Genomic DNA, 106,626 nt, shown 5'->3' on the forward strand with positions numbered 1-106,626 from the left:
CGGCCGACGCGTTCCGCGCCGGCGAGCCGGGCGCCGCCGGCACCGACCCGATGTCCCGCCGGCCGTACGTGTGGGACGGACCCGACCTCGAACCGGCCCGCGCCGTCCGCAAACCCGGCGTCGGCCGGGGGCGGGGCCTACACGGCCAACTCGTCCAGCAACTCGGCCAGATGATCGTCGCGGGCGAGGTCGGCGCCGAACGCCCGCTGGTGCCCGAGGAGATCGGCCAGCGTTTCGAGGTCTCCCGGACCGTGGTCCGCGAATCGCTCCGGGTCCTGGAAGCCAAGGGCCTGGTCAGCGCCCGGCCCAACGTCGGCACCCGGGTGCGTCCGGTGAGCGACTGGAACCTGCTCGACCCCGACGTCATCGAGTGGCGCGCGTGCGGCCCGCAGCGTGATTCGCAGCGTCGCGAACTGTTCGAACTGCGCTGGGGGATCGAGCCGCTGGCCGCGCACATGGCCGCGTGTCGCAACCACCCGGAGATCGTCCGTCGGCTCGCCGACGTCGTGGAGATCATGCAGCGGGCGGTGGCCCAGCCCGATCCGCTGACCTTCAGCCGCGCCGACGCCGAGTTCCACGGCCTGCTGCTCCAGGTCGCCGGCAACCGGATGCTCGACCACCTCGCGAGCATCCTGGCCGCCGCCCTCCAGGTGTCCGGCGGCCATGTCGCCGGGTGCGAACACCTGTCGGAGGCCTCGGTCGCGCTGCACGCGCGTCTGGTCGACGCGGTCGCCGCCGGCGACGGGGAAAGCGCCGAGACCGCCATGCGGTCGCTGCTCGCGGTACACCCCGAGGTGGACCGCCAGTTCCCCGCCCCCCGCGAGGGATGACCCGCGCCGCCGCGTCCCGGATACCGCGCATCGCCCCTTCGCCGACCCACCGCCCGGGTCGCCGGAGGGGCGCGCGTATGCCTCGGGCCCCGCTCCGATGCTTGGCCCGGTCGGCCGCCGACGGAGCGACGACCGACCTCGATCCGTCCACATGCGCACGGCAGTTCGCGACGCGGTGCGCGAGACGGGGAGAGTTCGGGGCAATCCTCCCGGTGAGGCGGTTCGCGTGCGTACTCTCGATATCTGACTCGATCCGACTCGCCGGCCCGTAATTGCCAACAGGTGGGGTTGTGAGGCAATGAACGACGACAAGGGCGGAAGCGAGCGGCCCGCGGCCGTCGACGCGGCGTTGCTCGACACCTTGAGCGCCCATGGATCCACCGCATTCGCGTTCTACGACCGGCAGTTGCGCTGTCGCCGGGTCAGCGGCGCGCTCGCCCGGATGCATCGGCGCGCCGCCGCCGATCTGCTCGGCAAACGTCCCGGCGAGATTTCCCCGGACGCGCGGGGCCGGCGGATCGAGGCGGTGTTGTCCCGGGTGCTGGCCGACGGCGAACCCCACATCGAGCCGCACGCGACCGGCCCCGACGGCGTCGCGGACGCCCCGGATCCCGCGGACTCCGCCGACCCGGCCCGGCCGGAGCCCGTGGACGGGTGCGAACGGGCCTACGAGGCACAGTGGTTGCCCGTCCCCGACTCCGTCGACCGGGACGGCCCGGCGATCGGCGTGCTGCTGGTGGTGCGCGATGTCACCGAGCAGCGTCGCTGCGAGGACCTGCTGCGCGCAGGGCAGTGGCGCACCGCCGGCCTCCAGGCGATGACCGCGCGGATCGCCGGCACCCTGAGCGTGCCCGAGGTCGAGGAAGCGATCGGCGAACTCGGTGTCGGCATCGCCGCCGTGTGCTCGGAGGCGTATCTCCTCGACGAGACCACACCGGTGTACCCCCGGCCGAACGTGCCCGCGCAGCGCACCGTCGGCCGCCGCCGGGGCATGCCCGCACACTGGCCGGCGGACCTGGTGGCGGCGGTCACCGACGGAGTGGCGCGGTACACCTGCGCCGACGGCCCCGGCGCATCCCGGGCGATCCTGCCGCTGGTCGGCTCCGGCGCGCCGCTGGGCGTGCTGCGCTACACCTTCGACGACGGACGGGCGTTCGGGTCGGACGACCGCATCTTCCTGGAGGCGTTCGCGGGGCAGTGCGCGCTGGCGGTCGAGCGGTCCCGGCTGTACGAGCGCGAACACCGCACCGCGGTCGCCCTGCAGCGCAGCCTCCTGCCGGATCGGTTACCCGCGGTGCCGGGGGTCGAGTTCGGCTTCCGCTACCTGCCGGGCGCGCCCGACTTCGAGGTCGGCGGCGACTGGTACGACGTGTTCCAACTGCCCGACGGGCGGGTGGCGATCGTGGTCGGCGACGTGATCGGCAAGGGGCTGACCGCAGCGGCCGGCATGGGCCGGGTGCGCTCGGCGCTGCGGGCGCTCGCCTTCACCGATCCCGAACCCGCCGCCGTACTCACCGGTCTGGACCGGCTGTTCACCGCCACCGAGGACGACGAGTCGCTGACCACGCTCGTCTACGCGGTGATCGACCCCGCCACCGGCCTGCTCGACCTCGCCGACGCGGGGCATCTGCCGGTGGTGGTCGTCTCGGCCGACGGCAAGTCCCGACTGGTCGAGATCGGCGAGGAGTCCACGCCCCTGGGGGTGGCCGAACACCGCACCCAGCACACCGTGCGCCTCGATCCCGGCGACATCCTGATCGGCTTCTCCGACGGGCTCGTGGAGACGCGCGGACGCGGCATCGACGAAGGGCTGGACGACCTCGTCGACATGGCCCGAGGAGCCAACGAGGGCCTGGAGCCACTGTTGACCGCCATCCTCGACGGACTCATCGGCGACCGGGGCCGCGACGACGACGTGACCATCCTGGGGGTGCGGATCACCGGCGACGATTGAGGCGGATCCCGCATACATCCCTCACACAGGGTGTGACGCGCGCCGCAAGGGGGAATCGTGTGAGCTGCGCCACTGAAGGGGCGCGTAACACTTCTTCGCCTGGCCCGATGAGTACGAAGGTGGCAGCCGTTCGGGAATAGCAAAACAAGCCGAAGCGCTGACTCGAGTGCAACCGGTTTGCCGGAACCACGCGCTGTCCGCCCGAGTGTCGTTCGCTTGGCGGCGCCTGCCTGTTCACCAGGCCGTGACGCCGTCCAGATCGTCGAGAGGTTGTTTGTGTCGGCCAGCACATCCCGTTCGCTCCCGCCCGAGATCGCCGAATTCGTCAATGTGAAGTCGTTGATCGAGCGGGGTGAGGCCCAGGGGTACATCGCCAGCGACGAGGTGCGCCAGGCGTTCGAGGCCGACCAGATTCCGGCCACCCAGTGGAAGAACGTCCTGCGCAGCCTCAACCAGGTCCTCGACCAGGAGGGGGTGACCATCATGGTCAGTGCCGCGGACTCGGCGGCGCCCAAGCGCAGTCGCAAAAGCGTGGCGGCGAAGAGCGCGGCCAAGCGCACGGCGACCAAGACCGTCGTCACCAACCGCGCCGCGGCCGCCCCCGTGCCGGCCGCCCCCGCGCCCTCCGGCACGGCGCCCGGCTTCACGCCTCCCGGTATCACGGCGGAGCCGACCGCCGGCGCCACGACACCCGACGAGAACACCGCCCCGGACCCGATCGCCGAGGCCGCCCCGGCACCCGCCGTCGCGCCGCGCAAGGCCGCCGCGAAGAAGACCGCCGCCGCCGGCGCCAAGAAGGCCGCGCCGAAGAAGGTCGCCGCCAAGAAGACGGCGGGCAAGGCCGGCGAAGCCGAGCCGGACGCCGAGGAGTTGCCCGACGAGCCCGACGTGGTCGTCGAGGACGCGGTACCCGACGAGCCGGAGAGCAAGGGCTTCATCCTCTCCGACGACGAGGACGACGCGCCGGCCCAGCAGGTCGCCGCCGCGGGCGCCACCGCCGACCCGGTCAAGGACTACCTCAAGCAGATCGGCAAGGTCCCGCTGCTCAACGCCGAGCAGGAGGTCAACCTCGCCAAGCGGATCGAGGCCGGCCTGTTCGCCGAGGACAAGCTGGGCTCCGGCGAGAAGGTGCAACCCAAGCTCCGGATGGAACTGGAGATCATCGCCGAGGACGGCCGCCGGGCGAAGAACCACCTGCTTGAGGCCAACCTCCGCCTGGTGGTCTCGCTGGCCAAGCGCTACACCGGCCGCGGCATGCTCTTCCTGGACCTGATCCAGGAGGGCAACCTGGGTCTGATCCGCGCCGTGGAGAAGTTCGACTACACCAAGGGCTACAAGTTCTCCACCTACGCCACCTGGTGGATCCGGCAGGCGATCACCCGGGCCATGGCCGACCAGGCCCGGACGATCCGCATCCCGGTCCACATGGTCGAGGTGATCAACAAACTCGCCCGCGTGCAGCGCCAGATGCTCCAGGACCTGGGCCGCGAGCCCACCCCGGAGGAGCTGGCCAAGGAACTCGACATGACCCCCGAGAAGGTCATCGAGGTGCAGAAGTACGGCCGCGAGCCGATCTCGCTGCACACCCCCCTCGGCGAGGACGGGGACAGCGAGTTCGGCGACCTGATCGAGGACTCCGAGGCGGTCGTGCCCGCCGACGCGGTCAGCTTCACCCTGCTCCAGGAGCAGCTGCACTCGGTGCTCGACACGCTCTCCGAGCGCGAGGCGGGTGTGGTGTCGATGCGCTTCGGGCTCACCGACGGTCAGCCGAAGACGCTGGACGAGATCGGCAAGGTCTACGGCGTCACCCGCGAGCGCATCCGACAGATCGAGTCGAAGACGATGTCCAAGCTGCGCCACCCGTCCCGCTCCCAGGTGCTGCGCGACTACCTCGACTGATCCGACCGACCCGATCGACCCCTCCGCACGGCCCCGGATACACCATCCGGGGCCTTCGTGTGTGCGGACGCGGGTCAATCACCCGTTCGCCGGGGCGAAGGATTCCGGATCGTCACGCCTGGGCACCGGATACTACCTGACGGTAGCCGGCGAGAGGTTCCCCATGATGGTGCGAGCGCCCGAGCGGAACGAACGCAGCAGTTTCCGGCGGTACACACGAGGATCGGCGGCCGCGTTGGCCGCGATCGTGGTCGCGGCGGTCCTGACGGGGGCCGCGCCCTCCGCGCCCGCCGGGCCCCCGCGCGGCGTGGTCGGCGGGTCGCCCGCCGACACCGCGACCTATCCGTGGGCGGTGGCCCTCTCCAGTCGTGCCGAGTACGGCTCCGCGCGATCGGGGCAGTTCTGCGGCGGCACGCTGATCGCACCCACGAAGGTGCTGACCGCCGCGCACTGCATGTTCGACCAGAACGGAAAACGCGACGATCGCCCGGATCTCAAGGTGATCCAGGGCCGGACGGATCTGCGCACCACCGCGGGCCGCGAGGTCGCGGTCGGCTCGGTGTACGTGAACCCGGATTTCGACGCCGCCTGGATCTCGGGCGATTGGGCCGTGCTGACCCTGGAGGAGCCGCTGAGCACCGGCAGTGCGTCGCTGGTCGGCGCGGACGAGGACGTGTACGCCGTCGACACCCCGTCGACAGTGGTCGGCTGGGGTGACACCACGGGACGGGGCGACTACTCCCCGACGCTGCGGCAGGTCACCGTGCCGCTGGTGTCCGATTCCGCGTGCGGTACCGCGTATCCGGGTGGGCGGTACGGCACCTATGACGCCGCGTCGATGGTGTGCGCGGGGGAGAAGCGGGGCGGCAAGGACGCGTGCAGCGCGGACAGCGGCGGACCGCTGCTGATCGGCGGCCGGGTCGCCGGGATCGTGTCCTGGGGCGACGGATGTGCACTGGCGGGCAAGCCGGGCGTGTACACCCGGGTCGCCGCGTTCGTCCGGGACATCCGGGATGCCGCCGGATTGTGAGGGATATCACGCACGTTTCGGACCCCGATCACCTGCCCTGAAGCGGGCGGGTGCGCAGGACAGACGCCGATGGCGGCCACCTCGGTGGCCGCCATCGGCGCGATGTCTGCTCGTCGGGATCTCAGAGGGTCGGCTGTTTGGTCAGTTGTCGTCGTCCGGTGCGGTAACGGGGACCGCCGTGAGGCGGTCGGTCTCGTCCTGTATCTCCACGGCCACCTTCCGAAGTTCCGGCTCGAACTTGCGGGCGTGGTGCGCACAGAACAGCAGTTCGCCGCCGCTGGAAAGGACAACCCGAAGGTATGCCTGGGCGCCGCACCGATCACAACGGTCGGCGGCCGTCAACGGACTGGCGGGTGTCAGAACCGAATTCACGTCGCCTCTTCTCTACTCGACGAAGCCTTCATCGATGTCCAACATCAAATCAGCCTCGAACGTTCCCGGGGTGATCGTGTCATGTTCAACAGCTTCTCGGCACACCCCTTTTGCAACTCGTTCCTTGTGCATAGGACGTGCCCTGTGCGCGTACGGTTCATGCCGGCCACCCGATCGGGTGGTCGAAGATGTGTTCGGATGCCGGCTAGTATGCGGCGGCGAGCCGTCGCCGGGGTGTCTTCCGGCCCCGGTAGCCTTGCTCTCCGGCGCGACGAGGGTGATCACCGGGCCCACTTCCGTGGGTTCGACACACCGCGAACGCGCCGTACGGATCGACGCGTACGCGGCGATCCGACTACTCGACTACATGCGAGGAGTTGCACCGCGTGACCGCCCAGACGACCGCGCAGTCCACCGCGCTCCTGGCGGGCGAGCCCGACCACTCGAACTACACCGCACGGCACCTCCTCGTCCTCGAGGGTCTGGACGCGGTCCGCAAGCGCCCCGGCATGTACATCGGCTCCACCGACAGTCGGGGCCTGATGCACTGCCTGTGGGAGATCATCGACAACTCGGTCGACGAGGCCCTCGGGGGCTTCGGCGACCGGATCGAGGTACTCCTGCACGCGGACGGCTCGGTGGAGGTTCGGGACAATGGTCGCGGTATTCCCGTCGACGTGGAGCCCAAGACCGGCCTGTCCGGTGTCGAGGTCGTCATGACCAAGCTGCACGCCGGTGGCAAGTTCGGCGGCGGTTCCTACGCCGCGTCCGGCGGCCTGCACGGCGTCGGCGCGTCGGTGGTCAACGCCCTGTCCGCCCGACTCGACATCGAGGTGGACCGCGGCGGACACACCCACGCCATCTCGTTCCGCCGCGGCGTGCCCGGCGAGTTCGCCGACCTCGGCGCCGACGCTCCGTTCAGCAGTGGTAACGGACTGCGCCGCATCAAGAAGATCGCCAAGGCCAAGAGCGGGACCCGGACCCGCTACTGGGCGGACCGGCAGATCTTCCTCAAGGACGCCGCCCTCGACCTCGAACTGCTCCACGCGCGGGCCCGCCAGACCGCGTTCCTGGTGCCCGGACTGACCCTCGTTGTTCGCGACGAGCGTAATGGGGCGAATCAGGGCGAAGTAGACGAACAGGTCTTTCACTACTCCGGCGGGATCAGCGAGTTCTGCGAATACCTCGCTCCCGACCGCGCGCTCTGCGACGTGTTGCGCTTCACCGGCTCCGGCACGTTCAAGGAAACCGTGCCCGTGCTCGACGAGCAGGGACACATGGTGCCCACCGAGGTCCAGCGCGAGCTGGGCGTCGACGTGGCGCTGCGCTGGGGTACCGGCTACGACTCGACGCTGCGCTCGTTCGTGAACATCATCGCCACCCCCAAGGGCGGCACCCACGTCGCCGGGTTCGACCAGGCGCTGCGGCGCACGGTCAACGACGCGCTGCGCTCGACCAAGCTGCTGCGCGTGGCCGAGGACGACATCACCAAGGACGACGCCACCGAGGGGCTGACCGCCGTGGTCACCGTCCGGTTGGCCGAGCCGCAGTTCGAGGGGCAGACCAAGGAGGTGCTGGGCACCTCGGCCGCCGCGCGGATCGTGCAGAACGTGGTGTCCAAGGAACTCAAGGCGTTCCTGACCTCCACCGGGCGCGACCACAAGGCGCAGGCGCGCGCCGTCCTGGAGAAGGTCGTCTCGGCGGCCCGCACCCGGATCGCCGCGCGGCAGCACAAGGAGGCCCAGCGTCGCAAGACGGCCCTGGAGACCTCGGCGCTGCCCGCCAAGCTGGCCGACTGCCGCAGCGACGACGTCGACCGCAGCGAGTTGTTCATCGTCGAGGGCGACTCCGCGCTCGGCACCGCCAAGCTCGCCCGCAACTCGGAGTTCCAGGCCCTGCTGCCGATTCGGGGCAAGATCCTGAACGTGCAGAAGGCGTCCGTTTCGGACATGCTCAAGAACGCCGAGTGCGCCGCGATCATCCAGGTGATAGGGGCCGGCTCGGGGCGCACCTTCGACATCGACCAGGCGCGCTACGGCAAGATCATCTTCATGGCCGACGCCGACGTCGACGGCTCGCACATCCGCTGCCTGCTGCTGACCCTCTTCCAGCGCTACATGCGCCCGATGGTCGAGGCCGGCCGAGTGTTCGCCGCGGTCCCGCCGCTGCACCGGATCGAGTTGTCCCGGCCCAAGAAGGGCCAGGACAAGTACGTCTACACCTACTCCGACGGCGAACTGCGGCGCACGCTGCTCGAATTCGAGCGCAAGGGCGTGGCCTGGAAGGACCCGGTCCAGCGCTACAAGGGCCTGGGCGAGATGGACGCCGATCAGCTCGCGGAGACCACGGTCGACCCCCGACACCGCACCCTGCGCCGGATCAACCTCGGCGATCTGGAGGCGGCGGAGCGGGTGTTCGACCTGCTGATGGGCAACGAGGTCGCGCCGCGCAAGGAGTTCATCACCAACTCCGCGTCGCTGCTCGACCGGTCGCGCATCGACGCCTGATCGAGGGCCCTCGGACCGGGGATTGCGGTTCGAGGACTCCCGACGCACACACGCCGGGCCCGGTGGGATTCGTCCCATCGGGCCCGGCTTTTTCATGATCGGGACATCCGGGCCAAACGCTCCGTATATCTGCGATAGAAGCACCAATGTCACTCATTGGCGTGTGACCGACCGGTCTCCCGTATCGGCGGAGCTCGACCCCTCGTTGGCCAGACGATTCCACGACGCATGGCGGCGCCAGGAGCGCGGCCGTGCCGGTGGTTCATCCGTACAGGTGAATCGCGCAGAACCTGGCCGTGCGGCCCGCGCCCGCTGACCATGCTGAACACCAGTCCCATCGAACGCCTGTGTCGGCGCTCGGACCGGGAGGCATCGCGCGGTTCGGCGATCGACGAGGAGAGCTACGGTGACGACCAGTTCGTACCGACCCACACCCACCCTGGGTGTGCCGTTCGGCGACCCGGAGCCGGATCCGGCGGCGGAGATCTACCTGCGCGCGCAGGCGAGCCCCGAGTTCCAGGAGATTCGGCGCCGCTACCGCGACTTCGTCTTCCCGATGTCGCTGGCCTTCCTCGCGTGGTACCTGCTCTACGTGTTCGCGTCCACGTTCGCGCGGCACTTCATGGCGCACCGGCTCCTGGGCACGTTCAACGTCGCGCTGGCGTTCGGGCTGCTCCAGTTCGCGAGCACCTTCGCGATCACGTGGGCGTACGCGCGCAACGCCCGGGCCAAGCGCGACCGCGCGGCGCTGAACCTGCGCTGGGAGACCCAGGAGATGTTCCGATGACCGGCCCGCACCTGGCGGCCGCCGCCGGCCATCGCGGCCTGACCGGCCTGCTGTTCGTGGTCTTCGTGCTGATCACCCTCGGCATCACCGTGTGGGCCAGTCGCAACAACCGCACGGCCAACGACTTCTACGCCGGCGGGCGGGAGTTCTCCGCCGCGCAGAACGGGCTCGCGATCGCGGGCGACTACATGTCGGCGGCGTCCTTCCTGGGCATCGCCGGGCTGATCGCGCTGTTCGGCTACGACGGCTTCCTGTACTCGATCGGCTTCCTGGTCGCGTGGCTGGTCGTGCTCATGCTCGTGGCCGAACTCGTGCGCAACTGCGGCCGGTTCACCATGGCCGACGTGGTGGCGTTCCGGATGAGCCGCAAGCCGGTGCGCACCGCCGCCGGCGCCGCGACGATCGTGGTCTCGATCTTCTACCTGATCGCCCAGATGGTCGGCGCGGGCACGCTGGTGGCGCTGCTGCTCGGCGACAGCGGCGGCTCGGCGCAGACCTGGACGATCGTCGGGGTCGGCGCGCTGATGGTGGTCTACGTGACCTTCGGCGGAATGAAGGGCACCACCTGGATCCAGATCGTCAAGGCGGTGTTGCTGCTCGGCGGCGCGATCCTGATGACCCTGCTGGTCCTGTGGCGATTCCACTTCGATCTCGACGCGTTGCTGCACACCGCCGCGCACACCAGCGGCCACGGGCAGCAGTTCCTCGAACCGGGCCTGAAGTACGGGAAGAACCTGACCAGTCGGTTGGACTTCATCAGCCTGGCCATCGCCCTGGTGCTCGGCACCGCGGGGCTGCCGCACATCCTGGTGCGGTTCTACACCGTGCCCACCGCGCGGGCAGCGCGGCACTCGGTGATGTGGGCGATCGGGCTGATCGGCACGTTCTACCTGCTCACCATCGTGCTCGGGTTCGGCGCGGCGGCGGTGCTCGGGTCGGACAAGATCCGCAAGTCGAACGCGGCGGGCAACACCGCGCTGCCGCTGCTCGCGGAGGAACTGGGCGGCGGGCCGGACACGTTCGGCGGTGTGGTGCTGCTCGCGGTGATCGCGGCGGTGGCGTTCGCGACCATCCTGGCGGTGGTGGCCGGACTGACCCTGGCCTCCTCGGCGTCGTTCGCGCACGACCTGTACACGAACGTGATCCGCAAGGAGGCGACCGACGAGAAGAGCGAGCTGCGGGCGGCGCGGCTGTCCGCGATCGTGATCGGCGGGATCGCGATCGGGCTGAGCCTGTCCGCGCAGAAGCTCAACGTCGCCTTCCTGGTCGCGCTCGCCTTCGCGGTGGCCGCCTCGGCGAATCTGCCCACGTTGCTCTACACGCTGTTCTGGCGGCGGTTCAACACCAACGGCACGGTGTGGGCGATCTACGGCGGGCTCGGCTCGGCGCTTGTGCTCGTGCTGTTCTCGCCGGTGGTCTCCGGGGGCAAGACGCCGCTGGTGACCGGCGTCGACTTCCACTGGTTCCCGCTGGAGAACCCGGGGATCGTGTCCATCCCGATCGGCTTCCTGTGCGGCTGGATCGGCACGTTGCGCTCGGACGAGGAGGCGGACGCGGCGAAGTACGCCGAGATGGAGGTGCGTTCGCTGACCGGGGCGGGCGCCTACTGACGCGAGGTCGCCGCCACCCTGGCCCGCATGCTGATCGGGAGGCCGCCGCCCTTGCCGCAGCTCTCCGGCCGGGCCGGGGCCTCCTCGCGCGGGTTCACGACCACGGTCCAGCGGCGCCCGTCGACGTGGTGGACGAGTACGGTCCACCCGCCGTCGTCCTCGGCCCGCTCGTCGTGCACCGACAGGGCGTCGGCCCGGCGCTCGCCGCACTCCTCCCGGACCGCGAGTTCGGCGGCCTGGCCGGCGCGGGACCAGGTGGCCCGGCCCCGGCAGTGCTCCGGTGCGATCTCGCCGCGGCGTGCGGCGGTGAGCACGGCGCCGGCCGCGACGGGGTCCAGGCGGCCGTACAGGTAGCCCTGGGGCAGCGCCACGGCGGTCGGGGCGAATCGGTGCCCGCCCAGGTGGGTGGCCTCCCACGTGGCCTCTGGGAAGCTCGTGGCGAGGGCGGCGGCCAGCGGGCGGCCCTCGACCGCGCAGCAGCGGTCACGCTTGCCGTTCGTGCAGATCAGCATCAACGGCTCGGCGACCGGTTCGCCCACCGAGGGCTCGACCGGTCCGGCGAGCGCGGCGAAATCGTGGGCGAGCAGCTCGGTGACGTCGCTCACGCGCAGGCGGCGCAGCCAGGTCGCGCCCGGCTCGGTCCAGGCCAAAAAGACCGTGCGCGGCGCGTCGGGCTCGGCCGGCTCCGCCTCGGCCCGCGCGCCCGTCTCGTCGGGCCTGCGGATCAGCGTCGCGCGAAAGCCCGCCCGTGCCGCGCGCGCCTCCAGTTCGCGACCCACGCCGTCGGCCAGACCCCGGCTGTCCACCAGCGCCTTCGCCGCCCACGGCCCGGGATGCTCGATCAGCAGCCATCCGCGCGTGGTGGGGGCGGTGCCGGCCATCGGCTCGGCCAGTTCGTGCGAGAGAAAGACGCAGGTTTCCACGACCGTGCACGGTACAGCCGCGGCGGGGGCGGGCACCGGATCGGCCCCGCCCCGAGCGCCACGATCGGGTGATCCCGGTACGGTTGTTGCACACGGTAACGATGGGAGGCGGCCATGCCCCAGGGACGGACCGACGGGAGCCCGGCGATAGCCGGCTTCACGTTGGACGACGCGGTGGCGCTCGCCAGAGCCGCGCACGACGGTCAGTTGGACAAGGGCGGTCACCCGTACATCACGCACCCGCTGCGGGTGATGCAGCACGTCGAGGGGACCTACACGCGGATGGCGGCGGTCCTGCACGATGTGATCGAGGACACGCCGGTGGGTGCGGACGACCTGCGCGCCGCCGGTGTGCCGGAGCAGGTGGTGGCCGCGGTGATCGCGCTGTCCAAGCTGCCCGGCGAGCCGCTGGATCGCAGCATGGCCCGCGCGGCGGCGGACCCGATCGCGTTGGTGGTCAAGCGGGCGGATATCGCGGACAACCGGTCCGAGGCCCGCCTGGGTCAGCTCGACCCGGCGACGCAGGTGCGGCTGCGGGAGAAGTACGCGCGCTCGATCGAACTGCTGGAGAAGTTCGCGGCGCGCTGAGCGGGCGTCCCGGCCGTGGTCGGGACGCCCCGGGACGGGAGAGGCCCCCGCGGCGAGGGACGCCGCGGGGGCCCGTTTCGTGGGAGCCGGCGCGTGGGGCGGGCTCCTCGGTCAGACCGCGCCGGGTGGACCGCCGACCACTTCGACGTGCTTGGCCAGCGGGGTGCCCGAGCCGTCCCGACGCGGGTCCGGGGTGGGCAGCTCGACCGGCTGTCCCTTGGCGTCGGAGCCGCGTGCCGGCGCCGGGCCCGCCCAGGCCAGGCGCAGCGTGGTCTCGCCCTTGAGGAAGCGCTGACAGCGCACCCCGCCGGTGGCCCGGCCCTTGCGCGGATACTCGGCGAACGGGGTGACCTTGCAGGTGCCGTGTTCCGCGCCGAACAGCGCGTCGCCGCTGTACGCGGCCACGGTGACCACCACCGCGTCGGCGCCGGGGTCGACCGCGGTGAACGAGAGCACGGACTGCCGGTCACCGAGCTTGATGCCGGCCATGCCGCCGGCCGGACGGCCCTGGGGCCGGACCATGGACGCCTGGAAGCGCAACAGTTGCGCGTCGTCGGTGATGAAGACCAGGTCCTCCTCGCCGGTGCGCAACTCGACCGCGCCGACGATCGAGTCGCCGTCGCGCAGCGCGATCACCTCGAGGTCGTCCTTGTTGGCCGGATAGTCCGGCACGACCCGCTTGACCACCCCCTGCGCGGTGCCGAGCGCGAGCCCGGGGGAGTCGGCGGAGAGCGTGGTCAGGCACACCACACGCTCGTCGGACTCCAGGGAGACGAACTCGGACAGCGGCGCGCCGCCGGCCAGGTTCGGCGCGGTCGCGGTCTCCGGGAGCGCGGGCAGATCGACCACGTTGATCCGCAGCAGCCTGCCGGTACTGGTGACCGCGCCGACCTCGCCGCGCACCGTCGCCGCGACCGAGGAGACCACCAGGTCGTGTTTGGCCCGGCCCCCCTCGGGCGGCAGCGGGCCGCCGGTGGAGGTGCGGGCCAGCAGGCCGGTCGAGGACAGCAGGACCGAGCACGGCGCGTCGGTGACCTGCAGCGGGACCGCCGCGGCGGGGACGTCGGCCGATTCGAGCAGGACCGTGCGGCGCGGCGTGCCGTACTTCTTGGACACCGCGGCCAACTCGTCGGAGACGACCTTCCGCAGCAGCTTGTCGTCGTCCAGGATCTTGGTCAGCTCGGCGATCTCGGCGCGCAGCCGCTCCTGCTCGGCCTCCAGTTCGATCCGGTCGAACCGGGTGAGCCGGCGCAGCGGGGTGTCCAGGATGTAGGACGCCTGGATGTCGGACAGCGAGAAGGTCTCCATCAGGCGTTCCTTCGCCTGGGCGGAGTTGTCGCTGGAGCGGATCAGCTCGATCACGCGGTCGATGTCGATCAGCGCGACCAGCAGGCCGTCGACCAGGTGCAGGCGCTCCTGGCGCTTGCGGCGGCGGAACTCGCTGCGCCGGCGGACCACCTCGAAGCGGTGGTCCACGTAGACCTGGAGCAGCTCCTTCAGGCCCAGGGTGAGCGGCTGGCCGTCGACCAGGGCGACGTTGTTGATGCCGAACGTCTCCTCCATCGGCGTCAGCTTGTAGAGCTGCTGGAGGATCGCCTCGGGGTTGAAGCCGTTCTTGATCTCGATGACCAGGCGCAAGCCGTGCGAGCGGTCGGTGAGGTCCTTCAGGTCGGCGATGCCCTGGACCTTCTTGGACTGCACCAGCTCCTTGATCTTGGCGATCACCCGCTCCGGGCCGACGTTGTACGGCAGTTCGGTGACCACGATGCCCTTGCGGCGCGCGGTGACCGACTCGACCGTGGCGGTCGCCCGGATCTTGAACGTGCCGCGGCCCTTCTCGTAGGCGTCGCGGACACCGCCGAGGCCGACGATCCGACCGCCGGTGGGCAGGTCGGGGCCGGGCACGTGGCGCATCAGGTCGTCGAGGTCGGCGGTGGGGTGGCGGATCAGGTGCCGGGCGGCGGCGACCACCTCGACCAGGTTGTGCGGCGGCATGTTGGTCGCCATGCCGACCGCGATCCCGGACGCGCCGTTGACGAGCAGGTTCGGGAACGCGGCGGGCAGCACGCCCGGTTCCTGCTCCTGGCCGTCGTAGTTGGGGCCGAAGTCGACGACGTCCTCGTCGATCGAGTCGACCATCAACATCGCGGCCGTGGACAGCCGGGACTCGGTGTAGCGCATCGCGGCGGGCGGGTCGTCGCCGCCGAGGGAGCCGAAGTTCCCGTGCCCGTCGATCAGCGGCAGGCGCATCGAGAACGGCTGCGCCATGCGCACCAGGGTGTCGTAGATGGGGCCGTCACCGTGCGGGTGCAGCTTGCCCATCACCTCGCCCACGACGCGGGCGCACTTGACGTAGCCCTTGTCGGGTCGAAGGCCCATCTCGGCGGCCTGGTACAGGATGCGGCGATGTACGGGCTTGAGCCCGTCGCGGGCGTCCGGCAGTGCCCGCGAGTAGATCACCGAGTAGGCGTACTCCAGGAAGGAGCCCTGCATCTCGTCGACGACGTCGATGTCGAGGATGCGTTCCTCGAAGTCGTCGGGTGGCTGCGGACCGGAGGTTTTCGTACTACGGCGGGCCATGCGCGGCGTTGCTCCTTTGCTTCTTCGGGCCGGCGCCGGGCCGTGTCTCCCGTGTCCGCCCGAGGGCGGCGCGGCCGGGGACGGCCCGCACGGCGTGCCCATTGTGGCGCGCCGGTGCGACAAGTGAGTGCATCGACCCGGGTGACAGCGTGCTTGGGGGCCGTGCGAGGGGGGAAGGACAGCCCTTTGGCCCACGGTTGTGCCGCAGTTCCCGGCCGCCGTTCGAGCAGGAGGAAGAAAGGTTCCGCGCGATGGACGACAAGCAGATCCGCGACCGCATCACCGACATGGTCGAGCAGGAGCGTGCCTTGCGCGACCGACTTGCGCAAGGCGCGCTCACCACCGACGAGGAACACGGGCGGCTCGCCGAGGTGGAGGCCGAACTGGACCGGTGCTGGGATCTGCTGAGGCAGCGTCAGGCGCTGCGCGACGCCGGCGCGGATCCGGAGACGGCCGCGGCGCGTCCCGCGCGCCAGGTCGAGGGCTACCAGCAGTAGCTCCGCGCGCCCCGCTTCGCCCGTCGCGAACAGCCCCGCGAGCGGGAGTCGAACCGGTCCCGCGCGTCGTTAGGGTGAGGGTGGCCGCCGTCGCGGCGGTCACCCTCCAGGAGAGGACGGATGGGCTTATGGCAGGACCGGCGACTGCATCGTTGGGGTTCACCGCGACCACGCACACCCTCGGCAACGGGCTCCGCGTGGTGCTCTCGGAGGACCACGTCGACCCCGTGGCCGCCGTCTGCCTCTGGTACGACGTGGGTTCACGGCACGAAAGGCCCGGGCGGACCGGGCTCGCGCACCTCTTCGAGCACCTGATGTTCCAGGGTTCGGCCAACGTGCACGGCAACGAGCACTTCGAGTTCGTGCAGTCGGCGGGTGGTTCGCTCAACGGCACGACCAGCTTCGAGCGCACGAACTACTTCGAGACGATGCCCGCGCACCAGGTGGAACTCGCGCTGTGGCTGGAGGCGGACCGCATGGGTGGGCTGCTGCAGGCGCTGACCGAGGAGAGCCTGGACAACCAGCGCGACGTGGTCAAGAACGAGCGCCGGCAGCGCTACGACAACGTGCCCTACGGCACCGCGTGGGAGCGGCTCGTGGCGATGGCCTTCCCCGAGGGCCACCCGTACCACCACATGCCGATCGGTTCGATGGCCGACCTGGACGCCACCTCCCTGGAGGACTGCCGGGCCTTCTTCCGGACCTACTACGCGCCGAACAACGCGGTCCTGGCGATCGTCGGCGACGTGGACCCCGAGCAGACGCTGGCCTGGGTGGAGAAGTACTTCGGCACGATCCCCGCGCACGACGGCAAGCCGGTGCCGGCCGACGGCGCGCTGGCGCCGGTGATCGGCGCCGAGCTGCGCGAGACGGTGCACGAGGAGGTGCCCTCGCCCGCGCTGATGGCCGCCTACCGGATGCCGGCCGACGGCACCCGGGGCGCCGACGCGGCCGACATCGCGCTGACCGTGCTGGGCGAGGGGGAGAGTTCGCGGCTGAACACCCGCCTGGTGCGGCACGACGAACTCGCGGTGTACGCCGGGGTCGGTCTGATGCGGCTGTCCGGGACCGCTTCGGTGGCCATGCTCGACGTGAAGGCGTCCGGCTCGGGCGCGGTGGCGGCGATCGACGCGGCGCTGGCCGAGGAGTTCGCCCGGTTCGCCGAGGAGGGCCCCACCCCGGCCGAACTCGAGCGCGCACAGGCCCAGTTGGAGCGCGCCTACCTGGACACGATGGCCACCGTCGGCGGTCGGGCCGACGAACTGTGCCGCTACGCGACGCTGTTCGGCGACGCGAACCTGGCGTTCACCGCGCTGGATCGGCTGTTGGACATCACGGCCGAGGAGGTGCGGGCGGTGGCCGCCGAGCGCCTGGTGCCGGACAACCGTGCGGTGCTCGTGTACGAACCGACCGACGACGCGGACGAGAACGAGGAGCAGGTCGCGTGACCCAGACCGGCGAGATGGTGTTCCACCCGCGCCCCGGCGCGGGAGCGGCCCGCGAGTGGACCTTCCCCGCGCCCGAGCGCTCGGTGCTCGGCAACGGCCTCGCGGTGTTGCGGGTGGACCGGCCCGGACAGAAGGTGGTGGCGGTCGAGCTGGTGCTCGACTCGCCGCTGGCCGCAGAGCCGACCGAGTGCGAGGGCGTCGCCACGATCATGGCGCGCGCGTTCACCGAGGGCACGGATCGGATGGGCGCGGAGGAGTTCGCCGCCGAACTGGAGAGCTGCGGCGCGACGATCGACACCGACGCCGACCACCCGGGTGTGCGGGTCGCGCTCGACGTGCCGGCCTCGCGCCTGGAGCGGGCCTTGGGGCTGCTCGCGGACGCGGTCCGGGCGCCGGCGTTCCCGGCCGGCGAGGTGGACCGTCTGGTGCGCCAGCGGCTGGACGAGATCGTGCACGAGATGGCCAGCCCGCCCCGGCGCGCGGCGTTCGCGCTGAACGCGACGCTGTTCGACGACGCGGTGCGGCTGTCCCGGCCGCGCGCGGGCACCGCGGAGAGCGTCGCGCGGGTGGACCGGGCGGCGGTGTGGGACTTCTTCATCGCGCACGTGCGCCCGCAGACCGCCACCCTCGTGGTGGTCGGCGACTTCGCGGGCGTCGATGTCACGGGTGTGCTGGAGCGCACCATCGGCACCTGGAGCGCGTCGCCCGCCGAGCCCTCGAGGCCGGGCCCGGTGGTCGCCGACGACCATGCGCGCGTGGTGATCGTGCACCGCCCCGGCAGTGTGCAGACGCAGCTGCTGGTGGGCCGGATCGGCCCGGGCCGCGAGGATGCCTCGTGGCCGGCCCTGACCATCGGCACCTACTGCCTCGGCGGCACCCTCACCTCGCGCCTGGACCGGGTGCTGCGCGAGGAGAAGGGCTACACCTACGGCGTGCGGGCGGCGAACCAGTCGTTGCCGAACGGCTCGCTGCTCGCCATCCACGGCTCGGTGGAGACCGATGTCACCGGACCGGCCGTCGCGGACCTGGTCACCGTGCTGCGCACACTCGCCGCCGAGGGCCTGACCGACGGCGAGCGGGACGCGGCCGTGCAGAGCATCGTGGGGGTCGCGCCGCTGAAGTACGTGACGCCGCGCGCGGTGTGCGACTCGCTCGCCGACATGGCCGCCGAGCGGCTGCCCGACGGCTATCTGCCCGAGCTCTACCTGAAGCTGGCCGACGTGGCCACCAAGGACGCCGCCGAGGCGGCCACGCGCGGCTTCGATCCCGCGCGCCTGGTGGCGGTGCTCGTCGGTGACGCGGACAAGATCCGCGAGCCCCTGGAAGCCCTCGATCTGGGACCGGTCACGGTCGTCGAATAGGGCGCCGCGGCGGTGGGCGGATCACAACGGTCGGCCCACCGCCAACCGGGATCACCCCGGGCACTTACGGTAGACCCATGACTCAGCCGTTGCCGGGCGCCGGGCCCGGAGAGACGACAGCCATCCCGCCGGTCGACAGACCCGACGGGAAAGAGAGCGAACCGAACGTGCGCCTCGGCGTCGGACTGACCACCGCGGACGTCGCGGAACGGGTCGCGCGAGGCGACGTCAACGACGTCCCCGTGCGGTCGAGCCGATCCACCGCCGAGATCGTCAAGGCGAACGTCTTCACCCGGTTCAACGCCGTCATCGGTGTGCTCTGGCTGATCATCCTGTCCGTCGGGTCGGTCAAGGACGGTCTGTTCGGCTTCGTGATCATCGCCAACACCGGGATCGGCATCATCCAGGAGATGCGCGCCAAGCGCACTCTGGACCGCCTCGCGGTGATCGGCGAGTCCAAGCCGGTGGTGCGCCGCGACGGACGGGCCATCGCGCTGTCCCCGTCCGAACTGGTGCTCGACGACGTGATCGAGCTGGGCGCGGGCGACAAGGCCGCCGTGGACGGTGTCGTGGTCGAGGCCGACAACCTCGAGATCGACGAGTCGCTGCTCACCGGCGAGGCCGACCCGGTGATCAAGCGCCCGGGCGACCCGGTGATGTCCGGCAGCTTCGTGGTGGCCGGCAACGGCGCGTTCACCGCGACCCGGGTCGGTCGCGAGGCGTACGCCGCGCAGCTGATGGAGGAGGCCAGCAAGTTCACGCTGGTGGCGTCCGAGCTGCGCAACGGGATCAGCACGATCCTCAAGTACGTCACCTGGATCCTCTTCCCCGCCTCGATCGCGCTGATCATCAGCCAGTACCGGCTGGAGGACACCACCTGGCGCGAGGCGGTGACCCGGATGATCGCGGGCATCGTGCCGATGGTGCCCGAGGGCCTGGTGCTGCTCACCTCGCTGGCCTTCGCGGTCGGCGTGGTGCGCCTGGGCCGCAAGCAGTGCCTGGTCCAGGAGTTGCCCGCGATCGAGGGGCTGGCCCGGGTGGACGTGGTGTGCCTGGACAAGACCGGCACGCTGACCGAGGGCGGGATGAACGTCGCCGAGGTCCGCGAGCTGGCCGAGGGCCTGCCGGTGCGCTCCGCGCTCGGCGCGCTCGGCACCACCGAGCCCCGGCCGAACGCGAGCCTGGCCGCGATCATCGACGAGTGCCCGGTCGAGCAGGGCTGGACCTCGGTGGAGAGCGTGCCGTTCTCCTCGGCGCGCAAGTACAGCGGGGCGACCTTCGAGGTGGCCGGCGCCCGTGCCACCTGGCTGATCGGCGCCCCCGAGGTGCTGGTGACCACGCAGGCGCACGGCGACCTGCTGGGCGAGGCCGAGCGGCTCGGCGCCCAGGGACTGCGGGTGCTGCTGCTCGTGCGTACCGACGCCGCGCTCGCGGACACGGTCGACGCGCTGGTCGGCGGCCCCGACGGGGCCGATGTCACGCCCGCGGCGCTGGTCGTGCTGGAGCAGCGGTTGCGGCACGACGCGGGCGCGACGCTGGACTACTTCGCCGACCAGGGGGTGGCCGCCAAGGTCATCTCCGGGGACAACGCGATCTCGGTCGGCGCGGTGGCCGCCAAGCTCGGCATCAAGGGCGCCGACCACCCGGTGGACGCCCGGACGCTGCCCAGCGACCAGAACGAACTGGCCGACGTGCTGGAGGCCAACACGGTCTTCGGCCGGGTCACCCCGCAGCAGAAGCGGGACATGGTCGCCGCGCTCCAGTCGCGCGGCCACAACGTGGCGATGACCGGCGACGGCGTCAACGACGTGCTCGCGCTCAAGGACGCCGACATCGGCGTGTCGATGGGCTCGGGCAGCGAGGCCACCAAGGGCGTCGCGCAGATCGTGCTCCTCGACAACAGCTTCGCCACGCTGCCGTCGGTGGTCGGCGAGGGCCGGCGGGTGATCGGGAACATCGAGCGGGTCTCGAACCTGTTCCTGACCAAGACCGCCTACTCGGTGCTGCTGGCCATCCTGGTGGTCATCGCCAACGTGCCGTATCCGTTCCTGCCGCGGCACCTGACGCTGCTCGCGTGGTTCACCATCGGTACGCCGGCGTTCTTCCTGGCGCTGGCGCCGAACAAGGAGCGGGCCCGGGCGGGCTTCGTCAAGCGGGTGCTGCGCTACTCCGGACCCTCCGGCGTGATCGCGGGCACCGCGACGTTCACCGCGTATCTGCTGGCTCGTTCGCACTACGGGGCGACGGACGCCACGCGTACGGCGGAGACCTCGATCGCGACGCTGACGCTGTTCTTGGTCGGCTTGTGGGTGCTGGCGATCATCGCGCGGCCGTACACGTGGTGGCGGATAGCGCTGGTGCTGGTGATGGGCGCGGGATTCGCCTTGGTGTTGACGGTGCCGTGGTTGCAGCGGTTCTTCGAACTGAAGCTGGTCGGTACGCAGATGCCGTGGACGGCGGTTGGCTTGGCGGTTGTCGCGGGGCTGCTGCTGGAGGTGGTGGCGTTGTGGAACAAGCGGCGATTGGCTTTGGAGGTCGCGGGGGCGGCGTCGGCCTCGACGTGATGGTGTGACGGGTATGAATGAGCGCCGCCCCGGTTGCCCGGCGACCTGGGGCGGCGCTGTGTTTGTTGGGCGCTTCGCGCCGGCTCGCGAGGGGCCGCTTTTTTCTCTCCCTGCTTCGCTCCTCCGAGAAAAAAGCGGCCCCTCGCTCGGGGCTGGGTGCCCCTCCGCTTCGCTCCGGGTCACCCAGCCCAAGTTTTGCGGCTCCGCCGCTCTCCGCGCTGCGCGCGTCGATCTCCAGGGTCGGCCCTTGTCGGGGGCGCTGACGCGCCATGGGGGTGCTGCGCGCGGAGGGAGGGGCGGGGCGCGGTAGGGGGTTCGGGGGGCTGTTTCAGGGGGTGTGGCGTTCTGTCAGGGCCAGGGTTGTGCCGAGGAGGGCTGAGGCGGCGGCCAGGGTTGCGACGGTGGTGCGGTGGCCTCTGGGGAGGGCCTTGGCGTGTGCTGCGGTGATCAGGACATCGCCTACGTCGGCAGCGGCGGCCATCAGGGCCCATAGGCGGATCGGTTCGCCGCGTGCTGCGGTGATCATGGTTCCGAGGCCAAGGGCCAGGTCGCGGCCGCCCAGGGCGCGGGCGAATACCAGCGCTCCGGTGCGATTCGCGTCGTCGCCGATCCAGGGGCGGGCCACGCGGGGTGGGTCGAGCAGCGCGACCACCCCCAGTGCCGTACGGGCGCCGCCCCAAGCCAGCGCCGCCGCCCGTCCGAGCCGGTCGAAGTCACCTGCGGTAATCGTCACACCCGGCACGGTATCGCTCCCACGGCACTTCAGCGGCGCGCCATTTCGTGCATTAGCCTCACCCTGCCGAACACACGCACCGGCAACATCGAGCGAGCGGCGCCGGCGTGACGTCCCGTCACGCGTCCACGGGGGTGGAAGACGGCGCCCGGTCGCCACACGGGGATGGAGAACCAGTTGTACCTGCGTAAGCCTGCCCTTTCGGGACTGCTCGTCGCCGCGTCCGTCATCGCTCTGTCGAGCGGCTGCGGCCTGGCCGACAAGGTCAAGGGTGACGACGACAAGAAGAAGGATCCGGCCACGGCCGCGCCCCAGACGAGTGCCGGCGGCGGTTCGACCGGCGGCGCGACCGGCGCACCCGCGACCCAGCCCGGCGGGGGCAAGGGCACCGCGCCGGCGACGGCGCCCGGCACCACCAAGCCCGGCGGTACCGGCAACCTCGACCCCAAGGCGTTCTGCGAACTGCTCACGCCCGCCGAGCTCAAGGGTGTGCTGAACACCGAGGTCACCCGCACCAAGAACGACGAGGCGCTGCGCACCTGCCGCTACTACGGGCCCGGCGACTCCGGACTGGTGACCCTGCAGTACTTCCTGCGCAGCAGCAAGGGCACCGACACGCCGGAGAGCGTGGTGGCCAAGAACGAGGTGTCGAAGTACGGCAAGCCGATCACCGACCTCGGCGCGTTCCCCACGCTGTACGTGCCGGGCACCGGCAGCTACCCGGCGCCCAGTGTCCCCGAGGTCTACTTCGCCAAGACGCACGGCGACGTGATCGTCGACATGCACGTGAGCCTGTCACCCGCCGCGAAGGATCTGCCGCGCGCGCAGCACATCGCGATCGCGAAGATCGTCGCCGACAAGATCTGAGCCGCCGCGCGGGGGCCGGGCCCGGCTCGGCCCCCGCGCGAACCGGGTGTTCGTCCGCCCGGGTCAGCTGCCCTTGAGCTCGGGGAAGTCCTCCTCGAACCATTCCAGGGTGCCGCGCGAGGCCAGGTCCTCGTCGTGCAACTCGCGCTCTCGACCCCGTAGCTCGACCCGGCGGATCTTGCCGGAGATGGTCTTGGGCAACTCCGCGAACTCGATCCGGCGCACCCGCTTGTACGGCGAGAGCACCGCGCGCGCGTGCCGCAGGACCGACAGCGCCGTCTCCCGGGTGGGCTCGTGCCCCGGAGCGAGCACCACGTACGCCTTGGGCACCGCGAGCCGGACCGGATCGGGCGAGGGCACCACGGCGGCCTCGGCCACCGCGTCGTGCTCGATCAGTACGCTCTCCAACTCGAAGGGCGAGATGCGGTAGTCGGACGCCTTGAACACGTCGTCGGAGCGGCCCACGTAGGTGATGTAGCCGTCCGCGTCCCGGGTGCCGACGTCGCCCGTGTGGTAGAAACCGTCGCGCATCGACTCGGCGGTGCGCTCCGGGTCGTCGAGGTAGCCGGCCATCAGACCCAGTGGGCGCGCGGCCAGTTCGAGGCAGATCTCGCCCTCGGCGCCGGGGTCGGTGACCACCTCGCCGGAGATCGGGTCGACCAGCGCCACCGTGTATCCGGGCAGCGGGCGGCCCATCGAGCCCGGACGGACCTCCTGCCCGGGCGCGTTGCCGATCTGCGCGGTGGTCTCGGTCTGTCCGAAGCCGTCGCGGATGGTCAACCCCCAGGCGGCCCGCACCTGTTCGATCACCTCGGGGTTCAGCGGCTCGCCCGCGCCGATCACCTCGCGCAGCGAGGTGCGCCACGCGCCGAGGTCCTCTTGGACCAGCATCCGCCACACGGTCGGCGGCGCACAGAACGAGGTCGCCCCGCAGCGCACCATGGTGTCCAGCAACGGGCGGGCGGCGAACCGCTCCTGACGCACGATCAGGATCGTGGCACCGGCGTTCCAGGGGGCGAAGAAGTTGCTCCACGCGTGCTTGGCCCAGCCGGGCGAGGAGATGTTCAGGTGCACGTCGCCGGGACGCAGGCCGATCCAGTACATGGTGGACAGGTGCCCGATCGGATAGCTCGCCTGGGTGTGCCCGACCAGCTTGGGCTGCGCGGTGGTGCCGGAGGTGAAGTAGAGCAGCAGCGGGTCGCTTGCGGCGGTCGGCCCGTCGGGCGCGAACGGGGCGTCGGATACCCGCGCGTCGTCGAACGACAGCCAGCCCTCGGTTGGCTCGCCCACCACGATCCGGGTCCACTCGCCCGGCACCTCGGCGAAGCCCGCCGTCACCGCCGACTCGGCGATCACGTGCGCGACGCCGCCCCGGGTGACCCGGTCGGTCAGGTCGACCGGCGCCAGCATCGTGGTGGCCGGGATGATCACCGCGCCGAGCTTCATCGCGGCCAGCATCGCCTCCCACAACTCGACCCGGTTGCCGAGCACGAGCAGGATCCGGTCGCCGCGCCGCACGCCCCGCGCCCGCAACCACCCGGCGACCCGGTCGGAACGCCGGGACAACTCGGCGAAGGAGACCTTGGTGTCGGTGCCGTCCTCGGCCACGATCCACAGCGCGGTGGTGTCGTTGTCGCGCGCGATCGCGTCGAACCAGTCGAGCGCCCAGTTGAATTCGGTGGGTTCGGGGCGCGGGAAGTCCCGGCACGCGGTGGGCTGATCCTCGCGGTGTTCGAGCAGGAAGTCGCGCGCAGCGCGAAACGCCTCGGTCGCACCCGTCGTCATCGCCGAATTCCTCCGTCTGTCGTGTGGTCTCGCTGTACCGCAACACGGGGTCGCCCGTGCAGAAACGCACCCTCGCATCACCCGTTCGAGCGGTCAACGACCGAGACCGGGCCATACACGTTGACCGTCGCGGCGCGGGGCAGCCAGACTCCCCGGGGACACGGAGCGAAGCGCACAAAGATGATCTTGATCTGACATTCGGGACCGTAATTGACAGACAGTACGGCGCGATCCGGCCCACGCGTGCTCGTCCTGGCCGATGACCTCACCGGCGCCAACGCCACCGCGGTGCGCTTCGCCCGGCGCGGGATGCGCACGCTCGTCACCGGCGGGCCGCCGCGCACGTGTGTCAGCGCCCCCGACGTGCTCGTGCTCGATTTGGCCACCCGGCACCTGCCCGGCGTCCAGGCCGCGCGCCGGGTCGTCGCGGGCGCCTCGGTGTTCCCGGACACCCCACTGGTGGCCAAGCGGGTGGACAGCACGCTGCGCGGCAACCCGGGCGCGGAGACCGCCGCTCTGCTGCACGTGCTGGACGCCCGCCCGGGGCCGCCGGTGCGGGCGCTGGTGGTGCCGGCCCATCCCGAGGCCGGTCGGACCACCGAGGGCGGCGTGCACCGCGTACACGGCGTGCCGATCGCGGACAGTGAGGCGGCCCGCGACCCGTTCCACCCGGTCAGGTCCTCCTGCGTGCTCGGTACGTTCGCCACAAGCGAGCACACCGTCGCGCACATCCCGCTCGACGTGGTGCGCGGCGATCGGCCGGCGCTGGCCCGCGCCCTGGGCGATCCGGGCGCGCGGATGCTGGTCTGCGACGCGATCACCGACGCCGACGTGGAGACCCTCGCGCTGGCCGCCGCGGCCCACGCCCTGGAGGGGGATCTGCGCTGGTTGCCGGTCGACCCCGGACCGTTCGGCGCGGCCCTGGCCGGCGCGCTGGGCACGGTGCCCAGCGGCCGCCCGGTGCTCGGCGTGGCCGGCAGCCTGAGCCGGCTCAGCCGGGAGCAGATCGCGCAGACCCAGCGCTGCCTGGACGCGCGCTGGCTGGACGTGGGCGACGCGCCGGACCCGATCCGGCTCGCCGCCGACCTGGTCGCGCTGGCCCGCACCGGCGTCGCGCTGGCCGGGATCCGCACCCGCATACCCGATCGGGTCGACCCGGTGATCGCCGCCCGCCTGCCGGTGCTGCTCGGCGAGGCGGTCAAACGCGCGCTGGCCGCCGCGCCGTTCGCGGGCGTGTACGCCACCGGCGGGGACATCGCGGGGGCGGTGTGCACGGCGCTCGGCGCCGACGGGCTGGCGGTGGAGACCGAGGTCCAGCCCCTGGTGGTGGCCGGCCGCCTGGTCGGCGGGGCGCACGACGGGTTGCCGTTCGCGGCCAAGGGCGGCCTGGTCGGCGACGCGCACGCGGCGGTGGCGTGCGCGTTGCACCTGCGGATGAGTTCCACCGTCACGGCGACGACGTCGCCGATGCCGATCACGACCGGGGAGAGCGACGATGGACCACGCCGGTAACCCGATGGACCACGCCGGCGACCCGCCGCCCGTGGTGGCGCTCACCCTCGGCGATCCGGCCGGGATCGGCCCGGAGATCGTCGCCCGCACCCTGGCCGACCCGGGCCTGCCGCACATCGCCCGGTGCGTCGCGGTCGGCGACGCTGCGGCGCTGCGGCGCGGTGCCCGGGCCTGCGGCCTGGAGATGAAGGTGCGCTCGATCGACACGGCCGGGATCGGGACGCGGCCGGAGCCCGGGGTGGTCGACATCCTGGACACCGCGGCCGTGACCGACGCGGAGATCGCCGACACGATGCCGTGGGGCCGGGTCGGCGCACCCGCCGGCGCCGCCGCGCTCGCCGCGATCCGGCTCGCGGTCCGGGCCGCCGAGGCCGGCGCGGTCGACGCGATCGCGACCGCCCCGATCAACAAGGAATCGATCTGGGCGGCGGGCGCCGGGCAGTTGGGCCACACCGAGCTGCTCGGCGAACTCACCGGCGCCGCCCACCCCGACACCATGTTCGTGGTCGGCGGCCTGAAGATCTTCTTCACCACCCGACACGCCTCGCTGCGCACCGCGCTCGACCTGCTCACCCCCGAGCGGGTGGACGCGGCGATCACGGCCGCGCACCAGGCGTTGCGGGTGTTCGGCGACGAGCCGGACCCGGTGCTCGCGGTGGCGGCGGTCAATCCGCACGGCGGCGAGGGCGGCGCGTTCGGCGACGAGGAGATCGAGGTCCTGGCGCCCGCCGTGGCCCGCGCCCGGGACCGCGGCCTGGCCGTGGTCGGTCCCATCCCCGCCGACTCGGTGTTCCACCAGGGGCTGCGCGGGCGCTGGGCGGGGGTGTTGTCGCACTTCCACGACCAAGGCCACATCGCGGCCAAGACCTTCGACTTCGACGGCACCGTCTCGGTCACCGTCGGGTTGCCGATCCTGCGCACCTCGGTGGACCACGGCACCGCGTTCGACATCGCGGGCACCGGCGTCGCCGAATACGCGTCGATGCGCGAGGCGGTGCGCACGGCGGCGCGGTTCGCGCCCGCGGTGCCGCGCCTGCGGGCGACCTGGCCCCGGACGGTCGACCCGGCCGGGTGACGAACGTATCCGGCACGCCGTCCGGTGACGATCGACCCCGGGCGCGGTCAGGTGATGGTCAACGCCCTCGCGATCCGCGCGGCCAGGTCGGCGTTGCCCAGGATCAGCGCGATGTTGGCGGCCAGACTCGCGCCGCGGGTCTCCCGGTGGAAGAACTCCAGCAGGAACGGGGTGACCGCCTTGCCGCGCACCCCGCTGTCCGCCAGCGCGGCCAGCGCCCGCTCCAGCACCCGATCGTGCAGGTCCGGATCCATCTGATCGCCCCGGGGCACCGGATTGGCCACCACCACGGCGGTACGACCCAACCCCAGCGCCTCGTGCGCGCGCACCACGTCGGCCACCTCGTCGGCGGTGTCCACCCGCCACTCCAGGCGATGGCCGGAGTCGGCCAGATAGAACCCGGGGAAGGCGTGCGTACCGAAGCCGAGCACGGTGACGTTGAGCGATTCCAACCGCTCCAGCGTCGCGCCCACGTCCAGGATCGACTTGACCCCCGAACACACCACGGTCAGCCCGCACCCGGTCAGCGCGATCAGGTCGGCCGACTCGTCCCAACTGTCCCGGGCCTGGCGATGCACCCCGCCCAGGCCGCCGGTGGCGAAGACCCGAATCCCGGCCTGATGCGCCAGATGCGCGGTCGCCCCCACGGTGGTCGCGGCGTGCCCGCCCCGCGCGGTGACCGGCGCCAGATCGCGGATCCCGGCTTTGAGCACCTCCCGGGAGCCGGCCACGAATTCGAGCGTCTCGGCGTCCAGACCGATCGACGGGCGCCCGTGCACGACCGCGATCGTCGCCGGCACCGCGCCCGCGGCCCGGACCCGCCCCTCGATCTCCCGCGCGATCCGCAGATTGTCCGGCCGCGGCAGCCCGTGCGCGATGATCGTGCTCTCCAGCGCGACCACCGGCCGGCCCGCGGCCAGCGCGTCGGCGACCTCCGGCAGAATCCGCAAGCCGTTCACCGGAAGGACGCTACCGGGCGCGAGCGGCAGCGGGGTGGCATACGCGCCGGGACGTGCCGGCTCGGCCTCACCCCGGCGCTCGGATACTCCGATGATCATGGCAATTCACCGTTCCACCCCGACGCGGGGTCAGCGCCGGGGCTGGTACAGCACGGCCGCCCAGCCGTCCGGGCCGCTCACCCGGACCCGCACCTCGTGCGGCCCCTCGACCGGCTCGCCCACCGTGAACCCGCCCTCGCGCAGCGGCGCGAGCGCCGCCTCCAGGTCGGCGACCTTGACCATCACCGAGGCCGCGTCGCCCTCGCGGTCGGTACCCGCCAGCGCCAGCCGGCCGCCGGCCACGTCGAACTGCGCCCAGCGCTCCCCGTCGACGAAGGTCGGTTCGGCCCCGAGCACGGCGGTCATGAACCGCACCGCGGCGGCCATGTCGGCGACGGGGAAAGCGGCGGACAGGCCCTGAGCGGACATGGGTTGCCTCCTGGAGTGAGACCGGGAACGGTATCTGATGGTCTATCAGGCGTGTCGGACACCAACCGAGTCGGGGCGCCTCGAATCCGCCGGCGGCACGACACAGGGGTTAGCCTCGCAAACGTGGAGCCCACCGACACCGCAGGTCCGCCGCCGAAGCCCCCCGAGCACTGGGAGGCCGACGTCGTGCTGCGCGACGGCGCGACCGCCCACCTGCGCCCCGTCGGCCCGGACGACGCCGGTCGCCTCGTCGACTTCTACGCGCGCGTGTCCGCCGAGTCGAAATACCTGCGCTTCTTCACCCCCTACCCCCGCCTGTCCGACCGCGACGTGCGGCGCTTCACCACGCACGACTGGGTCGACCGGGTGGGCCTGGGGCTGTTCGTCGGCGACGAGATGGTGGCGATCGTGCGCTACGACCGGATCGGCCCCGACGGCCGCTCGGTGCGCACCGGTCCGCAGGGCCGCTCGTCCACCGCCGAGGTCGCCTTCCTGGTCCAGGACGACCAGCAGGGCCGCGGCGTCGGATCGGTCCTGCTCGAACACATCGCCGCGGTCGCCCGCGAACGCGGCATCCGACGCTTCGTGGCCGACGTACTGCCCTCGAACCGGCGCATGGTCACCGTGTTCACCGAGGCCGGCTACACCCAGCAGTCCGCGTTCGAGGACGGCGTGGTCCGGCTCAACCTCGAACTCGCCCCCACCGAGACCTCGCTCGGCGTGATGCTCGGGCGCGAGCACCGGGCCGAGGCACGCTCGATCGCCCGCCTGCTCACCCCCCGATCGGTCGCCGTGATCGGCGCCGGCCGGCGCGAGGGCACGGTCGGCCACACGCTGTTGACCAACCTGCGCGCGGGCGAGTTCACCGGCGAGGTCTACGCGGTCAACCCGAAGGCGGGCGGCGAGCCGATCGACGGCGTGCCGACCTACGCGTCGGTGTCCGACATCCCCGGCGACGTGGACCTCGCGCTGGTCGCCGTCCCGGCCGACGCGGTACGCCGGGTGGTCGACGAATGCGGCCGCAAGGGCGTGCACGGCCTGGTCGTGGTGTCCTCCGGCTTCGCCGAGACCGGACCCGAGGGGCGCGAGAGCCAGCGCCGCCTGGTCCGCGCAGCCCGCCGGCGCGGCATGCGGGTGATCGGGCCCAACTGCCTCGGGATCCTGAACACCGACCCCGACCTGCGCGTCAACGCGAGCCTGTCGCCCCGGATGCCGCGCCGCGGCCGGGTGGGCATGTTCGCCCAATCCGGCGCGCTCGGGATCGCCATCCTCGAATCCACCGTCGGCCGCGGGATCGGGCTTTCCACCTTCGTGTCCGCCGGCAACCGCGCCGACGTCTCCGGCAACGACCTGCTCCAGTACTGGGAGGACGACCCGGCCACCGACGTGGTGCTGCTGCACCTCGAATCGATCGGCAACCCGCGCAAGTTCACCCGCCTCGCCCGCCGGATCTCGCGCACCAAACCCGTGGTCGCGGTCAAGTCCGGACGGCACAGCCAGGGCGTCCCACTCGGCCACGTCACCCGCGCGCTGACCCTGCCCGACTCGGCCGTCGACGCGCTCTTTCGCCAGGCCGGCGTGATCCGCGTGCCCACCGTCGCCGAACTTTTCGACGTCGGCCAACTGCTCGCCTACCAACCCCTGCCCGCCGGCGACCGGATCGCGATCATCGGCAACTCCGACTCGCTCGGCCTGCTCACCCAGGACGCCTGCGCGAGCGCGGGCCTGCGCCCGCTGCGCCCGGTCGACCTGACCACCGGCGCCACCGCCGACGACTTCCGCGCGGCGCTCGCCGACGCGCTGGCCAGTGCCGAGACCGATGCGGTGATCACCGTTTTCATCCCGCCGCTGACCACCTCCGGCGACGAGGTCGCGAGCGCCATCGCGGAGATGGCCGGGCAGGCGGCGGAGATCGGCAAACCGCTGCTGACCACCTACCTCGCACACGAGGGGCTGCCCACACAGCTGCGCCGGCTGGACGCCGACGGCGTGCCCGCGTTCGGCTCGGTGCCCTCCTACCCGGCCCCGGAGAACGCGGTGCGCGCGCTGGCCGAGGTGGTGCGCTACGCCGCCTGGCGCCGGCGGCCCACGGGCCGGGTGCCCGAACACTCCGAGGTACGCACCGACCAGGCCCGCGCGCTGGTCCGGGCCCGGCTCGGCGGCGCGGACGCGGTCGGCCTGTCGCCGGCCGACGCCGCCGAACTCCTGGACTGCTACGGCATTCGGCTGCGCCCGGCGGTGCGGGTGGACAGCGAGGACGCGGCGGTGCGCGCGGCGGCCGAACTGGGCTATCCGGTCGCGCTCAAGACCATCGCCGAACACCTGCGCCACCGGGTCGACGTGGAGGGCGTGCGCCTGGACATCGGCGCCGAGGCCGGACTGCGCCGGGTGTTCCGCGAGTTGACCACCCGCCTCGGCGGCCCGGACCAGGCCCGGCTCGTGGTGCAGTCGATGGCGCCGCACGGGATCGCCACGGTGCTCGGGCTCACCTACGACGAGTCGTTCGGCGCGGTGTTGTCCTTCGGCCTGGCCGGACCGGCGAGCGAACTTCTGGGCGACGTGGCCCACCGCCTGGTGCCGGCCACCGATCAGGATGTGGCGGATCTGGTCCGCGAGGTACGGGCGGCGCCGATGTTGTTCGGATATCGCGGCGCCCGACCGGTGGACGTACCCGCGCTGGAGGACGTTCTCCTGCGCTTGTCCCGGCTCGCCGACGACCTGCCGCAGGTGACATCGGTCGAGCTGAACCCGGTGGTGGTGGCGCCCGAGGGCGCACACGTGCTGGGCGCGCGCATCCGGCTGTCCCGCCCACCGGCGCGCACCGACCTGGGCCCGAGGGCACTGTCGCGGCCGTAGCGCCCGGGGGTCCGCGAACCCCTCGACGTCGCCCGGACATGTGGAACCGCCGCCGTACTCACATGCCACCCCGAGCTGTGGCACCTACGTACGGCGGCGGCTCCGGGCCGGATCCGCTCCGCGGCATGCCCCTCCGCGCCTACCCTCCACATGGCTGCGCATTTCATGCCGTTCACGCTGTCCGGACCGAGCCGCCCCACGCCGGTCGTTTCCCCGAGTGTCCCCGGCGATGAGGCGGTGTCACTCGTCCCCCCGCCCGGGGGCACGAGTGTCGCGAGAGATCCGCCGGTGCCACCGTCTGCACGGCGCGTCCCTGTTGCCCCGGCCGGGTCTCTCGAGAGATCAGTCAACCCCGCCGAGCCGTCGAACGGGAGGGCGCACTAAAGGCGCACGGTGGCGATCCGTAGAGGGCGCCCCAACGGTGCGCATCCACCTCACCCGTTCGGTCCTGTCATTACGTCGACAAACCGTCACCATTCGGCAACGGCCGGTATCCGACCCGATCTTCGGACGAGGCGGATGGCGCACGGGTGCCCTCGGAGGTGCCAGGATGGGGGGTATGGCTAAGACCACCACCTCGACCCAGGGGCTGCGCACGGCCATCGAGCGCAGCGGTTACTACCCGAGCCTCGTTGCCGACGCGGTCGAGTCCACGATCGGCACCGAGCCGGTCGACGCTTTCCTGGTGCACCAGGAGACCACGTTCGATTCCAATGAGGTCCGCCGCCACATCACCGTTCTGGTGCTCACGCCAGGCCGATTCCTGGTCAGCCACACCGACGAACACGCACCCGACGACACCTCGCCCACGCCCTACGCGACCACGTCCACCGAGACCGTGCGGATCGACCGACTCGAGTCGGTCGTGGTCAGTCGGGTCGTAGGCAACCCCGCCGAATACGTTCCGGGGGCCCCGCCGCGCGAAGCCGTGCTGACCATCGGCTGGGGCGCGGTCGGCCGCATCGACCTGGAACCGGCCGGATGCGCCGACCCGAACTGTGAGGTCGACCACGGCTACACCGGCTCGTTGACCGCCGACGACCTGTCGCTGCGGGTGAGCGAGGCCGCCGACGGCCCCGAGGCGGTGGAGCGCACGCTCACCTTCGCCCGCGCGCTGTCCGAGGCCGTGGCCGGCATCAACCAGTGAGCACCTCCGTCTGGCTCGACGAGCAACCCCCGGTCCCGTTGCCCCGCTACGAGGCCGGGGCGCTGTGCGACCTGCTGCCCTCCATAGCCGCCTCCCTCGGCATGCCGGGGGAGCGGAACATCCTCGGCCTCGCGCCTGCGCGCGCCGCGTGTGTGTTCCTGATCGACGGCCTGGGGTGGGAGTTGTTGCGGGCGCATCCCGTCGAGGCGCCGTATCTGTACTCGCTCCTGGCCGGCTCGTTCGCCGGCAGCGGCACACCGCTCACCGCGGGCTTCCCGGCGACCACCGCGACCAGCCTCGCGTCGTTCGGCACCGGGCTCACCCCCGGTGTGCACGGCCTGGTCGGCTACGCGGTGGCGGTGCCCGGCGAGAACCGGCTGATGAACCAGCTGCGCTGGGTCGGCGACATCGAACCCCGGGCGTGGCAGCCGTATCCGAGCGTCCTCGAACGCGCCGCCGCGGCCGGGATCACCGTCGCGCAGGTCAACGACACCATGTTCGAGCACACGCCGCTGACCAGGGCGGCGCTCGCCGGCGGTCGCTACTTCGGCGCCGAGTTCGGCGACCCCAGGATCGAGGCGGTACACGGGCAGTTGGCGCAGCCGGGCCCGGTGCTGATCTACACCTACGCGAGTGAGCTGGACCGCGTCGGGCACGGCATGGGCGTCGACTCGCCCGAGTGGCGCGCGGAGTTGCGTCGGATCGACGGGGTGGTCCGGGCGATGGCCGAGGGGATGCCCGCCGACTCGGTGTTGTACGTCACGGCCGACCACGGCATGGTCGACGTAGCCCCCGAGCATCGGGTCGACGTGGACGCCGACCCCGGCCTGTCCGCCGGAGTGGCCCTGCTCGGCGGCGAGGCGCGCGCCCGGCACGTCTACACGCGACCCGGCGCGACCCGGGACGTGTACGCGATCTGGGACGACATGCTGGGCGACCGGATGTGGGTGGTCACCCGCGACGAGGCGATCGAGTCGGGCTGGTTCGGGCCCAAGGTCGAGGACCGGGTCCGCGAGCGCATCGGCGACATCGTCGCGGCGGCCTTCGGCGACGTCGCGGTGGTCGCTTCCCGACGCGAGCCCGGCGAGTCCCGACTCACCGGCGTGCACGGCTCGATGACCGCGGCCGAACAACTGATCCCGCTGCTCGAAGTGCGGAGTTAGCGCCTGCGCGCGCCGGATTCGGCGGGCGCGGCGCGTCTCGGTGGGCCCGGCATCTCGGCAGGCGCAGCTTTTCCGCAAGCACAGCTTTTCCGCAAGCACAGCCTTTTCTGCAAACACAGCCTTTTCTGCAAACAAAAGGGGCGGCCCCCGATGGGGGTCGCCCCTTTATGCGAATCACCGCCGGTTCAGGCCTGGTTGCGCTTCTTCTGCACAGCGAGCGCGACACCCGCGGCGGCGGCGAGCAGCAGGACGATCTTGAACAGCTTGCCCATGGAAATGGACCCCCTCGATGGTCGAAACGATGGTGCGTCTCCCGGCGGGGAAGGTCGCGGGTGACGCGGCCCGTGTGTACGTAGGCGCACGGGTCCCGCCGATCCCGGACCCCGCTCCGGTCGGAAGCCCGTCAAGCTCGACTCTACGTCACCCGTTTGGTTCAAGGGGGGAGCGGTTTCCGGTCGGAGTGGCGGCCCGGTCCGGCCCGATCCGGCGGCGGATCGGGAGCAGTCGACTATTCCGGACCATTCGGATTCGAGGCCACCGCGATCACGTTGAACAGCGCGCCCTGCGGATCCCGTATGGCGGCCACCCGGCCGTACGGGGACTCCTCCGGCCCGCGCAGCACGATGCCGCCCAGGTCGTCGACCCGTGCGACGCTCTCGTCCGCGTCGCGCACCGCGAAGTAGACGGCCCAGTGCGGCGGCGGCCCGTTGCGCACCCCGGCGAGCCCGCCGCGCGGCACACCGTCGACGTGGAAGGTGGCGTAGTCGAAGTCGGCGTCGGACATGTCCTGGAAGGTGACGCCGAACACGTCCGCGTAGAACCGCTTCGCCCGGTCGCTGTCCGGTGTGTACAACTCGTTCCACACCACGGCGCCGGGCTCGTTCACCACCCCCGCGCCGATGTGTTCGCGCGCCTGCCAGACGGCGAACACCCCGCCCGTCGGGTCGGCGGCCACCGCCGTGCGGCCCAGCGTGCGCACGTCCATCGGCGGCACCGTCACCTCGCCGCCGGCGGCGACGACCGCGCGGGCCACCGCGTCGATGTCGTCCGCCGCGAGGTGGGTGGTCCAGGCGATCGGCCCCGGCTGCCCGGGCGCTCGGTCGAGCAGGCCGGCGACGGGCCGCCCGCCGAGGGTGCAGGTCGTGTAACTGCCCGGCGGGGCCGGCTCGATCTCGTCGTCCCAGCCGAACAGTCCGCGATAGAAAGCCAGTCCGGCCGCGACATCGGGCACGGCCAGGTCCACCCAACACGGCACGCCGGTGGGATATCGCGAGGTCCACACACTCATCGCTGCCTCCTCGGCAGAAGGTGACAATCGGGGACGATACGACATCGATGCTGCCGGCCGCGTGCCCCATGTGCTCGTCGCCGAGCCGTCACACGAGGCAGGATGCCGTCATGAGTTCCCTGATCAGCGCGGCCGACCTGGCCGCCGCCCTGGACGGTTCGTCGCCCCCGATCGTGCTCGACGTCTCCTGGCAACTGGGCGGCCCGCCCGGCATCGACGCCTACCGGGTCGCACACGTGCCCGGCGCGCACTTCGTCGACCTCGCGAAGGAGTTGTCGGGACCGCACACCCCGACCGGCGCCGGCGGCCGGCATCCGGTGCCCGAACCGGCCGCGTTCGGCGCGGCCATGCGGCGGTACGGGATCGGCCCGGAGACCGACGTGGTCGTCTACGACGCGGGGCAGAGCATCGCCGCGGCGCGCGCGTGGTGGTTGTTGCGCCACTTCGGTCACGACCGGGTGCGCGTGCTCGACGGCGGCCTCGGCGCCTGGACGGCGGCGAACCTGCCGGTCACCGACGTGGTGCCGGCACCCGCCGAGCCGGGCACCTTCGTACCGCGCCCCGGCGGCACGACCCGGCTCGACGCGGACCAGACCGCGGCGTTCGTTGCGGGCGGCGGTGTGCTGCTCGACGCCCGCGCCGGGGAACGTTTCCGCGGCGAGACCGAGCCGATCGATGCCAAGGCCGGCCACATCCCCGGCGCGGTCAGCGCGCCCGCGACCGACTACACCCACGCCGACGGCCGGTTCCGCGAACCCGCCGAGCTGGCGGAATACTTCGCGACCAAGGGCGTGGTTCCCGGCGCGCGGGTGGCCGCCTACTGCGGCTCCGGCGCGACCGCCGCGCACGAGGTGCTGGCGCTGCACCTGATCGGCGTACCCGCCGCGCTGTACGCCGGTTCGTGGAGCGACTGGATCTCCGACCCGGAACGCCCGGTGGCCACGGGCGAGTAGCCGTGAGCGGTCGGCGCCGCCGGAGACGGGACACGACAAAGGAGCCGAGGAAGACCTCGGCTCCTTTGTCGTGTCGTCTGTGGTTATTCGGTTATTCGCGCCGTTTGCGCCTGCTGCCGAAGACGATCTCGTCCCAACTGGGCACCGTCGCCCGGCGGCCGGGGCGCACCCCGTCGGCCTCGGCCTGCCGGTCGGTGCTGCCGACCAGCCGCTCGCGGTGCGGGCCGACCACACCGCGCGGCACCAGCACGTTCTCGTAGGCGCTGCCCGCGCCCGCCGCCGCGGCGGGGGCCTGGGTCTCCTCCTCCTCGATCGGCTCGGCGCGCTCGGGGCGTTCGGCCCGCTCCGCGCGTTCGATCCGCTCGGGCCGCTCGACACGTTCGATCCGCTCCGGGCGCTCGGGCCGCTCCGTACGCTCGATGCTGCCCACGCGCGGGCGCTCGGCCAGCGCGGTGACGTCGATCCGCATCGGCCCGGGGGAGGCCTGCCGCTCCTGTGCGGCCGGCTCGCCGCGCAGTCCGGGTACGGCGTCGAGCAGGCTGGTGATCGCGTCGTCGTCGCTCTCGCGCGGGATGGTGGCCAGGCGCGGGCGAAACGGGAACGGCGTCTCGGACGCCGCCGGGTGTTCGCCGATCAGCGAACGCGCCTCGTCGTCGTTGGTGGTCACCAGGCGGCGGGGCGGGTCGAAGCTCCAACTCGCCGAGCGCATCTCGCCGTCGGCGCGGTACAGCAGCAGGATTTCCCAGCTGCCGTCGTCGCGGCGCCACGAATCCCACTGCACCGACTCGGAGTCGGCGCCGCGCAGGTGCAGTCGCTCGGTGACGATCTCGCCGAGCAGTGGACCGGTGGTCTCGCCCTGGCGGCGGATCGGGGTCTTGCGGGCACGCTCGGCCATGAAGGCACGCTCGGCGAGCACCGGACCCTCGAACCGCCGTACGCGGTCCACGGGGATGCCGGCGAGCTGTGCGACCTCCTCCGCGGTGGCACCGGCCCTTATCCGGGCCTGGATGTCACGCGGACGCAGCTGGCTCTCGACCTCGATCTCGATCTGACCGAGTCTGGCGCGGTCGCCCCGGACGGCGGCACGGAGCCGCTCGTCGATGGGCAACATGTACTCAGTGCCGTCGGCAGCCTTCAGCACCAACCGTGTGCCGTCGTTGCTGACGGCCACGACACGCAGTTCGGGCATGGGGACCTCCCGGGTGGTGCCTGCCGACGTCACCTGCGTCGTTGCTCCCGCTACGAGTGTGACCTGCCCAGCCTCGGCATGACCACAACCTGACCGAGTTGTCCGGCGTGTCGGATTTATTACCTGACTGGCCGAATTGCCTTGGTTACACCATTTCGGGTAGATACCGGGGCGGTGCCCCACCCTGACCCCTGCGGTCGGTCGCCTCCCCCTTCGCGCACAGGCCTTTCCGGAACCTGGCGTGAACAGTACTCCATTCGGGGGCTCTACCGGGACACACCGCGCCGCATCGGCGCGTCCCGTTCGGACGAGTCGTTTTCGGCCGTCCGGGGTGATGTCGATCACAAGATTGGGCCGATTGGAACGATGTCGCTGGGCCGTTCAGTCGTAACCAGGGTGAAGTCGTGTTTTTCATGATTAGCCGCCGGTTGTGAACGAACGTGCAAGGAAAGTGATGCCGGAAAGGACCGAGCGTGAACGTCGCCGGATCGATGTCAACGGGGTGCAGGTCGTGGGCAGTGCCCTGGCGGCCATCTCCTCGGCGTTCCTGCTCTCCACCCTCGGCGTCGCCGGGACGGTGATCGGCGCGGCGCTCGCGAGCGTGGTCGCCACCGTCGGAAGCGCGGTCTACGTCCACCTGTTCCGGCGCACCGGCGAACAACTGCGCGACGTGCGCGCGACGCTGACCCCGCCGCCCGAGAGCGGGCCGGCCACCGAGCCGACCGCGATCCCAGACCGGCCGACGGGCGTGGCCGATCCGGGGCGGGCGACCGACGAGACGATGCTGCTGCCGGTCGGCGAGTACACCCGGACGCCGGGCGACGCCGGGGCCGAGACCGGGGCGGAGCCCGCCCCGACCGGCGAGCGGCGGGTCTGGCTGGCCCGTTCGCTGGTCGGCGCGGTGGTGGTGTTCGTGGTGGCGATGGGCGTGGTCACCCTCGCCGAGACCGCGATCGGCCGTTCCTTCGCGAGTCTGTTCGGGCACGGCGACGACGGCTCGACCATCTCGCGCATCGTCGACGACAAGCGCACCCGCGACGACACCCCGAAGTCGCCCGGCGGGGCCACCCACGGCCCGACCGGCTCGACCGGATCGACGTCGAGCCACGCCCCGGACACCGGCGACAAGGCCACGTCGACCCCGAACGGCGGCGGGGGCGCGACCTCGGTGCCCTCGACCACCCCGACCACCCGGCCCAGCGGCAGCGCCTCGACGAACCCGACCGGCTCCACGCCGCCGACCACGCCCGCGTCCCCGACCAAACCCCCGGCGGGCGGCTCGGCCGGCGGCGACACGGACGCCGGCGGCGGCGCGGCGGCCGGGAACGAGGCGGGCGGCCGGGGCGGCACGAACGCGAACGCGGGCACCCGCTGACCGACCGGCGCCCCCGCTGCCTCAGTCGCCCAGCACCCGACGCAGATAGTCGTTGCCGAAGCGGCGCTCCGGGTCCACCCGGTTCCGCAGCGCCGTGAAGTCGGCGAACCTCGGATAGAGGTCGGCCAGGTAATCCGCGTCGCGGGTGTGCATCTTGCCCCAGTGCGGGCGCCCGCCGTGGGCGACCATGATCTTCTCCACCTCGGTGAAGTACCGCTCGTGCGGCGTCCCCTTGTACAGGTGCACCGCGATGTAGGCGGTCTCGCGCCCGTACGCGGTGGACATCCACAGATCGTCCGCCGGGGCCACGCGCACCTCGACCGGGAAGCCGATCGGCAGGCCGGCGGCGTCCACGAACGCGCGCACCTCGGTCAACGCCTCGGTCGCCGCCGCACGCGGCAGCGCGTACTCCATCTCGATGAAGCGCACCCGGCGCGGACTGGTGAACACCTTGTGCGAGGTGTCCGAGTAGGTGCGCGCCGACAACGCGCGGCTGGAGAGCCGGGCGATGGTGGGCACCGTGCGCGGCGCGGCGCGGCCGACCCGACACGCGAGCGAGAACACCCCGTTGGACAACAACTCGTCGTCGAGCAGGAAACGCGCCTTCGACAGCGGCTTCGCCGGCCCCTCGATCCGGTTGTTGCGCTTCACGTTGCAGTTGTCGGTGTGCGGGAACCAGTAGAACTCGAAGTGCTCGTTGTCCGCGCACAGCGCGTCGAAGTCGGCGAGCACCGCGTCGAACCGCATCGGCTCCTCGCGCGCCTCCAACAGGAAGCTCGGCTCGACGCCGAAGGTCAGCGCGGTCACGATGCCCAGCGCACCCAGACCGACCCGGGCCCCCGCGAACAACTCGGCGTTCTCGGTCGGCGAGCACGTGGTGATCTCGCCGTCGGCCAGCACGATCTCCATGCCGCGGATCTGCGCCGCCAGCGAGCCGGACGCCCGCCCCGTGCCGTGGGTGCCGGTGGAGGTGGCGCCGGCCAGGCTCTGCACCGCGATGTCGCCCATGTTGGTCAGCGCGAGGCCGTACCCGGTGAGCAGCGTGTTGAAGTCGCTCAGCCGCATCCCGGAGCCGACCGTGATGGTGCCGGCCGCGCGGTCGAGCGCGTGCACCTCGGTCAGCCCCTCCGGGCGGATCTGTACGCCGTCGGTCACCGCGATCGAGGTGAACGAGTGGCCGGCGCCGACGGCCTTGACCGAGAGCCCCTGCGCGGCGGCGCGGCGGACCGCGGCCGAGATCTCCTCGGCCGATCCCGGGGTGAGCACCGAATGCGGTCGCGCGGACTGGTTCCCGGTCCAGTTCCGCCAGGCGGGGGGCGTCTTGGAGACGGCGGTGCCGGCGCTGCTCAACGGGATTCCTCCTGGGGTCGAACGCGGGATCTGCCGGACATTACCCGCCGGTCAACGGACCGGGAAGGGGTCGCCGCAGGATGGGCGGCAACTCACCCGCGACACACCCCCCGCGGCCCGGGGTGTGATGTGGGCCGGCGCGGCGCACGATGCGAGGATCACAGGCATGCACGCGACACAGGTCCTCGACCCCGAGCCGTTCGACGCGCTCCTGGTGCTCTCCTTCGGCGGCCCGGACGCCCCCGACGAGGTGCTGCCGTTCCTGGAGAACGTGACCGCCGGACGCGGGGTCCCCCGCGAACGCCTCGAAGAGGCGGCCGGCCACTACGCGCACTTCGGCGGCGCCAGTCCGATCAACGCGCAGAACCGGGCGCTGATCGCGGCCGTCGAGGCCGACCTCGCCGCCCACGGGGTGCGGCTGCCCGTCTACTGGGGCAACCGCAACTGGCGCCCCTACCTGGCGGACACCGTGCGCCGGATGGCCGACGACGGGATCGAACGCGCCGCGGTCCTGGTGACCAGCGCCTACGGCTCCTACTCGGGCTGCGCGCAGTACCACGAGAACCTTCTCGCCGCCCGCGCCGAAGTCGGCGAGCGGGCCCCGGTGTTCGACAAACTGCGGCACTTCTTCAACCACCCGGGCTTCGTCGAGCCGCTGGTGGACCACACCGCGCAGGCGTTGGCGCGGCTGCCGGAGCGGGTCCGGGCCGGCGCCCGCCTGGTGATGGTCACCCACTCGATCCCCACCGTCACCGCACGCACCGCGGGCCCGGCCGGCAACGCCTACGTCACCCAGCACCGGGAGACCGCGCGCCTGGTCGCCGAGGGCGTCGCGCGCGCGGTCGGCCGCGAACACGACTGGGACCTGGTGTACTCCAGCCGCAGCGGCCCCCCGCAGGTCCCGTGGCTGGAGCCGGACGTCAACGACCACCTCGTCGAACTGGGCGCGGCCGGGGTGCCCGCCGTCGTGCTGGTGCCGATCGGATTCCTGTCCGACCACATGGAGGTGGTCTACGACCTCGACGTCGAGGCCGCCGCCACGGCCGCCCGGATCGGCCTGCCGCTGGCCCGGGCCGCGACCACCGGCGCCGACCCCAGGTTCGCCGCCGCGGTGCGCGAACTCGTGCTCGAACGGGCCGCGACGGTGCGCGGCGAGGCGCCCGCGCGGTGCGCGCTGGGCGTGCTGGGCGCCGCGCACGACGTGTGCCCGGTCGGCTGCTGTCCCGACCCCCGGGCCCTGCGTCCGCGCCCCGGGGCGTCGGCCCCCGACCCGGAGGCGACCGCGCGGGCGCCGCGCGGGGCGGCGCTGCTCGGTGAGCGCTCCGGCAGGATGGACCCATGACGATCGACACCGCGGAACTCCTGGCCATCGCCCGCGACGCGGCGCGCCACACCGGGGGCTTCCTGCTGCACGAGCGCCCCGCCGACCTCGGCGTCGCGGCGACCAAGAGCAGCCCCACCGACGTGGTCACCGAGATGGACACGGCCGCGGAGAAGCTGATCATCGAACGCATCCGGGCGCATCGACCGCACGACGGCTTCCTCGGCGAGGAGGGCGACGCGAGCGAGGGCAGCAGCGGGGTGCGGTGGGTGATCGACCCGATCGACGGCACCGTCAACTACCTGTACGACCTGCCCGGCTGGTGCGTGTCGATCGCCGCCGAGACCGCCGAGGGCACGCTCTTGGGCGTGGTCGAGGTCCCCGTGGTCGGCGAGACCTTCCACGCCGTGCGCGACGGCGGCGCCTTCCGCAACGGCAAGCCGATCCACTGCCGGCCCGCGGTGCCCTCGGCCCGGGCGCTGGTGGCGACCGGATTCGGCTACACCGTCGAGCGGCGCACCCGACAGGCCGAGGCGATCGCCGCGCTGCTCCCGCGCGTGCGCGACCTGCGCCGGGCCGGCTCGGCCGCGATCGACCTGTGCTCGGTGGCGGCGGGCCGGGTCGACGCCTACTACGAACGCGGCCTGAATCCCTGGGACGTCGCGGCCGGCGCGCTGATCGCCCGCGAGGCCGGCGCCGACGTGGTCGTCGACCTGTGGCCCGAGGCGGACGGCTCGACGATGTGCCTGGCCGCCCCCGCCGCACTGCGCGCGGAACTCCAGAGCGCCCTGGCCGCTCTGCACGCGTAGACGCGCCCACGGGTGAGGCCCGGATCGAGGTGATCCGGGCCTCACGGGTCTCGGCCGGACAGCCGAACCCCCGGCGTCCGCTGGGGACCTCGCCGGGGGAAACAAGAACGGGTGTGTCTGCTGCTGTACCGCGGTGGTGTGTGGCCGGTGTGGCTCAGGCGCTCTCGGGCAGCACCCGCACGCCGTGCTCCGACGCCATCCGCAGAAGATCGTCCAACTCGGACTGCTCGACCTCGACGAGGAAATCGTCACCGGTGTCGCATGCCTGCTTCAACGCCTGTTCGGTCTCACGTATGCGCCGCAGTACGCCGGCCGTGAATTCGTCCATAAGGCCGCCCCAATGTCACTCGTCGTCGCCGGTTTCGGTTGTCCTACCCCCCGTGCAACGCCGGGGAAACCACCGAAGCGGGGCCTTTGCGGCCCCTCGATCCAGGGGTCTGACCAGGGGACTTGCGCGAGCCAACGATCCGGTGTCGGACTTTCCGGGGCGTACCGGAATCCTTCCCTCCTTCGGGGGGTCCCGTAACGTCGGCAACCGGACATCTGCGCCGGGCCCGCCCGCGCCCGCCCGGGTCGGGTCGGGCCCGGCGCCGGCTTACCGGGGCTTTACCGGGCCGCGAGGGAAGATGGACAACGGATCCACCTCATCTCCATCCCCGTCTTCATCCTCGATTCCTTCGCGTCCCGCGAAGTTTTCGAGTCTTTCGAGCAGGAGGCACAGCCGGTGCGGGTTCTCGTAGTCGAGGACGAGCAGCTTCTGGCGGACGCGGTCGCTACCGGGTTGCGCCGCGAGGCCATGGCCGTCGATGTCGTATACGACGGGGAGGCCGCCCTGGAGCGGATCGCCGTCAACGACTACGACGTGGTGGTGCTCGACCGGGACCTGCCGATCGTGCACGGCGACGACGTGTGCCGGGCGGTCGTGGACACCGGCATCCCGATGCGGGTGCTGATGCTGACCGCCGCCGGCGACGTCAGCGACCGGGTCGAGGGCCTGGAGTTGGGCGCCGACGACTACCTGCCCAAACCGTTCGCGTTCAGCGAGCTGATCGCCCGGGTGCGCGCGCTCGGCCGGCGGGCCGTCTCCCCGCTGCCGCCGGTCCTGGAGCGGGCGGGTATCCGGCTCGACCCGAACCGGCGCGAGGTGTTGCGCGAGGGGGTGCCGGTGCACCTGTCACCCAAGGAGTTCGCCGTCCTCGACGTGCTGATGCGCGCCGACGGCGCGGTGGTCTCGGCCGAGCAGCTGCTCGAGAAGGCCTGGGACGAGAACACCGACCCCTTCACCAACGTCGTCCGCGTCACGGTGATGACGCTGCGCCGCAAGCTCGGCGAGCCGCCCGTCATCCTGACGGTGCCCGGCGCCGGATACCGCATTTGAGGACCGCCATGAACGACAGCTCTCGGGCCGTCCCGGCGGAAGCCGGCCCCGCCGCGACCCCGGCCGCGGCGACACCCCCCGCCCCGACGTCGGGGTCGACCGCGGCACCGGCCCCGGGCGCCTCGACCGCGCCCGCGCCCGCCTCGGCCGGGTCCGCCGCCGCGCCGCGCTCCGGACCGCCGCCGCGCCCGGGCCGGCCGCCCCAGCCGCCGCGCCCCAGCGCGCCGCCGAGCGCGCCGCCCACCAAACCGAACCGCGAGCCCGCACGCGAGGCGGGCCGCGACCCGCAGCGCCCGACCGCCGGCGGTCGGCGGCTGATCCTGGGCCGCGACGCCGACGACGCGGCGGAGATGTCGCGGCTGTCGCGGATGGCCCCCTCACAGCTTCCGGACCTGCTGCGGTCCACCATCAAGATGCGCCTGACCGCGCTCTACGGCGGCATGTTCGTGATCGCCGGGGTGCTCCTGCTCGCCACCGTCTACCTGCTGGTGCGGCAGAGCCTGAACGAGGGCCGGCTGAATCTGACCCTGGCCCCGAACACCTTGATGACCATCAACGGTGTGCCGATGACGCCCGACCAGTTCGACCAGTGGCAGAGCCTCCAGCAGATCCACCAGCGCGACGCGGCGCTGAACTCGCTGCTGCAGCAGTCGCTGCTCGCGCTGCTGCTGCTCTCGGTGATCGCCTTCGGCTTCGGCTACGTGATGGCGGGCCGGGTCCTGCGCCCGCTGGGACGGATCACCTCCATCGCCCGCGAGGTGGCCGGATCCAACCTGCACCGGCGCATCGACCTGGAGGGGCCGGACGACGAGTTCAAGGAGCTGGCCGACACCTTCGACGACATGCTCGACCGGCTGGACCGCTCGCTGGAGTCGCAGCGCAAGTTCGTCGCCAACGCCTCGCACGAGCTGCGCACACCGCTGGCGATCAACCGCACCCTCCTGGAGGTCGCGCTCGGCGACCCGGAGGCGTCGGTCGAGCTGAAACAGCTCGGCAAGACCTTGCTGGCCACCAACGAGCGCAGCGAGGGACTGATCGAGGGCCTGCTGCTGCTGGCCCGCAGCGACAACGAGCTGACCGAGCGCAAGCCGGTGGACCTGGCCGAGGTGGCCCGCCGCGCGGTGGACCAGACCGGCGCCGAGGCGGCCGAGCGCGAGGTGACCCTGCACGACGAGCTGGGTCCGGCCGTGCTCCAGGGCAATGGGGTGTTGCTGGAGCGGGTCGCGATGAACCTGATCCAAAACGCGGTGCGCTACAACCGGGCCGGCGGCACCGTCGACATCTCCACCGAGTCGGGCGCGGGGGTCGCGGTGCTGACCGTGACCAACACCGGGCCGGTGGTGCCCGCCTACGAGGTGGACAACATGTTCGAGCCGTTCCGGCGGCTGCGGACCGAGCGGATCGCCAGCGACAAGGGCGTGGGCCTGGGGTTGTCCATCGTGCGTTCGATCGTGCGTGCGCACGGCGGCTGGATCGAGGTCGAGCCCCGGGAAGAGGGCGGGCTGATGATGCGGATCGGTTTCCCGGTCGGCTGATCGCCCACTCGTCGTCACCGACTGTTTCCGGCCGGCGGCGGCCCGCTGTCGAGAGCCGCCGCGAACGCCCGTATTCGTACATGTGTACGAGAGTCGGGGATCACATTTCCGTCTGAGGGTGGAACCAACCTACGCTGTCGTAAGTTACGGGAACGTAGGGACGCGTCGTGCGGGCGATGCACAGCGTCGTCCTCCCTGTCTGCCGCTGTACGACGCCGTCTGCCTATGCACTGGAGTGCCGATGAATCTTCTCGCCGCCGCACCGACCGGCCCGCACCTGCTTCGTGAGTTGGAGCAGGTCGTCGCCGTCGAGCTCGACCGCCATCTCGCCGCGGCCAAGGAGTGGTTCCCGCACGAGTACGTGCCGTGGAGCGCGGGTCGCGACTTCGACGGCGTACTCGGCGGCGAGGCGTGGACCCCGGAGGAGTCGGGGCTCACCGACGTCGGCCGGATAGCGCTGACGCTGAACCTGCTGACCGAGGACAACCTGCCCAGCTACCACTACGAGATCGCGGCGATGTTCGGCCGCGACGGCGCGTGGGGCACGTGGGTGCACCGGTGGACGGCCGAGGAGGGCCGGCACGGCATCGCGATCCGCGACTACCTGATGGCCGCCCGTGCGGTGGACCCGGTCGCGCTGGAGCGTTCGCGGATGGAGCACATGGAGGCCGGCTACCAGGGCGACCACATGGACAATCCGCTGCACGTGATCGCCTACGTGACCTTCCAGGAGCTGGCCACCCGGGTCTCGCACCGCAACTCGGGCCGCACCTGCGGCGACCCCATCGCCGAGCAGCTGCTCGCGAAGGTGGCGACCGACGAGAACCTGCACATGGTCTTCTACCGGAACCTGCTCAGGGCCGCCTTCGAGCTCGCCCCGGACCAGGCGATGCGCGCGGTGACCGACATGGTCACCGACTTCCGGATGCCCGGATACGGCATCGGCGGCTTCGAGCGCGCGGCGGCCAAGCTCGCCGTGGGCGGCGTGTACAACCTGCCGATCCACCAGAACGACGTGCTCCTGCCGGTGCTGCGCAACCTCAAGGTGATGGAGCGCACCGACCTGGGCCCCGAGGGCGAGAAGGCCCGCGAGGAGCTCGCGGTGTTCCTGGACGGCCTGAACACCCAGGCGACCCGCTTCGAGGAGCGCCGACTGGCCGTGGAGGCCCGCAAGGCGGCCAACCGCGCCTGACCGCCACCACGACGCGCGACGGGCCCGCCGCCTCCCGATCGGAGGCGGCGGGCCCGTCGTACGCGGTTCCCGGGCCGACCCCGGCCCGACGTCGCGCGCGGTGCCCGGGTCAGCCCTTGCGGGCCGTGCCGAGGGATTCCCTGAAGCCGACCTTGCCACCCATCCGCAACACCGCGCCCTCGTACATCCGTGCCGCGAGCCGCACCAGCCCCACCAGCGCCAGCAGCGCGATCGCGAAGGCGACCAGGTTCTCCACCACCGACACCTTGTCGGCGGCGGTCAGCACCGGCTGAAGCATCGCCGAGAACGGCGGGACGTAGGCAAGCACGTGGGCGATCGTGCCGCCCTTTTGCCCGAGGAAGACGGCGGCCAGGAACGAGGCGATCAGCAGCGAGGTCATCGGCGTGATCACGTTCTGCAGATCCTCCTGGCGGGACACCCGCGCCGCCGCCGCGGCGAACATGCACGCGTAGAGCGCGTAGCCCACCACGAACCACAGCAGCACCAGTGCCACCGGGTAGATCATCGCCCCGGTCAACTCGACGCTGCCGAGCGCGGACGCCGCGGCCAACCCGACCACCGCGGTCACCAGCATCTGCAGCAGCCCGAGCAGGCCGATCCCGAGGACCTTGCCGGTCAGCAGCGCCCGGGCGGGCACGGTGGCCAACAAGATCTCCACGATCCGGCTCGACTTCTCCTCCACCACGCCACTGGCCACCCACATGCAGAAGAGCATCAACATGCCGTAGAGCACCAGGGTGCCGACGAAGGCGATGCCCTTGCGCGCGTCACGCTGGTCGGCGTCGGGATCCAGCGTGGTCTTGGGCATCGGTTGGATCGCCGACGCCTGGTTCACCGCGCCCGGGTCGATGCCGCTCGCGCTCAGCCGCAGATCGCGCTCCACCGTGGCCCAGGCGCTCTGCAGCACGGCCGCCAGCGGGTCGGACAGCTTGGAGTCCACCAGGATCCGGCCGTCGTCCACGACCGCGTCCAGTCTGCCGTCGGCCAGCGCCTTCTCCGCCGCCGCGCGGTCGGCCACCGTGCCCACGCGCACGTCCACGTCGAGCAGCGCCGCCTGGCGCTCGGCGGTCTGCGCCAGCTGCGTGCGCTGCGGGCCGAGGAAGGCCACGTCGTACTTGTCCGAGCCGCCGCCGATCGCGGCCGGAATGGCCACCGAGGCGAGCAGGATCACCAGCATGACGCCCACCGAGATCTGGAAACCCCGATCCCGGATGCGTTCGGTGAACTCGCGGCGCGCGACCAGACGCACGGCGGACCAAAACGTGCTGCCACCGGTGCTCACGCGCCGACCTCCGATTCCTCGCCGACCGCCGGGTTCGCGCCCTCGGAGCCGCCTGCCTCCGGGTTCGAGGCCGGCGGGTCGCCTGCCTCGGGGTCACCTGCCTCGGGGCCGGCGCCCTCGCCGTTGACCACCTCGCGGAAGAGTTCGGCCAGGGAGGGCGCGGCGGGCGCGAAGGCGAGCACCCGGCCCGCCGCCCGGGCCGCGTCCAGCAGCGCCTGCTCGCTCGTCCCCGGGAGCAGTTCGACCAGCACCGCGTCCTCTGCGGCCGGGCCGAGCACCCGCACGCCGGGCAGCGCGTCCGCCCAACCCGCGGGCGCCCCCGCCACGCGCACCCGATAGCGCACCGCGCGATCGTCGCCGCGCAATTCGGCCACCGTGCCCGAGGCGTGCATGCGCCCGCCGTTGATGATCCCGACCGCGTCGCAGAGCGACTCGACGAGTTCGAGCTGATGACTGGAGAAGACCACCGAGGCGCCCGCCGCCGTGCGCTCGCGCAACACGCCGGCCATCACGTCCACACCGACCGGGTCCAGGCCGGAGAACGGCTCGTCCAGGACCAGCAGCTCCGGCTCGTGCACCAGAGCGGCGGCCAGTTGCACACGCTGCTGATTGCCCAGCGACAGGGTCTCCAGGCGGTCCCCGGGAGCGCCGGTCACCCGCAGCCGGGTCAACCAGCGCGCGGCCGACGTCTGCGCCTCGGTCCGCGACATCCCGTGCAGCTCGGCCAGGTAGACCAGCTGGTCCCGGATGCGCATCTTCGGATACAGGCCGCGTTCCTCCGGCATGTATCCCCAGCGTCGTCGCACCTTCCGGTCCGCCGGCGCACCCCGCCAGCGGATCTCGCCCCGATCGGCCGCCAACACGCCCAGCGCGATGCGCATGGTCGTGGTCTTGCCCGCCCCGTTGGTGCCGACGAATCCGAACATCTGGCCTGGCTGCACGGTCAGCGAGAGGTCGTCCAGGACGACCTTCGCGCCGAACCGTTTGTCCAGGCCGGCCAACTCGAGCACGTATCTCCCCGTATGGATCCAACCCCCCGTGTCGCACTTATATACGGGTCGATCCGGGCATTCAAACCCGCGCCCGCGTGTGCGATCGGACACATCCGGTCAGCGCGGCCGGCGGCTGCGGATCAGTCCAGGCGGCGCAGGTCGCGGCGGAAACGGCGGCCGTTGTCGACGTAGCTGCGCACCGCCTCGGCGAACGCCCCGGGCTTGACCGCGTTCTCCCGGATCTTCGCCGGCACCCCGAGCGCCATCGCGTAGGACGGCACCTCGATCCGATTTCCGACCACCGCACCCGCTCCCACCAGGGCACCCGTGCGCACCACGGCCTGATGCATGACCACCGCGCCGTTGCCGACCAGGCAACGATCCTCGATCACGCAGCCCTCCAAATGCACAATGTGACCGATCACGCACTCGTCGCCCACTACCGTCGGCCACGGCGCCGTGGTGTGCAGGACGCACCCGTCCTGTACCGACGTGCGCTCGCCGATCACGATGCGGCCGTGGTCCGCGCGCAATACGGCGCCCGGCCACACCGTAGAATCCGCGCCGATCTCCACGCTGCCGATCACGACCGCGTCCGGGTGCACATACGCATCGGGGTGCACCTTGGGTACTTGATCACCCAGCGCGTAGACCGTCACGATTCCTCCTGGTTGTGCAGGGCGGTACGGGGTTACAGTGGCCCCCCATCCAACCAAGTCACCTCTTTGGGGGTTCGGTTGGGTGTCGATTGCGTAACGAGCCTTGATGTAAGGCAAAATCTGCGCTTCGGGTCGGGCACAACTCCGGCCCCTCGCGCGTTACGTGCGCTGAAGGCATCGTCCAATGAAGGTTCAGGGGCGGTGCCTGCACGACTGAGCACCGCAGATCCACCCGGAGGGGGAGAGGTACATGGCAACCGACTACGACACCCCGCGTAAGACCGACGACGACATCAACGAAGACAGCATCGAGGAGCTGAAGGCTCGGCGCGTGGACAAGTCGGCCGGTTCGGTCGACGTCGACGAGTTCGAGCAGGCCGAGTCTCTCGAGCTTCCCGGCGCGGACCTCTCCAATGAGGAGCTGTCCGTCCGGGTCGTCCCGAAGCAGGCCGACGAGTTCACCTGCTCCAGCTGCTTCCTGGTGCACCACCGCAGCCAGCTGGCCAAGGAAAAGGACGGCCAGCCGATCTGCAGCGACTGCGCCTGACCGTGTTCGGTCGAGGACGACCGGCGATGAACGGCAACCCTGCACACGCCACACGGGTACCGGCAGGAGTTGGACCGTCGACGTTCGCCGAGCGTCCTTGAACACAAGGACACGACAAGGGGCACGGGAGACACCGAAGACGCACGCATGACGTACGAAGTCGAACGTCCGCCGGCACAGGGCGGGCGTTCTTGACTGTCGGCGCCGGTCCGGATCGAGCCCCTTCGGCTCGATCGAGTCGGGCCGGGCCCGCTCGCGACCGGTTCAGGCGCGGGCGCGCAGCGCGGCCACCACGTCGACCAGACGCTGGGGGTTGCGCGAGGACAGGTAGAGGTAGGGCGTCGGATCGGCCGGGTCGACCACCTCGATCCGCGCCGCCCCGGGGATGTAGGCGCGCAGCAGCATGAACGCGCGCGGATCGGCGTTCTCCATCCGCAACGAGCGCGCCTGCTCGGGGTCGAGCGCGACGCCCGCGCCCAGCGCGCTCAGCGGCACCCGCGCGCGCCCCGCGCACACCTCGGTCTCGGTCACGGTGATCCGCGCCGAGCCGTAGGCGCTCGTGGCCCACGCGGTCAGCGCGCCCAGGACCAGAGTGAGCACGATGGTCGGCACGATCCCGAAGGCCAGGCCCACCAGCCCGCCCGAGACGGCCATGAGCACGGTCAGGGCCCACCACGAGGCCGGCACGCCGAGTCGTTCGCTGTACGCCTGCATGGCCCCAAGCCTGTCATGGGCGACCCGCGGGTCTCAGCGGGGGCCGTGCCGCCGGGTCAACCGGGCGAGGGCGCGCGTGACCCCCTCCGGGGGCGTACGCAGGCCCGTCGCCACTCCTTTGGCGTAATCCGAAAGCACGGTCGGGGCCAGCAGGTCCAGCGCCGCCCCGGCCCGGGCGTCGTTGCCCACCAGGTAGCGCGGGCGCGGCCGGGGCACGCTCAGCGCGGTGCGCACCGCGTGCGCCACCGGAGCCGGATCGGGCAGCGTCTTGGCCCGCCGCAACACCTCGTCGGCGACCTCGTAGGAGTCGTGGTACGCCGACGTCTTGCGCGGCGGCATCCGGGCCATGCTCCGCTCCCAGATGTCGGTGCCGAAGCTGCCCGGCTCGATCAGCACCACCTTGACGCCGAAACCGGCCGTCTCGATCCGCAGCGCGTTCGAGATCGCCGCCAAGCCCTGCTTGCTCGCGCAGTACCAACCCACGAAGGGTGAGGAGACCCGGCCGGAGATCGAGGAGATGTTGACGATCCGCCCGTCGCGGCGACGGCGCATCTGCGGCAGGACCAGGCGCGCGATGCGCGCGGGCGCGACCAGGTTGGTCTCCAGCTGCGCGCGGACCCCCTCGTCGTCCACGTCCTCGATCGCGCCCGGCTGGGCGATGCCGGCGTTGTTGACCACCGCCCACGGGCCGCCGTCGGTCATCTGGGCGATCTCGGTGAAGGCCCGCACCGTCGAGGTGGCGTCGGCGACGTCGAGCAGGACCGTGCGCACGCCCACCTCGGCCCGCTCGGCGCTCTCGCGCAGCCGCTCGGCCTTCTCCTCGGTCCGGGCGGTGCCGATCACGTCGAACCCGGATCCGGCCAGCTCCAAGGCCACGGCCAGGCCGATCCCACCGGTCGCCCCGGTGACGACCACACTCTTGGTCATGCGCTTCCTTCCGTCCCGCGACCCTCTCGGGCCGCGGCGCTCGAGGCCCCCGAGCCTCTGCGCAGGTGTCGGTCGGAACGACGGTAGTGTCCTTCGGCGTGAGTCGACCAACATCCCTGACCCCGCCTCCGGACGCGGTGGTGCCCCAGCCCCACCCGGACGCCCCGTCGCCCGGCACCGAGCTGGGCGAGCACTACAGCGACTGCTTCGGCTGCGGCGAGGCCGCCCCGGGCGGGCTGCGCCTTCGTACGCGCGCCGGCGAGGGCGTATCCGTGGACGCCGAGTTCACCGTCACCGCCCAACACCAAGGCGCCCCGGGCCTGGCCCACGGCGGGCTGCTGACCTGCGCGTTCGACGAGGCGCTCGGGGCGATCGGATACATGCTGCACACCACGGCGGTGACCGGGCACCTGGAGACGGACTTCCGCCGCCCGGTGCCGGTGGGCAGCACCCTGTACATCCACGCCTGGTGCGAGGCGGTGGCCGGCCGCAAGATCTACTCGCGTGCGGCGGGCCGGCTCGACGCCCCGGACGGGCCGATCGCGGTCGAGGCGGCCGCGTTGTTCGTCAGCGTCGGACTCGAGCACTTCGTCGACAATGGACGTGCGGAGGAAGTCCGGCGCGTGCTGGACAACCCCGATCTGATCAAGGCCGGCCGAGCGTTCGAGGTGAACCCGTGAGCACGAGTGTGGACGTCCTGGTGCGCCGGCTCGACCCCGAATTGCCGCTGCCCGCATACGAGCACCCCGGCGACGCCGGGGCCGACCTGGTGACCGCGCAGGACGCGGAGATCGCCCCCGGGGAGCGCGTGGTGCTGCCCACGGGCATCGCGATCGCGCTGCCCGACGGCTACGCCGCGTTCGTACACCCGCGCTCGGGACTCGCCGCGCGGTGCGGAGTATCCCTGGTGAACGCCCCGGGCACAGTCGATGCGGGATACCGTGGCGAAATCAAGGTTGTCGTGGTCAATCACGACCTGCGTACGCCGGTCGTCTTCCGACGCGGCGACCGTATCGCCCAACTCGTGATCCAACGGGTCGAGCGAGCGGGGTTCCACGAGGTCGCCGAACTGCCCGGGTCCGGGCGGGGCGAAGGCGGCTTCGGTTCCACCGGCGGGCACGCGGCGGTCGGCGTTTCGAGCGTCGGCGCGGCGGGCAGCGCGGGCATCGTGCAACACTCGGCTTCCGACAGGGAAGGACTGTGACGTGTTCGGTCGTCGCCGACGCAGCGAAAAGGATGATCTGCCCGTCGAGGAGCGCGAAGACCTCAACGAGATCATCGAGGACGAGGACGATGCCGACGAGGCGCCCGGCGCCGGAGCCGCATCGGACTCCGACGACGCGGACCTCGACGAACTGAGTCGACCGGTCCCGCCCGCGCCCCGGCCGGACGGACCGTGGGACTTCGACGAGCTCGAGGATCCGCACGAGGATCGCATCGACCTCGGCGGGATGCTCATCCCGGCCGATCCGCGAATGGAGCTGCGGGTCGAGGTCTCCAACGACATGATCATCGCGGCCACCGTGGTGCTGGAGGACAGCGGCCTGCAGCTGCAGGCGTTCGCCGCCCCGCGCAACGAGAGCATCTGGCACGAGGTGCGCGCCGAGATCGCCTCCGGCATCACCCAGCAGGGTGGCGTCGTGGACGAGCAGGACGCGGGCCTGGGCTGGGAGCTGCGCGCCCAGGTGCCGGTCCAGCTCCCCGACGGCACGCAGGGCCACCAGCTGGTCCGGTTCGTCGGCTGCGACGGCCCGCGCTGGTTCCTGCGCGGGGTGATCTCCGGCCGGGCCGCGGTGGATCCCGCCGTGGGCGCCGACCTGGAGGCCATGTTCCGCGACACCGTCGTGGTCCGCGGCAACGACCCGATGGCGCCGCGCGACCCGATCCTGCTGCGCCTGCCGGAGAACGCCCAGGTGGACCCGAACAGCGGGCTCGCGGTGCCGCAGCAGGGCGCCGAGGACAACCGCTTCGCGGGCGACCTGGACCCCTTCCAGCGCGGCCCGGAGATCACCGAGGTGCGCTAGCCCCACCGCTCGACCGCTATGCCCCGAGGACACCGAAGCCCGGTTCCGCCGAAAGGCGGGGCCGGGCTTTGTGCGTTGCGGTTCCGGGCACTCGCGAATCTTGATGTCAAGGGCGCGTCAAGAAGGCATATAAGCACGTTAGGGCGCCGCCAACGCTTTCGGTTTTACCCCTTTTATGGCGACTTTTGACGGCTTGGAACTGCTATCAATGAGCTCGCCACGGGCGATCAAGCGCCCGTCCGTTCCAAGGAGTACCCGCGATGGCTGATCTGGCCTTCGTTTGCCTGACGATCGCGTTCTTCGCGCTGGTCGTCGTGATCGCCAAGGGGGTGGCGAAGCTGTGAACGCAGACGGCATCGTCGGCCTGAGCGTCGCCATCGCCCTGCTCGGCTACCTGGTCCTGGCCCTGATCTTCCCCGAGAGGTTCTAGGTGAGCGTCACGCTCGCGGGGATACTCCAGCTGTCCCTGCTGATAGGCGTCCTGGCCGCGGTACATCGCCCCTTCGGCGACTACATGGCCCGCGTGTACTCCAGTGACAAACACCTGCGCGGCGAGCGCGTCCTGTACAAGCTGATCGGCGCCGATCCGAACGCCGAACAGCGCTGGACCGTCTACCTGCGCAGCGTGCTCGGCTTCTCCATGTTCTCGCTGCTCGGGCTCTACGCCCTGCAGCGGTTCCAGGACCACCTGCCGTTCGACCTCGGGATGAAGCCGATCACGCCGGACCAGGCGTTCAACACCGCGGCGTCGTTCACGGCGAACACGAACTGGCAGTCGTACTCCGGTGAGACCGCCATGGGCCACACGGTCCAGATGGTCGGCCTGACCGTGCAGAACTTCGTGTCGGCCGCCGTGGGCATGGCCGTGGCGATCGCGCTGGTGCGCGGGTTCGTGCGGGTCCGCTCGGGTGAGATCGGCAACTTCTGGGTCGACCTGATCCGCGGTTCGATCCGGATCCTGCTGCCCATCGCGATCATCGGCACGATCGTGCTCGTCGCGTCCGGCACGATCCAAAACCTCTCCGACCCGCACACCGTGCAGACGTTGTCGGGCGGGTCGCAGACCATCCCCGGTGGTCCGGTGGCCTCGCAGGAGGTGATCAAGGAGCTGGGCACCAACGGTGGCGGCTTCTTCAACGCCAACTCGGCGCACCCGTTCGAGAACCCGAACGCCTTCACCAACCTGTTCGAGATCTTCCTGATCCTGGTCATCCCGTTCTCCATGCCGCGCACCTTCGGCCGGCTCGTGGGCAACCTCAAGCAGGGCTACGCGATCCTCGCCGCGATGTTCGTGATCTGGTTCGTCGCGGTCTGCCTGATGTGGTGGACCGAGGCGCACGGCAACGGCGCCGCGCCGGAACTGGCCGGCGGCGCGATGGAGGGCAAGGAACAGCGGTTCGGCATCCCCGGCTCGTCGGTCTTCGCGGTCTCCACCACGATGACCTCCACCGGCGCGGTCAACTCGTTCCACTCCTCGTTCACCGGCCTCGGCGGCGGCATCACCATGCTGGGCATGATGCTCGGCGAGATCACGCCGGGCGGCGTCGGCTCGGGTCTGTACGGGATCCTGATCATGGCGATCCTGGCGGTCTTCGTGGCCGGTCTGATGGTCGGCCGCACGCCCGAATACCTGGGCAAGAAGATCGGCGCCGGCGAGATGAAGCTGGTCGCGATGTACATCCTCGTGGTGCCGGCGACCATCCTGACCTTCACCGGCATCGCCATCGCGCTGCCCGGCGAACAGGCGGCGATCCTCAACTCCGACTCGCCACACGGCATCTCGGAGGTGCTGTACGCGTTCACCTCGGGGGCGAACAACAACGGCAGCGCGTTCGCCGGGCTCGGCGCGAACACCGAGTTCTACAACACGATGATCGGGTTGGCCATGCTGATCGGCCGGTTCGTGCCGATCGCGCTGGTCCTGGCCCTGGCCGGTCGACTCGCCGAACAAAAGAGCGTCCCCGACACCGCGGGCACCCTGCAGACGCACAAGCCCCTGTTCGTGGGCCAGCTCGTCGGCGTGATCCTGATCATCACCGGCCTCACCTTCTTCCCCGCCCTGGCTCTCGGGCCGCTTGCCGAGGGATTGGCATGACAGACACCGCAATACGCCCCACCGAGGAACACGTCGATGCCCCCGCCGGCCCCGGCCGGGTCTCGGCAGGCCTGTTCGAACCCCGTCAACTGCTGAAGTCGCTGCCCGGCGCGCTGCGCAAGCTCGACCCCCGGATCATGGTCCGCACCCCGGTCATGTTCGTGGTCGAGATCGGCTCGGTGATCACCACCGTCATGGCGATCAAGGACCCGAGCACCTTCGCCTGGCTGGTCGCCGTCTGGCTGTGGCTGACCGTGGTGTTCGCCAACCTGGCCGAGGCGGTCGCCGAAGGACGCGGCAAGGCGCAGGCGGACACGCTGCGCAAGGCCAAGACCGACACGGTCGCCCGCCGCCTGGTCGACGGCCGCGAGGAGAAGGTCGCGGCCACCGCGTTGGCCATCGGCGACCTGGTGGTCTGCGAGGCCGGCGACATCATCCCCGGTGACGGCGACGTCGTCGACGGGGTCGCGAGTGTGGACGAGTCGGCGATCACCGGCGAGTCCGCGCCGGTGATCCGCGAATCGGGCGGGGACCGCTCGGCGGTCACCGGCGGCACGAAGGTGCTGTCGGACCGGATCGTCGTCAAGATCACCACCGAGCCCGGCAAGACCTTCATCGACCGGATGATCGCCCTCGTCGAGGGTGCCGCCCGGCAGAAGACGCCGAACGAGATCGCGCTCAACATCCTGCTCGCCTCGCTGACGATCATCTTCCTGTTCGCGGTCGTCACGCTGCAGCCGATGGCGATGTACGCGCACGCCGAGCAGTCGATGATCATCCTCGTCGCGCTGCTGATCTGCCTGATCCCGACCACCATCGGGGCGCTGCTGTCGGCGATCGGCATCGCCGGCATGGACCGGCTGGTGCAGCGCAACGTGCTGGCCATGTCGGGGCGCGCCGTGGAGGCGGCGGGCGACGTGTCGACGCTGCTGCTCGACAAGACCGGCACGATCACGCTGGGCAACCGGCAGGCGTCGGAGTTCGTCCCCGTGGACGGGGTCGAGGAGGCGGAACTGGCCGACGCGGCGCAACTGTCCTCGCTCGCCGACGAGACGCCCGAGGGCCGCTCGATCGTGGTGCTGGCCAAGGAACGGTACGGGCTGCGCGAGCGGCACCAGGGCGAACTCGCCCACGCCGAGTGGGTCGCCTTCACCGCGCAGACCCGGATGTCGGGTGTCGACCTGAGCGACGAGCGCGGCGTGCGCATGGTCCGCAAGGGCGCCGCCTCCGCGATCAACGCCTGGGTGTCCGAGCGCGGCGGCACCGTCCCCGCCCGGTCCGGCGAACTGGTCGACGCCATCTCCGCCGCCGGCGGCACCCCGCTCCTGGTCGCGGTCGAGGACACCGAGGGCGCCCGGATCCTGGGCGTCATCCACCTCAAGGACGTGGTCAAGGAGGGCATGCGGGAGCGGTTCGACGAGCTGCGCCGCATGGGCATCCGCACGGTGATGATCACTGGCGACAACCCGCTGACCGCCAAGGCGATCGCGGACGAGGCGGGCGTGGACGACTTCCTCGCCGAGGCCACCCCCGAGGACAAGCTCGCGCTGATCAAGCGCGAGCAGGCGGGCGGCAAGCTGGTCGCGATGACCGGCGACGGCACCAACGACGCCCCGGCGCTGGCCCAGGCCGACGTCGGCGTGGCGATGAACACCGGCACGTCGGCGGCCAAAGAGGCCGGGAACATGGTCGACCTCGACTCGAACCCGACCAAGCTGATCGAGATCGTGGAGATCGGCAAGCAGTTGCTGATCACGCGCGGCGCGCTGACCACCTTCTCCATCGCCAACGACGTCGCGAAGTACTTCGCGATCATCCCGGCCATGTTCGCGAGCATCAAGGGCGCCGAGGCCCTGGGCCCGCTGGACAAGCTCAACATCATGCAGCTCGCCACCCCCGAGTCGGCGATCATCTCGGCGGTGATCTTCAACGCCTTGATCATCGTCGCCCTGATCCCGCTCGCGCTGCGCGGTGTGCGCTATCGGCCGATGTCGGCCGACAAGCTGCTCGCCCGCAACCTGCGGATCTACGGCCTCGGCGGCCTGATCGCCCCGTTCGTCGGGATCAAGATCATCGACCTGCTCGTCTCGCTCATCCCCGGAATCGGTTGATTCAGATGGCCACCAACTTCAGTACCCGCATCCGCGTCCTGGGCGCGGCCCTGCGCGCCTTCCTCGTCCTCACCGTGCTCCTGGGCATCCTGTATCCGCTGTCGATGACCGGGATCGCCCAGGCGCTGTTCAAGGACAACGCCGACGGCTCGATGGTCAGCGTCAACGGCAAGGACGTCGGCTCCAGCCTGATCGGCCAGTCCTTCGACCTCGTCGACGCCCAGGGCAACCCGCGCAAGTTCGACGCGGACGGCCGCGAGGTGCTGGCGACGGCGGACGGCGCCGGATACACCTACCTCCAAGGCGGCGGCGCGCTGACCGCCGAGCAGGCGGCGGGCGTCGGTACGCTGCCCGACCCGAAGTGGTTCCAGCCGCGTCCGTCGGCCGCGAACTACGACGGCCTCGGCTCGGGCGCGTCCAACTACGGCCCCGAGAACCCGACCTTCGTCAAGCTCGTCGCCGACCGCAAGGCACAGGTGGCCAAGTTCAACGGCGTCGGCGAGGACCGGGTCCCCGTGGACGCGGTCACCGCGAGCGGATCCGGCCTGGACCCGCACATCTCCAGGGCGTACGCGCTGATCCAGGTCGAGCGGGTGGCCAAGGAGCGCGGCAACCTGGACGTTGCCAAGGTGCGCGCGCTGGTCGACAAGCACGAGGACGGACGTAACATCGGCTTCCTCGGCCAGGAGCGGGTGAACGTGCTGGAGCTCAACATCGCCCTCGCCAAGCTCGCCCGCTGACGGGGCGGTCACGATGTTCGCGGGTCGGAGCGTGCCGGTGTCGGCACCCTCCGACCCGAGACAGAGAATGGATGTCATGGCACGCGGCAAGCTCCGGATCTATCTCGGTGCGGCGCCCGGCGTCGGCAAGACCTACGCGATGTTGGGCGAGGGGCAGCGTCGGCGCAGGCGCGGCAGCGACGTCGTGGTTGGTTTCGTGGAATGCCACGGCCGACCCAGCACCGAGGAGGCACTTCAGGGTCTGGAGGTGGTCCCCCGGCGGGACATGGTCCACCGAGGCGGCTCGTTCACCGAGATGGACGTGGACGCGGTGATCACCCGGCGGCCGAAAATCGCCCTCGTCGACGAACTCGCGCACACCAACGTGCCCGGTTCGCGCAACGAGAAGCGCTGGCAGGACATCGAGGAAATCCTCGACGCGGGGATCGACGTGATCTCCACGGTCAACGTGCAGCACCTCGAATCGCTCAACGACGTGGTCGAGTCGATCACGGGCGTGCCCCAGCGCGAGACCGTGCCCGACGAGGTGGTCCGCCGGGCCGACCAGATCGAACTGGTCGACATGGCGCCGGAGGCACTGCGCCGGCGAATGGCACACGGCAACGTGTACGCGCCGGAGAAGGTCGACGCGGCGCTGTCCAACTACTTCCGGGTCGGCAACCTGACCGCGCTGCGCGAGTTGGCGCTGCTGTGGACCGCGGACCGGGTGGACGAATACCTCCAGCAGTACCGCAGCGAACACCAGATCGACGCGACCTGGCCGGCGCGCGAGCGCATCGTGGTCGGCCTGACCGGCGGCCCCGAGGGCGAGACGCTGCTGCGTCGCGCCGCACGGATCGCCACCCGCGGCTCCGGCGGCGAACTGCTCGCCGTCTACGTCTCGCGCAGCGACGGCCTCACCGGCGCCTCCCCGGAGGCGCTGGCCCGACAGCGTGCGCTGGTCGAGTCGCTCGGCGGCACCTTCCACTCGGTGGTCGGCGAGAACGTGCCCACCGCGCTGCTGTCCTTCGCGCGCGGCGTCAACGCGACGCAGATCGTGCTCGGCAGCAGCCGGCGCAAACCCTGGCAGTACCTGTTCGGCCCCGGCGTGGGCGCCACCGTCGCCGCGCAGTCCGGCGACATCGACACGCACATCGTCACCCACGAACACGCGGGCGTGGGGCGGGTGCTGCGCCCGCTGCGCTCACCCCTGGGGCGCGGCAGGCGGATCGCGTCGTGGGCGGTGACGGTGATCGGGCCGGTCGCGCTCACCTTCGTCCTGGACGCGACGCGCGGCAGCCACGGGTTGTCCACCGAGATGTTGCTGTTCCTGACGGTCACCGTCGCGGTCGCCCTCATCGGCGGCCTGTGGGCCTCGATCCTGACCGCCGTGGTGTCCTCGGTCCTGCTCAACTACTACTTCACGCCGCCGCTGCACAACCTGACCATCGCCGACCCGGAGAACATGCTCGCGCTCGGCATCTTCGTGCTGGTCGCGCTGTCGGTGGCCTCGGTGGTGGACCTCGCGGCCAGGCGTACCCACCAGGCCGCGCGCAGCCAGGCCGAGGCACAGACCCTGAGCTTTCTGGCGGGCAGCGTGCTGCGCGGCGAGCAGGCGCTGCCGGCGCTGCTCGACCGGGTGCGCGAGACGTTCGGGATGGAGTCGGTCGCGCTGCTCCAACGCGAGGAACACCGCAGCCCGTGGTCGTGCGTCGGCAGCGTGGGACCGCATCCCGCGATCAGGCCCGACGACGCCGACGTGGACGTGCCGGTGTCCGACTCGCTCGCGCTCGCCCTGTCCGGGCGGGTGTTGCCGGCCGAGGACCGGCGGGTGCTCGGGGCGTTCGCGGCGCAGGCCGCGGTGGTCCTGGAGCGCCGGAAGCTGGTCGCGGAGGCGGCGCAGGCGCGGCAGCTCAAGGAGGGCAACCGGATCCGCACCGCGCTGCTCGCCGCCGTCTCCCACGACCTGCGCACCCCGCTGGCCACGATCAAGGCGAGCGTGTCCAGCCTGCGGGCCGAGGACGTGAGCTGGTCGGAGGAGGACGAGGCGGAGCTGCTCGCGGCGATCGAGTTCGGCGCCGATCGGCTGGACACGCTGATCGGCAACCTGCTCGACATGAGCCGGTTGCAGACGGGTACGGTCACCCCGCTGATGGGCGATGTCGGTCTGGACGAGGTGGTACCGGGCGCGCTGGCCGGGGTGGCCGAGGAGCGGGTGGCGCTGGACATCCCCGAGACGCTGCCGGCGGTGTGCGCGGACGCGGGGCTGTTGGAGCGGGTACTGGCCAACGTGATCGAGAACGCGGTCAAGCACAACCCGCCGGGCCGCCGGGTACACGTGTCGGCCGGCGCGCTCAGGGACCGGGTCGAACTGCGGGTGGCCGACCGCGGCCCAGGGGTGCCGGACGAGTCGAAGGGGCGGATCTTCGAACCGTTCCAACGCCTGGGCGACGCGCCGAAGGGCAACGGGGTCGGGCTCGGGCTCGCGGTCGCCCGCGGCTTCGCGGAGGCCATGGACGGCACACTGACCGCGGAGGACACCCCCGGTGGCGGCTTGACGATGGTGCTGGCGCTGCGCACGGCCGGATCGCCGGCCGGCGGCGCGGTCGCGGGATCCACCCCCGCGGCCGAGGAACGAACCACTTGGGAGGAACAACGATGACACGGGTCCTGGTCGTCGACGACGAGCCGCAGATCGTGCGGGCCCTGGCCATCAACCTCAAGGCCCGCGGCTACGACGTGGACACCGCGGGCGACGGTACGGCGGCGCTGACCGCCGCCGCGGACCGGCATCCGGACGTGGTGCTGCTGGACCTGGGGCTGCCGGACATCGACGGGGTCGAGGTGATCAAGGGTCTGCGCGGGTGGACCAGGATCCCGATCATCGTGCTGTCCGCGCGGCACGCCTCGGCCGAGAAGGTCGCGGCCCTGGACGCGGGCGCGGACGACTATGTGACGAAGCCCTTCGGGATGGACGAGCTGCTGGCCCGGCTGCGGGCGGCGGTGCGGCGCGCGGTGCCGGAGGAGGAGGCGCCGGTCGTGGTCACCGACTCCTTCACGGTGGACCTCGCGGCCAAGCGGGTCTCGCGCGACGGCGCGGACGTGCGACTGACGCCGACCGAGTGGCATCTGCTGGAGGTGCTGGTCCGGCACGCGGGCCGGCTGGTCAGCCAGCGGGCGCTGTTGCAGGAGGTGTGGGGGCCGCAGTACGGGACGGAGACGAACTATCTGCGGGTCTACATGGCGCAGCTGCGGCGCAAGCTGGAGCACGACCCGTCGCACCCCAGGCATCTGCTGACCGAGCCCGGGATGGGCTATCGGTTCGAGGGTTAGGGTCGCGCGTCGCCCGGCGCGGTGCGGTTCGTGGACCTCGGGCGCGACGCGGCGGCGCGGTCCGGGGCCGGTGGTGTCGGTCGGGCCGTGGGGGCCGATGGTGGGTGGGAGGTTTCGGACCTCGGAGGGCCGTGGGATAGGCGGTACCCTTGCCGGCATGAGTGGTAGCGCAGCCGGCGTGGAGCGTAGATCCGGGCGATTGCGGCGGATGTTGGATCGATGGACGTCGACCCACGAGGAGTTGCACGCCGAGGAGCTGCTGCACGACACCCAGCGGCTCGGCTGCACGAAGATCGTGGACGTGGTCGAGCGGGATCTGATCACGGTCGGCGGCACGCTGCGCACGGTGACCTTCCGGCCGAGGGCGGGCGTACCCGCGCTCGAGGCGGAGATCTACGACGGATCGGGCGCGTTGTCGGTGGTCTGGTTGGGTCGGCGGCGAATAGCCGGGATCGAGCCGGGGCGGCAGCTGGTCGCCCACGGTCGGGTCAGCACCACTCAGGGGCGGCCCGTTCTGTTCAACCCCAGGTATGAACTGCGCCCCGTCGGCCGAGAGTGAACGAGTGACCGCCTCCATGGATAAACCCGCTTCCGACGTGCCCGGCGACCGCCCGGCCCCCACCGACAGCGCGGCCTCGATGATCGCCGCCTTCGGCGGTGTGCGGGGCATGATCGACATGACCGTGCCGGGGCTGGTCTTCGTGATCGCCTACACGATCAGTCGGTCCACCTGGACGGCGGCGATGACCGCCGGTGGTGTCGCACTGGTGTTCGCGGTGGTGCGGATCATCCGCCGGGAGACCCTGCAGCACGCGCTCGGCGGCTTCCTGGGCGTCGCGCTGGCCGGCTGGATCGCGGTGAAGTCCGGCAAGGCGGAGAACTTCTACGCGTTCGGGATGTTGTTGTCGGGCGGCTACGCGCTCGCCTACCTGATCTCGATCCTGGTCCGCTGGCCGATCATCGGCGTCGTGCTCGGCCCGATGCTGGGCGAGAACTTCACCTGGCGGCGGATCCCGGCCCGCTACGCGGCGTACCGCAAGGCCACCTGGGTCTGGTTCGTCATGTTCGTGCTGCGCATCGTGATCCAGATCCCGATCTACTGGACGGGCAACGTCACGGCTCTGGGCATCGCGAAGGTCGCGCTGGGTGTGCCGCCGTTCCTGGTGGCCTGCTACATCACCTGGCTGATCATGTCCAAGGCTCCGGCGCCGGTGAAGGTCGCCGACGAGGAGGACGAGGACGAGGGTGCGGAGGGGGAGCGCGCCGCCGGCGTGGAGTCGGGCGCGGCTGCGGTGGTGGAGCAGCGCGACGAGCGGCGGGAAGACCGCGTCGCGGACTGAGCGGGGGCCGGGCGGGACGAGCCCGGAGGGGGCGGGTCCGGCATTCGTTCGGGCTCGCCGTTTCGGCTTGGCGCGCCCGTATGGCTCGCTTTTCGGCCTGGCGCGCTCGTATTTTCGGCTTGTGGTTCCGGCTCGTTTTTCCGGACCGCGTTTTCGGCTTGTGGCTCGACGGGCGTCGCGGCGTGCGTGCTGATTTCCGCTTCGACCCCGGTTCCCGCTTCGATTCCGGTTACCGTTGTCCGGCTGTCGGAGTTTATTATCGGAAGATTTGCCGAATTGGTCGCTTGAGTGATCATTCCTGTCGAGAACTCCGGTCGATTCCAGAGAATTTGGACCAACTGCGGTCGAATCAGTCATTACCGCATGATCCCGTAACTGTGCGATTAGCGTCCCGTTAGACCTCCAGTGGACGAAGGAGGCGGGGACGGTGGCCGGAAACGGTGACCTCATCGCATTGGTGACACAAGCCGGTCTCTCCCGGCGCGAACTGGCCCGCTGGGTCAACGTGGTGGCCGAGCGCCGCGGGCTGCACCTCGGGTGCAGCCACACCTCGGTGGCCCGATGGCTCGAAGGCGCGCAGCCGCGGTGGCCGATTCCCGAGCTGTTGGCGGAGGCCCTGGGCCGACGTCTGGGCTGCGAACTGACCGTCGCGGACCTCGGCTTGCGTGATCGGCGACCACCGACCCCCGACTCCTTCGACGGGCTGATCGTCGCCCGGACCGCGGCCGAAGTCAGACACGCCGTGGCCGAATTGTCGGAGAGAGACATGAACCGCCGTACTTTCCTGGCCAACACGACCTTCGGCGCCGGGGCGTTCGCCGCTCCCGCGTTGTTCTGGTCGACCGCATCCAGGGCCGAGGGCGAGCCCGAGCAGCTTGCCTCGCACGGCCCCACCACGGTGCGTGACGCAGACGTACAACGCATCCACCAGACCGTCCTGGCGTTTCGCCGACTCGACCGCGCCCAGGGCGGCGGGGATTTGCGGGACACCGTGGTCCACCACCTCAACGGCGTCGCGCGGACCAAGCTGGCCGGCTCCTACGGCGACGAGGTGGGCCGCAGACTGTTCCGGGCGGTGGCCGAACTCACCGAGTTGGCGGGGTGGTTGTCGTTCGATTCCGGCCGGCACGCGCTCGCCCAGCGCTATCACATCCAGGCGCTGCGGCTGGCCCAGGCGGCCGACGACCCGGCGTACGGGGCGTACGTGATGGCCAACATGGCCTGCCAGGCGGTGTATCTGGGCCACGGGTGGGAGGCGGTCCAGCTGGCCCGGGCCGCCGAGCAGGGCGGCGGGAGCCGGCTGGGCCCGCGGGCGCGCGCGATCGTGGCCTCGATGGAGGCGCGGGGCTACGCGGCGCTGGGCGACCGGCGCGCGTGCGAGCGGGCGATGGGGACGGCCGAACGGCATCTGGACGCGGCGAACGCGGTCGAGGACGACCCGTCGTGGTGCAACTACTTCGACGAGTCCGAGTTGCAGCACGAGTTCGCGCACAGCCACCGCGACCTCGGCCTGCCGGACAAGATCCACGGCTTCGCGGGCGCGTCGATGAAGCTGCGCCGGGCCGGCGCGTCCCGTCGGTGTGCGCAGGACACCACGTTCATGGCCGCGGCGCACCTGGCCCAGGGCGATCTCGACGCGGCGTGCGCCAAGGCCGGCGAGGCGCTGCGGATCACGGGCAACCTGTCGTCCGCCCAGTGCAACGACTTCCTGGCGGACTTCCGCAGGCGGCTGCGCCCGTACGCGAAGGAACCGATCGCGCGTGCGTTCAACGAGGAGGCGGACCACATCCTCGGCGACCTGGTCGCTGCCTGAACCCTGTCGGGCCGATCCCGGGGGATGAGGTCGCGGCGTCCGGTGCCGTGCCGCGTGGGGTGCCGGAGAAGCAGGCGCGGGGTGGTTGCGTGCGGCTGCTTCTCCGGTGCGGTGAGGTGCGGCGCTTGGCGGTGCGGCCCCGCCGGGATCCGCCGGACCGGGGCCGGTCGCCGGCACTGCCGTCGGTCAGGCCGACAGCAGCTCCTCCAGCTCCTCTTCGCGGTGCGGCGCGGCGACGAACAGCAGCTCGTCGCCGGCCTCCAGCGAGTCGTCCTTGCCCGGGACCAGTACCCGGCCCTCGCGGATGATCGTCACCAGCGCCGTGTCCTCGGGCCACGCCACGTCGCCGACGCGCGTGCCGACGAGGGCGGCGTCGCCCGGAAGGGTCAGCTCGACCAGGTTGGCGTCGCCCTGGCTGAACCGCATCAGGCGGACCAGGTCGCCGACGCTGACCGCCTCCTCGACCAGGGCCGACATCAGGCGCGGCGTGGACACGGCGACATCCACGCCCCACGCCTCGTTGAACAACCACTCGTTCTTCGGGTTGTTCACCCGGGCGACCACGCGCGGCACGCCGTACTCGGTCTTGGCCAGCAGCGACACGACCAGGTTCACCTTGTCGTCGCCGGTCGCCGCGATCACCACGTTGCAGCGCTGCAACGCGGCCTCGTCCAGCGAGGAGATCTCGCACGCGTCGGCGAGCAGCCACTCGGCCTGCGGCACACTGTCCACCTTGATGGCGTCCGGTGCCTTGTCGACGAGCAGGACCTCGTGGCCGTTCTCCAACAGCTCCGCGGCGATGGAGCGACCCACCGCGCCGGCGCCCGCGATTGCGACCCGCATCAGCCCTCCTCCGGTGCTTTCTCGAAGGCCGCCTCGACGGCGGCCACATCCGCCTGGTGCATGACCACGTGCACGAGGTCGCCCTCTTGGATCACGGTCTCGGAGGTCGGCAGGATGCCCTCGCCCAAACGGGTGACGAAGGCGATCCGGGCGCCCGACGCCTGTTCGAGCCGGCTGACGCGGTGTCCCACCCACGCCGCGTTCACGTGCACCTCGGCCAGTTGCACGCTGCCGGAGGGGTCGCGCCACAGCGGTTCGGCGCCACTGGGCAACAACCGGCGCAACATCTGGTCGGCGGTCCAGCGCACGGTGGCCACCGTGGGGATGCCCAGGCGTTCGTACACCTCTGCCCGGCGCGGGTCGTAGATGCGCGCGGCCACGTTCTCCACACCGAACGTCTCGCGCGCGACGCGCGCCGCGATGATGTTCGAGTTGTCGCCGCTGCTGACCGCCGCGAACGCGCCTGCCTCTTCTATACCGGCCTCGCGCAGGGTGTCCTGGTCGAAACCGATGCCCTTGATCCGGCGGCCGGAGAAGTGCGACCCCAGCCGGCGGAACGCGGAGGGATCGCGGTCGATGACCGCCACCGAGTGCCCCAGTTCCTCGAGCGTCTGGGCCAGCGTGGATCCCACGCGCCCGCAGCCCATGATGACGATGTGCACGGCCGTCCTTCCGGATTTGGTCCGTTGTGCCCGGTCTGATGCTCGTTTGTGGTGTTACCAGGGTGGCAGACCTCGCCGAGACGTTACACGTGGACGCCATACGGCATGCCCCCGGCCCGGCAAAAGTCGATGGGCTTACGATCACCTGCGTGTCAAGACTGACCGATCTGTCCAAGCGCATCCTTGTCGGCCGAGCCTTGCGCAGCGACAAGCTGTCCGAGACGCTCCTGCCGAAGCGCATCGCGCTGCCCATTTTCGCCTCCGACGCACTGTCCTCCGTCGCGTACGCGCCGGACGAGATCCTGCTCACCCTTTCCATGGCGGGAATGGCGACCTACCACTTCTCGTGGAAGGTCGGTCTGGCCGTCGTCGTGGTCATGCTGACCGTGGTGGCCTCCTACCGCCAGAACGTCCACGCCTATCCCAGTGGCGGCGGTGACTACGAGGTCGCGAACGTCAACCTCGGTCCCAACGCCGGTTTGACGGTCGGCAGCGCGCTCCTGGTCGACTACGTGCTGACCGTGGCGGTATCGGTCTCCTCGGGCGTCGCCAACATGGCCTCCGCGGTGCCCGCGCTCGAGGGGCACAAGGTGTTGGTGGCGGTCGGCCTGGTGCTGCTGCTGATGGCGATGAACCTGCGCGGTGTCCGCGAGTCGGGCAAGCTCTTCGCCGTCCCCACCTACGCGTTCATGGCCGCCATCCTCGGCATGACGCTGTTCGGCCTGATCCGGGCCGCCACCGGCGCCACCATGGAGGCCGAGAGCGCCGGGTTCCACATCGAGGCCGAGGACAGCTTCAGCGGCTTCGCGCTGGTGTTCCTGCTGCTGCGCACCTTCTCCTCCGGGTGCGCGGCGCTGACCGGTGTCGAGGCGATCAGCAACGGCGTACCGGCCTTCCGCAAGCCCAAGAGCAAGAACGCGGCCTCCACGCTGCTGCTGATGGGCACCATCTCGGTGACCATGCTGATGGGCATGCTGGCGCTGGCCAACATGACCAAGGTGCGGTTCGCGGAGAACCCGGAGAGCCAGATCCAGGGGGCGCCGGCGGGGTATGAACAAAAGACCGTGGTCGCGCAGGTCGCCGACGCGGTCTTCGGTGGCACCTTCGCGTCGCCGCTGTTCTATCTCGTACTCGCGGTCACCGGCCTGATCCTGATCCTGGCCGCGAACACCGCGTTCAACGGCTTCCCGGTGCTCGGCTCGATCCTGGCCCAGGACCGCTACCTGCCGCGGCAGCTGCACACGCGCGGCGACCGCCTCGCGTTCAGCAACGGCATCATCATGCTGGCCGCGTTCGCGATCGTGTTGATCGTCGCGTTCGAGGCCGAGCCCACCAAGCTGATCCAGCTGTACGTGGTCGGCGTCTTCGTGTCCTTCACGATGAGCCAGGCGGGCATGATCCGGCACTGGACCCGGCACCTGAAGACCGAGACCGAACCGGCCGAGCGCCGGCGGATGATGCGCAGCCGGGTGATCAACGCCTTCGGCCTGTGCATGACCGGCGCGGTCCTGGTGATCGTCCTGGTGACCAAGTTCGTGCAGGGCGCCTGGATCGCGATCGCCGCGATGGGCGTGCTGTTCCTGCTGATGAAGCAGATCCGGCGGCACTACGACCGGGTGGCCACGGAGCTGGCGGCCGTGGAGATGGACGACACCAAGCTGCCCTCGCGGGTGCATGCCATCGTGCTGGTGTCCAAGCTGCACAAGCCCTCGCTGCGGGCGCTGGCGTACGCGCGCTACTCGCGGCCGAACGTGGTCGAGGCGGTCACGGTCAACGTGGACCCGGCCGAGACCGAGGCGCTGCGGCGGGAGTGGGACGAGCGTGGGATAGAGGTGCCGCTCAAGGTGCTCGACTCGCCGTATCGGGAGATCACCCGGCCGGTGATCGAGTACGTGAAGTCGGTGCGTCGGTCCAGTCCGCGCGATGTGGTGAACGTGTACATCCCGGAGTACGTGGTCGGCCGCTGGTACGAGCAGATCCTGCACAACCAGAGTGCGCTGCGGCTCAAGGGGCGGTTGTTGTTCACGCCGGGGGTCATGGTCACCTCGGTGCCGTGGCAGCTGGAGTCGTCCGAGCGGCTGAAGGAGCCGAAGGCCTGGGTGGCGCCGGGGTCGGTGCGGCGGGGGCCTGCGCGGACGCCTCGGGGTGGGGATGGGAAGCGGGGTGGGCCCGGGAACGGGTCTGGTTCGGGGTCGGGCTCGGGGTCCGGGTCCGGGGCGGGGGCGTCCTGAGTTCGGGCGGGTCGTGACGGTGTGTGGTGACGGTGGGCGCGGGTTCTTCGGGTAGGGACTACCCTGGAAGCCGCGCCCACCTCCGTGAGGCGCTTTCTTTGTGTCGTCGTCGTGTCGGTGCGTGCGCCTGGGCGTGGTCGGCCGCGGGCATCCGAGGCCCCTTGTCGTGCGTCGGTTGCGTTCGGCCCCTGGTTTTCGTCTGTTGCCCGTTGTTTTCATCGACTGTTTGCGTCGACGTTGTACGAGCTGTGCTACGAGCTGTGCGAGGAGTGTCGTGTCTGTCGGATCCACCACCCCCGAGTCGGACCAGTCCCTGCGGGGTGAGCGGTACGAGGTCGAGATCGGCCCGGTTGCTCACGGTGGGCACTGCGTCGCTCGCCACGAGGGCCGTGTGATCTTCGTTCGGCACGGCCTTCCGGGCGAGCGGGCCGTCGTGGAGATCACCGACGGCGGGCCGACGTCGCGTTTCCTGCGCGCAGACGTGGTCGAGGTGTTGCAGGCGTCGCCGGATCGCATCACGCCCGCGTGCCCGGTGGCCGGGCCCGGCATGTGCGGCGGTTGCGACTGGCAGCACGCCACGCCCGCCGCGCAGCGTCGACTCAAGGGCGATGTGGTCGCCGAGCAGCTGCTGCGGCTCGGCAAGGTCGACGTACAGGTCGAGGTGGAGGCCGTGGACAGCCCGCCGGGGCAGCCCGAGGGCCTGGGATGGCGCACGCGGGTGCAGTTCGCGGTGGACCCGGCGACGGGCCGGGCGGGACTGCGCAAGCACCGCTCGCACGACGTCCAGCCGATCGACGCGTGCCCGATCGCGGCGCCCGGTGTCGAGGAGTTGGGCATCGAGGCGCACGAGTGGCCCGGCGTGGCGTCGATCGAGGCGGTCTCCGCGACCGGCTCGCTGGACCGCGCGGTCACCGTGGTGCCGGCCGAGGGCGCGGACGGGCGCATGCCGATCGTCGAGCTGAACCGGGCCGTGTCGGTGTTCCGGGCCGACGACAAGGGCCGGGTACGCAAGGTGCACGGTCGGCCCGCGGTGCGCGAGGTGGCCGCGGGACGGACCTGGAAGGTGTCGGGCGGCGGCTTCTGGCAGGTGCACCCGGCCGCGGCCGACGTGCTCGTGGCGGCCGTCCTCGAGGGCCTGGAGCCGCGGCCGGGCGATCTGGCGCTCGACCTGTACTGCGGCGTCGGGCTGTTCGCGGGCGCCCTCTCCGAGCGGCTCGCGGACAGCGACACGATCATCGGCATCGAGAGCTCCAGGCAGGCGGTCGAGGACGCGATCCACAACCTGCGGGACGTGCCGGGCGCGCGCTTCGAGGTCGGCACGGTGGAGAAGGTGCTGAGCCGACCCGGCTTCCTGCGCCGCGCCGACATCGTGGTCCTGGACCCGCCGCGCGCGGGCGCGGGCAAGGCGGTCGTCGAGCGCATCGCGCGCCTGACCCCGCGCCGGGTCGCCTACGTCGCCTGCGACCCCGCCGCCCTGGCCCGCGACGTGGCCTACTTCGCGGCCGCGGGCTTCAAGCTCCGGTCGTTGCGCTCGTTCGACCTCTTCCCGAACACACACCACATCGAGTCGGTCGCGATCTTGGAGCCGGCCCCTCGGGCAGCCAAGCGAGAGGGTGCCCGCGGCCGCCGCTGACCGGAGAAGGACGACGCCTCGGCGCCTTTGCCGACCGGGCCGCCCCCGCCTTGCCGGGGCGGCCCGTGCTCGTGGCGGCGCGTCACGCGGCCCATCGTGGCGTTGTTGCCCACGTCGCCGCCCGGTTCGCGCCCGCACCCGCGCCCACGCAGGTGTCGGCGGCGTCGCCGACACCTGTGCCTCGCACCTATGCCCTACGCCCGGACCCGCGTCCGCACCCGCGTCCGGGTCCGACATCCATGGCCACCTCCACCCACCCGAGTTCCTTGCCGCCCTGAACCGCCGGGTCCATGCCCACGCCTGCGCGCGCGGACGCGGGTATGCCCACGTCCGGGCGCATGCCCGCGTCCGCATCGGCGCTTGCGCTCGGGTCCACATCCGCGCTCTCACCCGGCGCCTCCACTCGCGTCCGCGCCCCACGCGCGCGTCCACGCTCTCGCCCGTGTTCCCGTCCCCATTTGCTTCCTGGACGGCGGTCGTGCCTTGGGTGTGTGTCTGCGCTCTGCCTTTGTTCGTGTTACTTCAGGGGTGCTGCTGGGGGGGTTCTTCCGGGGTCGACCAGGCTTGGGCCGAGTGCGTGCCGTAGCGGTTGGTTCGGCGGGGGCGGATCGGGGTGGTGGGGGTGCCGCCGGTGGTGGGGGCGGTCACCCACGTGGGTGATGCGGGCGTGGGGGGCGTGCCGGTGTGGGTGGTGCCGCCGAGGACGGTCGGGGCGGGGTCGGCGGTGTGTGCGGCGTCGTGTGTGGCCGCCGGGTGGTCGCCGGTGCCGCCGCGGAGGCCGGGGGCGATCCGGATGCCGGTCACCGGGGCGATCGGAGGCGACGGCGGTGGGGCGGCCTGACGCGAACGCGGGCCGATGCCGGCCGGCTGTACCGGGCGGGGATCGCGGGGGAGCGGGGTTCCGACCACGGCCGGTGTGAGCGGGGTGGGCATCGCGGCTTGTGGCGGGCAGGTGATCGGCGGCGGCCCCGGCGGGGTGGTCGGTGGTGGTGGCGGTGGTGGCGTGGTGGCGGCGATGCACGTGGCCAGTGGGGCGGTGGGCGGCGGTGGTTGCGCCGGGGGCGCGGGCGCAGGTGCCGCGGGGGTGTCGGGCGTCGCCGGCGCGCATGGGGTGGTCGGATCGACGGATGTCGGCGGGGGAGACGGGTCCGCGACGGCCGCCTCCGTCGCGGTTGGTGCCGGGGCGGTGATGTCCGGGTCGCCGCTCGGGGGCGCGGTCGTGGCGCATGGTCGGCTCGGAGGCGGTGCGTCGGCCTGGGCGGTGGTGGGGAGCGCGGTGGCAGGTCGGCTCGGCGCGGTGTCGGCGGGAGCGCACGGCAGGAGGGGCAGGCGCTCGCCCAAGTCGCGGTAGGTGCCCTCCAGTTGCGCGATGGCGACCTCGGCGGCCTGCGGGTCGGTGGCGCTCTTCTGGGCCCGGGCAAGGGCATGTGCCGCCTCGGTGAGGTGTTCGTGCAGCGCGGTGCCCTGCCCGGCGAGTCGATCCGCGCTGTCGGCCAGTGCGTGGCAGCGGGCGGTGAAGCGCTCGGCGCCGCCGCCGGACCACACCCGTGTGCCCAGGCGGGCGGTCTCGGCCAACTCGTCCCGCAGTTCGGTCAACCGCGCGGCGGCCAGGCGCCACCCGTCGGCCGCCGCGCCGACCAGAGCGGGGCGGGCGGCGTGGATCGCCGCGAACGGATCCGTGTTGTCGCCGGCGCTCATCGTGCCGCCATCGCGCGCAGCAGGGTGCCGACCTCGGTCTCGGTGTCGGCGAACCGGTCCGCGGTACGGCCGAGTTCGACCCGCGTCGTGGCCAACTCGGCGCGGATCTCGGTCAACAGGTCGACCATCCGCGCGGCGGCGCGGCGATGCCGGTCGGCCAACTCGGCGGCGCCCGGGAACCGGCCCAGCGCTTCCGTGTCGAGCGCGGTGTGGTCGGTGACCCGGGCGGGCTCGGCGGCGCAGCCCGGTGTCAGGTAGTCGGCTCCGATGTTGTGCAGGCGTCGTACCAACCCGTGCAGTTCGGCCGTGTCGACCGCGTAGCCGCTCGCGCCGCCGCCGTCGGTGCGGGACATGCCACCACCCCCTTGATCTGTGCTGGATCGCCGATCGCCCTCGGGGATCGCGGCCGGCGCGAACTCGACGTTCGCCCGAGGCCGATCGCGGCACCCCTTCGGGAAACGACGAGGTTGGCACAGTGGTCACCCTGCGTGCAGAAGCCCTGTGGACAACTCCGCAAGACATCACTCCGAAGAGTGAAACCCCGCCGAAATACGCCTGGTTGTCCACAGATTGTTCGATGGCGAGCGATCCGTACGCTCCCCGGGCGCAACCTGGAGTCGTCGGAACACACCGGCCGAACTCCGGACGAGCCGGACGGGCACCGCACGAGGGAGCGATCACCATGCACACCATCGAGACCTTCGCCGAGTTGGACGACGAGCTGGCCACGGTCGATTCCACGCCACGCGCGCTGGCCGCGGTCACGCTCGCCCTGCACACCGTGCAGGAGGTGGTGCACGCCTGGAGCGGCAAGCCGGACCGTGGCGGCTGCCTGTGTCGGGTCGCCGACGAACTGGGTGACGCGCGGGAGATCGTCGCCCGGGTCGTGGGCTCGGCCGCCGACACGGTCGTCCCGCTGCCCGGCGGCGACCCGGCCGGCGTGCCGATCGCGGGCGCCGCCCGGGTGCTGGGTCGGGCGGCCAAGGTGCTCACCCTGCTGGCCCGACAGGGCGTGGCGGGCAATCCCTGCGCGGACTGGGCGCGGTTGGCGCCCGCCGAGCGCCGGGCCTGCGCGGCGGCCTGGGCGATCGTCTTCCGCAACCTGATCAGGCTGCGGGCGGCAGAGGAGAGCGCCGCCTGGTCGGGCCAACCGCACCGGCACACCCCGGCGATTCCCCAGCGGCGGCGGCGCGGCTCGGCGCGCGTGGTGCCCTTTCCCGCGCGGCTCGCATGATCGGGTCCGGGGTGCTTCGCGCGCTCGCCTCGCCCGCGTCCCGCGCCTTCGGGAGAGGATGGGCGCATGGATCTTCGTATCTTCACCGAGCCCCAGCAGGGCGCGACCTACGACACACTCCTGACCGTCGCCAAGGCCACGGAAGACCTCGGCTTCGGAGCCTTCTTCCGCTCGGACCACTACCTGCACATGAGCGGCGACGGCCTACCGGGTCCCACCGACGCGTGGATCACCCTGGCCGGACTGGCCCGCGAGACCAAGCGCATCCGTCTGGGCACACTGATGACGGCGGCGACCTTCCGACTTCCGGGCGTGCTGGCCATCCAGGTCGCGCAGGTCGACGCGATGTCCGGCGGCCGGGTCGAGCTGGGCATCGGCGCGGGCTGGTTCGAGGAGGAGCACACCGCCTACGGAATTCCGTTCCCGCGCGAGAAGTTCGGCCGCCTCGAAGAGCAGCTGGAAATCGTCACCGGGCTCTGGGACACCCCGGTCGGCGCCGACTTCCGCTACGAGGGGCGCTACTACTCGTTGGCCGACTCGCCCGCGCTGCCCAAGCCCGCGCAGCGTCCGCATCCGCCGATCCTGGTCGGCGGCCTCGGCGCCAAGCGCACGCCCGCGCTCGCGGCCCGCTTCGCCGACGAGTTCAACATCCCCTTCGCGTCGGTGGAAACCAGCGCGCAGCAGTTCGGCCGGGTCCGCGAGGCCCTGGTCGAGCACGGCCGCAAGGCCGAGGACCTGGTCTTGTCCAACGCCCTCGTGGCCTGCGTGGGCCGGGACGACGCCGAGGTGTCCCGGCGCGCCGCGGCGATCGGCCGCGAACCCGCCGAACTCAAGGAGAACGGTCTCGCGGGCTCGCCCGCCGAAGTGGTGGACCGGATCGGCCGCTTCGCCGAGGTCGGCTCGACCCGGATCTACTTCCAGATCCTGGACCTGCACGACCTCGACCACCTGGAGCTGATCGCCTCGCAGGTGATGTCCCAACTCGGCTGAGCCGAGGGCCCGACGGCCCGGGGGACGGGAAAGGGCCCTGTCGCAGCCCGTGCGCTGCGACAGAGCCCCCTTCTCACCCCACCGCCCGGGTGTCGCAGGCGGCCGTGCGGTGTGTTTCCTCGTCAGGCGGTCGCGGGAGTGTCCTCGTCGCCCTCGCCGAAGGTGCCGCTGCCGGCGAGCAGCGCGCTGCGGCTGCCGCGGGCGCGGTACCACATGACGCCGCCGATCAGCAGCAACGTGCCGCCGGCGGTGCCGAGCAGCCGCGGGTCGAGCAGCGCCCCGGTGTGCGCGAGCCCACCGCCCCCGCCACCGTTGCCGGTCCCGGCCGAACTGCCGGAGCTGGTCCCGGTGCTCGTCCCGGCCGTGGTGCCCGTGGTCGTTCCGGTGGTCGTCCCGGTCGTGGTACCGGCGGTGTCACCGGCCGTGGTCCCGGAGGTCGTCCCGGTGGTGGTGCCCGCGGTCGTCCCGGTGGTGGAGCCGGTGGTGGTCCCGGTGGTGGTCCCGGTGGTGGTGCCGGTCGTCGTACCCGTCGTGGTGCCGGCGGTCGAGCCGTTGGTGGCGCCGGCGTGAACCAGAAGCAGTTTGAAGGGAATCTCGACCTTCGTGCCGGACGGGGTGGCCGTGGCCGTCACCGTGTAGTTGCCGTCGACCCAGGTGGCGCCGTCACGGGGGAAGATGAGCTGATTGTTGACATAGGCACCGATGGTGTCCGTTTTGGCGTTGGTCAGCTCCACGGACGGGAAGGCGGCGTCACCCGACTTGGTGATGACGGCCTTGAAGTCTTCACCCGCGGGGAAGCCGGACAGGCTCAGGCGCGCCGCGACGGGGCCCGCGTCCGGGATTCGTATTTCATTGTCGAAGGTTCCGGCCGGCGTGGCGTGTTCGACGACCTTCCACGTGCCATCCGTCGCCAGCAGGTCGACGCGAGCGAGGTCGTCCACCACGATGGCTCCGCCGGCATCGAGGCATTGGGCACGAATGTGGTAGTTGCCGGAGGTGGCGGCGCCGCCCGGAAACATCTTCTTGTTCGGGTAGACAGGCTTGAGGTCGGCGGCCAGCGGCAGGGGAGTGAAGCCACCCATACGCTGCTCCGACTCCTGGCCGGGAAGCTTCAGCTGGAACAGGGCCGAGGTCGCCGTCGCCGGGCACGCCTTCGAGGAGGTGATGGTCGTCTTCTGGTCCATCGGCCCCGTGGTGGGATTGAGCACCAGCACCTCGTCCGACCCGCCGGGTGGTGTGGTGGTCGGCGGCGTGGTCGTCGGGGGCGTGCTGGTCGGCGGCGCGGTGGTGGGCGGGGCCGCCACGGTCCACGCCTTGCCGTTGGGGCCGTCGGCGGTGGTGAGATCGACCGCCGCGAGCTCCTTGAGCACATTCCCGGCGTTGTCCATGCACTCCGAGGACAACTTGAACGTACCGTCCAAGACGGTGCCGGTCAGGAAGAGCTGGATCGGGCTCTCCCGAACCGGGATCCGGTCCGCGGGCAACGGGTTGCCCGTGGTGCCACCGATCAACCTCGGCGCGGTCAGGGTGCCGCCGGTGACGACCCACCGGTAGTTCGTCGCCGGTTCCGGGCACGGCGCAGTGGCCTTCAACGTCACCTTGGTGGTGGCCCCACCGGTCCCCGGGTCGACGACGATCGTCGGCGCGGGTGTACCGCCGTCGGCGGCCGCTGCGATCGCCGGCAGCGCCGACAGCACGAGCAGCCCGGCTCCGCACGATGCCAGCACGCGCGCGAGTCTTAGGCTCATCTGGTCAACTCCGTTGAGAAATAAAGGAAACGGGGACGGACGGCAAGTGGGCCACCGGGACGAATCCCGATGGCCCAAGGCGTGTCACCGACGCCGCGTCACCACCACAGGCGGGACGAGTCGAGGGTGATCGCGACCGAGGAGGTCGCGTGCGAGTTCGTGCCGGAGAGCACGAGGGTGTAGGAACCGTCGGCCAGAGTGGCCGGCAGCGTCAGCAGTGCGCCGCCCCAGGTGCCGTCGGGGGTGATCTGCGGCTGCAGCGAGACCGGGGTGGAGGTGCCGTCGGCGGTGCGCACGACGCCGTCCACGCGGTCACCGGGCGCGAAACCGCGGAACAGGACCAGACCGAAGCGCAGCGCGCCGATCTTGGTCGGCAGCGCGCGCACCTCGGGCGAAAGCGAGGTCCACACACCGTTGTTGACGCGCAGGTCGACCGACGCCGGCTCGGTGATGGTCAGCGCGCCGTCGGCGTCGAAGGTGTAGCACTGCGCGACCAGCTTGTGCGCGACGCCCTCCTGGGCGGCGGAGCCCGCCGGGAACAGCGCGCGCAGACCGACGACCGCGGTGTCCGCGACCTTGTCGGCCGGCAGGTCGGTGCCGAGGAATGAGCCGCCGAACACACGCTCGTTGGCGCCGGGCGAACGCAGGACGAAGCGGAACTTGGTCGCGTCCGGGCCGCACGGCACGCTCGCGCGGGCGGTCGCCTTGCCGGTGCTGTCGGCCGGACCGTACAGCGGGCTCACCGTGACGGTGCCCTGCGCGGCGGTCGCGGGCGCGGCGGGCGCGGAGTCCTCGGCGACGGCCGGCACGGTGGCGATCGCGAACGCGGCCGGAACCGCGACGGCGAGCGCGAGCAGACGACGGAGCTTCATGAAGAATGCCCTTCCGGGGTCGGTGGGTTCGAGCAAAACAGCACGCGGCGGCCCGTTGGGCATCCGCGGGGGAAACGTCGGACGCTCGCGATGGCGGATGGATGAGCGATCCGCCACCGGAGGGTGAACAGTTCTTCTGCGGCGTGTGCGGAGCGTCGGATCGGCGGACTCGAGGGCGCGGGCCCACCAGACGGATCCGAGAGCCATTCGTGCGGTTGTGGACACCTGACGCGGGAGCGGGAACGGGCCGTCTCGAATCGCCGATCCGAGACGACCCGCTGCTGATCACGTCATGTCATGCGGTGCCGGTCGGGGGTGGCTCAGACGGCGAAGCCGAAGGTGTTCCAGATCGGGCGCTGCGCCGGGGCCTTGGCCCAGTTGATGAAGGCGACGACGTTGGCGTTGGCCGCCGTGCCGTTCTGCGGGTCGTAGACGAAGTAGACCGAGCGGTTGCCGACGAAGCCGGTCGCGTTCGGCGCCTTGGAGTCGATGTTGCCGAGCTTGAAGCCGTTGGTGTGGTTCGGCACACCGGAGGCGGGGGTGGTCTGCTCGCCGTAGGCCGCGGCCGAGTAGGCGATGATCGCGTCGGTGGAGGTGATCTGCGGCGCGTCGCCGCGGTTCTCCTGCGCGGTCTGGATGACCGTGGCGGCGCACGCGCCGTTGGAGGCAGCGGTCGGGTCGAAGCCGAGCACCTTGTCCTGGAACTCCGAGCGGGTGCCGGAGCCGGCCTGCGGGACGTGCTTTTGGATCACGCCGGACACGGTGCTGCCCGGGATCTGGTTCCAGTTGGTGATGTTGCAGTGGTAGATGTCCTGCAGCTGGGCGCGGGTCAGGTTGGTCGGCGCGCCGGCCTTCTTGGTCGCCCAGGTCACGGCGTCGCCGGCGACCCGCTCGAAGGTCAGGGTGGTCTCGGCGGTGCCGGTCTTCGGGCCACGCGAGGAACGGGCGAAGTCGAGGCACTTGGCGTTCGTGCCCGCACGCTGGTCCAGCAGCGCCTTGATGCCGTCACCCGAGCCGTTCGGCCACGCGTGACCGGTGCCGGCGCCGTACTGGGTGTTGCACTCGGCCTTGCCGGTGTTGATGCCACCGGCGGCTATGCCGGCATTCACCGTCACCCAGTCGTTGCCATTGGGATCGACGTTCGCCGCGTACTCCGTCGTCAGCGCCTGGGTGACGTTCTGGAGGGTGTCGGAACCGGCGTTGACGTAGGTGTTGGCGTTGGCCGACGCGTTCGCGCCGACGACGAGCGCCATGGCGGCACCGACGGTGCCCAAAACGGTGGCGGTCTTGCGCATGCTGAAGACGCTGGACATTCGAAGTCTCAACTCTCTCTTGGCATTTGCTGGCCGTCGACCCGCAGTGGCCGACGCCGACAACGCTGCCGGCGGCCCGATCGTGGTGGGATGTCCGGCAGGGAAACGGCACCGGGCCGCACAAGGCGCCGACACGAACGGGCCGCGCCTGTAACGGAAACCGGATACTCCGGCACCCGTACGGCACGGACACGACGTCTGCCGTACACCCTCGGCACCGGTTGTTTCCGTAGCGGACAGTTGCCCGGGGGCTGCGCTCTGGTTGTCTCCAGGCAGGGGTTTCCGGCTTGATCGCCGGCCGTCTGACGAACGGTCAGATCGGTTCGCCACCCGCTTCCAGGAGCCGCAACCCATGGCACACCCGACCGTGTTCGCCCCCGAATCGCCGGAGCTGCTCGATCGGCCCCGCCGGATCGTGGTCCGTCGCACCAGGGCCGACCACGTGTTCCGCTGGACCACGCGTGGTGTCGCGATGCTGGTCCTGGCCCTGCTCGCCGCGATCGGTGGCTACCTGCTCTACCAGGGCAGCAGCGCGCTCGACCGGGCCGGCTGGGGATTCCTCACCGAGGACGCGTGGGAGCCCAAGGGCGGCACCTTCGGTGTACGCGGACTGCTCACCGGCACCGTGCTCGTGGCCATCGTCGCGCTGATCGTCGCGGTACCCATCGCGCTCACCGCGGCCCTGTACATCACCGAGTTCGCCCCACGACGTCTACGCGGGGTGCTCACCTCGGTCGTCGACCTGATGGCCGCGGTGCCCAGCATCATCTACGGCATCTTCGGCTTCTTCGTACTGCAACCCCAACTGATCCCGGTCAGCCGGTGGTTGGCCACGAACTTCGACTTCCTGCCGATCTTCGAGATCCGCACGATCGACGTGAAGGCCCGCTTCGTGGACAGCCAGTTCAGCTCCTCGCTGTTCATCTCCGGCGTGGTGGTGTCCACGATGGTCATCCCCATCTGCTGCGCGGTCAGCCGCGAGGTGTTCGGCCAGGCGCCGGTCGGTGAGAAGGAGGGCGCGCTCGCGCTCGGCGCCACCCGCTGGGGGGTGATCCGCGCGGTGGTCCTGCCGTTCGGCCGCGGCGGCATGATCGGCGGCGTGATGCTCGGCTTGGGCCGAGCCCTCGGCGAGACCATCGCCGTCGCGATGATCATCTCGTTCAACACCGACTTCTCGTTCCGCATCCTCGACGGCCAGGGCTCGACGATCTCGTCGCTGATCGTGCTCAAGTACGGCGAGGCCGACACCGAGTCGATCTCCGCGCTGATGGCCGCCGGCCTCGCGCTGTTCGTCCTCACGCTCGCCGTCAACACCGTCGCCGGCGTCCTGGTCGCCCGCTCGCGCAGCGGCAAGTCCACCGAGATCTGACCGAGGTCCGACCGGACCCGGCACCGAGACCCGAGACATCGAGCCCGGGACATCGCGTCCCGGCCCACCGAACTCCCGACAGCGACCCACGGCTCCACCAGACCCACCATCGAGGGGATCCACGACGATGACCGTCACCGAGCCGATCGTTCGGCCCGGACCCGACGCGCCGCCGCCCGCGTCCGCGCCGCGACCACCGGAGCAGGCCCGCGTGGCGCTGCGCCGTGTCGCCCCCGACGACATCGGCGTCGCGCTCGGCGCCATGGTCGCCGGCGCGAGCTTCGCGTGGGTGCTGTACGGGCGGATCCTGCCGGTCGCCGGCTGGCAGGGCTACCTGATCACCGCCTACCTCAGCTTCCTGCTGCTGTACGCGATCGCCACCCACATGCGCCTGGACCGGGTGGCCGCCGGCGACCGCGTCGCCGGCGCCGTGATCTCCACCGGCGCTGCCCTGATGGTCGGCACGGTGGCGACCGTGATCGGCTACGTCTTCGTCAAGGGCTTCGGCCGCATCCTGAACACGGACTTCTTCACCGCCACCCAGCGCCACTTCAGCGCGCTGAGCCCGCACGGGGTCTCGGTGGGCGCCGCACACGCGATCGTCGGCACCTTCGAACAAATGGGCATCGCGATCCTGCTGAGCGTCCCGCTCGGGGTGATCGCCGCGATCTACATGAACGAGGTCGGCGGCCGGTTCGCCGTCGTGGTGCGCGTGGTCGTCGAAGCGATGACCGCGATCCCCTCGGTGGTCGCCGGCCTGTTCGTCTACGCCTTCTTCGTCATCTCGCTCGGCCAGGGCTTTTGCGGCCTGGCCGCGGGCCTGGCGCTGTCGGTGGAGATGATGCCGGTGGTCACCCGCGCCACCGAGGTCGTGTTGCGCCTGGTGCCCAATGGCCTGCGCGAGGCGTCGTTGGCCCTGGGCGCGGGGGAGTTCCGCACCCTGTGGAACGTGGTACTGCCCACCGCCCGCAGCGGCCTGGTCACCGCCGTCATCCTCGGCTGCGCCCGCGTGGTCGGCGAGACCGCGCCCGTGCTGCTGGTCGCGGGCGGCGGCGCGGGCATGAACTGGGACCCGTTCAGCGGGGTGCAGACCTCCCTGCCGTACTTCATCTGGGTGAACTACAAGTCGCCCAGCGACGAGCTCAACTCCCTCGCGTGGGGCGCCGCCGTGACCTTGCTGCTCATCGTCCTCGTGCTGTTCTCCCTCGCGCGCCTGATCGGCGGTCGCGCCCCCGGCGAGCCCGGACGCCGCAAACGGCGCCGCGCCGGCGCCGACACCAAGTCCCTCACCCCGGAGCCCACTTCATGACCAGGACCACGCGCCTGCCCGCGCATCTACTCCGCGTGGCGATCGCGTCCGTGCTCGCCGTCCCCCTGCTCGTCCTGCCGTCCGGCACCGCCTCGGCCGCCGCCGGCATCCACGGCAGCGGCTCCACGTGGAGCTCGCCCGCGACCATGCAGTGGTCGGCCGACGTCGCCGCCCGCGGCCTCGCGGTCGACTACACCCCCAACGGATCCACCGCCGGACGCAACGACTTCATGAGCCACCTGGTCGACTTCGCGGTCTCGGAGATCCCCTTCCAGGGCAACTACGTCGACCGGGCCGGGCAGGCGACCAACGAACTCGCGCGCCTGCAGGCCGACAACACCAAGTTCAAATACCTGCCGATCGTCGCGGGCGGCACCTCGTTCATGTACAACCTGAAGATCCGCGGCCAGCAGGTCCGCAACCTCCAGCTGTCGCCGCGCACCATCGCCGGGATCTTCACCAACCAGATCAAGGTGTGGAACGACAAGGCGATCAAGGACGACAACCCCGCCCTGTCCCTGCCCGCCACTCCGATCACCCCGGTCGTGCGCTCGGACGGCTCGGGCACGAGCGCGCAGTTCACCGCCTTCCTGACCAACCAGGTCAACGACATCTGGCGGCCGTTCTTCCCCGGCGGCATGACCTCCGAGTTCCCGGTCAAGGGGGCCACCAAGGCGCAGGCCGGCTCCGAAGGCGTGGCCAACTACGTCGCGGCCGGATACGGCGAGGGCGCGATCACCTACGTCGAGACCGCCTACGCGATCCAGCGGCAATTCCCGGTCGCCTCGGTCAAGAACGTCGCCGGCGTCTACACCCAGCCCAGCTCCGACGCGGTGTCGATCGCACTCACCAAGGCCCGGCTGAACCCGGACAGCACGCAGATCCTCGACGACGTCTACACCAACCCGGACAAGCGCGCCTATCCGATCTCCAGCTACAGCTACATGATCGTGCCCGCCGCCAAGCAGTTCTCCTTCGACGAGTCCAAGGGCGAAACACTCGGCAAGTTCATCAAATACTTCCTGTGCGCCGGGCAGGGACAGGCGCCGCGGCTGGGATACTCGCCGCTGCCCCCCAAGCTGGTCAGCTTCGGCTACGACGCGATCAAGTCGATCCCCGGCGCGCCGGACCCTGGGGCACTGCCGGCGAACCTCGACAAGCCGACCAAGGCGGACCACGACGCCTGCCCGAACCCGACCTTCGACCCGGCTTGGGTGCCGCCGGAGCAGAAGCAGCAGCAACAGCAACCCCAGCAGGGCGGTCCGGGCGGCGCCAACAACCAGAACAACAACGGCACCACCAACAACGGCACCGGCGGCAACACCCCCAAGCCCGGTGACACGCCGGGAGCCGCCGGCGGCGGAACCGGCGCAACCCAGGGGCCGGACACCGGCGGCGGAGCCGGCCTCGACCCGGGCACCGGCGAAGTCGTCGCCGGCGGCGACAAGTCCGGTCCCGGCGGCCCGGTCAGCGCCGGATCGGTGGAAGCCGGCGACTCGCCGCCGCTGCCACCGGTCTGGTTCTACGCACTCACCCTGGTGTGCCTGATGGCGGCGGTGTTCGGCGCGCCATTCCTGTACGGCCGACTCGGTCGAGGACGTGGTCCCGATGTCCGCTGACCCGCGCGAGCAGGCCGCGTCGGGTGACCGGGAGATGTCCGGTCCGTACGCCGCAGGCGAACTTTCGAACACCGTGTCGGTTTCCACTCCCCTCGCGCCGCCGCGCCGCGCGAGGATCGGCGCGGGTCGTTCTCGCCGGGGGGAATCGGCGGGGAAACCGTCCTCGAACGGGGGCGAGGGAAGTGGGGTTGCCGTGAGCGGCATCGAGCGTTCCACCGCTTCGCCGGGCCGCGCGTCGTCCGTCGCCGGTGTCATCGCGCTGTGCGTCGCGCTGCTCGCGGGGTGGCTGGGTGCGGTCGCCGGGACGGCCGGCGCGGCCGAGCCCGCCGCCCGCCCGGCGGTGACGGTGTCGCAAAGCACCAACCTCGTCAACCAGCGCATCCTGGTCAAGTGGACAGGCTTCACCCTGGCCGCCGGTACCAACAGCGTCGTCGTGATGCAGTGCAAGGGCACCACGCCCCGGCCTCGGGACTGCTGGTCGCCGACCTACACGGACAACGGCGTCTTCCAGCAACCCGACGGCAATCCGCCGATCCTCGCCACCAAGCAGACCGGAGTGCCCACCCGCGCGGACGGATCCGGAGAGGCATGGCTCCAGGTCAGGCCCGCGCTGCGACTGCCACAACTGGGTTGCTCGGACCGACAGGCGTGTTCGGTCGTGGCCTTCGTGATGCCCGCGGCGGGCAGTACCGCCACCTCCTTCCAGCCGAAGCCGCACATCGATCTGGGCGTCCAGTACCAGATCACCGACACCGAGATGGCGCTGGCCTTCGCCGCCGGGCAGGCGGCGGTGACGCCGCTGTCGTTCATCCCCGCGCCCGACGCGTGTCCGGGCATGGAACACCCGGACCTGTCGGTCAGCGGCACCGGCGAGTTCTCCCAGGCCGGTGCCTCGTGGGTGTTCGGGCTGTGCGGGGCGCGGACCAACCCCGTGAACATGACGGTCAGTTCCGGCTCCGGCCCCAACGCCCGCGAGGTCTTCCTCCGGGACGGAGCCGACATCGGTGTCACCCAGCAGCCCATCGGCGGCGCGCTCGACCAGGCTCGCCCGGTGGGATTGACCGGCACCCGCGACAAGGACAAGACGGTGTACGCGCCGCTGACCAACGGCGCGCTGGCGATCGCGTTCAACATCGACGACTCCAGTACCCACGAGCCGATCACGTCGATGAGCCTGACCCCGCGCCTGGTCGCGAAAATGATCACCGGGGCCTACACCACGGGGCCGCGTGGGCCGGGCGCGATCATCAAGGTCTACGACGACCCCGAGTTCAAGGCCATCAACCAGCCGCACGAATGGCCCGTCGCCGACCGCAGTCCGATCCTGCGCGGCGTCCAGGACGACATGATCTGGGCACTCACCGCCTGGCTCGCCGCCGACCCGGAAACGGCCGCATGGCTCTCGGGGACACCGGATGCCGGCGGCATCGTGTGTCCGCCGGAGTGGCGCGTCGGCGCGGCGACCTACCCGCTGGCGGTGTACACCAACCGCTTGGAGAACCAGTCCAACGTGAACGTGCCGCAGACGGTGTACGAGGACATCGTCAACCGCCTGGGCAACGCGGTGCCGATGAACCGCACCGTGGGCGACTTCGGGCCCAAGGACGACGGTCAGGACGCCTTCGGTTCGCACACCGTGATGGCCGTGACCTCGGTCGAGGCGGCCCTGCGCATGGGTACTCCGGTCGCCAAGCTCCGCAACGCCGCGGGCAACTTCGTGGACCCGACCGACCCCGCGACCGTGCGCGCCGGAATCGCCGCCGCCAAGCCGGGCCCGGACGGGGCGACGCTGACCAACGACTACCGCAGCACCGCCGCGAACGCCTATCCGCTCACCGCCACCGACGTGGCGATGGTCTCCACCGACAAGCTCACCGCCGCCAAGGCCGCCAAGATCGACACCTTCCTCGCCTACGCGGCGACCACCGGGCAGACGCAGACGGGCACCTTCCAGCCCGGTGCGCTGCCGCCCGGCTACACCCCGCTCACCGACGCGCAGAAGCAGCAGATCGCGGATGCCCGCAAGAAGATCGCCGACGCGCCCAAGTGGACCGGGGAAACCCCGCCGCCCACCAACCCGCCCGTGAACGGGAACACCGACAAGAACACCGGCACCTCCGCGGGCACCAGTGCCGGCAACACCGGTATCCCGAACACCCCGGTCACCGGCGACCCCGGCGCCTCGCCCTCGGCCGCGCCGTCGACCGCCGCGCCCTCCACCGCACCGGTGGGTGCCGCCGCGCCGCCGACCGACAAGGGGCCGTTCCCGAAGGTCGCCAGCGTGATCAAGGACGCGCTCGAGGGCGACGGGTCCGCGATCGTGCTGCTCGTACTGATGTGCGTGAGCGCGGGCGCGCTCGTCGCCTGCCCCGTACTGCTCTCCCTCGGACACAAACGCCGCACCGGCAACTGGCCACCACCGGTGGCCGCCGTCCTGCGCCTGATCGGTCGCCAGGGAGTGCCCGCATGACCGCCGACACCTTCTCCAAGGCCCCCGCGACCGCGCCGGCGACCGCCTTCGCGACCGCACCCGCACCCGCACCCGCGAGCGCGACCGCACCCGCAGGCGCCGGCGCCGGCGGGCACCCGCCGGCGACCGCGGGCGGGGCCCGCGCAAGCAGGGCCGACCCGTACACCGTCGCGGGCGCCGCGGTCGCGCTGCTCGCGCTGCTCATCGCGGGCTTCGTCGGCTACGTGTACGTCGTCTCCGACATCCAACAGGCCCGCGACCAGAGCATCCTGGCCGACCGACTCTCCGACGAGCTCTACCGCGACGTCGCCCCTCTCGGCGGCACCATCGCCAAGGGCAGGCCGGTGGCGATGCTGCGGATCCCCGCGATCGGCCTGCGCCAGGTCGTGGTCGAGGGCACCACCGCCGACTCGCTCGCCAAGGGCCCCGGACACCTGCGGACCAGCGGCCTGCCCGGGCAGGGCGGGCACAGCGTGATCATGGGCCGCGCGTACAGCTTCGGCGGCCCGTTCCACGACCTCGACGACCTGCGCGTCGGCCAGCGCGTCGAGGCGACCACCCAGCAGGGCGATTTCACCTACAAGGTGATCGAGCGCAGGCACATCGCCAACGGCAAGGACGACGTGCTCGCACCCGGCCGGGAGAACCGACTGGTGCTGATCACCGCCGACTCGTGGATCCGCCCCGGCGGGCGCACGGTGGTCGTCGCCGAACTGCAGGGCGCCCCCAAGGCCCAGGAGGGTCGGCGTCCGCAAGGTCTACGCGCGGACGAGAAGGGCACCGGCGGCTACGCGAACGCCGGCGTGCGACTGCTCCTGTGGGCGCAGGCGTTCACCATCGTGGTCGCCGTCCTGGTCTGGGCCCTGCGCCGTCACCCCGATCGCCGAGTCACGCTCCTGCTCGGCACCCCGGTCGTGCTCGCCGTCGTGTGGGCACTGTACGAATCCGCCGCACGCATACTCCCGGCGACGCTCTGACGCCGGTTCCCGTCCCACTCCACACCCCGGAGGCTCCGCACGTGACCAGCCCGGACAGCGGTGCGACGACTCTCGCTCCCGCAGCCGAGACCCAGCCTTTACCGGCTCAATCCGCCGGCGGGCGTGGCTCGACGCTCACCGCGGAGACCGTCAGCGCCTGGTTCGGCACCCACAAGGTGCTCGAACGTGTCGACCTCGTGATGGCGGCCAACTCCGTCACGGCCCTGATCGGGCCGTCCGGCTGCGGCAAATCCACGTTCCTGCGCATCCTCAACCGGATGCACGAACTGGTACCCAGCGCCCAACTCGCGGGCCGGGTCCTGCTCGACGGCGAGGACATCTACGACTTTGCCCGCCGGCCGATCGAGACCCGGCGCCGGGTCGGAATGGTCTTTCAAAAGCCCAACCCGTTCCCGGCGATGTCCATCTACGACAACGTGGTCGCCGGCCTCAAGCTGACCGGCGTGCGCAACGCGGACAAGGACGCCGTCGTGGAGTCCTCGCTGACCCGGGCCGGCCTGTGGATGGAGGTGCGCAACCGACTCAGGCAACCCGGCGGCGCGCTGTCGGGAGGCCAGCAGCAACGTCTCTGCATCGCCCGTTCGCTCGCGGTCGACCCCGACGTGCTGCTCATGGACGAGCCGTGCTCGGCCCTGGACCCGACCTCCACCAGGCGGATCGAGGACACCATCGGCGAGTTGCGCGACCAGGTCACCATCGTCATCGTCACGCACAACATGCAACAGGCCCAACGTGTATCCGACCACTGTGCGTTCTTCCTCGCGGCGGAGAACACCCCCGGCCACATCGTCGAGGCCGGACCCACCACCGCGATCTTCGGTGCCCCCCGCGACCCCCGGACGGCCGACTATGTCGCCGGTCGCTTCGGATGAGTCGCAGGCCCCGGACGGTACGCCGGAACGGCACGCGCGCTACGACGTCCACCTGGACGCCGAGCAGCACGTGCGGTGGCGGCTCATCGCCCCGAACGGCCGCGTGCTCGCGCGGTCCGCTCGGGGCCATGTCACGGCGGGGGCCTGCCGCATCGAGCTGGACCGGCTGCGTCGCCGGGTCGTGGACCTGGTGCCCGTCATCGGACGGGCGACGGGGGCACCGGGCTGGTTCTGGAGCGTTGCTCTCGAACCCAGCGCCCCCGTCGCGTTGTCGGCCCGTACCTACGAGCGCCTGGAGAGTTGCCAGGTGTCCTACGAGAGATTCGTCCGCCTGCTGACCGTCACCGAGCCCGACGACTGGTGACCCGGGCCGCGCGCCCGCCGCGATGGCACCGCCGCGATCGCACCGATCGTGGCGGTGCGCACCCGCGGCGCACGCGCCCGACCCGGGGCGGTGGACCCTCCCGTCACGGGAGGGGGCACCGTGGTCGGCCGGGAGGTGATGAGGATGTTCCTCGGCATCGGAGACTTCGCGCGCGCCACGGGCCTGACCGTCAAGGCCCTGCGCTGGTACGACGAACAGGGCGTATTGGTGCCCGCCGACGTGCACCCGGGTACGCGGTATCGCCGCTACTCGGTCGGCCAACTCGAACAGGCGGGCGTGGTCCGCGCTCTGCGGGCGGCGGGGGTGCCGCTCGCGGAGGTACGGATCGCGGTGGCCGCCGGCGGCTCCCCGCAGCAGGCCCTGCACGCCCGTCGCGAGGCGGTGCGCCTCGAACGGGCGCGCGAGGACCGGGCACTCGCGGCGGCCGAGCGGGTGCTCGCCGGCACGGAGGCGCGCTACGACGTGCGGTTGCGGCCCACCCGGGCGCAGGCGTGGGTCGGCGTCGTCGAGCGCATCGCGACGCCTGGGGACGGCGTGGAGTCGGCGGGTGCGGGCGCGGGTTCAGGCGCGGTGGTCGCGGGGGCGGAGCCGGCAGGTGCAGGTGCGGGCTCACGCGCGGTGGCCGCGGGCGAAGGCGGTGCGGGCTCGGGTGCGGTGGTCGCGGCGGACGGGACGGTCGTGGACGCCGATGTCGCGGTCGAGGAGGCCCTGTTCGATCTGTACGCCAGTCTCGCGGCGGACGGAATCACCCCGAGCGGCCCCTTCTGGCTGGACCTGGGCCGACCCGCCGCGGACGCCGGCGCCGAGGTTGCGCTGTGCCTGCCGCTGTCCGCGCCGGCGCCCGAGGGCTGGTCCGTTCCGGGCCGGCGGACGGTCGCCGGCGTGCGCCCGGCCGGTCGCGAGCTCGCCACCGACCATCCGGTCACCGACGACGACCCCGACGACGACACCGCCGTGCATCCGGCGTTCGCCGCCCTCGTTCGCGCCGCCGCCGAACGGGGCCTGTCGATCGACCTGGGCACGCTGCGACAACACTGCCCGCGCGAGGTGCCGGCCGCGCCCGGATCCGGGACGTCCGGGACGGCGGTGGAACTGTCCGTGGCGGTCGAGGGCACGCACCCTACGGGTGAATAAAGGATCGTCGGCGCCGGTACATCTGACACATAATCGGTCCGGTGTTCCTGACCATCGCAACCACGCATCGGCCTGCCACCGACCTCGGCTTCCTGCTGCACAAGCATCCCGGGAAGGCCCAGCGGTTCACCACCACCTATGGCGACGCCCACGTCTTCTACCCCGAGGCGGACGAGGCACGCTGCACCGCGGCGCTGCTGCTCGACGTCGACCCGATCGCGCTCACGCGCGGGGTCAAGCGGGGCAAGGGAGCCAAGGGCTCGCCCGACCTCACGCTCGCGCAGTACGTCAACGACCGGCCCTACGCCGCCTCGTCGTTGCTCGCGGTCGCGCTCGGCACGGTCTTTCGCACCGCGATGCAGGGGCGCTGCGACGCGCGACCCGAACTGCCCGCGATGGCACTGCCGCTGGAGATCGAGGTGCCCGCGCTTTCCGCGCGCGGTGGCGCGGAGATGGTCCGGCGGCTGTTCGAGCCGCTGGGGTGGCAGGTACGGACCGAGACCGTGCCGCTGGACGCGGGATTCCCGGAGTGGGGCGAATCGCGTTACGTGCGGCTGGCGTTGACCGGCACCATGCCGCTCGCGGAGGCGCTGCGACAGTTGTACGTGCTCCTCCCGGTGCTGGACAACGCGAAGCACTACTGGGTCGCGCCGGACGAGGTGGACAAACTGCTCCGAGCCGGCGAGGGTTGGCTGGCCGCGCACCCGGACCGTGACGTGATCGCGAGCCGATACCTCGCCCGCCGATCCACCCTCACCCGCAGCGCGATCGAACGACTGGCCGAAATCGACGAGACCGCACCGGAAGACCTCGACAACGCGATACCGGACGAGCCGGACGAGGACCAGGCACCGGGATCGGGGCCTGCGGTCGCGACTGACGACGCAGCGCCCGCAACCGTCACGGTCGCGAGCGCCGGCGCTGCGCCTGCGTCTGCGTCTGCGCCTGCGGGCGTCACGCACGCGCCTGCGACCGGTACGCCGGCGCCCGCGACCGCTGCGTCCGTGCCCGCGACCTCGGGTGTTGCGCCCGCGGGTGCGCCCGCGGCGGGTGTGTCCGTACCTGCCGCGTCGAACGTTGCGCCTGCGGGTGCGGATGAGACGGCGGGTGCTGCGCCTGCGGGTGCGCCTGAGAGCCTGGGCGTCGCGTCTGCGGGTGTGCCTGCGGCGGGTGCGTCCGTGTCCGGGGCGTCGGGCGTTGCGCCTGTGGGTGCGCTTGCGGCCTCGGGTGTTGCGTCCGTGCCCGTGACCGGTGTCGTGTCGTCTGCGACCGGGACCTCCGTCCCTGCGGACGCGTCTGCGGGCGAGGTCGCCGGCGGGGCCGGCCTGTCGCTTGCCCGGCAGCGGCGGGATGCGATTCTGGAAGCCCTGCGGGCGGCCGGCGCCGAACGGGTGCTCGACCTCGGGTGCGGCGACGGCAAGTTGATCGGAGCCCTGCTCAGGGAACCGCGTTTCCGCGAGATCGTCGGCGTCGACGTGTCCGTCCGCGCGCTCACCATCGCCGAGCGCAAGCTCAAGCTCGCCAGGATGTCGGAGCGGCAGCGCGATCGGGTGCGCCTGATCCAGGGCGCGCTGACCTACACCGACAAGCGGCTCGTGGGCTACGACGCGGCGGTGTTGTGCGAGGTGATCGAGCACCTGGACGAACCGCGTCTGCCGGCCCTCGAGTACGCGGTACTGGGCGCGGCCCGACCCGCGACCGTCGTGGTCACCACGCCCAACGTCGAGTACAACGTCCGCTACGCGCCCGAGGAACCGGGCGGCCACGGCCTCGCCGCCGGCGCCATGCGCCACGGCGACCACCGCTTCGAATGGGACCGCGCGACGTTTCGTTCCTGGGCCGAACAGGCGGCGGCGACCTACGGCTACGCGACGCGCTTCGAACCGGTCGGTGAGGTCGACCCCGAGGTCGGCCCCTCCACCCAGATGGTGGTGTTCACCCGTACCGACGCGGGCGCGGGCACGATCACCCACACCGGCGACACCCCCGCGACCACCGACGCCCCCACCACCCCCACCGACGACGAAGGCACCGGAGCGACGGCATGACCCACGACGCGAGCGCCCGCCGCGCACTGACCATGCCCGACCTGTGTCTGGTGGTCCTGATCGGCACCACCGGCGCGGGCAAGTCCACGTTCGCCCGCACCCACTTCAAACACACCCAGGTCCTCTCCTCCGACTACTTCCGCGGCCTGGTCGCCGACGACGAGAACGACCAGTCGGCCTCCGGCGACGCGTTCGAACTGCTGCACCACGTCGCCCGCATGCGCCTCGCCTCCGGCCGGCTGACCGTGGTGGACGCGACCAACGTGCAGCGCGAGGCCCGGGCGCAACTGGTCCGCATCGCCCGCGACCACGACGTGTTCCCGATCGCGATCGTGCTGGACATACCCCAGGACGAATGCCAGGCGCGCAATGCCGAGCGCCCGGACCGCATGCACCTGCCCCCGCAGGTGATCCAGCGCCAGCACCGCGACATGCGCCGCTCGCTGCGCGGTCTCCAGCGCGAGGGCTTTCGCCGCGTGCACGTGCTCTCCGGCACCGACGAGGTCGCGCGCGCCGAAATCGTCCACGAGCGCCGCTACAACGACCTGCGACACCTGACCGGCCCGTTCGACATGATCGGTGACATCCACGGCTGCCGGGCCGAATTGGAGTCGCTGCTGGTCGAACTCGGATACACACTCACCCGCGACGAGGCCGGGCGGCCGGTCGACGCGGCGCACCCCGAGGGCCACACCGCCGTGTTCGTCGGCGACCTGGTCGACCGCGGGCCGGACACGCCCGGTGTACTGCGCCTGGTGATGGGCATGGTCGGCGCCGGACACGCCCTGTGCGTGCCGGGCAACCACGAGAACAAGCTGGTGCGCGCACTCAAGGGCCGCCAGGTCAAGACCACCCACGGCCTCGCCGAATCGCTCGAACAACTGGCCGCGGAGAGCGAGGAGTTCCGCACCGAGGTGGTCGACTTCTGCGAATCCCTGGTCAGCCACTACGTGCTCGACGGGGGCCGGCTCGTGGTGTGCCACGCCGGTCTGCCGGAGAAGTACCACGGCCGGATGTCCGGGCGGGTGCGCAGCTTCGCGCTGTACGGTGACACCACCGGCGAGACCGACGAGTACGGCCTGCCGGTGCGCTACCCGTGGGCCGACGAGTACCGCGGCAAGGCCACCGTGGTCTACGGTCACACGCCCACGCCGCGCGCCGTGTGGGTGAACAACACGATCTGCCTGGACACCGGCGCGGTGTTCGGCGGCGAGTTGACCGCGCTGCGCTGGCCGGAGCGCGAACTGGTCGCGGTACCGGCCGAACAGGTCTGGTACGAGCCGGTGCGACCGCTCGCCTCCGCCGCCCCCGGCGGTCGCGACGGGCGCGCCCTCGACCTCGGCGACGTGCTGGACCTGGCCCCCGGCGGGGTCGGTCGCCGGCACATCGAGACCGCCGGCGCGGGCCTGGTGACGGTGCGCCAGGAGAACGCGGCCGCGGCCCTCGAGGTGATGAGCCGGTTCGCCATCGACCCGCGCTGGCTGGTTTACCTGCCGCCGACGATGGCGCCCTGCGCCACGAGCACGCTGCCCGGTCTGCTCGAACACCCGGCCGAGGCGTTCGCCCAGTTCCGCGCGGACGGCGTCAACCGGGTGATCTGCGAGGAGAAGCACATGGGCTCGCGTGCGATCGCCCTGGTGTGCCGGGACGAGGCCGTCGCACGCGAGGTGTTCGGCGTGGACGAGGGGATGGGCGCGGGCGCGGGCGCGGTGTGGACCCGCACCGGCCGCGGTTTCTTCCCCGACCGAGCCACCACCGACGGCTTCCTCGACCGCGTGCGCGGAGCGATCGACGCGGCGGGTCTGTGGGCCGAACTGGACACCGATTGGTTGCTGTTCGACGCCGAGTTGATGCCCTGGTCGGCCAAGGCGCAGGAGCTGCTGCGGCAGCAGTACGCGTCGGTGGGCGCGGCCGCGACCGCCGCGCTGCCGGTCGCCGGCGCCGCGCTGGCGCGTGCACTCGCACGCGGTATCGACGTCGGGGGCCTGGCCGACCGGATCGCCGGACGCACGGCCAACGCCCGCGCGTTCGTGGACGCCTACGGCCGGTACTGCTGGCCCACCGACGGCCTGACCGGGCTGCGCTTCGCCCCGTTCCAGGTGCTCGCCGGCCGTGGCGGCTCCTACCTGGGTCGTGACCACGAGTGGCATCTCGCGCTCGCCGACCGGCTGGTCGCGGCCGACCCCTCGGGGCTGCTCGCGCCCACCGGGCGACTGATCGTGGACGTCACCGACGAGGAGCAGGTCGCGGCCGGCATCGCCTGGTGGACCGAACTGACCTCCACCGGCGGCGAGGGCATGGTGGTCAAGCCGCTCGCGGGCGAGGCCGACCGGGTCGCCAACCGGCGCGTGCAGCCGGGGGTCAAGTGCCGCGGACCGGAGTACCTGCGGATCATCTACGGCGCCGACTACACCGAACCGGTGAACCTCGACCGGTTGCGCGATCGCGGCCTCGGCCACAAGCGCTCGATGGCCCTACGCGAGCACGCCCTGGGCGCCGAGGCGCTGGCGCGGCTCGTGTCCGGCGAGGCGCTGTGGCGCGTGCACGAGGCGGTCTTCGCCGTACTCGCGCTCGAATCGGAACCGGTGGACCCGCGACTCTGAGTCCACGTCACCTGTTCGCAGCAAGGGCGGCATCCACGGAAACACGGATGCCGCCCTTTTTGTATGTGAATGCCGACAACTTCGGGTATGTCGCTTCAAAGCCATGTGCCGATCGCGGCGGGTCGAAGGTCCCGGGTCGATCGGTCCGAGCGTCGCCGCAGGTGGGGACCTGTGTCGGAGGTCGGGGACCCGGGTCCGGGTGCAGGATCCGAATGTGGCGGAAAACGGCGCCGAACACCCTCGACGCCGGGCCGCCTCGACACACGGAGGAGCAGCGATGAGCCACGCGGTGGACCCCAAGTCCCCGACCGTCACATCGGCGCCCCCACCCGCGGCGGACGACCCCGATCCGGCACAGGGCACCCTCGGTCTGCCGCAGGCGACCGCGCTGGTGATCGGCGGCGTGGTGGGCACCGGGATCTTCCTGTTGCCGGCCACGCTCGCCAAGTACGGCACCATCAGCATCCTCGCCTTCGGCCTGGTCACCGTCGGCGCGCTGGCGATCGCCGCGATCTTCGGCAAACTCGGCGCCCGCGTCCCCGCGGCCGGCGGCCCCTACGCCTACGCCCGCGAGGCGTTCGGCGAGTTCCCGGGCTTTTTGAACGCGTGGTCCTTCTGGATCACCGCGTGGGCCGGCAACGCGGGCATCGCGGTGGCCTGGGTCGGCTACGTCAACTACTTCCTGCACTGGGACTCCACACCGGGCAAGATCGCGATCGCGCTCGTCGGCCTGTGGATCCCGGCCCTGATCAACCTGTCCGGCGTCAAGAACATGGGGCTGTTCCAGGTCGTCACCACCGTGCTCAAGTTCGTCCCGCTGATGTTCGTCGCCATCGTCGGCCTGTTCTTCATCGACAACGCCAACTTCGGCCCGTTCAACGCGAGCGGCAAGAGCTTCCTCGGCGCCCTCCAGGTCTCCGCCGCGCTGGTGGTGTTCGCCTACTCGGGCATCGAGGCCGCCTCGGTCGCCGCGGCGAAGGTCAAGGACCCCCGACGCAACATCGGCAGGGCCTCGATCCTCGGCACGCTCGCCTGCGCCGGGGTGTACATGCTGAGCACGATCGCGGTGATGGGAAACGTGCCGCACGGCGAACTCGTCGACTCCTCGGCCCCGTTCTCCGACGCGCTGAACAACATGTTCGGCGGGAGCGTCTGGGGCGGCCTGATGGCCGCGATGGCGGTCGTCTCCGGGATCGGTGCGCTCAACGGCTGGACCATGCTGTGCGCGGAGATGCCGTACGCCGCGGCCAAGGACGGCATGTTCCCCCGCCCGTTCGCGGAGGTCAACCGGGCGGGGGTGCCCGCGTTCGGGATCCTCGTCGCGACGGTCCTGACCTCGGTCGTGGTCGCGGTGAACTACCTGTGGTCCGAGGACGCGTTCGAGACGATCCTGCTGCTCGCCACCGTCACCACCGTGATCCCGTACCTGTTCTCCGCGTCGGCGCAACTGTTCTGGCTGGTCACCCGCGAGCGCCCGGTCTCTCGCGCGGCGCTGGCCAAGGACCTGGCCATCGCGGTCGTGGGCTTCGTGTTCACGCTGTGGATGGTCTACGGCGCGGGCTCCGACGCGGTGCTCAAGAGCCTGATCATGCTGCTGCTCGGCATCCCGGTCTACATCTGGGTCAAGGCCGCGCGCGGCGAGTACGGCCCCGGCGGCGCCGAGGCGCCACCCACCGACCCGGCGGACATCACCGTCGACATGCGCGGGCACTAGCGCGGTGCGCGCCCCGCGCGCGCATCGTGTCCCCACGAACCGGAAACACCATTCGCAAGCCCGTCCGGTCCCGACGACCGGCACGTACATCGCAGTTCGCAACGGTCAGGAGGACCATTCCATGGGGTTCCACGTCGAGTCGGAGACCGGTCGTCTCAAGCAGGTGATCCTGCACCGTCCGGACCTGGAGATGAAGCGGCTGACCCCGACGAACAAGGACGAACTCCTGTTCGACGACGTCCTGTGGGTCAAGCGGGCCCGCGAGGAGCACGACGCCTTCGCGGACGCGCTGCGCGATCGGGGCATCCGCGTACACCTGTTCACCGACCTGCTGCGCGAGACCCTCGCGAGCGAGCCGCCGGCGAAGAAGATGGTCCTGGACCGGGTCTTCGACGAACGCGAGTTCGGCCTGCTCGCGGTGGACGAACTGCGCGGCCTGTTCGAGGGCTTCGACGTCAACGAACTGGTGCGCTACCTGGTCGGCGGGATCACCAAGCGGGAGATCCTGGAGTACATGGAGGAGCCGCACAGCGTCGCGTTCCACACCATGGACGTGGACGACTTCGTGCTCAAGCCGCTGCCCAACCACATCTTCACCCGCGACACCTCGTGCTGGGTCTACGACGGCGTCGCGGTGAACGCGATGACGATGCCCGCCCGCCGGCGCGAGACGGTGCACTTCGAAGCGATCTACACCTACCACCCGAACTTCGCCAAGGGCGACTTCAACGTGTGGAACCCCGGCCAGAACAGCTTCCCCGCGACGATGGAGGGCGGCGACGTCCTGGTCATCGGCAACGGCGCGGTACTGGTCGGCATGAGCGAGCGCACCACCCCGCAGGGCGTCGAGGCGCTGGCGCGAGCACTGTTCAAGCACGGCTCCGCGACCAAGGTGGTGGCGCTGAGCATGCCGAAGAAGCGCGCGTTCATGCACCTCGACACGGTGATGACGATGCTCGACGGCGAGACGTTCACCAAGTACGCGGGCATGGGCATGCTGCCCTCGTACACGATCGAACCGGGCGACCACGAGGAGGCGCTCAAGGTCACCGACCACGCCGCCCACGACATGCACAAGGCGATCGCGAGCGCGCTGGACCTGTCCGACATCCGGGTCCTGGCCGCCACCCAGGACGTGCGCTCGGCCGAGCGCGAGCAGTGGGACGACGGGTGCAACGTACTGGCCGTGGAGCCCGGCGTGGTCTTCGCCTACGAACGCAACGTCACCACGAACACCTTCCTGCGCAAGAACGGCATCGAGGTGGTCACCATTCGCGGCAGCGAACTCGGCCGCGGTCGCGGCGGACCGCGCTGCATGAGTTGCCCCGTCGAGCGCGAGGCCGTCTAACCTGGCGGTTTGCCGATCCGTACGACCGTCGCCCGACTGTCGTGCACCCGCGTTTGAGCCGTCGAACCCCCCGTGTCCGACGGCTCCCCGACCCCCGATCCCCCGGATCCCCCGATCCCGTTCGAAGAGAAGCCCGGAGCCATGGCCTTCAATCTGCGTCACCGCAACTTCCTCAAGGAATTGGACTTCACGCCCAAGGAGTTCAATCACCTGCTCGACCTCGCCGCGGACCTGAAGGCCGCGAAGTACGCGGGCATCGAGCAAAAGCGCCTCGTCGGCAAGAACATCGCGCTGATCTTCGAGAAGACCTCGACCCGCACGCGGTGCGCGTTCGAGGTCGCCGCGTACGACCAGGGCGCGGGCGTGACCTACCTCGACCCGGGCGGCTCGCAGATCGGCCACAAGGAGTCGATGAAGGACACCGCGCGGGTGCTCGGCCGGATGTACGACGGCATCGAATACCGAGGCAGCAAGCAGGAGTACGTCGAGGAACTCGGCAAGTACGCGGGCGTGCCCGTGTGGAACGGCCTGACCGACGAGTGGCACCCCACGCAGATGCTCGCGGACATGCTCACGATGCGCGAACACTCGGACAAGCCGCTGCACCGCGTCTCGTTCGCCTACCTCGGCGACGCCCGCAACAACATGGGCAACTCGCTGCTGATCACCGCCGCGATGCTGGGCATGGACGTACGCATGGTGGCGCCCGAGGCGTTGTGGAACCACCCGGAGATCGTCGACAAGGCCAAGGAGATCGCGGTCGGGACCGGGGCCACGATCACCCACACCACCGACGTCGTCGAAGGCGTCAAGGGCGTGGACTTCCTCTACACCGACGTGTGGGTGTCCATGGGCGAGCCCAAGGAGGTCTGGGACACCCGGATCGCGCAACTCAAGGCGTACCAGGTCAACATGGACGTGGTGAAGGCGACCGGGAACCCCAAGGTCAAGTTCATGCACTGCCTCCCCGCCTTCCACGACCGCAACACCGCGGTCGGTCGGGACATCTTCGAAAAGACCGGCATGGAGGCGCTGGAGGTCACCGACGAGGTTTTCGAATCGGAGTTCTCGATCGTCTTCGACGAGGCCGAGAACCGCCTGCACACGATCAAGGCCGTCATGGTCGCCACCCTCGGCGACTGACACGCGGCAGGAGGATCGGCGCGGCCCGGGCACCGGACCACCGGTACCCGGGCCGCGCGTGGTTGCGGAACACCCCATTCATCCCGCTTTGCCGCGACGATGTGATCGGCCGACCGCCGTTCGCGATCGTCGCCCGGACCGAAGGGATCCACCATGCGCGTCGTCGTCGCCCTCGGCGGAAACGCGATGCTCCAGCGCGGGGACAAGCCCGACGCCGACATCCAACTGCACAACATCCAAAAGGCGGTCAAGTCGCTGGCCCCGTTGGCGCGCGAGCACGAGCTGGTGGTGACCCACGGCAACGGCCCCCAGGTCGGCGTACTGGCCCTGCAATCCGCCGCCGACCAGTCGCTCACCCAGCCCTACCCGTTCGACGTGCTGGGCGCGATGACCCAGGGCATGATCGGCTACTGGCTGCTCCAGTCGCTGCAGAACGCGTTGCCCGGCCGCCAGGTGTGCTCACTGATCAACCAGACCCTCGTCTCCACCGCCGACCCCGCCTTCCAGGACCCGACCAAGTTCGTCGGCCCCGTCTACGAGGAGGACGAGGCCAAACGGCTCGCGCAGGAGCGCGGCTGGATCGTCAAGCAGGACGGCAAGTGGTGGCGCCGCGTGGTGCCCTCGCCCAAACCCGCGCGCGTGGTGGAGACCCGGCTGATCCGCCAACTGCTCGCCTCCGGCGCGGTCGCGGTGTGTGCGGGCGGCGGCGGCGTGCCCGTGGTGCGCAACGAACTCGGCCAGCTCACCGGCGTCGAGGCCGTGGTGGACAAGGACCTCACTGCGGCGCTGCTCGCCGAAGCCCTCGACGCCGACGCGCTGTTGCTGCTTACGGACGTGCCCCGGGTAATGCGCGGATTCGGGCAGCCCGACGCGCAGGAGATCGCCAACGCCACGCCCATGCAACTGCGCGCCGGCGACTTCCCGGCCGGGTCGATGGGGCCCAAGGTCGATGCCATCTGCCGGTTCGTCGAGATGACCGGTGACATGGCGGCGATCGGAGCGTTGGATCAGGCCGCCGAGATCCTGCGGGGCAATGCCGGGACGATCGTCACGCCGAGCGGCAAGTATCCGGAGACCAGCCTGCTCTGACGGGAGTTCGGGGGTTGGTGCTCGGTGGTGGGCGCTCGGTGCCTGGTTTTCGGTACCGGGTGTTCGGTGCCGGATGTTCGGTGCCGTATGTTCGGGGCACTGCGGTCGCTGGCGGGCGGTCGCCGGTCGGTCGTCGGCGCGGACGACCGGGGTGGTTCGGGACGCGGCGGGCCCGCGGGAACGCGGGTTCGCCGACGATCTTTTCGAGCGCGGATCGGTAAAGGGTCTGGTTTGATCGACCCGTGTGCTGTGACCATGTCGAGCATGGCCGTCTCCGTGATGCCTGCCGCCGACACACTCGCTCGAACGCTGCTCGCCGCCCGAGGCGCCGAGTGGGGGGACTGGTCCGTCGAAGCCCTCCAGGAGACCGCCGGGCGACTCGGCTGGGAGACTCGCCGGGACGAGGACGGGCGCCTGGTGATCGAGACCGGCATTCCCGGACTGCTGTGCCGGGGCGATCCCGGTGAGCACGCCGAGGGAGCGCCGTGCGTACGTCTCACCGCTCCGCTGCCGGTCCGCGTGGATCCGCCGCCGCCGACGCCGGGCCTCCAGGGCCCCGTGGTGCCGGGCCAGTACGCCTACGGCGGCGGAGGGGGGATCGGCGCCTGGGGCACGGTGCCGTATGTCCGCGACCGCGGGCGGGAGTTGGACGCCGCGCACACCCGGCTCGGCGCGGCGCTCACCGCGACCCTGGGGCCGGCGCCCTGGCGTGGCGGGCCGGCCGCGTGGTTGCGGTGGCGGTCGCGCCGGATCACCCTGCGGCTCTCGCGCGACGACGCGAACGAGGCGCTGGTGATGGAGTTGTTCCCCACCCGCGCCGGCGAGGCCTTCGAACGACGCGGATTCGAGCGCGCGCAATCGCTCGCCGGACTGCCGTACATCTGGTGCGTCAGCCGGCCCGACATGAGCCTGGCCGAGCTGTTCCTGCCGTTCGGGCCCGACCCGCGCGACTGGGCCGACTTTTGCGACGCGCTTCCGCGCGTACTGTCCTCGCTGGTGGTGGACATGCCACTGGTCGGATGGGTGGAACCGGTGCTGCTGGTCTTGGGCGACGTCGCCGAACCCGCCCACACGGCCGAGATCCGGGTCGGACAGGACCGGCTCGAACTCGGCAACATGCCGGGCAACGGACGCCAGGTCTGGCTGCGCCCCGGCGCCGAACACGCGGTCGAGGCCGCCGAGTCGATCCTGGAGGCATTCGCCCACTGGGGCATAGACGGCGTCCGCAGACTCCGCACCCGGGCGTGGACGTCCGGCGGATACGTCGACCTGCCGGGCATCGGCGTACGCCCGGAGGGAACCCACCCGGACGACGCGTGAGCGGGCACGGGGCGGCCGGCCGGGCGTACGGCGACTGCGCGCCGGCCGCAGGCACCGAATGGCCACACCGGAGGCGCCCGCATGGGCGTAGGGCAACTGCACCGGCTGCAAGCGCCGAATAACTGCACCGGGGGGGCGCCTGCGTGGGCGTAGAGGTGCGCCTGCGGCCGCAACCGCGACAGAGGCCGCACCTGCAACCGCTCTCCCGGCCCGTGCGCCTGCGACAGAGTCCACGCCTATGAACCACCCGCGCCCGTGCCCGCGCCCGCAGCCGCGCCCGCGCCCACGCCCCCGCGACGTGCGCGAGCTTGGGCGCGGGTGTCGGCTTCGCGTCAGTCCTTCGTGCCCGCCCGCCACTGCAGGCCCCAGCCATACGCCTGGTCGACCTTCTCCTGGTTGCCCTTGATGTAGCGCACCTCGCGCTGGATCGTCAGGTCCCCACCCTGGTTCTGCACCAGCGCGATCGCGCACGACCGCGCCGCGCCGCCGGTCTCGTCGAGCCGGATCTCCAGCTCGGGTCCGGTCGCCGGCGTCACCGTCACCACCGCCTGTGCGTCGTCGAACGTCACACCCTTGTAGATGAACGCGAAGATCAACAGGCGCTTGAAGCTGCTCTTGTGATCGAGGTTGATGAACAGGTTCTCGCCGGCGGCATTGGCGCCCGTACGGTCGTCGCCGTCGAGGTACACGTACGGGGGTGAGTCGGCCGAGCCGAACGAGTTGCCGAGCGCCTGCACGATCCCCTTCCTGCCGTCGGACAGCTCCCACAGGCAGCACAGGTCGAGGTCCGTCGGCCCCATCAACCGCTTGAGCATGCCGCGCCCGGGAGCGGCCTGAACCCAGTTCAGGTTCACCCGCATCCGACTCCCGGTGATGCCCTCCTTGCTCAGCGAGACCATCGGCGATGCCTTGGTCAACGTCACCTTGCTCAGCCGCACCGGCGGCCGGGCCGGGGTACTCGGGGCCGGCGACTGCCGGGTGACGGGCGGCGGCGTGGAGGCGGGCCGTGGCGCCGGCTCCGGTTTGCGGACGTTCAGCCGGGGCGGAGCCGGCTGCTGCACCGGCGGCGGAGGCGGCGGCGCCTGTACCCGCGGGGGAGCGGGCGGCGTCGGCGGGGCGGTCACCGAGATGCCGAAGTCGGTGGCGAGCCCTTCCAGACCGGTCGAGTAGCCCTGCCCGATCGCCCGGAACTTCCAGGCCCCGCCCCGGCGATACAACTCGCCCGCGAGCATGGCGGTCTCCACGGTCGCGTTCGCGATGTCGAACCGGACCAGGTCCGCCTCGGCCCCGGGGTCGCTCACCAGCAGGTGCAGATCCCGGATGCCCGCGAAGGTGCCGTTGTGCGCCGACGCCGCGAGCACCACCCGATCCACACTCGCCGGCATCGACCCGAGATCGATCTCCAGCGCGTCCCGAGACCAGGTCCCCTCGTCCTTGCCGACGTGTCGCACCGCGCCGGACGGATGGGCCGGCTGGTTGTAGAACACGAAGTCGGCGTCACTCGCGACGCGACCGGACGCACCCAACAACAGCGCCGACGCGTCCAGACCGGGTGTACCCGGCCCCGGCCGCCAGACGAGGACCGCGCGCACCTTCGCGGGGGTCACCGGCGTGTTCTGTCCCTTGCCCAACTGCTGCACCATGGACACGATCGTCACACGAGTGTGCTCATCGGTTCATCCCTTGGCGCGAAAAAACCGGGTGCCCACTCGTACGGGTGAGTAAAACCTGGGTGAAACGTACCCGCGTGTCCGCTATTCTTGCTCGCCTTGCCCGGGGTGTTGCGGGCCGGAGTCGGCGTTCGTCACGCATCAGACTCGGCGCAACGAAACCAAGAGTGAGCATCCCCACGCCTCCGACCGAGGCCACTCCGGTATGCCCGGACTCGCGTGCCCGTTCGGCTCCGCCGACGCCGCACGCCGCCCGGGGAAGGGATTTCACCATGTCGTTCGTATCCGCGCGCCCGCTGCGGCCCGACCGTCCGCCCGATCGCCGGGCCCGCGTGTACCGCTTCGGCGCGCTGTTCGGCGCGGGCTTTCGCCGCTGGTCCACGTACCGCCAAGCAGCGCTCGCCGGACTGTTCACCAACATCGTCTTCGGTGTGATGATCTACTCGCTGCTGCGCGCCCTGGCCGACGACGGCCGCCGGCCGGGCGGCTACGACACCACCCAACTCGCCACCTACGTCTGGGTCGGCCAGGGCATCCTCAGCGTCGTCCACGTGTGGTCCTGGAACGAACTCGCCGACCGCGTCCGCAGCGGTGACGTGACCGCCGATCTGCTGCGCCCCATCGACCCCTTCGAAGCGTTCCTGGCCGCCGACCTCGGGCGCGCCGCCTACGCGGTCCTCGCCCGCATGGTCGTTCCCGTCCTCGCCGGCGGCCTGATGTTCACCCTCTACGTGCCGCATCGCCTCTACACGGTGCCGCTGTTCGTCATCTCGCTGACCCTGGGCACGGTGCTCAGCTTCGCCCTGCGCTATCTGGTCAACCTCGGCGCGTTCTGGCTCCTCGACGCGCGCGGACTGAGTGCGGTGTGGTTGCTCGCCTCCGGGGTGTTCGCGGGCACCTTCTTCCCGCTGCGCTTCCTGCCCGAGTGGGCGCAGGCGGTGTTGTGGTTCGGCACCCCGTTCCCCGGGTTGTTCCAGATCCCGCTCGACGTGCTGGTCGAACGTCCCGGCCCCGCTCAGCAGATCGGCAGCGTCGTTCTGCAACTGGCGTGGGTCGCGATCCTGATCCCGCTCGTGTCGCGCGTGCAGCGCGCCGCCACCGACAGGCTGGTGATCCAGGGTGGCTGAGCCGGGAGTCGGACAGGCGTACGCGCGCCTGGTGCGGGCCCAGATCCGCAGTCAGACCCAGTACCGGTTGTCGTTCGGCATCGATGTCGCGTCCTGCGCGCTCGGCACGCTCGTCGAAGCCGCGGTGGTCCTGGTGGTGTTCCGCGTCTCGCCCACGGTCGGCGGATTCGGTCTGCGCGAGGTGTTGGTGATGTCCGCGCTCGCGGCCTTCGCGTTCGACCTCGCGGACCTGCTGGTGGGTAACATCGAACGCTTGTCCACCTACGTCCGCAAGGGCACGCTCGACACCATCCTCATCCGCCCGCTGCGCGTGCTGCCGCAACTGCTCGCCACCGACTTCGCGTTGCGCCGCGTCGGGCGTGTGGCGCAGTCGTCGGTGCTGCTGGTGGCAGTCCTCGTATACGCCGACATCGACTGGACACCGGCGCGCGTGCTGATGCTCGCGCTCACCCCGCTCGCGGGCTGCGCGCTGTTCGCGGCGGTGTTCCTGCTGGGCGCCTGCGTCGCGTTCTGGTTCGTCGAATCCGGTGAGATCGCGAACGCGTTCACCTACGGCGGCAAGGAGTTCGCCCGCTATCCGGCGACGATCTACCCGGGGGTGCTGCGCCGGGTGTTCGGGTACGGGGTCGGCCTCGCGCTCGTCGGCTATCAGCCCGCGCTGTTCCTGACGGGGCACGCGGATCCGCTCGGCGGGCCAAACTGGCTCGCCTGGTCCTCTCCGGCCGCCGCCGCGCTCGCCTGGGCGATCGCGCTGCTGGTGTGGCGGACGGGGATTCGGCATTACAGGAGTACGGGATCGTGATCGACACCGCGACCGAGACGATGATCGACACCGACACGATGATCGAAGTGCGCGACCTGCGCAAAGAGTTCACGATCAAGCGCAAGATCGGCCGGGTACGGCGGGAAACGCGGACGGTGTCCGCGGTCGACGGCGTCGAACTGAGCATCGCCCGGGGCGAGATGGTCGGCTACATCGGACCCAACGGGGCCGGCAAGTCGACCACGCTCAAGATGATGACCGGCATCCTGACCCCGACCTCGGGCCACATCCGCGTCTGCGGACTGGAGCCGGTGCCCCGCCGGCGCCGGCTCGCCCGCCGGATCGGGGTGGTCTTCGGGCAGCGCTCGCAACTGTGGTGGGACCTGCCGCTGCGCGAGTCGTTCCGGCTGTTGGGCGCGGTGTACACGGTGCCGCGCGTCGAACACGAGGCCCGGCTGAAGCGATGCCGGGCGATGCTGGAACTGGACGAGTTCATGGACACGCCGGTGCGTCAACTCTCCCTCGGGCAGCGTATGCGCGGCGAGATCACCGCGGCGCTCCTGCACGGACCCGACGTGCTGTTCCTGGACGAGCCGACGATCGGACTCGACGTGGTCAGCAAGCAGTCGCTGCGCGTGTTCCTGGCGGACATCGGCGCCGGCGGGGAGGTGACGACCGTACTCACCACCCACGACCTCGCCGACATCGAACACCTGTGCCGACGCCTGATCGTGATCGACCGGGGACACGTGGTCCACGACGGCACGCTGGAAGCCCTGCACGCGCGCTACGGCTCGCGCCGGCGAGTGGTGGTCGATCTGGACGAGGCGCGCGAGCTGGACGTGCGCATGCCGGGGGTCACGGTCGAGGGCGTCGAGGCGGACGGTCGCCGGGTCACCTTCGCGCTGGACGGGGTGCCTGCGGGGGAGTTGATCGCCAGGATCGCGCGCGATGGTGGGTTGCGGGACGTGTCCGTGCGCGAGCCGACGATCGAGGAGGTGGTGGCGCGGTTGTATCGCGGGTGACGGGGCGTGTCGGGTGCCTGGGGAGCGGGCCCGGGCGGTGGTTCCGGAAGCGGGCGCCGGCGGTGCGTGCGCCGATCGACGCGCCGTGGCCCGGGCGGGTTCCGGAACGGCGGGCACCGAGCCCCGGTTTGAGGGATTGCCCGCTGCGGGCGTGTGCCGCCCGGGAGGAGAGTCTTCCCCAGGGAGGACGGGACATGGCGGATGGTGAGGGGGAGGTCGTCGGTGCCGCGCTGCTGCGCTGGGCGGACGGGCGGTTTCCGTTGCCGGGCGATCCGGGGCATCGCTGGTACACCGCTCGCGGGGGCGTCGTCGCGGCCTTGGCCGGGGCCGCGGTAACCCTGCGGGCGGGGGATCCCGACGCGAAGGCGACGGGGTGGGTGGGCGACGCCGACCCGGACCAGTTGCGGATCCTCGCCGCTGCGTCCGCCCGTCCTCCCGTCCTTGTGGTGGTGGGCGCGGCCGGGACGGGCAAGACCAGGACCGCCGCGATGATCATCCGGCGGGAGATCGACACCGGCGGTCGGGTGCTGGTGGTGACGCGACAGCGCTATGGCGTACGGCGGTTGTGGGCTGAACTCGCCGACGTCGGGGTCGGGGCACGGGTGCCACGCGCGGGTTCGGGTGCGGGCGGGAGGCGGGGCGCGAGCGAGGGGGCGGGTGCGGACGACGGCGCGGTGTTGGATCGGCACAGGCGTGCCATGGTCGAGCCGTTCGGCGCCTGGGGGCTGACCCTGCGCGGGATTCAGGACCACCTCGTCGGACGGGCGCCGTGGACCGGGCCCGTACTCGATCCCCGGCGTGCGGCGGAACTCGATCCACGCGAGGCCCGGCGGCTCGCGCGCGACCTCGAACGTTTCGCGCACGCGGGCGGGCTGCGCGACGGCGTCTGGCACGGGGTACGGATCGACACTCCCGAGCAGGCGCGGACCACGGTCGGCGAACTCGCCGAGTTGCGCGCCCGCTTCCGGGAGATCCGCGCGGCCGCGGCGCGGGCCCGACTGCATCCCGATCGGCCCGAACCGCGCGATCCGGCCGAGTGGGCCGCGTGTCTGGCCCTCGTCAAACGGGTGCGAGAGTTCTCGGTCGTCATCGATCCGGGAATCCTTGCCGGGCCGTATTCGATCCGACAACTGCTGGCGGCCACGCGCTGGTACGGCCGTCCCGCCGTCCACCGCCATCTGCGCGAGCACACCCGCTTTCCCATCGATCGGGGCGGGATGCGGCTCGCGCTGGCGGAGGCGCGTGCACTGCGTCGGCTCTTCCGGGAGCAGCCGGGCGGACTGCCCGAAGCGGCGTTCCTGCGGGCGATGGTGCCGGCGTGGGTCGACTCGGAGCACCAATGGCAGGCGCTCGCGGCGTACACCGAAACCCTGTTCCCGACCCTGGGCTTGGCGGCCGACACCTCATTGCCCGACATCGCGGCCCGCCTCGACCGGTTCGCCCGGTCGATCTCGGCGGAGGGCGTGTCGCCGGAGGTGCTCGCGGACCGCTGTCGCTCGTACGCCCGCCTGGCGACCGCCGGCCTCGCCCCGCTCGTCGCGAGCCTGACGGCGCGGACGGTGCCGGCGGACGAGGGCGCGGACGAGTACGAGCGATTCCTGTACACCTCACTCGCACACGCCGCGACCACCGGCGACCCCGGCGTGGTGGTGGGCCTGCAGGCGCACGCGCATCGGTATCGGATACAAGCGGCGGCGACTGCGAGCGCGGGTGGACCCGGGGCGGTCGCACTCTCGGGTGGGTTGATGTCGTCGCAGGCGATGCCGGCAAGCGAGCCGGTGCACGTGATGTCGCCGCGTGCGGCACGGCAGTTGCCGGATAACGCGCACTTCGACCTGGTGGTGGTGGACGACGCGGGGACAGTGAGCGAACGCGACGCGATCCCGGCGCTGTTGCGGGCGGATCGGGTCGTCGTGATCGGTGACCCCCTGGGGCCGGGGCTCGGTGATCCGGACGGCCCGGTCGAACCCGGCGACCCCGGTTCCGAAGGCGACCTGCGATCGGTGCTCGCGTCGGTGAGCCGGTTCGTCGAGCCGATCCGGATCGGCTACCCGCACCGTGCCCTCGACGAACGGCTCGCGATGCCTTCGGGCGGGGCGACCGGCGCCGAACTCCCGGGCGTGCACGGGGAGGCGGCCGTGCGGCACATCGTGTCGGTCGAGGACGATGTCGCGGCGGTGGTCGAGACGGTGCGGGAGTGCCGGGCCCGCCATCCCGACGAGAGCGTTGCCGTCGTCACCCTGGGTGGGTCGCAGGCGCGCCGGATCCAGGCCGCACTGCCGGCGGGGCACTCGGGCCCGGATCTCGTGGTGGGTCGCGCGGCGGCCCTTCATGGGGGCGAGTGGGACACGGTGCTCCTCAGCGTCGGGGCGAAGCGGGATCGCGAGGGTCGGCTGATCCATCGATTCGGCGCGGCGACCATGCCCGGTGGGGACGCACTCGTGGCGTCGGCGGTGTCCCGTGCACGCCGGCGACTGATCGTGGTGAGCGCCTTCGAGGCGAGCGAACTCGACCCGACCCGACTGCGCGCACGCGGTGCACGGATGTTGCGAACGGTGCTACGGCACGCGGGCTCGGACAACTGCGGGTGCGGGTGCGGCCGTGGGAGATCCGAGGGCGAGGCAGCGGTCGCGAGGGCGCCGGCGCGTGTGGATGCGGTCGCGGGTGTGCGGGCCGGCGGGAACAGGCGCGACGTCGACGGCCCGGACGTGTTTCATGCGGACGTGCTCGATCGGCTGAGGGAGGCCGGTCTCGACCCGATGTACGAGTTCGGGGGACCTGCGGGTGTCGTGATTGCGCTCCCCGACCGTCCTGCGGACCTAGTACTGCAATTGCGTTTGCCGTGACTTCTGGGCCTGGTGGTCGTTGTTCAGGTCATGGGTGGGGACCTTGGTGTGGGTGATGTGCGGCGATG

85 protein-coding genes (1 of these 85 cut by a window edge) are annotated in these 106,626 nt (G+C 71.3%); 61 read left to right on the forward strand and 24 right to left on the reverse strand.

Annotated features, from left to right (window positions below; translation table 11 throughout):
• From ACH4XV_RS11030 to ACH4XV_RS11045, 4 genes are all read left to right on the forward strand, one after another.
• Positions 1–830, forward strand: partial view of a FadR/GntR family transcriptional regulator gene (locus ACH4XV_RS11030; RefSeq protein ID WP_379996022.1) — the 3' portion only. Its footprint begins 25 nt before the window's first position; the window shows 830 of its 855 coding nt (coding positions 26–855); its start codon lies off the left edge, out of view; the stop codon is at positions 828–830.
• 298 nt (positions 831–1,128) lie between these two features.
• Complete coding sequence (locus tag ACH4XV_RS11035; RefSeq protein ID WP_395788477.1) at positions 1,129–2,784, forward strand: SpoIIE family protein phosphatase; 1,656 nt, start codon at positions 1,129–1,131, stop codon at positions 2,782–2,784.
• A gap of 270 nt (positions 2,785–3,054) precedes the next feature.
• Complete coding sequence (locus ACH4XV_RS11040) at positions 3,055–4,683, forward strand: RNA polymerase sigma factor (RefSeq protein WP_395788479.1); 1,629 nt, start codon at positions 3,055–3,057, stop codon at positions 4,681–4,683.
• A gap of 235 nt (positions 4,684–4,918) precedes the next feature.
• Positions 4,919–5,713: a S1 family peptidase gene (locus tag ACH4XV_RS11045; protein WP_395788481.1), complete on the forward strand. Its 795-nt coding sequence runs from the start codon at positions 4,919–4,921 to the stop codon at positions 5,711–5,713.
• 141 nt (positions 5,714–5,854) lie between these two features.
• Here ACH4XV_RS11045 and ACH4XV_RS11050 read toward each other — a convergent pair whose 3' ends face one another.
• Entirely contained in the window at positions 5,855–6,085 is a 231-nt protein-coding gene (locus ACH4XV_RS11050; RefSeq protein WP_020555816.1) for a hypothetical protein, read from the reverse strand.
• A gap of 386 nt (positions 6,086–6,471) precedes the next feature.
• On the opposite strand from ACH4XV_RS11050, the gene ACH4XV_RS11055 reads away from it, so the two are divergent.
• The 3 genes from ACH4XV_RS11055 (at position 6,472) to ACH4XV_RS11065 (ending at position 10,989) form a co-directional block, all read left to right on the forward strand.
• Positions 6,472–8,592: a type IIA DNA topoisomerase subunit B gene (locus tag ACH4XV_RS11055; RefSeq protein ID WP_395788483.1), complete on the forward strand. Its 2,121-nt coding sequence runs from the start codon at positions 6,472–6,474 to the stop codon at positions 8,590–8,592.
• 406 nt (positions 8,593–8,998) lie between these two features.
• Entirely contained in the window at positions 8,999–9,379 is a 381-nt protein-coding gene (locus ACH4XV_RS11060; RefSeq protein WP_395788485.1) for a DUF485 domain-containing protein, read from the forward strand.
• Positions 9,376–10,989 carry a cation acetate symporter gene (locus tag ACH4XV_RS11065; RefSeq protein WP_395788487.1) on the forward strand — a complete coding sequence of 538 codons (1,614 nt, stop codon included), beginning with the start codon at positions 9,376–9,378 and terminating at the stop codon, positions 10,987–10,989. The genes ACH4XV_RS11060 and ACH4XV_RS11065 overlap by 4 nt, the downstream gene beginning before the upstream one ends.
• On the opposite strand, the gene ACH4XV_RS11070 is transcribed toward ACH4XV_RS11065, so the two are convergent.
• Entirely contained in the window at positions 10,983–11,912 is a 930-nt protein-coding gene (locus tag ACH4XV_RS11070; RefSeq protein WP_395788489.1) for a sucrase ferredoxin, read from the reverse strand. The two genes, ACH4XV_RS11065 and ACH4XV_RS11070, sit on opposite strands and share 7 nt — an antisense overlap.
• A gap of 114 nt (positions 11,913–12,026) precedes the next feature.
• Between ACH4XV_RS11070 and ACH4XV_RS11075 the strand changes: the two genes are divergently transcribed.
• A complete protein-coding gene (locus tag ACH4XV_RS11075; RefSeq protein WP_395788491.1) occupies positions 12,027–12,500 on the forward strand; it encodes an HD domain-containing protein in 474 nt (157 codons plus the stop codon).
• A gap of 111 nt (positions 12,501–12,611) precedes the next feature.
• Here ACH4XV_RS11075 and ACH4XV_RS11080 read toward each other — a convergent pair whose 3' ends face one another.
• On the reverse strand, positions 12,612–15,080 hold the full coding sequence (locus ACH4XV_RS11080) for a DNA topoisomerase (ATP-hydrolyzing) subunit A (protein ID WP_395788493.1): 2,469 nt from the start codon (positions 15,078–15,080) through the stop codon (positions 12,612–12,614).
• Positions 15,081–15,331: 251 nt separating this feature from the next.
• Between ACH4XV_RS11080 and ACH4XV_RS11085 the strand changes: the two genes are divergently transcribed.
• The 4 genes from ACH4XV_RS11085 (at position 15,332) to ACH4XV_RS11100 (ending at position 20,950) form a co-directional block, all read left to right on the forward strand.
• Complete coding sequence (locus ACH4XV_RS11085) at positions 15,332–15,577, forward strand: DUF2630 family protein (protein WP_379996044.1); 246 nt, start codon at positions 15,332–15,334, stop codon at positions 15,575–15,577.
• 128 nt (positions 15,578–15,705) lie between these two features.
• Positions 15,706–17,025 carry a M16 family metallopeptidase gene (locus ACH4XV_RS11090; protein ID WP_395788495.1) on the forward strand — a complete coding sequence of 440 codons (1,320 nt, stop codon included), beginning with the start codon at positions 15,706–15,708 and terminating at the stop codon, positions 17,023–17,025.
• Entirely contained in the window at positions 17,022–18,386 is a 1,365-nt protein-coding gene (locus ACH4XV_RS11095) for a M16 family metallopeptidase (protein WP_395788497.1), read from the forward strand. The genes ACH4XV_RS11090 and ACH4XV_RS11095 overlap by 4 nt, the downstream gene beginning before the upstream one ends.
• A 77-nt stretch (positions 18,387–18,463) precedes the next feature.
• On the forward strand, positions 18,464–20,950 hold the full coding sequence (locus tag ACH4XV_RS11100; protein WP_395788499.1) for an HAD-IC family P-type ATPase: 2,487 nt from the start codon (positions 18,464–18,466) through the stop codon (positions 20,948–20,950).
• A 328-nt stretch (positions 20,951–21,278) separates the two neighbouring features.
• Here ACH4XV_RS11100 and ACH4XV_RS11105 read toward each other — a convergent pair whose 3' ends face one another.
• Positions 21,279–21,683: a hypothetical protein gene (locus ACH4XV_RS11105; protein WP_395788501.1), complete on the reverse strand. Its 405-nt coding sequence runs from the start codon at positions 21,681–21,683 to the stop codon at positions 21,279–21,281.
• Positions 21,684–21,848: 165 nt separating this feature from the next.
• On the opposite strand from ACH4XV_RS11105, the gene ACH4XV_RS11110 reads away from it, so the two are divergent.
• Positions 21,849–22,550, forward strand: coding sequence for a hypothetical protein (locus ACH4XV_RS11110; protein ID WP_395788503.1), 702 nt, complete (start codon positions 21,849–21,851; stop codon positions 22,548–22,550).
• A 63-nt stretch (positions 22,551–22,613) separates the two neighbouring features.
• Here ACH4XV_RS11110 and ACH4XV_RS11115 read toward each other — a convergent pair whose 3' ends face one another.
• A complete protein-coding gene (locus ACH4XV_RS11115) occupies positions 22,614–24,335 on the reverse strand; it encodes an AMP-binding protein (RefSeq protein ID WP_395788505.1) in 1,722 nt (573 codons plus the stop codon).
• A gap of 210 nt (positions 24,336–24,545) precedes the next feature.
• Here ACH4XV_RS11115 and ACH4XV_RS11120 point away from each other — a divergent pair, with 210 nt between their 5' ends.
• Together ACH4XV_RS11120 and pdxA are read left to right on the forward strand one after the other, a co-directional pair.
• Complete coding sequence (locus ACH4XV_RS11120; protein ID WP_395788507.1) at positions 24,546–25,847, forward strand: four-carbon acid sugar kinase family protein; 1,302 nt, start codon at positions 24,546–24,548, stop codon at positions 25,845–25,847.
• Positions 25,831–26,922 (forward strand): 4-hydroxythreonine-4-phosphate dehydrogenase PdxA, encoded by a 1,092-nt coding sequence (gene pdxA / locus ACH4XV_RS11125; RefSeq protein WP_395788509.1) that lies wholly within the window; start codon positions 25,831–25,833, stop codon positions 26,920–26,922. The genes ACH4XV_RS11120 and pdxA overlap by 17 nt, the downstream gene beginning before the upstream one ends.
• Positions 26,923–26,969: 47 nt before the next feature.
• Here the strand turns inward: pdxA and ACH4XV_RS11130 are convergent, their stop codons facing one another.
• Both ACH4XV_RS11130 and ACH4XV_RS11135 read right to left on the reverse strand, forming a co-directional pair.
• Positions 26,970–27,980, reverse strand: coding sequence for a pseudouridine-5'-phosphate glycosidase (locus ACH4XV_RS11130; RefSeq protein WP_395788511.1), 1,011 nt, complete (start codon positions 27,978–27,980; stop codon positions 26,970–26,972).
• A gap of 30 nt (positions 27,981–28,010) precedes the next feature.
• Complete coding sequence (locus tag ACH4XV_RS11135) at positions 28,011–28,349, reverse strand: VOC family protein (RefSeq protein ID WP_126641737.1); 339 nt, start codon at positions 28,347–28,349, stop codon at positions 28,011–28,013.
• A 123-nt stretch (positions 28,350–28,472) separates the two neighbouring features.
• Between ACH4XV_RS11135 and ACH4XV_RS11140 the strand changes: the two genes are divergently transcribed.
• The 3 genes from ACH4XV_RS11140 to ACH4XV_RS11150 all read left to right on the forward strand — a co-directional run bounded on the left by ACH4XV_RS11140 (position 28,473) and on the right by ACH4XV_RS11150 (position 33,515).
• Entirely contained in the window at positions 28,473–31,205 is a 2,733-nt protein-coding gene (locus ACH4XV_RS11140) for a GNAT family N-acetyltransferase (protein ID WP_395788513.1), read from the forward strand.
• A gap of 559 nt (positions 31,206–31,764) precedes the next feature.
• Positions 31,765–32,352: a DUF5998 family protein gene (locus ACH4XV_RS11145; RefSeq protein ID WP_161365428.1), complete on the forward strand. Its 588-nt coding sequence runs from the start codon at positions 31,765–31,767 to the stop codon at positions 32,350–32,352.
• Positions 32,349–33,515, forward strand: coding sequence for an alkaline phosphatase family protein (locus tag ACH4XV_RS11150; RefSeq protein ID WP_395788515.1), 1,167 nt, complete (start codon positions 32,349–32,351; stop codon positions 33,513–33,515). The genes ACH4XV_RS11145 and ACH4XV_RS11150 overlap by 4 nt, the downstream gene beginning before the upstream one ends.
• A 508-nt stretch (positions 33,516–34,023) precedes the next feature.
• On the opposite strand, the gene ACH4XV_RS11155 is transcribed toward ACH4XV_RS11150, so the two are convergent.
• Positions 34,024–34,803, reverse strand: coding sequence for a VOC family protein (locus ACH4XV_RS11155; RefSeq protein WP_395788517.1), 780 nt, complete (start codon positions 34,801–34,803; stop codon positions 34,024–34,026).
• 110 nt (positions 34,804–34,913) lie between these two features.
• Here ACH4XV_RS11155 and ACH4XV_RS11160 point away from each other — a divergent pair, with 110 nt between their 5' ends.
• Positions 34,914–35,756 carry a sulfurtransferase gene (locus tag ACH4XV_RS11160; RefSeq protein ID WP_395788518.1) on the forward strand — a complete coding sequence of 281 codons (843 nt, stop codon included), beginning with the start codon at positions 34,914–34,916 and terminating at the stop codon, positions 35,754–35,756.
• A 91-nt stretch (positions 35,757–35,847) separates the two neighbouring features.
• Here the strand turns inward: ACH4XV_RS11160 and sepH are convergent, their stop codons facing one another.
• Positions 35,848–36,978, reverse strand: coding sequence for a septation protein SepH (gene sepH / locus ACH4XV_RS11165; protein WP_379996076.1), 1,131 nt, complete (start codon positions 36,976–36,978; stop codon positions 35,848–35,850).
• Positions 36,979–37,399: 421 nt separating this feature from the next.
• Between sepH and ACH4XV_RS11170 the strand changes: the two genes are divergently transcribed.
• A complete protein-coding gene (locus ACH4XV_RS11170) occupies positions 37,400–38,320 on the forward strand; it encodes a hypothetical protein (RefSeq protein ID WP_395788520.1) in 921 nt (306 codons plus the stop codon).
• 21 nt (positions 38,321–38,341) lie between these two features.
• On the opposite strand, the gene ACH4XV_RS11175 is transcribed toward ACH4XV_RS11170, so the two are convergent.
• A complete protein-coding gene (locus tag ACH4XV_RS11175) occupies positions 38,342–39,676 on the reverse strand; it encodes a D-arabinono-1,4-lactone oxidase (protein WP_395788694.1) in 1,335 nt (444 codons plus the stop codon).
• A gap of 160 nt (positions 39,677–39,836) precedes the next feature.
• On the opposite strand from ACH4XV_RS11175, the gene ACH4XV_RS11180 reads away from it, so the two are divergent.
• Positions 39,837–41,012 carry a ferrochelatase gene (locus ACH4XV_RS11180; protein WP_395788522.1) on the forward strand — a complete coding sequence of 392 codons (1,176 nt, stop codon included), beginning with the start codon at positions 39,837–39,839 and terminating at the stop codon, positions 41,010–41,012.
• On the forward strand, positions 41,009–41,800 hold the full coding sequence (locus ACH4XV_RS11185; RefSeq protein WP_395788524.1) for an inositol monophosphatase family protein: 792 nt from the start codon (positions 41,009–41,011) through the stop codon (positions 41,798–41,800). The genes ACH4XV_RS11180 and ACH4XV_RS11185 overlap by 4 nt, the downstream gene beginning before the upstream one ends.
• Positions 41,801–41,954: 154 nt before the next feature.
• On the opposite strand, the gene ACH4XV_RS11190 is transcribed toward ACH4XV_RS11185, so the two are convergent.
• The gene (locus ACH4XV_RS11190; RefSeq protein WP_020555845.1) at positions 41,955–42,128 is read right to left on the reverse strand and encodes a hypothetical protein; all 174 of its coding nucleotides are present in this window, start codon (positions 42,126–42,128) and stop codon (positions 41,955–41,957) included.
• 396 nt (positions 42,129–42,524) lie between these two features.
• Between ACH4XV_RS11190 and ACH4XV_RS11195 the strand changes: the two genes are divergently transcribed.
• From ACH4XV_RS11195 to ACH4XV_RS11205, 3 genes are all read left to right on the forward strand, one after another.
• Entirely contained in the window at positions 42,525–43,178 is a 654-nt protein-coding gene (locus ACH4XV_RS11195; RefSeq protein WP_078974953.1) for a response regulator transcription factor, read from the forward strand.
• An 8-nt stretch (positions 43,179–43,186) separates the two neighbouring features.
• Positions 43,187–44,713, forward strand: coding sequence for a sensor histidine kinase (locus ACH4XV_RS11200; RefSeq protein WP_395788526.1), 1,527 nt, complete (start codon positions 43,187–43,189; stop codon positions 44,711–44,713).
• Between the two features lie 241 nt (positions 44,714–44,954).
• Positions 44,955–45,905: an acyl-ACP desaturase gene (locus ACH4XV_RS11205; RefSeq protein WP_395788528.1), complete on the forward strand. Its 951-nt coding sequence runs from the start codon at positions 44,955–44,957 to the stop codon at positions 45,903–45,905.
• Between the two features lie 109 nt (positions 45,906–46,014).
• On the opposite strand, the gene ACH4XV_RS11210 is transcribed toward ACH4XV_RS11205, so the two are convergent.
• The 3 genes from ACH4XV_RS11210 to ACH4XV_RS11220 form a co-directional block, all read right to left on the reverse strand.
• Positions 46,015–47,208: an ABC transporter permease gene (locus ACH4XV_RS11210; protein ID WP_395788530.1), complete on the reverse strand. Its 1,194-nt coding sequence runs from the start codon at positions 47,206–47,208 to the stop codon at positions 46,015–46,017.
• Entirely contained in the window at positions 47,205–48,218 is a 1,014-nt protein-coding gene (locus ACH4XV_RS11215) for an ABC transporter ATP-binding protein (protein WP_395788532.1), read from the reverse strand. Before ACH4XV_RS11215 ends, ACH4XV_RS11210 begins: the two co-directional genes overlap by 4 nt.
• Before the next feature lie 122 nt (positions 48,219–48,340).
• Complete coding sequence (locus ACH4XV_RS11220; RefSeq protein ID WP_395788534.1) at positions 48,341–48,859, reverse strand: gamma carbonic anhydrase family protein; 519 nt, start codon at positions 48,857–48,859, stop codon at positions 48,341–48,343.
• A gap of 250 nt (positions 48,860–49,109) precedes the next feature.
• On the opposite strand from ACH4XV_RS11220, the gene ACH4XV_RS11225 reads away from it, so the two are divergent.
• Positions 49,110–49,406, forward strand: coding sequence for a DUF4193 domain-containing protein (locus tag ACH4XV_RS11225; RefSeq protein ID WP_078974949.1), 297 nt, complete (start codon positions 49,110–49,112; stop codon positions 49,404–49,406).
• A gap of 264 nt (positions 49,407–49,670) precedes the next feature.
• On the opposite strand, the gene ACH4XV_RS11230 is transcribed toward ACH4XV_RS11225, so the two are convergent.
• Both ACH4XV_RS11230 and ACH4XV_RS11235 read right to left on the reverse strand, forming a co-directional pair.
• Positions 49,671–50,120 carry a DUF3093 domain-containing protein gene (locus ACH4XV_RS11230; protein WP_379996094.1) on the reverse strand — a complete coding sequence of 150 codons (450 nt, stop codon included), beginning with the start codon at positions 50,118–50,120 and terminating at the stop codon, positions 49,671–49,673.
• A gap of 33 nt (positions 50,121–50,153) precedes the next feature.
• Positions 50,154–51,047 carry an SDR family oxidoreductase gene (locus ACH4XV_RS11235; RefSeq protein WP_395788536.1) on the reverse strand — a complete coding sequence of 298 codons (894 nt, stop codon included), beginning with the start codon at positions 51,045–51,047 and terminating at the stop codon, positions 50,154–50,156.
• Between the two features lie 98 nt (positions 51,048–51,145).
• Between ACH4XV_RS11235 and ACH4XV_RS11240 the strand changes: the two genes are divergently transcribed.
• From ACH4XV_RS11240 to ACH4XV_RS11295, 12 genes are all read left to right on the forward strand, one after another.
• A complete protein-coding gene (locus ACH4XV_RS11240) occupies positions 51,146–51,727 on the forward strand; it encodes a PaaI family thioesterase (RefSeq protein WP_395788538.1) in 582 nt (193 codons plus the stop codon).
• Positions 51,724–52,251: a dUTP diphosphatase gene (dut, locus tag ACH4XV_RS11245; protein WP_078974946.1), complete on the forward strand. Its 528-nt coding sequence runs from the start codon at positions 51,724–51,726 to the stop codon at positions 52,249–52,251. The genes ACH4XV_RS11240 and dut overlap by 4 nt, the downstream gene beginning before the upstream one ends.
• 1 nt (position 52,252) lies before the next feature.
• Positions 52,253–53,071 carry a DUF3710 domain-containing protein gene (locus ACH4XV_RS11250; protein ID WP_395788540.1) on the forward strand — a complete coding sequence of 273 codons (819 nt, stop codon included), beginning with the start codon at positions 52,253–52,255 and terminating at the stop codon, positions 53,069–53,071.
• Between the two features lie 340 nt (positions 53,072–53,411).
• Positions 53,412–53,501 (forward strand): K(+)-transporting ATPase subunit F, encoded by a 90-nt coding sequence (gene kdpF, locus ACH4XV_RS11255; RefSeq protein ID WP_391581698.1) that lies wholly within the window; start codon positions 53,412–53,414, stop codon positions 53,499–53,501.
• Complete coding sequence (gene kdpA, locus ACH4XV_RS11260; protein WP_395788543.1) at positions 53,502–55,166, forward strand: potassium-transporting ATPase subunit KdpA; 1,665 nt, start codon at positions 53,502–53,504, stop codon at positions 55,164–55,166.
• On the forward strand, positions 55,163–57,277 hold the full coding sequence (gene kdpB / locus ACH4XV_RS11265) for a potassium-transporting ATPase subunit KdpB (RefSeq protein WP_395788545.1): 2,115 nt from the start codon (positions 55,163–55,165) through the stop codon (positions 57,275–57,277). Before kdpA ends, kdpB begins: the two co-directional genes overlap by 4 nt.
• 5 nt (positions 57,278–57,282) lie before the next feature.
• Positions 57,283–58,017, forward strand: a complete 735-nt coding sequence (locus ACH4XV_RS11270) for a potassium-transporting ATPase subunit C (RefSeq protein WP_379996108.1) — start codon at positions 57,283–57,285, stop codon at positions 58,015–58,017.
• A gap of 76 nt (positions 58,018–58,093) precedes the next feature.
• The gene (locus ACH4XV_RS11275; protein ID WP_395788548.1) at positions 58,094–60,658 is read left to right on the forward strand and encodes a DUF4118 domain-containing protein; all 2,565 of its coding nucleotides are present in this window, start codon (positions 58,094–58,096) and stop codon (positions 60,656–60,658) included.
• On the forward strand, positions 60,655–61,329 hold the full coding sequence (locus ACH4XV_RS11280; RefSeq protein ID WP_078974940.1) for a response regulator: 675 nt from the start codon (positions 60,655–60,657) through the stop codon (positions 61,327–61,329). The genes ACH4XV_RS11275 and ACH4XV_RS11280 overlap by 4 nt, the downstream gene beginning before the upstream one ends.
• Before the next feature lie 157 nt (positions 61,330–61,486).
• The gene (locus ACH4XV_RS11285; protein WP_078974939.1) at positions 61,487–61,888 is read left to right on the forward strand and encodes an OB-fold nucleic acid binding domain-containing protein; all 402 of its coding nucleotides are present in this window, start codon (positions 61,487–61,489) and stop codon (positions 61,886–61,888) included.
• 16 nt (positions 61,889–61,904) lie between these two features.
• Positions 61,905–62,669: a DUF3159 domain-containing protein gene (locus ACH4XV_RS11290; protein ID WP_395788551.1), complete on the forward strand. Its 765-nt coding sequence runs from the start codon at positions 61,905–61,907 to the stop codon at positions 62,667–62,669.
• 427 nt (positions 62,670–63,096) lie between these two features.
• Positions 63,097–64,482 carry a transcriptional regulator gene (locus ACH4XV_RS11295; RefSeq protein ID WP_395788553.1) on the forward strand — a complete coding sequence of 462 codons (1,386 nt, stop codon included), beginning with the start codon at positions 63,097–63,099 and terminating at the stop codon, positions 64,480–64,482.
• Positions 64,483–64,668: 186 nt separating this feature from the next.
• Here ACH4XV_RS11295 and ACH4XV_RS11300 read toward each other — a convergent pair whose 3' ends face one another.
• Together ACH4XV_RS11300 and ACH4XV_RS11305 are read right to left on the reverse strand one after the other, a co-directional pair.
• Entirely contained in the window at positions 64,669–65,325 is a 657-nt protein-coding gene (locus ACH4XV_RS11300; protein WP_078974936.1) for a TrkA family potassium uptake protein, read from the reverse strand.
• Positions 65,325–65,987: a potassium channel family protein gene (locus tag ACH4XV_RS11305; protein WP_395788555.1), complete on the reverse strand. Its 663-nt coding sequence runs from the start codon at positions 65,985–65,987 to the stop codon at positions 65,325–65,327. Before ACH4XV_RS11305 ends, ACH4XV_RS11300 begins: the two co-directional genes overlap by 1 nt.
• Positions 65,988–66,136: 149 nt before the next feature.
• Here ACH4XV_RS11305 and ACH4XV_RS11310 point away from each other — a divergent pair, with 149 nt between their 5' ends.
• The gene (locus ACH4XV_RS11310) at positions 66,137–68,218 is read left to right on the forward strand and encodes an APC family permease (protein WP_395788557.1); all 2,082 of its coding nucleotides are present in this window, start codon (positions 66,137–66,139) and stop codon (positions 68,216–68,218) included.
• Between the two features lie 274 nt (positions 68,219–68,492).
• The gene (locus tag ACH4XV_RS11315; RefSeq protein WP_395788559.1) at positions 68,493–69,851 is read left to right on the forward strand and encodes a class I SAM-dependent RNA methyltransferase; all 1,359 of its coding nucleotides are present in this window, start codon (positions 68,493–68,495) and stop codon (positions 69,849–69,851) included.
• Positions 69,852–70,373: 522 nt separating this feature from the next.
• On the opposite strand, the gene ACH4XV_RS11320 is transcribed toward ACH4XV_RS11315, so the two are convergent.
• Positions 70,374–71,549 (reverse strand): hypothetical protein, encoded by a 1,176-nt coding sequence (locus ACH4XV_RS11320; RefSeq protein WP_395788561.1) that lies wholly within the window; start codon positions 71,547–71,549, stop codon positions 70,374–70,376.
• On the reverse strand, positions 71,546–71,902 hold the full coding sequence (locus ACH4XV_RS11325) for a hypothetical protein (protein WP_395788563.1): 357 nt from the start codon (positions 71,900–71,902) through the stop codon (positions 71,546–71,548). Before ACH4XV_RS11325 ends, ACH4XV_RS11320 begins: the two co-directional genes overlap by 4 nt.
• 329 nt (positions 71,903–72,231) lie before the next feature.
• Here ACH4XV_RS11325 and ACH4XV_RS11330 point away from each other — a divergent pair, with 329 nt between their 5' ends.
• Both ACH4XV_RS11330 and ACH4XV_RS11335 read left to right on the forward strand, forming a co-directional pair.
• Complete coding sequence (locus ACH4XV_RS11330) at positions 72,232–72,783, forward strand: hypothetical protein (protein ID WP_395788565.1); 552 nt, start codon at positions 72,232–72,234, stop codon at positions 72,781–72,783.
• A gap of 66 nt (positions 72,784–72,849) precedes the next feature.
• Positions 72,850–73,773: an LLM class F420-dependent oxidoreductase gene (locus tag ACH4XV_RS11335; protein ID WP_395788567.1), complete on the forward strand. Its 924-nt coding sequence runs from the start codon at positions 72,850–72,852 to the stop codon at positions 73,771–73,773.
• A gap of 122 nt (positions 73,774–73,895) precedes the next feature.
• Here ACH4XV_RS11335 and ACH4XV_RS11340 read toward each other — a convergent pair whose 3' ends face one another.
• From ACH4XV_RS11340 to ACH4XV_RS11350, 3 genes are all read right to left on the reverse strand, one after another.
• Entirely contained in the window at positions 73,896–75,521 is a 1,626-nt protein-coding gene (locus tag ACH4XV_RS11340) for a hypothetical protein (RefSeq protein WP_395788569.1), read from the reverse strand.
• A 98-nt stretch (positions 75,522–75,619) separates the two neighbouring features.
• Positions 75,620–76,393, reverse strand: coding sequence for a hypothetical protein (locus ACH4XV_RS11345; RefSeq protein WP_395788571.1), 774 nt, complete (start codon positions 76,391–76,393; stop codon positions 75,620–75,622).
• Positions 76,394–76,713: 320 nt separating this feature from the next.
• Positions 76,714–77,688, reverse strand: a complete 975-nt coding sequence (locus ACH4XV_RS11350; RefSeq protein WP_395788573.1) for a PstS family phosphate ABC transporter substrate-binding protein — start codon at positions 77,686–77,688, stop codon at positions 76,714–76,716.
• Positions 77,689–78,058: 370 nt separating this feature from the next.
• Between ACH4XV_RS11350 and pstC the strand changes: the two genes are divergently transcribed.
• From pstC to ACH4XV_RS11425, 15 genes are all read left to right on the forward strand, one after another.
• On the forward strand, positions 78,059–79,075 hold the full coding sequence (pstC, locus tag ACH4XV_RS11355; RefSeq protein ID WP_395788575.1) for a phosphate ABC transporter permease subunit PstC: 1,017 nt from the start codon (positions 78,059–78,061) through the stop codon (positions 79,073–79,075).
• 127 nt (positions 79,076–79,202) lie between these two features.
• The gene (gene pstA / locus ACH4XV_RS11360) at positions 79,203–80,384 is read left to right on the forward strand and encodes a phosphate ABC transporter permease PstA (protein ID WP_395788577.1); all 1,182 of its coding nucleotides are present in this window, start codon (positions 79,203–79,205) and stop codon (positions 80,382–80,384) included.
• Positions 80,381–82,003: a phosphate ABC transporter substrate-binding protein PstS gene (locus ACH4XV_RS11365; protein WP_395788579.1), complete on the forward strand. Its 1,623-nt coding sequence runs from the start codon at positions 80,381–80,383 to the stop codon at positions 82,001–82,003. The genes pstA and ACH4XV_RS11365 overlap by 4 nt, the downstream gene beginning before the upstream one ends.
• 193 nt (positions 82,004–82,196) lie before the next feature.
• Positions 82,197–84,473 carry a hypothetical protein gene (locus ACH4XV_RS11370; protein WP_395788581.1) on the forward strand — a complete coding sequence of 759 codons (2,277 nt, stop codon included), beginning with the start codon at positions 82,197–82,199 and terminating at the stop codon, positions 84,471–84,473.
• Positions 84,470–85,450, forward strand: a complete 981-nt coding sequence (locus ACH4XV_RS11375; RefSeq protein WP_395788583.1) for a sortase — start codon at positions 84,470–84,472, stop codon at positions 85,448–85,450. Before ACH4XV_RS11370 ends, ACH4XV_RS11375 begins: the two co-directional genes overlap by 4 nt.
• Positions 85,451–85,626: 176 nt before the next feature.
• Positions 85,627–86,343 (forward strand): phosphate ABC transporter ATP-binding protein, encoded by a 717-nt coding sequence (locus tag ACH4XV_RS11380; protein WP_395788696.1) that lies wholly within the window; start codon positions 85,627–85,629, stop codon positions 86,341–86,343.
• A complete protein-coding gene (locus ACH4XV_RS11385) occupies positions 86,321–86,707 on the forward strand; it encodes a hypothetical protein (protein ID WP_078974919.1) in 387 nt (128 codons plus the stop codon). Before ACH4XV_RS11380 ends, ACH4XV_RS11385 begins: the two co-directional genes overlap by 23 nt.
• 144 nt (positions 86,708–86,851) lie before the next feature.
• Positions 86,852–87,862: a MerR family transcriptional regulator gene (locus ACH4XV_RS11390; RefSeq protein WP_395788585.1), complete on the forward strand. Its 1,011-nt coding sequence runs from the start codon at positions 86,852–86,854 to the stop codon at positions 87,860–87,862.
• A gap of 41 nt (positions 87,863–87,903) precedes the next feature.
• Entirely contained in the window at positions 87,904–89,910 is a 2,007-nt protein-coding gene (locus ACH4XV_RS11395; RefSeq protein WP_395788587.1) for a 3' terminal RNA ribose 2'-O-methyltransferase Hen1, read from the forward strand.
• Entirely contained in the window at positions 89,907–92,513 is a 2,607-nt protein-coding gene (locus tag ACH4XV_RS11400; RefSeq protein WP_395788589.1) for a polynucleotide kinase-phosphatase, read from the forward strand. Before ACH4XV_RS11395 ends, ACH4XV_RS11400 begins: the two co-directional genes overlap by 4 nt.
• Before the next feature lie 277 nt (positions 92,514–92,790).
• On the forward strand, positions 92,791–94,227 hold the full coding sequence (locus tag ACH4XV_RS11405; RefSeq protein ID WP_395788591.1) for an amino acid permease: 1,437 nt from the start codon (positions 92,791–92,793) through the stop codon (positions 94,225–94,227).
• Between the two features lie 121 nt (positions 94,228–94,348).
• Positions 94,349–95,575 carry an arginine deiminase gene (locus ACH4XV_RS11410; RefSeq protein WP_395788593.1) on the forward strand — a complete coding sequence of 409 codons (1,227 nt, stop codon included), beginning with the start codon at positions 94,349–94,351 and terminating at the stop codon, positions 95,573–95,575.
• Between the two features lie 141 nt (positions 95,576–95,716).
• Positions 95,717–96,718, forward strand: coding sequence for an ornithine carbamoyltransferase (gene argF / locus ACH4XV_RS11415; RefSeq protein ID WP_395788595.1), 1,002 nt, complete (start codon positions 95,717–95,719; stop codon positions 96,716–96,718).
• 153 nt (positions 96,719–96,871) lie between these two features.
• Positions 96,872–97,807 (forward strand): carbamate kinase, encoded by a 936-nt coding sequence (gene arcC, locus ACH4XV_RS11420; RefSeq protein WP_395788597.1) that lies wholly within the window; start codon positions 96,872–96,874, stop codon positions 97,805–97,807.
• Between the two features lie 264 nt (positions 97,808–98,071).
• Positions 98,072–99,127 (forward strand): hypothetical protein, encoded by a 1,056-nt coding sequence (locus ACH4XV_RS11425; RefSeq protein ID WP_395788599.1) that lies wholly within the window; start codon positions 98,072–98,074, stop codon positions 99,125–99,127.
• Between the two features lie 332 nt (positions 99,128–99,459).
• On the opposite strand, the gene ACH4XV_RS11430 is transcribed toward ACH4XV_RS11425, so the two are convergent.
• On the reverse strand, positions 99,460–100,770 hold the full coding sequence (locus ACH4XV_RS11430) for a TerD family protein (protein WP_395788601.1): 1,311 nt from the start codon (positions 100,768–100,770) through the stop codon (positions 99,460–99,462).
• Positions 100,771–101,069: 299 nt separating this feature from the next.
• Between ACH4XV_RS11430 and ACH4XV_RS11435 the strand changes: the two genes are divergently transcribed.
• The 4 genes from ACH4XV_RS11435 (at position 101,070) to ACH4XV_RS11450 (ending at position 106,558) form a co-directional block, all read left to right on the forward strand.
• Complete coding sequence (locus ACH4XV_RS11435) at positions 101,070–101,924, forward strand: ABC transporter permease (RefSeq protein WP_395788603.1); 855 nt, start codon at positions 101,070–101,072, stop codon at positions 101,922–101,924.
• Entirely contained in the window at positions 101,917–102,726 is an 810-nt protein-coding gene (locus tag ACH4XV_RS11440; RefSeq protein ID WP_395788605.1) for an ABC transporter permease, read from the forward strand. The genes ACH4XV_RS11435 and ACH4XV_RS11440 overlap by 8 nt, the downstream gene beginning before the upstream one ends.
• A gap of 38 nt (positions 102,727–102,764) precedes the next feature.
• The gene (locus ACH4XV_RS11445) at positions 102,765–103,712 is read left to right on the forward strand and encodes an ATP-binding cassette domain-containing protein (protein WP_395788698.1); all 948 of its coding nucleotides are present in this window, start codon (positions 102,765–102,767) and stop codon (positions 103,710–103,712) included.
• 194 nt (positions 103,713–103,906) lie between these two features.
• Positions 103,907–106,558 (forward strand): hypothetical protein, encoded by a 2,652-nt coding sequence (locus ACH4XV_RS11450; RefSeq protein WP_395788607.1) that lies wholly within the window; start codon positions 103,907–103,909, stop codon positions 106,556–106,558.
• Positions 106,559–106,626: the final 68 nt, after the last annotated feature.

The organism is Embleya sp. NPDC020630, from assembly GCF_044334985.1.
Taxonomy (GTDB): Bacteria; Actinomycetota; Actinomycetes; order Streptomycetales; family Streptomycetaceae; genus Embleya.

Coding starts and splice junctions, on each gene's coding strand:
- ACH4XV_RS11035 (WP_395788477.1), top strand. CDS start 1,129: ATGAACGACGACAAGGGCGGAAGCGAGCGGCCCGCGGCCGTCGACGCG.
- ACH4XV_RS11065 (WP_395788487.1), top strand. CDS start 9,376: ATGACCGGCCCGCACCTGGCGGCCGCCGCCGGCCATCGCGGCCTGACC.
- ACH4XV_RS11075 (WP_395788491.1), top strand. CDS start 12,027: ATGCCCCAGGGACGGACCGACGGGAGCCCGGCGATAGCCGGCTTCACG.
- ACH4XV_RS11080 (WP_395788493.1), bottom strand. CDS start 15,080: ATGGCCCGCCGTAGTACGAAAACCTCCGGTCCGCAGCCACCCGACGAC.
- ACH4XV_RS11085 (WP_379996044.1), top strand. CDS start 15,332: ATGGACGACAAGCAGATCCGCGACCGCATCACCGACATGGTCGAGCAG.
- ACH4XV_RS11090 (WP_395788495.1), top strand. CDS start 15,706: ATGGCAGGACCGGCGACTGCATCGTTGGGGTTCACCGCGACCACGCAC.
- ACH4XV_RS11100 (WP_395788499.1), top strand. CDS start 18,464: ATGACTCAGCCGTTGCCGGGCGCCGGGCCCGGAGAGACGACAGCCATC.
- ACH4XV_RS11110 (WP_395788503.1), top strand. CDS start 21,849: ATGGAGAACCAGTTGTACCTGCGTAAGCCTGCCCTTTCGGGACTGCTC.
- ACH4XV_RS11115 (WP_395788505.1), bottom strand. CDS start 24,335: ATGACGACGGGTGCGACCGAGGCGTTTCGCGCTGCGCGCGACTTCCTG.
- pdxA (WP_395788509.1), top strand. CDS start 25,831: ATGGACCACGCCGGTAACCCGATGGACCACGCCGGCGACCCGCCGCCC.
- ACH4XV_RS11130 (WP_395788511.1), bottom strand. CDS start 27,980: ATGATCATCGGAGTATCCGAGCGCCGGGGTGAGGCCGAGCCGGCACGT.
- ACH4XV_RS11135 (WP_126641737.1), bottom strand. CDS start 28,349: ATGTCCGCTCAGGGCCTGTCCGCCGCTTTCCCCGTCGCCGACATGGCC.
- ACH4XV_RS11145 (WP_161365428.1), top strand. CDS start 31,765: ATGGCTAAGACCACCACCTCGACCCAGGGGCTGCGCACGGCCATCGAG.
- ACH4XV_RS11155 (WP_395788517.1), bottom strand. CDS start 34,803: ATGAGTGTGTGGACCTCGCGATATCCCACCGGCGTGCCGTGTTGGGTG.
- ACH4XV_RS11160 (WP_395788518.1), top strand. CDS start 34,914: ATGAGTTCCCTGATCAGCGCGGCCGACCTGGCCGCCGCCCTGGACGGT.
- ACH4XV_RS11170 (WP_395788520.1), top strand. CDS start 37,400: ATGCCGGAAAGGACCGAGCGTGAACGTCGCCGGATCGATGTCAACGGG.
- ACH4XV_RS11180 (WP_395788522.1), top strand. CDS start 39,837: ATGCACGCGACACAGGTCCTCGACCCCGAGCCGTTCGACGCGCTCCTG.
- ACH4XV_RS11185 (WP_395788524.1), top strand. CDS start 41,009: ATGACGATCGACACCGCGGAACTCCTGGCCATCGCCCGCGACGCGGCG.
- ACH4XV_RS11190 (WP_020555845.1), bottom strand. CDS start 42,128: ATGGACGAATTCACGGCCGGCGTACTGCGGCGCATACGTGAGACCGAA.
- ACH4XV_RS11200 (WP_395788526.1), top strand. CDS start 43,187: ATGAACGACAGCTCTCGGGCCGTCCCGGCGGAAGCCGGCCCCGCCGCG.
- ACH4XV_RS11205 (WP_395788528.1), top strand. CDS start 44,955: ATGAATCTTCTCGCCGCCGCACCGACCGGCCCGCACCTGCTTCGTGAG.
- ACH4XV_RS11225 (WP_078974949.1), top strand. CDS start 49,110: ATGGCAACCGACTACGACACCCCGCGTAAGACCGACGACGACATCAAC.
- ACH4XV_RS11230 (WP_379996094.1), bottom strand. CDS start 50,120: ATGCAGGCGTACAGCGAACGACTCGGCGTGCCGGCCTCGTGGTGGGCC.
- ACH4XV_RS11235 (WP_395788536.1), bottom strand. CDS start 51,047: ATGACCAAGAGTGTGGTCGTCACCGGGGCGACCGGTGGGATCGGCCTG.
- kdpB (WP_395788545.1), top strand. CDS start 55,163: ATGACAGACACCGCAATACGCCCCACCGAGGAACACGTCGATGCCCCC.
- ACH4XV_RS11270 (WP_379996108.1), top strand. CDS start 57,283: ATGGCCACCAACTTCAGTACCCGCATCCGCGTCCTGGGCGCGGCCCTG.
- ACH4XV_RS11275 (WP_395788548.1), top strand. CDS start 58,094: ATGGCACGCGGCAAGCTCCGGATCTATCTCGGTGCGGCGCCCGGCGTC.
- ACH4XV_RS11280 (WP_078974940.1), top strand. CDS start 60,655: ATGACACGGGTCCTGGTCGTCGACGACGAGCCGCAGATCGTGCGGGCC.
- ACH4XV_RS11285 (WP_078974939.1), top strand. CDS start 61,487: ATGAGTGGTAGCGCAGCCGGCGTGGAGCGTAGATCCGGGCGATTGCGG.
- ACH4XV_RS11290 (WP_395788551.1), top strand. CDS start 61,905: ATGGATAAACCCGCTTCCGACGTGCCCGGCGACCGCCCGGCCCCCACC.
- ACH4XV_RS11300 (WP_078974936.1), bottom strand. CDS start 65,325: ATGCGGGTCGCAATCGCGGGCGCCGGCGCGGTGGGTCGCTCCATCGCC.
- ACH4XV_RS11320 (WP_395788561.1), bottom strand. CDS start 71,549: ATGAGCGCCGGCGACAACACGGATCCGTTCGCGGCGATCCACGCCGCC.
- ACH4XV_RS11325 (WP_395788563.1), bottom strand. CDS start 71,902: ATGTCCCGCACCGACGGCGGCGGCGCGAGCGGCTACGCGGTCGACACG.
- ACH4XV_RS11330 (WP_395788565.1), top strand. CDS start 72,232: ATGCACACCATCGAGACCTTCGCCGAGTTGGACGACGAGCTGGCCACG.
- ACH4XV_RS11335 (WP_395788567.1), top strand. CDS start 72,850: ATGGATCTTCGTATCTTCACCGAGCCCCAGCAGGGCGCGACCTACGAC.
- ACH4XV_RS11340 (WP_395788569.1), bottom strand. CDS start 75,521: ATGAGCCTAAGACTCGCGCGCGTGCTGGCATCGTGCGGAGCCGGGCTG.
- ACH4XV_RS11345 (WP_395788571.1), bottom strand. CDS start 76,393: ATGAAGCTCCGTCGTCTGCTCGCGCTCGCCGTCGCGGTTCCGGCCGCG.
- ACH4XV_RS11350 (WP_395788573.1), bottom strand. CDS start 77,688: ATGCGCAAGACCGCCACCGTTTTGGGCACCGTCGGTGCCGCCATGGCG.
- pstC (WP_395788575.1), top strand. CDS start 78,059: ATGGCACACCCGACCGTGTTCGCCCCCGAATCGCCGGAGCTGCTCGAT.
- pstA (WP_395788577.1), top strand. CDS start 79,203: ATGACCGTCACCGAGCCGATCGTTCGGCCCGGACCCGACGCGCCGCCG.
- ACH4XV_RS11365 (WP_395788579.1), top strand. CDS start 80,381: ATGACCAGGACCACGCGCCTGCCCGCGCATCTACTCCGCGTGGCGATC.
- ACH4XV_RS11375 (WP_395788583.1), top strand. CDS start 84,470: ATGACCGCCGACACCTTCTCCAAGGCCCCCGCGACCGCGCCGGCGACC.
- ACH4XV_RS11385 (WP_078974919.1), top strand. CDS start 86,321: ATGTCGCCGGTCGCTTCGGATGAGTCGCAGGCCCCGGACGGTACGCCG.
- ACH4XV_RS11390 (WP_395788585.1), top strand. CDS start 86,852: ATGTTCCTCGGCATCGGAGACTTCGCGCGCGCCACGGGCCTGACCGTC.
- ACH4XV_RS11400 (WP_395788589.1), top strand. CDS start 89,907: ATGACCCACGACGCGAGCGCCCGCCGCGCACTGACCATGCCCGACCTG.
- ACH4XV_RS11405 (WP_395788591.1), top strand. CDS start 92,791: ATGAGCCACGCGGTGGACCCCAAGTCCCCGACCGTCACATCGGCGCCC.
- ACH4XV_RS11410 (WP_395788593.1), top strand. CDS start 94,349: ATGGGGTTCCACGTCGAGTCGGAGACCGGTCGTCTCAAGCAGGTGATC.
- argF (WP_395788595.1), top strand. CDS start 95,717: ATGGCCTTCAATCTGCGTCACCGCAACTTCCTCAAGGAATTGGACTTC.
- arcC (WP_395788597.1), top strand. CDS start 96,872: ATGCGCGTCGTCGTCGCCCTCGGCGGAAACGCGATGCTCCAGCGCGGG.
- ACH4XV_RS11425 (WP_395788599.1), top strand. CDS start 98,072: ATGGCCGTCTCCGTGATGCCTGCCGCCGACACACTCGCTCGAACGCTG.
- ACH4XV_RS11430 (WP_395788601.1), bottom strand. CDS start 100,770: ATGGTGCAGCAGTTGGGCAAGGGACAGAACACGCCGGTGACCCCCGCG.
- ACH4XV_RS11435 (WP_395788603.1), top strand. CDS start 101,070: ATGTCGTTCGTATCCGCGCGCCCGCTGCGGCCCGACCGTCCGCCCGAT.
- ACH4XV_RS11445 (WP_395788698.1), top strand. CDS start 102,765: ATGATCGAAGTGCGCGACCTGCGCAAAGAGTTCACGATCAAGCGCAAG.
- ACH4XV_RS11450 (WP_395788607.1), top strand. CDS start 103,907: ATGGCGGATGGTGAGGGGGAGGTCGTCGGTGCCGCGCTGCTGCGCTGG.